The following is a 115,343-nucleotide window of genomic DNA, read 5'->3' as shown; positions in this document are numbered from 1 at the left end:
CCACCCAGGAGATCGAGCTCAACGAGGCCCTCGCCGAGGCCGGGATCACCGCGTACGAGACGGACCTGGCCGAGCTCATCGTGCAGCTCGGGGAGGACCGCCCCTCCCACATCCTCGTCCCGGCGATCCACCGCAACCGCGCCGAGATCCGCGAGATCTTCGACCGCACCATGAGCGACTGGGGCGTGCCCGCGCCCGAGGACCTCAGCGACGACCCCCGCGCGCTCGCCGAGGCCGCCCGGGTGCACCTGCGCGAGAAGTTCCTCACCACCAGGGTCGCGGTGTCCGGGGCGAACTTCGCCGTCGCCGACACCGGGACCCTGGTGGTGCTGGAGTCCGAGGGGAACGGCCGGATGTGCCTGACCCTGCCCGAGACGCTGATCTCGGTGGTGGGGATCGAGAAGCTCGTGCCCACCTGGCAGGACCTGGAGGTGTTCATGCAGCTGCTGCCGCGCTCCTCCACCGGCGAGCGGATGAACCCGTACACCTCCACCTGGACCGGCGTGACCCCCGGCGACGGGCCGCGGGAGTTCCACCTGGTGCTGCTGGACAACGGCCGCACCGACGTCCTCGCCGACGAGGTCGGACGCCAGTCGCTGCGCTGCATCCGCTGCTCGGCCTGCCTGAACATCTGCCCCGTGTACGAGCGCGCGGGCGGCCACGCCTACGGCTCGGTGTACCCGGGCCCCATCGGCGCGATCCTCACCCCGCAGCTGCGCGGCACCTCCTCGGAGCTGGATGCCTCCCTGCCGTACGCCTCGTCGCTGTGCGGCGCGTGCTACGAGGTGTGCCCGGTCGCGATCGACATCCCCGAGGTGCTGGTCCACCTGCGCGGCAAGGTCACCCAGGGCAAGGGGCACGCCGCCGAGCGCGCCGCCATGGGCGCGGCCGGGTGGGTTCTGGGCGACGAGAAGCGGCTGGGCCTGGCCCAGCGCGCGGCGGGCAGGGCGCGCAACCTGGTGCCCCGGCGGCTGCCGGGTCCGGGCGCGGCCTGGACCGACACCCGCGACATCCCCGACATCCCGGCCGAGTCCTTCCGCGACTGGTGGGCCGGGCACGAGAAGGAGAAGAAGAAGGGAGGCGGCCGATGAGCGGATCACGTGAACGGGTCCTGGCCCGGGTGCGGGCGGCGTTGGCGGACGTGCCGCGCGCCGAGGAGCCCGAGGACGTCGCGGTGCCGCGCGGCTACGCCCGCGCGCACACCCCCGTGGAGCTGGTCGAGCTGCTGGTCGACCGCCTGGAGGACTACAAGGCGCTGACCCGCCGGGTGTCGGAGGCCGACCTGCCCGAGGAGATCGCCGCCGCGCTGGCGCGGCGCTCGGTCGGGCGCGTGGTGGTGCCCACGGACCTGCCCGGGGAGTGGACGAGCCGCGTCGACGCGGCCGTGCTCACCGACGAGGCGCTCGACATCGCCGCCCTCGACGCGGCGGACGGCGTGCTCACCGGCTGCGCCGTGGTCGCCGCCGAGACCGGCACGATCGTGCTGGACGCGGGCCCGGCCCAGGGGCGGCGGGCCCTCACCCTCGTGCCCGACTACCACCTGTGCGTGGTCCGCGTCGACCAGATCGTGCCGGACGTCCCCGACGCCGTCAGCCGCCTGGACCCGTCCCGCCCCCTCACCTGGATCAGCGGCCCCTCGGCCACCAGCGACATCGAACTCGACCGCGTCGAGGGCGTCCACGGCCCGAGGACCCTGGAAGTCCTGATCGTCGAGTAGCCCGCACCCCTCCCTTGTTGATCTTGACCTTTTCGGGGTCTCAACCGCGGTTGAGACCCCGAAAAGGTCAAGATCAACAAGGGGTTGTGGACAGGCATCCCCGGTGGACGGCGGTCGGCCGCACCCTGGACACATGCCAACCCTCCCGGAGATTCCCGAACCCCTCAGAACAGGCCCGTTCCGCGGCACCGAAGCGTGCCGGAAGGGGACGTTGACCGCGGAGCAGCTGCGGAGCGGCTGCTGGCGTCGGCTGCTGCGCGACGTCTACGTGTTCGCCGGACTGCCCGACACCATCGAGCAGCGCGTCCACGCGCTCGCGCTCGTCCTGCCGGAGGGGGCCGTCCTCAGCGGGAGCACCGCGGCCTGGCTGTACGGGGCGGACATCCGCCGGTGGAACGACCCCCTGGAGATCACCCTGCCGCGAGGTGCTCCGATGAGACCGCGGCGCGGCCTGTCGATCCGGCGCGCCGAGCTGCTCCCCGAAGACGTGACGCGGTTCGCGGGGTTGCTCGCCACCACCCCCCTGCGCACCGGACTCGACCTCGCGCGCAGGACCGGTCCGGGCGGGAACGACACGGAAGCGGTCGTCGCGGTGGACGCGCTCACCCACCTCGGGTTGTTCACACCCGAGGAGCTGGCCGACCACGCGCGACACGAACGCTTCGCCGGGTGGCGCGGGATCCGACGCGCCGTCCTCGTCGCGGAGCAGGCCGAACCCGCGAGCGAGTCCCCCGGCGAGTCCCGGCTGCGGATGAAGCTCGTACGGGCGGGGCTTCCCCGCCCCGAGGCCCAGATCAACCTGTTCGCCCCGTCCGGCCGACACGTGGCCCGCCTCGACCTCGGCTACCGGGAACAGCGGATCGCCGTCGAGTACGACGGGGTCGTGCACCGCGAAAGGTGGCGCGAGGACGCGGCACGCCGCAACGCCGTCAAGGACCTCGGCTGGGACCTCTACGTCTGCACCCAGGCCGACCTCCACCCCGCGAACACCGCGATCCTCGCCTACCTCCGGCGCGAGCTCTCACTTCCTCGCCGATCTTGACCTTTTCGGGGTCTCAGCCGCAGTCGAGACCCCGAAAAGGTCAAGATCGGCGGAGGTTCGCCTTCCTGTCACCGTTCACTGGCAGAGTGCCGCGCATGTACCCCTCAGTGGAAGAGTCATGGAAGCGCGTCCTCGACTGGCTGGACGCGAACGTGCCCGGGAGTCCGGAGCTGCGGCGGGAGCCGCCGACCGACGAGGAGGTCCGCCGCCTCGAAGAGGAGGCCCTCGGGTTCCCCCTTCCCCCCGACCTGGTGGCGTGGTGGCGGATGCCGCGCTTCGACGACCTCACGGTGTTCCCTCCCGACCACGCCTCCATCGGGCTCGGCGAGGTCGCCTCCATCCGGGGTGCGGCCCTGGAGTCCAGAGGAGCCGACAGCGGGTTCGCGGACCCGGCACACGACGGCGACGGCGACGGCGAGGCCGGGACCCCTCCCCCGCACTACTCCGAGTACTTCGTCCCGATCGCCGCCGACGGGTCGGGCGACCACATGTTCGTCGACCTGCGCGAGGGCCCCCGGCAGGGCTGCGTCATGAGCTGGCGCCACGACGACGCCAACGACGAGCCCGCCGAGTGGCCGAGCCTCGCCCACCTGCTCGCCGACGTCGCGGACGCCATGCACGACGGAAGGCCGGCGGGACTGTGGCGATACCGGGACCGGGGCGAACCGGTCACCGGGGACAGCGGCTACCTCCCGGTCCCCGCCAAGGGCGACCCCGCCGACGAGGAGCGCGAGCACCTGGAGTGGGAGACCCCCGCGGAGCTCGGCGTCGCCGACTCCCCCGCCGCCGCCCCGCTCCCGCCGCCCCCCGCCGGAGCCGGCACGCACGCCCGGGGCGACACGATGCTGCCCGGCCAGACCCTCCGGCGCCAGTCCCTCACCTCCGCCTCCGGCGAGTACACGCTCGTCCACCAGAACGACGGCAACGTCGTGCTGTACCGCGACCACGACGGCCGGTCCCTGTGGGAGACCGGGAGGCACCGCGGGGGGACGTTGCGCCTCGCCCTGCGCGAGGACGGCGACCTGGTGCTCCACAACGCCCGGGGGGACGAGGTCTGGAGCACCGGGACCGCGGGCAGCCCGGGCGCGCGCCTGGTCGTCCGGGACGACGGCGACGTCGTGCTGTACGACGGGGCGGGCGAGCGGCTGTGGGCCACCGGCACCGTCCGGCGCCCCCTCCCCGAGGGCCCGCACGCGCGGGGCGACGCGCTGCTGCGCGGCCAGACCCTCCGACGCCAGTCCCTCACCTCCGCCTCCGGCGAGTACACGCTCGTCCACCAGAACGACGGCGACCTCGCCCTCTACCGGGACAGCGACGACCACGCCCTGTGGACGTCCGGCACCCGCCGGGCCTCGGTCGGGGCCCTCGCCCTGCACGAGGACGGCGACGTCGTCCTCCACGACGCCGACGGCGCCCCCGTCTGGCGCACCGGCACCTCGGGGCTTCCGGGCGCGCGCCTGGTCGTCCGGGACGACGGCGACCTCGCGCTGCACGACGCCGACGGCAGGCCGCTGTGGGCCACACGCACCGCCCGGTACCCGCTGTCGGAGTGGCCGCCCGCGCAGGGCGACACGATGCTGCCCGGCCAGGTCCTGGGGCCGCGGTCGCTCTCCTCGGCCTCGGGCGAGTACCACCTCGTCTACCAGTACGACGGCAACCTCGTCCTCTACCAGGGCCCCCGCGGCAACGCCATGTGGGCGTCCGACACCCAGGGCGCCTCGATCGGGGCCCTGGCGCTGCACGAGGACGGCGAGCTCGTCCTCCACGACGCCGGCGGCGCCCCCGTCTGGCGCAGCGGCACCTCCGGCAGCCCCGGCGCGCGCCTGGTCGTCCGGGACGACGGCGACCTCGTCCTCCTCGACGAGGCGGGCGAGCGGCTGTGGCACACCGACACCGTCCGGCGCCCCCTCCCCGAGGGGCCGCCCGCCCAGGGCGACACGGTCCTGCCCGGCCAGGTCCTCCGGCGCGGGTCCCTCTCCTCCGCCTCGGGCGAGTACCACCTCGCCCACCAGCACGACGGCAACCTCGTCCTCTACCGGGGCTCCCACGGCCACGCCCTGTGGGCGACGGACACGTACGGCGCCTCCGTCGGGGTCCTGCACCTGGGGGAGGACGGCGACCTCGTCCTGTACAACAGCGGCGGCGCCCCCGTCTGGCGCAGCGGCACCTCCGGCAACCCCGGCGCGCGCCTGGTCGTCCGGGACGACGGCGACCTCGTCCTCCTCGACGAGGCGGGCCGGCGGCTGTGGCACACCGGCACGGCGCAGGCGAGCAGGCTGCCCGAGGGGCCGCCCGCCCAGGGCGACACGATGCTGCCCGGCCAGACCCTCCGGCGCGGCACCCTCACCTCCGCCTCCGGCGAGTACCACCTCGCCCACCAGCACGACGGCAACCTCGTCCTCTACCGGACCGGCTCCAGCAGCGCCCTGTGGGCGTCGGACACCTACGGCTCGTCCGTCGGGGTCCTGCACCTGGAGGAGGACGGCGACCTCGTCCTCTACGACGCCGACGGCGACCTGGTCTGGAACAGCGGAACCGAGGAGAACCCCGGCGCGCGCCTGGTCGTCCGGGGCGACGGCAACGTCGTCCTGTACGGCGAGGACGACGAGGAGCTGTGGGCCACCGACACCGAGGTCGTACGGCGCCCCCTGCCCGAGGGGCCGCCCGCCCGGGGCGACACGATGCTGGGCGGCCAGGTCATGACCCCGGGGGCGCTGGACTCGGCCTCGGGCGAGTACCACCTCGTCTACCAGCACGACGGCAACCTCGTCCTCTACCGGGGGCCGCGCGGGCGCGCCCTGTGGGCGACGGGCACCCACGGCGCCTCCGTCGGGGTCCTGCACCTGGAGGAGGACGGCGACCTCGTCCTCTACGACGCCGACGGCCACCGGCTCTGGAACAGCGGGACCTCGGGCAACCCGGGAACCCGCCTGGTCGTCCAGGACGACGGCGACGCCGTGCTGTACGGCACCGACGGCGGGGCCCTCTGGCGCGTCTGACCCGCACCGGCGACGGGCCGGACCCCGGGCGGCGCCCCCCGGCCCGGCCGCGGCCCGCGTCCACTGCGGAGAAAACACCGCAAAAGGTGGGAACCGGATTTCACCCCGGCACGTCCTAGAAGCGCATGAACGTCACCCGCGACGATCGCGGAGGACGGATGCGGGCGCTGCCGGTCCGGTCGGCACGTCCGGGAGACCGGGCGTCCCGACCGGGCAGGTGACCGGTCGCGGACAGGGCGTTGCGGCCGGAAGGGCCGCTCGGTGGATTCCGCCCTGCGGACGGTTCCGGAACCGGCGGCCGCTTCCCGGATCCGGCTCCCGCGTGGAGGGGCTCAACAGACCGGTATGAGTGAATTCCTGTCCGCAGCGCTCGGTTTCCCCACGGCCCTGTTCAGCTTCGCCTTAATCGTCGTCATCGGCTACTGGGTCATGGTGGTCCTGGGCGCCCTCGGCCTCGACCTGCTCGACGCCGACGTCGACGAAGGCGCCGAAGCGGGCGGCTTCGCCGGGTTCATGTCGGGCATCGGCCTCGGAGGGATACCCGTCACCGTGTCACTCTCGCTCGTGATCGCCGTCTCCTGGTTCACCAGCCTCACCGGCGCCGCGCTCCTGGACGGCGCCGACCTCTCCTCCCCGATGGTCGTCGCGCTGGGCGTCGTCGTGCTCGCGATCGCGCTGGTCTGCGCCTGGGCCGCGACCAGCCTCCTCGCCGTGCTGTGGCGCCGCTTCGCCCCCGACGGCCGCGAGCCCTCCCAGCGCGACTTCGTCGGCCGGGTCTGCGTGATCAGGACCGGGCGGGTGGACAAGGACTTCGGCCAGGCCGAGGTGTCCTCCGCCGACGGCTCCACCGCGCTCGTCCAGGTCCGCCAGAACGGCGACGACCCCCTCACCTCGGGCAGCACCGCCCTGATCTTCGAGTACGACGACGCCGGGGCGTTCTTCTGGGTCACGGCCTACGACGCCGAACTCGACCCGGACCGCCCCGTCTCCTGACCCGGCCCGCACCCGCACCGATCGCCAGTTCGCCCACCGATCGCTAGGACCCCCCATGGAAACAATCACCGCAGGGGTCGGCGTGCTCATCGCCGTCCTCCTCCTCGTCCTCCTGGGGCTGCTGTTCGTCATCAGCCGCCTGTTCCGCAAGGTCGAGCAGGGCAAGGCCCTGATCGTCTCCAAGGTCACGAAGGTGGACGTCACCTTCACCGGCGCCGTCGTGCTGCCGGTCCTGCACAAGGCCGAGGTCATGGACATCTCGGTGAAGACGATCGACATCGCCCGGACCGGCAAGGAGGGCCTGATCTGCCGGGACAACATCCGCGCGGACATCCGCATCACCTTCTTCGTCCGGGTCAACAAGACCACCGAGGACGTCATCAAGGTCGCCCAGGCCATCGGCACCGAGCGCGCCAGCGACCAGTCCACCCTCCAGGAGCTGTTCAACGCGAAGTTCTCCGAGGCGCTCAAGACCGTCGGCAAGCACCTCGACTTCGAGGACCTCTACACAAAGCGCGACGAGTTCCGCGACCGGATCATCCACGTCATCGGCACCGACCTCAACGGCTACAGCCTCGAGGACGCGGCCATCGACTACCTCGAGCAGACCCCGATGACCCAGCTCGACTCGGCGAACATCCTGGACGCCCAGGGCATCCGCAAGATCACCGAGCTGACCGCGCTGCAGAGCATCAGCACCAACGAGCACCGCCGCAACGAGGAGAAGGAGCTCGAGCGCCAGAACGTCGAGGCGCGCGAGACCATCCTGGAGCTGGAGCGCCGCCGCGAGGAGGCCGAGACCAGGCAGAAGCGCGAGGTGGAGTCGCTGCGCGCCCGCGCCGAGGCCGAGACCGAGATCGTGCGCGCCGACGAGCTGCTCAAGTCCCAGGCCGCGCGCATCCGCGCCGACCAGGAGCTCGGCGTCCAGCGCGAGAACCGGGACCGCGAGATCGCGGTGGCCGAGAAGAACCGCGAGCGGGTCATCGCGATCGAGACCGAGCGCATCGAGAAGGACCGCCTGCTGGAGGTCATCGCCCGCGAGCGCGAGACCGACCTGTCGCGCATCGCCAAGGACAAGGAGCTGGAGGCCGAGAAGCGCGAGATCGCCGAGGCCATCCGCGAGCGCATCGCCGTCGACAGGACCGTCGCCGAGCAGGAGGAGAACATCAAGAAGCTGCGCGTGCTGGAGGAGGCCGAGCGCCACCGCCAGTCCGCGGTCATCCTCGCCGAGGGCGAGGCGCAGGAGAAGCTGGTCAAGGACATCAAGGCCGCCGAGGCCGCCGCGCAGGCCGCCGAGCACTCCGCCCGCGAGCAGCTGACCCTGGCCGAGGCGCGCCAGCGGGCCGCCGAGCTGGACGCCGCCGCGAGCATCCGCCTCGCCGAGGGCCGCCAGGCCGAGGCCGCCGCCGACGGGCTGGCCGAGGTCCAGGTCCGCGAGCGCGACGCCGCGGCCCTGGAGAAGACCGGCCGCGCCGAGGCGGTCGTCCGGCGCGAGAAGGCGCTCGCCCAGGCCGAGGAGATCGAGAAGCTCGGGCTCGCCCAGGCCGTCGCCGACCGCGAGCAGGCCCAGGCGCAGGCCGAGAAGGTCGAGAAGGTCGGGCTCGCCCAGGCCCTGGCCGACCGCGAGAAGGCGATGTCGGAGGCCACGCAGATCCGCGAGAAGCTCAAGGCCGAGGCCGAGGGCATCACCGACAAGGCCGAGGCGATGGCCGCGCTCGACGACGCCACCCGCGACCACGAGGAGTACCGCCTGCGCCTGGAGGCCGAGAAGGAGGTCCGCCTGGCCGGGATCGACGTCCAGCGCCGGGTCGCCGAGGCCCAGGCCAGCGTGCTGGGCAAGGGCCTGGAGAGCGCCGACATCGACATCGTCGGCGGCGACGGGATGTTCTTCGACCGCATCGTCAACTCGATCAGCGTCGGCAAGGCCGTGGACGGCTTCATGGAGAACTCCGCGACCGCCCAGTCCCTGGCCGGGGCGTGGCTGGACGGCTCCCAGGACTTCACCCGGGACCTGTCCCGGCTGCTGGGGTCGGTGGACTCCGAGGACGTCAGGAACCTCACCCTGTCGGCCCTGCTGCTCAAGCTGATCGACTCGGGCGGCCCCGACTCCGCCGGCCTCTCCGACCTGCTGCGGTCCGCGCGGCGGCTGGGCGTGGCCGACAAGCCGCTGTCCGAACTCGACGCGCACGCGCTGAAGCGGTGACGCGCCGGTGACCGACCTCGTCACGACGCCGGACGACGACCGGGCCGGGCTCGACATGGGCACCTTCGAGGTGCTCCGGGCCCGGCTGGGCGAGCAGGCCGCCGAGCTGGCCCGGCGCGCCGAGGCGCTGAACGCCGCGCGCCTGGGCGTCTTCGGCGGCACCGAACTGACGCTGCTGGGCACCGAGCGGATCCGCACCGCGCACAACTGCGTGCCGCGCGACATCGTGCCCGCGGGCGGCCTCATGCTGTTCGGCTACAACGTCTTCATCGGCCTCAGGTCCGAGACGCGCGTCGAGGACGTCCTCTCGCTGCACCGCTTCACGTCCGAGGACGACGCCTTCGCCTTCGCCGACGCCGGTCCGGGCGAACTGCCCGAGCTGCTGGACGACGAGCGGTTCCGCAAGGACTTCGCCGAGCTGTACCGGTACTTCCGCGACACCCGGCTGCTCCAGCTGCGCCGCGTCGAGGGCCGGCTGCTGGCGGTCTTCCAGACCGGGCCCGCCACCTCCGACATCCGGGTGCTGCGCTGGCGCGTGGGCCCCGACGGGGGCCTGTCCTACCTGGACAACAAGGGCGAGCGGGACCACGTCTTCCCGCCGCGGCAGGACCTCGCCTGGGTGGAGGCCACCCGCGAGGACCACGTCGTCGGCCGCCACCCGCACATCTCCATCGCCGACGAGCTGTTCGTGGAGACGGTCGGCGGCGACCTCACCGTCAAGGTCGAGAACAACACCGAGACCGGCGAGGGCGTCTACAGCGAGCCGGTGGCCGAGCCGCTGCAGAGCCTGGCCGACGCGAGCGTCGCGCACGCCCGGGTGGGCCCGCTCATCCTGCTGCGCGTCCTGCCCTACAAGGAGACCGAGCACCGGTACCTGGTGTTCAACACGCGCACCCGGGACGTGGTCCGCCTGGACGGCATCGGGCAGGCCTGCCAGCGGCTGCCCGAGGACCAGGGCCTGATCTTCCCCGGCGGCTTCTACCTGTCCACCGGGGTGGCCAGGACCTTCGACACCGACGTGGCGGACCTGGAGTTCCAGCAGCTGGTCCGCTCGCCCAACGGCGAGGACGTGCTGTACGTCTTCCACTCCCGGGCCGACGGCCGCAGCCTGCTGCTGCCGTACAACGTGATCCGCAAGGAGGTCGCCAACCCGATCACCTGCCACGGGTACTCGGTCTTCGACGACGGGACCATGGTGGTGTTCCGCGCCCTGTCGGAGGAGCCCACCCGGGTCCACCCCATGCAGGTGTGGCGGACCCCGTTCCAGTCCGACGCCTACGCCGCCCGCCAGCCCGTGGGCACCGGCCCGCTGGAGCGGGTCGGCAACGCCGACCTGGTCCGGGGCGTCTCCGACGCGCTGTCGGTGGCCCGGATGGTCGACGAGATGGCGCCCTCCGCCCGCGTGTTCGAAGGGCTGATCGCGGCCTGCCGGCGGACCCTGGACCAGTACCACTGGCTGGGCGACGCCGACCTGGGCGACCTGCGCGAACCGCTCACCCGGGTGCGGGCCACCGCCGGTCAGGTGCTGGACGAGTTCGAGAAGGTCCAGTCGTTGACCGCGCGGGCGGCCGCGGCCCTGGACGAGGCCGGGAGCGACGTCACCGCGCTGGTGCGCCGGGTACGCGGCGAGGCGCCCGCCTCGGCGGACGAGTGGGTGCGCCGCCTGGCCGAGCTGCGCCGGTCCCAGGGGCGCCTGGAGACGCTGCGCGAGCTGCGCTACGTCGACACCGGCCGGCTGGACGCGCTCGCCGGGACGCTCGTGGACGACCTGGCCTCGGCCGGGCGGCGGGCGGTGGAGTTCCTGAGCGGGGACGACGCCTTCACCGGCTACCACGCCGACGTGGCCGCGCTGATCGCCGGGGCCGAGGCCATCGCCACCGTCGCGGACGCCGCGCCCGTCGAGGCACGGCTAGCCGAGCAGACCGAGGGCCTGGAGACCGTCACCGAGGTCGTCGGCTCGCTCGACATCGCCGACGCGACCGTGCGCACGCGCATCCTGGAGCGCATCGGCGAGGTGCTGGGCTCGGTCAACCGGGCCCGCGCCACCCTGGCCGCGCGGCGCCGGGAGCTGCTGGCCGCCGAGGGGCGGGCGGCGTTCGCGGCGGAGTTCGCGCTGCTGGGCCAGGCGGTGACCGGCGCGATCGCGATGGCCGACACCCCCGAGGCGTGCGACGAGCAGCTGGGGCGGTTGATGCTCCAGGTGGAGAACCTGGAGTCGCGCTTCGGGGAGTTCGACGACTTCCTGGACGAGCTGGAGGCCAAGCGCGAGGACGTCTACGAGGCGTTCAGCGGGCGTAAGCAGGCCCTGCTGGACGAGCGCGTCCGCCGCGCGGACCGGCTCGCCGAGTCCGCCGAGCGCGTCCTGGGCAGCGTGCGCCGCCGGGCGGCGTCGCTGGGCTCCGTCGACGAGGTGAACACCTACTTCGCCTCGGACCCCATGGTGGCCAGGCTCCGCTCCACCGCCGACGAGCTGCGCGCGCTCGGCGACCAGGTGCGCGCCGAGGAGGTCGAGGGGCGGGTCAAGTCGGCCCGCCAGGAGGCCGGCCGGGCGCTGCGCGACCGCCTCGACCTGTTCACCGACGGCGGCGAGTCGGTCCGGCTGGGGCCGCACCGGTTCGCGGTGAACACCCAGCCGCTCGACCTGACGCTGGTGCCGCACGACGGGCGGATGGCGTTCAGCATCACCGGGACCGACTACCGCTCGCCGGTGGCGGCCGAGGGCTTCGACGAGACCCGGCCGTTCTGGGAGCAGCACCTGGTGTCGGAGACGCCCCAGGTGTACCGGGCGGAGTTCCTGGCCGCGGCGGTCCTGGCCGACGCCGAGGCGGGTGAGGGCGGGACCACCGCGGCGGCGCTGCGCGAGGCCGCCGAGGACCCCGACGCGCTGCTGGCCGTGGTGCGCGGGGCCGCCGAGTCCCGCTACGACGAGGGGTACGAGCGCGGCGTCCACGACCACGACGCGGCCCTCGTCCTGGGTGCGCTGCTGCGGCTGCACGGCGGGGCGGGGCTGCTGCGCTACCCGCGCGCCGCCCGCGCGGCGGCGCAGCTGTTCTGGGCGTTCGGCGCGCGGGACGCGGCGAAGCGGTCCTGGGCCACGCGGGCGCGCTCGCTGGCGCGGGCCCGCTCGGTGTTCGGCTTCGGGCGCGGCGGCGCGGTCGGCGAGCTGTCCGCCGAGCTGGGCGCGGCCGTCGCGGTGTTCCTGGAGGGGGCGGGGCTCACCGCCGCCTACGCCGACGGCACCTCCCAGGCGGGCGAGTACCTGTTCGAGGAGCTCGCCTCGGGGACCGGTCCCGCCGGGTTCGCGGCGGGCTCCGGCGCCCGCTCGCTCGTGGAGCGGTTCCGCCGGAGCCTGGGCGTGGCCGCGCGCGGGGAGCTCGACGCCGACCTCGCGGCGCTGGGGCCCGACCTGGCGGCGCGGCACCAGCTGGTGGCGGCGTGGCTGGGGGCGTACCTGGCCTCTGCGGAGCGCCCCGGCGAGGACGCGGACCTGCCCGAGGCGGTCGCGCTCGAACTGGCCCCGGACCTGGAGCGGTACGAGTGCGACGGCCCGCTGTCGACGGTGGTCGAGGGGCTGCTCGGGGCGCACCCGCGCGTGCGCGGGCGGCGCCTGGAGCTGCGCCTGGACGAGACCCTGGAGCGTACCCGGCTCTTCCGCGCGGAGCGCGTCCCCGCGTACCGCGCCTACCAGCGGCGGCGCAACGAACTGGTGGCCGCCGAGCGCGCGCGGCTGCGGCTGGACGAGTACCGGCCCACGGTGATGAGCTCGTTCGTGCGCAACCAGCTGCTCGACGAGGTGTACCTGCCGTTGATCGGCGACAACCTCGCCAAGCAGCTGGGGGCGGCGGGCGACGCCAAGCGCACCGACCAGATGGGGCTGCTGCTGCTCGTCTCCCCGCCCGGCTACGGCAAGACCACGCTGATGGAGTACGTGGCGAGCCGCCTGGGCCTGGTGTTCGTGAAGGTGAACGGCCCGTCGCTGGGGCACGCGGTGACCTCGGTGGACCCGGCGGAGGCGCCCGACGCGACCGCGCGCCAGGAGGTCGAGAAGATCTCGTTCGCCCTGGAGGCCGGGAACAACGTGCTTCTGTACCTGGACGACATCCAGCACACGTCTCCGGAGCTGCTGCAGAAGTTCATCTCGCTGTGCGACGGCCAGCGCCGGATGGAGGGCGTGTGGGAGGGCCGCACGCGGACCTACGACCTGCGCGGCAAGCGGTTCGCGGTGTGCATGGCCGGCAACCCGTACACCGAGGAGGGCAAGCGGTTCCGGGTCCCGGACATGCTCGCCAACCGCGCCGACGTGTGGAACCTGGGCGACGTGCTGAGCGGACGGGAGGAGCTGTTCGCGCTGAGCTACGTCGAGAACGCGCTGACCTCCAACCCGGTGCTGGCCCCGCTGTCCACCCGCGAACGCGGGGACGTGCGGCTCCTGGTGCGCATGGCGCGCGGCGACGAGGGCGTGCGGCCCGACCGGCTCGCGCACCCGTACTCGTCGGTGGAGCTGGACCAGATCCTGTCGGTGCTGCGCAAGCTGCTGCGGGTCCAGGAGGTGGTGCTGGCCAACAACCGCGCCTACATCGCGTCGGCGGCGCAGTCGGACGCCTCGCGGACGGAGCCGCCGTTCCGACTGCAGGGCTCCTACCGGAACATGAACAAGCTGGCCGAGCGCATCGTCCCGGTGATGAACGACGCCGAGCTGGAGGCGGTGATCGACGACCACTACCGGGGCGAGGCGCAGACCCTCACCTCGGGCGCGGAGGCCAACCTGCTGAAGCTGGCGGAGCTGCGCGGCCGCATGACCGAGGAGCAGCGGGCCCGCTGGGCGGAGGTGAAGGCCGCCTTCCTCCGCGCCCGGGCGCTGGGCGGCGCGGACGACGACCCCCTGTCCCGCGCCGTGGGCGCGGTGGGCCTCCTCGCCGACCGCGTCGGAGCGGTCGAGACCGCCATCACCCGGGCGGCCCGGGGCTTCAAGGAGTAGCGGGCTTCCGGCGGGGCGGTGGGGGCCGCGCCCGGACCCAGTGGTCCGGGCGCGGCCTTCTTCGCGGGGTTCGCCCGGTCAGAGCATGGCCAGGCGCTCCAAGGGGAACGGGGGCCTGGCGAGCGGGCGGGTGGCCATGCCCACCAGCAGCAGCGGGTTGTCGTCGCCCGCGGTCCGGTTGGCGCTCAGCTCGTCGCAGCCGGTGCAGCGGTGGATGATCACCCATTCGCCGTCGCCGCGCACCGCGATGGAGATGGGCTCCATGCGGGAGTGGCAGTCCGACGCCCGGTCGCCCGGGACGCGGTCGTCCACGTGCTTGCTGTGCAGGCAGTTCGGGCAGTGGTTGCGGTGGGCGGTGCCCGGCGCGCTCATGGACACGTCGAGGCGGCAGTGCAGGCAGCGGAACGACTCGGCGCCCTGGCGGGCGCGCGGACGGGAGTGGGAACGGTCGTCGCGTCGTCGTGACACGGTGGGTTGCTCCTTGCGGGAAAGGTCGGGCGAGAACACGGGACAGACGTGTCGCGCCGCCCGCCGCCTCCGCGAGGGGCCGGATCGGATTGGCGACCGGTACGGTCACCGGGCCGAGCGGTGCCCCTCCCCGAGGAGGCGGACGACGCTCACCGAAGGCCTGGCCACAGACTCACCGCTTTCCCGGAGGACGAAGGAACCGCGGGCGCCGTCGGATCCGGCGGCGGCCCGCCCGGTCGATTGAATCCGGGCGGGCCGTCTCCGCGCAACAGGTTTTCCCGGGCGTCCCCCGGCCCCTACTTCACCGCCCCCATGGACAGCCCGCGCACCAGTTGGCGCTGGGCGGTCCAGCCGATGACCACGATGGGCAGGGAGGCCAGCGTCGCCGCGGCGGCGAGCTGGGCCCAGAACAGCCCCTCGCTGGTGATGAACCCGACCATGAACACCGGCACCGTGGCGGCCTGCGAGGCGGTCAGGTTCACCGCGAGGAAGAACTCGTTCCACGAGAAGATCATGCAGATCAGCGCGGTCGCGGCGACCCCGGGCGCCATGACGGGCAGCATCACCGACCAGAGCACGCGGGGCAGCCCCGCCCCCTCCATGCTCGCCGCCTCGATGATGCTCCTGGGCACCTCCAGGAAGAAGGAGCGCAGCATCCACACCGCGATGGGCAGGTTCATGGCGGTGTAGAGGACGACCAGGGTCCAGATGTTGTCCAGCATCGAGAGCCGGGCGGCGGCCACGTACAGCGGGACCACCACCGCGACCACCGGCAGCATCTTGGTGGAGATGAAGAAGAACAGGACGTCCTGGGTGCGCCGGACCGGCCGGATCGACAGCGCGTAGGCGGCGGGGACGCCCAGCAGCAGCACCAGCAGGGTGGAGAGCAGCGTCGCGGTCAGGGAGTTCCCCAGGTAGGGCAGGAAGTCCGAGGCGAGTACGGTGCGGAACTGGTCGAGGGTCGGCTCGAAGAAGAGCTTGGGCGGATCGGTGGCCGCGTCGCCCTCCTGCTTGAACGCGGTCAGCGCCAGCCACAGCGCCGGGGACACGAACACCAGGGCGATCGCCCAGGTCGCCGTGGTCAGGGCGGCGGCCCCGACCGCGCCCCGGCGGCGCGGCCGGGCGGTCGGCGGCGCGGGGGCCCGGGTGGCGCGGGGGGCCGCCGCGTCGGGTTTCACCAGGGCTTCGGCCGTCACGAGATCCCCTCCTGGGCGGACATGAACGAGCGGAAGATGAGCCGCAGCGCGAGCGTGGCCACGATGATGGTGCCGACGACCACGACCACGCCCATGGCGGCGGACTGGCCGATGTCGAACCCGAGGAAGGTCCGCTGGTAGATGTAGAAGGGCAGGTTGGCGCTGGCGGTGCCCGGCCCGCCCTGGGTCATCATGTAGATCGTGTCGAAGGTGTTGACCACGTAGATCGAGCCCAGCAGCACGCCGAGCTCGATGTAGCGGCGCAGGTGCGGCAGCGTGATCCCGACGAACATCTGCCACCGGCTCGCGCCGTCCACCTGGCCCGCCTCGATGACGTCGCGGCCCTGGCTCTGCAGTCCGGCCAGCACCAGCAGCATCATGAACGGGGTCCACTGCCAGACCATCGCGGTGACCACCGAGACGAGCGGGTACTGCGACACCCAGTCCACGTCGCCCAGCCCGAACGGGGTCAGGACGAACCCGACCAGCCCGAACACCGGGTCGAACATGGTGGTCTTCCACAGGAGCGCGGTGGCCACCGGGATGATCAGGAACGGTGTGATCAGCAGGGTCCGCACCACGCCCCGCCCGGGGAAGCGGCGGTCCAGCAGCATCGCCAGGCCGACGCCCAGCGCCATCGAGACCAGCACGCAGGCGGCGGTGAACAGGACGGTGTTGGACGCCGCGCCGAGGAACTGCGCGTCGGTGAAGACGGCGAGGTAGTTGGCCGGGCCGACGAAGGTCCGCGAGCCGGGCCGCAGCAGGTTCCACGACTGCAGCGAGTAGAAGACCGTGACCAGGAACGGAAGCTGGGTGACGACGACCGTGAAGACCAGCGCGGGCAGCAGCGGCGCGCGCAGCGCCCAGCCCTGGGCGCGCTCGGCCGCGCGGGCGCGCGGCGCGGGCGCCGTTCCGGTGGCGGCGCTCATCGGTCCTCCTCCTTGTACGCGTCTCCCACGGTCTGGGCGTACCGCTGGCTCTGCTCCAACGCCTCGTCCACGGTGACGCGCCCGGCGATCGCGGCGCTGAGCTGCTGGCTGACCCGGGTGCCCAGGTCCTGGAACTCGGGGATGGCGAGGAAGCCGATGCCGGTGTAGGGGACCGGCCGCGTCCCGGGGTTCTCGGGGTCCGCGTTCTCGATGCCCTGGAGCATGGGGCCGGCGTAGGCTCCGGCGGCCTCCTGGTACTCGGGGATCTCGAAGGTGGACAGGCGGTTGCCGGGCGGGACGCGCTGCCAGCCGTACTCCTCGCCGACGGTGCGGATGTAGTCCTTGTCGGTCATCCAGGACAGGAACGCCCACGCCTCGTCCTTGTGCTCGGACGTGGCCGGGATGCCCAGCGACCAGGTGTAGAGCCATCCCCCGTAGCCGCTCTCGGCGACGGGCGCGGGGGCGTAGCCGCTCAGGCCGACGACGGTGCTGGAGTCGGGGTCCTCGACGGTGCTGACCATGGAGGTGGAGTCGTAGAACATCGCGGCGCGGCCCTGGCTGTAGCGGTTCAGGCAGTCGCCGAACCCGCTGTTGGCCGCGCCGGCCTGGCCGTGCTCGCGGACCAGGTCCACGTAGAACCCGGCGGCCTCGCGGAACTCGGGCGAGTCCAGCTGGGCGTTCCAGTCCTCGTCGTACCAGCGCCCGCCGAAGGTGTTGAGGAGGCTGTTGAACGGGGCCAGCACCTCGCCCCAGCCCGCCAGGCCGCGCAGGCAGACGCCCGCGACCCCCGCCTCGGGGTCGTCGAGTTCGGCGGCCAGCTCCGCGACCTCGTCCCAGGTGGGGTTCTCCGGCATCTCCAGGCCCGCCTCCTCGAAGAGGTCGGTGCGGTAGGCGAGGAAGGAGGACTCCCCGTAGAAGGGGACGGAGTACATGTCGCCCTCGTGGGAGAGGTCCTCGCGGATGGAGGGGATGAAGTCGGCGTCGTCGTAGCCGTCGGTGGCGTCGATGTAGGGCTGGAGGTTCTCCAGCCAGCCGTACCCGGCCCACTGGCGGGTCTCGTAGTTGCTGATCATGACCGCGTCGAACTCGCCGCCGCCGGTGGCGATGGAGGTGGTGATCTTGGCGCGGGCCTCGTTCTCGGGCAGGCTGACGAACTTCACGGAGACGCCCGGGTTCTCGGCCTCGAACTCCGACTGGAGCGAGACGGCGTCCTGCATCTGCGGGTTGGCGACGATGGCGATGACGAGCGTGGTGCCGTCCGTGCCCGCCGGGAGCGCTCCGGCTCCGGCGCAGCCGGAGAGCAGCAGCGTTCCCGTGCAGAGCGCGGCGAGCGGGGGCAGCGTCGTGCGCATCGGGTCCTCCTTCCTCCAGGGGCGTTGCCGACGCGGGATCAGTTGTCGGTACCGGGCGTGACCTGCACCTTCACGCCCGCTCCCGAGCGCATGAGGTCGAGGGCCGCGGGGAAGTCCCCGAGCGGCAGGGCGTGGCTGAGCAGCGGGTCGACGCGCACCCGGCCCGAGGCGAGGAGGTCGAGGGCGGCGCCGTAGCTGTTGAGCACGGCCATGGAGCCCACGACGGTGATCTCGTCGTTGTAGATGCGGAACGGGGAGAGGTCCACGCGGGCGTCGTCGGCGGCGACCCCGAAGACGAGCAGGCGGCCGCCGCGCTGGAGCGCGCCGAACGCGGCCTCGATGGCGGGCGGCGCACCGGTGACGTCCACGGCGGCCTCGAAGCGCTCGTCGCCCAGGTCGGCGACGTCGGTCGCGGTGGCGACGGCGCCGAGGTCGGCGGCGATCTTGAGGCGGTCGCGGTTGCGGTCGACCATGGTGACGGCGGCCCCGCCGTCCTGGAGCAGCTGCTGCAGGAGCAGGCCCATCGTCCCGGCGCCGACCAGGAGGAAGCGCTCACCGGGCCGCACGCCGACGCGGCGCACGCCGTGCACGGCGCAGGACAGCGGCTCGACGGCGGCGGCCTGCCGGTAGGTCATCTCCCCGGGGATCCGGTAGCAGTTCACGGCGGGCGCGGCCACGTACTCGGCGAAGGCGCCGTCCACGGTGTCGCCGATGGCGCCCCAGTTCGCGCAGAGGTTTCCGCGCCCGGCCCGGCAGAAACGGCAGTGGCCGCAGAAGAGCGACGGGTCCACGGCGACGCGGTCGCCGACGCGCAGGCCGCCGGGGGCGTGCTCACCGACCGCGACGACCTCCCCGGCGAACTCGTGTCCGGGGACCAGCGGGTAGGGGCTGGGCGGGAACTCGCCGTCGGCGATGTGCAGGTCGGTGCCGCAGATCCCGCAGGCGCCCACCTTCAGCACGACTCCGTCGGGGGCGGGCGAGGGGTCGGGGCGGTCGCCGACGGTGATGGAACCGGGCTGTTCGATGATCGCTGCGCGCACACGTACTCCCACGGTAGACCGCTCAAATGAGCGGTAGATCACACATTTGATTGATGCCATTGAAAGCCCATCGGAAACGGGATGTCAACGTATGATTTGCGAATGAGCGGTTTGGTTATCAGATGAGCGCGCCTGACGCGCGGCGGCCCGACACCCCGGTGAACCCCCCGCAGAAGGAGAAGGCCACGACCAGAGGGCCCGCGGAGACCGTCCTGGTCTCCACCATCGCGCGCCGGTTCTACCTGGACGGGCGCTCCAAGGTGGAGATCGCGGAGGAGTTCGGGCTCAGCCGGTTCAAGGTGGCCCGCGCGCTCGACATCGCCCGCGACACCGGCATCGTCCGGATCTCCATCCGGCTGCCCTCGCAGATCGACGCGGACCTCTCCGACCGGCTGCGCGCCGCCCACGGCCTGGACCGCGCCATCGTCGTGACCGGGTTCGAGGACCCCGTCCAGACCCGCCAGCAGCTGGGGGCCACGGCCGCCGACCTGCTCGGCGAGATCGTCGAGGACGGCGACGTGCTCGGCCTGGCCTGGGGCCGCACCATCAACATCATGGGAGCCGAGCTGACCCGGCTCGCGCGGTGCACGACGGTGCAGCTGGGCGGGGTCTTCTCGCACCGCACGGGGGACGAGGGCTCGGTGGAGACCGTGCGCCGGGCCGCCCAGCTGTCCGGCGGGACCGCCTACCCCATCTACGCGCCGCTGATCGTGCCCGACGCCACCACCGCGCGCGCCCTGCGCGAGGACCCCGGCATCGCCTCGGCGTTCGCCCACTTCGACCGGCTGACCAAGGCGGTCGTGGCCATCGGCGGCTGGGACGAGCGGAGCTCCACCGTCTACCAGAGCCTCGATCCGGAGGCGCGCGAGGAGTACCGGGACCTGGGGGTGCGCGCCGAGGTCTCCGGCCAGCTGTTCGACGTCGAGGGCCGGTGGGTGCGCACCCCCCTCACGGACCGCCTGATCGGCGTCGGCGTCGAGCAGCTGCGCGCCGTCCCCGAGGTCATCGCGGTGGCCGGGGGGCCGGACAAGGCCGAGGCCGTGGGGGTGATGCTGCGCAGCGGGCTGGTCTCCACCGTGGTCACCGACGCGGAGACGGCCCGGAGCCTGCTGGCCTGAGGCGCCCCGAAGCCGCGCCGGTCGGCGGATCCGGCGGCCCGCACCCCTCGTCACCGGCTCACGGCAGCGGATAGGTTGATGCGCGCCGGTTCGAACCGCTCGACGGAAATGGTGGGTCATGGCACTGGTCGCCGGAGTGGACTCCTCAACCCAGTCCTGCAAGGTCGTGGTCCGCGACGCCGGGACCGGCCGCCTGGTCCGCAACGGGCGGTCCGGCCATCCGGGCGGGACCGAGGTCGACCCGGCCCACTGGTGGGACGCGCTGGGCGAGGCCCTGGCCGAGGCCGGCGGGCTCGACGACGTGGACGCGGTCAGCATCGCGGGCCAGCAGCACGGCATGATCTGCCTCGACGAGCGCGGCCGGGTCGTCCGGCCCGCGCTGCTGTGGAACGACACGCGCTCGGCCGGGGCCGCGTCGGACCTGGTGGCCGAGCTGGGGGCGGAGTACTGGTCCGAGGCGGTGGGCGCCGTCCCGGTGGCCTCCTTCACCGTCACCAAGCTGCGCTGGCTGGCCGAGCACGAACCCGGGGCCGCCGCCAGGACGGCGGCGGTGTGCCTCCCGCACGACTGGCTGACCTGGAGGCTGTCCGGCTCCACCGACATCGCCGACCTCGTCACCGACCGCTCCGACGCCTCGGGGACCGGCTACTTCGACGGGCGCACCGACGACTACCGCCGCGACCTGCTGACCCGCGCCCTGGGGCACGACGTCCTGCTCCCCCGGGTGGCGGGCCCCTCGGAGGCCGTCGCGCGCGGCGGCGGACCGGTGATCGGCCCGGGCGCGGGCGACAACGCGGCGGCGTCCCTGGGACTGACCGCGGGCGACGACGTGGTGGTGTCCCTGGGCACCTCGGGCACCGCGTTCGCGCGCTCCGCCCGGCAGGCGAACGACCCCAGCGGGCTCGTGGCCGGGTTCGCCGACGCGACCGGGGCGTTCCTGCCGCTGGTGTGCACGCTCAACGCGGCCCGCGTGCTGGACGCGGCGGCGCGGATGCTCGGCGTGACCCCGGCCGGGCTCGACGACCTGGCGCTGAGCGCCGAGCCCGGGGCGCGGGGGCTGGTGTTCGTCCCCTACCTGGAGGGCGAGCGCACGCCCAACCTGCCCGACTCCTCGGGAGCGCTGCACGGGCTGACCCTGGCCAACTCCACCCGGGAGAACCTCGCGCGGGCCGCGGTGGAGGGCGTGCTGTGCGGGATGGCGGCCTGCCTGGACGCCCTGGCCGCGCAGGGCGTCGCGGTCGAGAACGTCCGGCTGATCGGCGGCGCCGCGCGGTCCGAGGCGGTGCGCCGGATCGCCCCCGGAGTGTTCGGGGTACCCGTGCTGGCCCCGGGCCCCGGCGAGCGCGTCGCCGACGGAGCGGCCCGCCAGGCCGCCTGGGTCCTCTCGGGGGCCGGCGAGCCCCCGCACTGGACCGAGCAGCCGTCCCGCACCGAGCGCTTCGAGGCCGCCCCCACCCCCTGGGTCCGCGAACGCTACACCGAGGCCGCCGGGAAGTACCTGACCCGCCGCTAGGGAGGCGCCGGCGCGGGGGTGTTTCGCGCACCGGTGCTTCGGGTGGGTCCTTCGGCCTCTCGCCACGCGGATCGCGAGGTCACGGCGGGCGGCGGCGGGTGCGGGCCGGCCCCGCTCCCACCCGGAATGATCACGGGCTTTCCGCCCTTCAAGGCCCCGAAACGGGCAGAAAGCCCACGACCGTCAACGAAATCCTCGTAAAGCGGACCCACGGGACCCATTGACATATATGAAGCAAGTCACAAATAATGGGAACCGACCACTTGGGAGCGCTCCCAAAAAGTCGACGACAGATCCCCTCGTTGTGCGGTGGCCGTCCTCCCACTCCTCCCACCCGGGCGGCCACCGTTCACACCACGGAGGGAGCCCGCCGGACCCGGTCCGGCGGCCGAACACTTACCCGGAACGGCTCGCCCTGAGGCTGAGCCCCCCATAGAAGGGCCGGGACGCGTGCGGGCGTCCCGGCCCTTCGCCCTGCTCCCCGCCCGGCTTGTCAGGCCGCCGGTTCGAAGCTCTCGGACATCCTGTCGAGGATCTCGGCCCCGGTGTCCTCCCAGTCGTCCTCCGGGTACACCAGGAACAGCGCGTAGCCCTTCTCCTCGGTGTGGAAGCCCCGGTTCACCGCGTGCATCTCGCGGTCGCCGCTGGTGAAGGTGAACTCCCAGTCGGCGGCGGTGGCGTAGCGGTCCATGGAGGCGTCGTCGACGTCCTCGATCCCGATCAGGTCGTAGTTCGGGAAGCGCCCCCCGGCGCCCTGCTCCTGGACCTCCCAGTCCGCCTTGGCGTCGGGCCCCGGGGAGTCGGTCTGGTCGACCTGGAGGTAGCCGCCGTCGGGGTTGCGGAAGAAGACGCTGCTGCCCTCGCGGTCGACGTCCCAGTCCTCGGGGACGTCGAGGGAGAAGCCGGTGGAGTCCTCGTGCCGGTCCAGCGGCGGACCGCTGTAGTCGTCCTCCTCCTCGTCGTCGTCCGCCTCCTCTCCCTCAGGGCTGGGCTCGGGCGGAGCGGACGACTCGGGGGCCGACTCCACCGCGGACCGCGACTCCTCGGGCACGGCCCCGGTGGACGGTTCCGCCCCACCGGGGTCCGACCCGCCGGGGTCGGCGCCGCCGGCAGGGGGGACCAGGAGCACCACGGCCGCGATCACCGCCGCCACCACCAGCACCGCCAGCCCGGTCAGGGCGAGGAGGCCGAGCCCGCCACCGCCGCGCCCCTTCCCCGGCGGCAGGACGGGCAGCGAGTCGGTGTTCTCCGAGACCTCGGGCTCCGCCGCCACGGACCCCACCGGGATGGTCATGGTCCGCTCCGCCCGGACCGGCGGTTCGGGGGCGGCCAGCGCCCCGCGCGGCGCCTCCATGACGATCTGCTGGAGCGTCTCGGCGGCCTCGTGGACGGTGGGCCGCCCCTCCGGGTCCTTGTCGAGCAGCTCCTCCAGGAGCGGCCGCAGCGGGCCCGCCTTGAGGGGCGGGGGCACGTCGTCGACCACGACCGCGGTGAGCGTCGCCATCGGGGTGGAGCGCTGGAACGGCGGGGAGCCGTGCACCGCCGCGTACAGGGTGGTGCCGAGCGACCACATGTCGGTGGCCGGCCCGGCGGCCTCGCCCCGCGCCTGCTCGGGCGCGAGGTAGCTGGGCGATCCCAGGAGGTTCCCGGTGCGGGTGAGGCGGCTGCTGCCCTCCAGACGGGCGATGCCGAAGTCCGTGAGGACCGCGCGGTCGCCCTTGGCCACGAGCACGTTGCCGGGCTTGATGTCGCGGTGCACGATCCCGCGCTGGTGCGCGACCGCCAGGCCCGCCGCCACCTGGAGGCCGATGTTCGCGGCGCGCTCGGGGCTGATGGACCCCTGCTCCTTGATGATCTCGCTGAGGGACTGCCCCCGGACGAGCTCCATGACGATCCACGGGAAGCCGTCCTTCTCCACCACGTCGAACACGGTGATGATCGACGGGTGGCTGAGCTGGGCGGCGCTGCGGGCCTCGCGCAGCATCCGCGCCCGCATCACCTCGATCTCCCTGGGGGGCAGGTGCTCGTTGATGGTGAGCTCCTTGATGGCCACCGGCCGGTCCAGGAGTTCGTCGACGCCCTCCCAGACGCGCCCCATCCCGCCCTCGCCGATGAGTCGGGACAACCGGTACCGACCGGAGAGGAGGAGATCCGGAGGCTCGGGGGAATCGGAGGGCTCGGGGGGTTCAGTGCTCATGGGCGGCTTCCTCGGTCCGGAGACGAGCGCGGCCACACCGGCACAGCGCCAACTTCGGATTTTAGAAGGCCGCAGGACATCGCGAACGCCCCAGCCGGGGTGTCTTCGCCCCTTTCCGGCCCCGTCCACCCTCGCGACCTGCCGATCCTCGGTGAACGGCGCCCGGGAAAGCACCTCGTGATCAACCCGCCCGCCTACTTAGCCCCCCTTGACCGCTCCCTTGCGTAACATGGGCTCGTGACTTGTCCCAAATGCCAAGGCCGAATGCACACCTACGACCGCATGGGCGTCCACATCGACCAGTGCGAGCGCTGCCGCGGGGTCTTCCTCGACGCCGGTGAGATGGAGCAGATCGCCGCCGCCGAGCAGCGCCACTACACCGCACCGCCCCCGCCGCCCCCGGCCGCGGCCGCGCCCTACGGCGCGCCCGCTCCGGGCTACCACCACCGGCCCGACTCGCCCAAGCCCTACCGGGGCCGTCCCGACTCCCCCGGCCCGTACGGCTACTCCGACTCACCCCGCCCGTACGGCCACCAGAAGCGTCGCAAGAGTTTCCTGGAAGACCTCTTCGACTGATTCGACCGGCTTCCAGTGAACCTGTTGATCTGCGCGCGCTGCGGCGCGCGCACCGATGTCCCTGTGGTCGATCCCGACGGCCCCGTGGTCTGCTGTGCCGACTGCGGCCACCGGCAGCCGTTCCTGCGGTTGCCGGTGTACTGCGTGACCGGCCCCAGCGGCACCGGGAAGTCGACGGTCGCCCGACTTCTGGCGCCCTGGCTGGCGGACCGGTACGTGCTGCTCGAACAGGACGTGCTGTGGCTGGCCGGGCTCCGCGACCCCGCGGACGACCACCGGCTGTTCCGTTCGGCCTGGCTGCGGATGATCGCGATGATCCACCAGAGCGGCCGTCCCGCGGTGCTGTGCGGCACGGTCGCGCCGCCCGAGTTCGAGCCGCTGCCCGAGCGCGCGCTGTTCTCCGAGATCCGCTACCTGTCCCTGGTCTGCGATCCGGACGTGCTGGCCGAGCGGTTGCGGAACCGCCCGGCCTGGCGCCAGTGGGACGAGCCGCGTATCGCGGAGATGCTGGAGTACGCGGCCTGGATCGACGAGAACGCCGAGCGGCTGTCCCCGCCGCTGTCCCTGCTGGACACCACCACCGCCCCGGTCGAGTCGACCGCGGCGGCGGTGTACACGTGGATCACCGGTGAGGACCGCCCGCCGGCCCGCCCGGTCTGATCCGCGTCCGGGCACCGGGTCTCCACCGGTGCCCGGACGCCCGCGCCCTCCGGGGCCTCAGGAGGCGTCGTCCATCGGCTTGAATCCGCGCAGCCGAAGGCTGTTGCTGACGACGAAGACGCTGGAGAACGCCATGGCCGCACCCGCGATCATGGGGTTGAGCAGACCCGCCGCGGCCAGCGGCAGGGCGGCCACGTTGTAGGCGAAGGCCCAGAACAGGTTGCCCCTGATGATGCCCAGGGTGCGGCGGGACAGCCGGATGGCGTCGGCGGCGGCGCGCAGGTCGCCGCGGACCAGGGTGAGGTCGCCCGCCTCGATCGCGGCGTCGGTGCCGGTCCCCATCGCCAGGCCGAGGTCGGCCTGCGCCAGGGCCGCGGCGTCGTTCACGCCGTCGCCGACCATCGCGACGGTCCGCCCCTCGTCCTGGAGCCGCTTGACCACGTCCACCTTGTCCGCGGGCAGCACCTCCGCGATGACCTGCTCGATGCCGACCCGCGCGGCCACCGAGCGCGCCACCGCCTCGTTGTCGCCGGTGAGCAGGATCGGGGTGAGTCCCAGGGAGCGGAGCTGCCCGACGGCCCGGGCACTGGTCGGCTTGACCGCGTCGGCGACGGTCAGGACCGCGCGGGCGCGCCCGTCCCAGCCGACCGCGACCGCGGTGGCGCCCCCGGCCTCGGCGTCGGCCTTGGCCCTCTCCAGCTCCTCGGGCAGGGTGACGGACCACTCGGCCAGCAGCGCGGCCCGCCCCACGACGACGGCGTGGCCGTCCACCACCCCGTGCACCCCCAGGCCCTCGGTGCTCGCGAAGTCCGACACCGGTTCGAGTCGGCCGGTCCGCTCGGCCGCGCCGCGCGCGACCGCCTGGGCGACGGGGTGCTCGGAGGCGTTCTCCACCGCCCCCGCCAGGCGCAGCACCTCGGCCTCGTCCTCGCCGTCGGCGGTGCGCACACCGGTCAGCGTCATGCGGCCGGTGGTGACGGTGCCGGTCTTGTCGAGCACGACCGTGTCGACGCGGCGGGTGCTCTCCAGGACCTCGGGGCCCTTGACGAGGATGCCGAGCTGGGCGCCGCGACCCGTCCCCACCAGCAGCGCGGTGGGGGTGGCCAGGCCCAGGGCGCACGGGCAGGCGATGATGAGCACCGCGACGGCGGCGGTGAACGCGGCCGCCACCGGGCCGCCCGTGCCCAGCCAGAAGCCGAGCGTGGCCACGGCCAGGACGATCACGACCGGGACGAACACGCCCGAGACGCGGTCGGCGAGGCGCTGGATCTCGGCCTTGCCGCTCTGCGCCTCCTCCACCAGGCGGGCCATCTGGGCGAGCCGGGTGTCGGAGCCCACGCGGGTGGCGCGCACGACGATCCGGCCGCCCGCGTTGACGGTGGCGCCCGCGACGGTGTCTCCGGGACCGACCTCGACCGGCACGGACTCACCGGTGAGCATGCTCATGTCGACGGCGGACGTGCCCTCGGTGACGGCGCCGTCGGTGGCGATCTTCTCCCCGGGGCGGACCACGAAGCGGTCCCCGACGGCGAGGGCGTCCACGCTGACGCGCTCCTCGCGGCCGTCGCGCAGGCGGGACACCTCCTTGGCGCCGAGTTCCATGAGGGCGCGCAGCGCCGCCCCGGCCCTGCGCTTGGAGCGGGCCTCGAAGTAGCGCCCGGCCAGGATGAAGGTGGTGACCCCGGCGGCGACCTCCAGGTAGATGTTGGCGGAGCCGTCCACGCGCGCGATGGTGAACTCGAACGGGTGCGTCATCCCGGGGACGCCCGCGCTCCCCAGGAACAGCGCGTACAGCGACCACGCGAAGGCGGCCAGGGTGCCCATGGACACGAGGGTGTCCATGGTGGCCTCGCCGAGCCTGAGGTTCTTCCACGCGGCGGCGTGGAACGGCAGCGCGCCCCACACCAGGACCGGGGCGGCCAGGGTCAGCGACGCCCACTGCCAGTAGGTGAACTGCAGCGCCGGGACCATCGCCATGGCGACGACGGGTGCGGAGAGCAGCGCGCTGACGACGAGCCGGGTGCGCAGGGCCCCGACGGGGTCCGCCTCGGCGGCGCCGCTCCCGGCGTCCTCGGACCGGGGCGGCCGGGGCAGCGCGGCGGTGTACCCGGCCTTCTCGACCTGGGCGATCAGGTCGTCGGTGGTGACGTCACCGCCGTACTCGACCCGCGCCTTCTCGGTGGCGTAGTTGACGCTCGCGGTCACGCCGTCGAGCTTGTTGAGCTTGCGTTCGACCCGGTTGGCACACGACGCGCAGGTCATGCCGCCGATGGCCAGTTCGACCCGGTCCGTCGCCGTTCCGCCGCTCATCGCGCCTCCTCGTGCGAACCCGAGTCCTCGTGCCGGACCTGCTCCTGCTCGTGCGCGGCCGGGGGTTCGGGCACGACCGGCCCGACCAGCGCCCCCACCCAGAACGCGCCCCCGAACCCGGCCACGAGCACCAGCCCGTAGACCCCCAGCCTTCCCAGAACGCCCACAACCGCACCTTCCTCCCAGGGGCTCCCGCCCCGACCACGGCCTCGGTTCTCCCCCTCACGAACCACCATACCCCCAAGGGGTATTCCGAGGGTCGGGGAGTGGGCGTTCCCGAAGCCCCTCAGGCGCGTTCGCGCATCGCGGCGACCTCGGCGCGCAGGGCGCGCAGCTCGGCGAGGAGTTCGGCGTGCTGGGAGTCGGCCTCCTCCTTGTCCTCGTCGGCCTCGTGCTCCAGCGCCTCCACGGCCACCGCGATGAAGAGGTTCAGGGCGATGAAGGTGGAGGCGAGGATGTAGCAGACGAAGAAGAACCAGGCCCAGGGGTGGTGCTCGGTCACGGTCTTGGCCATGTCGCCCCAGCCGTCCCCCGTCATGATCTGGAACAGGGTGATCAGCGAGCTGGACAGGTCGCCGAAGTACTCGGGGGAGATGTCCTGGAACAGCGTGGTGGCCATCACCGCGGCCACGTACAGCAGCAGCCCCACCAGAAGCGCGATGGAGGCCATCCCCGGCAGCGCCTTGAGCAGGCCCGCGACGACGTGCCGGAGGGTGGGGATCACCGACAGCAGCCGGAGCACGCGCAGCACCCGGAGGACCCGCAGCACCGCGAACGGGCCCGACGTGGGCAGCAGCGCGATGCCGACGATGACCACGTCGAACCAGTTCCACGGATCCCGGAAGAAGTCCCCCCGGTAGGCGAAGACGCGCAGCGCGAGTTCGAGGACGAACACCGAGAGGACCGTGACGTCCACGAGGTGCAGCATGACGCCGTGCTCGGCCATCACCCCGGGCGAGGTCTCCGCACCCAGCACCAGCCCGTTGACCAGGATCAGGGTGATGATGGTCGATTGGAACCAGCGCGCGTCCACGAAGACCCGGACGCGTTCCCGCGCGATCAAAGACGCTCCGCTCCACGGTTGCCTGTGTTTTCGACGGGGGGAAAGCCTACTGGCCCCTTTCACACCGTGAATCACATTTATCCCGAAAACAACGTTTTCGGCTTGCCCGGAACACGCCCGAAGGACGGCCGGCCGGACGAACATCGTCGGCCGCCGGCCGTTCGGGGCCCTGCGGAGCGCGGGCGCGGCTCCGGGTCAGCGCAGGTCGGACGCCCGCACCAGGACGGCCGCGCGGTTTCCCACCCGGGCCCGCTCCAGGGCGGGCACGCCCCCGGGGAGGGGGACCCGGCGGGTCCGCGCGGTCACGGCGAGCACCGCGTGGTCGGGCAGGACCGCCGCGAGCGCGCGCAGCAGGGCGGGAACCGGCTCGGCGTCGGGGCGGGCGCCCGACCAGTGCGTGAGGTCGCCGTAGGGGACGTCGGTCAGGACCAGGTCGACGGGGACGGGGGGACCGGAAGGAGCGAACGCGTCGGCCCGCTCCACCGTGTGCGCCAGGTCCCCGCCGCGCTCGGCGAGCCCGCGCGCGAGGCGGTCCGCGCTCTCGGCCACGGCCAGGTAGGACGGCTTGCCGAACCCGGCGGCCCGCCCGCGCGCCTCGGCCGCCCGTTCCGCCAGCCCCTCGGCGGTCAGCAGCCGGAGGTTGCGCCCGGCCAGCCGCACCGCCTCCGCGTCGACGTCCGATGCCAGCACGCGTGCCAGCCGGTCCCGGTGCAGCAGCCCGACGACGGTGGCGAGGTAGCCGCTGCCGCAGCACGGGTCCCACAGGACGAGCGGACGCGACGGCAGCCGCGCCATCGCCCGCTGCGCCAGCTCCGAACCGAGCCGCACCGGGAACCCCGGGTACCCGGGCGCGGACCGCAGCACCTGTCCGCTGGCCAGATCCGTGTGGTCCTCGCGGTCGGTCGCGTATCGGTATCCCATGCCCCCAGCCTGCCGTGTCCGGACCGCTGCGGGGACCGGCACGGCGGGCCCCCGTGCCGGCGGACCCGCGACGGGGAGCGGGAACCGGATAAGCGGCGCGTCCGTCGAACCATGACAAATCACCGCACACGGAGGTCCAATGAAAATAAACATGGCGAGCGCGTTCTCCATCGGCATCGGCACCGGACTGGCCACCGGCGTCGCGTTGGGTCTCGCCCTGGACAACCTGGCGCTGGGGCTCGCGCTCGGGGTCGCGCTCGGCTCCGGCAGCGGTGCGGCCATGACCGCCGCCGTGGCGAAGAGCAAGAACGACACCCCCGAGAGCTGAACTTCTCCCCCCTCCCCGCGTCGGGGCCGGTCCGCGGACGGGTATCCACTCCGACGACACTGTTCATGGTTGGATAACGACAAAGAGAAGGCAAAACCGGATAAAGGAGCAGCCATGGGCGATATCGGACCGGGCGACGGGCAGGCGCCGGAGTTCGACGTGGTGCCGCGCGGCTACGAGCGCACGCAGGTGGAGGCGGCCGTCGCCGAGGTCATGGGCGGCGGCACGCCCGCTGCCGTCCCGGCGTTCGACGTGGTGGCGCGCGGCTACGAGCGGCGGCAGGTCGACGACTGGTTCGCGGCCAACCTCGCCCCGGCCCCCGGCGGCGCCCCCCAGGAGGAGCCCCTGATCCCGGGACTCGGGCCGTGGTCGCCCGCGTTCGACGTGGTGCTGCGCGGCTACGAGCGGCGGCAGGTCGACACGCTGACCCGCCGCGTCCTCGGCACCATCGACGGCGACCCGTCCGCCGGGCCCCCGGTCACCCGGGAGCAGCTGCGAAAGGACGGCCTCTTCCGCGTCGCCCTGCGCGGCTACGAGCGCGCCCAGGTGGACGCCTGGCTGAGCGACCACGCGGACAGGCTCCCCGAGTAGCCCCGCCCGGGAAGCCCGTCCGGAGCGGGGCGCGACGGCCTCAGAGCCATCTGCTCCGCTTGAACAGCACGAACAGCAGCACGCAGGAGAACACGATGAACCCCAGCGCCATCGGGTAGCCCCACATCTCGTTCAGCTCGGGCATGTGGGTGAAGTTCATCCCGTAGATACCGGCGACCATGGTGGGCACCGCCATGATCGCGGCCCACGAGGTGATCTTGCGGGCGTCGTCGTTCTGCTGCATGCCGACCTGGGCCAGGTAGGCCGACAGGACCTGCGGGAGCAGCTCGTTGAGGGACTCGATCTTGGCGTTGACGTGGGTGGCGTGGTCGGCGACGTCGCGGAAGAACGGCACCGCCTCGGGCGTGAGCCGCACCACCCCTCCGGCCAGCAGCGTGTTGCAGACGGGAAGCAGCGGCTGGACGGCGTTGTGCATCTGCAGCACCTCGCGCTTCAGCGCGTAGATGTCGGCGGCCAGGGCTCCCCGGCCGACGACGAACACGCGCTCCTCCAGGCCGGTGACCGCCTCCTGCACCTTGTCGGCGATCTCCACGTACTCGTCCACGACCGCGTCCAGGATCCCGTACAGCACCACCGGCGAGCCGAAGGACAGCAGTCCCGGATCGCCTTCGAGGCGGCGCCGGACGGCGGTGAGCGGGTCGATGTCGCCGTGGCGGACCGTCACCACGTAGTTGCGGCCCACGAACACCAGGATCTCGCCGTCCTCGACGTCCTGGGTGGCCTCGTCATAGGTCAGGGCCTTGATGACGACGAGCACGACCTTGTCGTACCGCTCCAGTTTGGGACGCTGGTGGGAGTTGAGCGCGTCCTCCACCGCGAGGGGGTGCAGGTTCAACTCCTCCGAGGCGAGCTTGAACTCCTCCTCGGTGGGTTCGTGCAGGTCGATCCAGCAGAAGGCGTCCTCGTCCTTGAGCAGGATCGCGTCGAGCGCGTCACTGATGTCACCGTCGACCTGTTCTCGCCCACCCGCGCGGTAGATCGCGCATTCAGTCATCACGATCGTTCATTATGTCGGGCTTGATCAACTTCTCACGCCGGTTTCCGGGGCGGGGAGTCGATGATCTCGACGTCAGCGTTCCGACATGTCCGTTCCGGGGAACGCCGACGTCGAGATCATCGCGGGCACGGCCCTACTCGCCGAATCACGCCGTGGGGGAGACCGACCGGCCGTACTCCCCGTACCCCGAGTCGTCCGGCACGACGATGCAGTACTTGGTCCGGGTGACGATGCCGGTGCGCCCGTCGTCCCACTCCACCAGGTAGGAGACCTTGTCGTCCTCCCAGCGCTCGCCGATGATCACCCCGCCGCGCGTCTCGCCGCCCCAGGGGGAAGCGCATTCGATGCGGTTGCCGACGTCTGACGACGAGGACTCGAAACTGAATCCCAGACTGGAAAAAACTGCGACCGCGAGAACGGCGGTGGACACGAGTCGACGGACCATCATGTGCCGGTTCCTCTCCCTGCTCCGTACCGGCCGCGTCTTCGCGGCCCAGGCCACCACCTTCCCGAAACTCACGTTGAGTAATCATCGGCTACTTTGAGTATCTTCACTTCACTACCGAACGCGGGGTAGGGAGTTGCCGGAGCGGGGGTGGTTCGGCGTGCCGGTGCTTCGGGTGGGTCTTTCGGCCGCACGCCACGCGGATCGCGAGGTCACAACGGGCGGCGACGGCGGGCGCGAGTCAAGATCGCGCCCATGATGTCCGTTGCGTGGGGTTCCGTTAGCGGTCTTGGGCTTTCTGCCCGCTTCGGGGTCTGAAAGGGCGGAAAGCCCATGATCATTCCGAGCGAGGGCCGAACGGGCGCTGCGCACGCTCGGGAAGCTGGGGGGTGCCCTCGACTAACCGCGTTGTCGTCGGCGTTGTCGTCAAAAAAGCCCGGAACCGCAAGGGTTCCGGGCTTCCTGGCTGCTTATGGATGTGGCCAGGGGCGGGGTCGAACCGCCGACCTTCCGCTTTTCAGGCGGACGCTCGTACCGACTGAGCTACCTGGCCCCGGCCGCACTTTTCAGTGAGGCGAGCGGTCCTGACGGGATTTGAACCCGCGGCCTCCACCTTGACAGGGTGGCGAGCACTCCAAACTGCTCCACAGGACCTTGCTTATTCAATTTGTCCGCTTCGTTCGCGTTAACCCGATCCTATCAGGTGTTCCGCGTCCTTCGCTCTGTTCTCTATTCTGCCAGACCTTCAGCAGTACTTCGAACCGAGCAGTACCCCCAACGGGATTCGAACCCGTGTTACCGCCTTGAAAGGGCGGCGTCCTAGGCCACTAGACGATGGGGGCCTCGACGACGAACGAGTCGTCATTTCCCGTTTCGCCTGCCGTCGGGGACGGGTCAAGCATAGGGGAGATCCGGACCAAGTGCCAAAGTGGTTTGCGCAGCCTCCGCTACCGAGGCGATTCCGCAGGTGGGGAGGGCGTGGAGGGCGTCCCCGACGGCGTGGGAGTCCCCGACGGGGCGGGGGAGGCGGTGGCCGGGGTGATCCGGCGTGTCGGATCGGCCTCGATGTGGCGCTCGATCTGGGCCGAGCTCAGCCCCAGACCGCCCAGGGTCACGTCGTCCCACGCCTGGAGGCGCCTGGTCTCGGCGTCGAAGTACAGCACCGACGCCTCGTACGGGGTGGGCTCGTCCTCCCCGTGGTCGAGGCCGCGCAGCCCCGCCCCTCCCGTGGAGCCCTGCACGAAGAACCGGGTGCCCGTGGGCTCCAGCTCGGTCCAGCGCCGGTGGCCGTGCCCGGACAGCACCAGCGGCACCTCCCCGCTGAAAGCCTCCCCCTGCAGCGGGTCGTGCAGCACCGCCACGTCCACCGGCGGCTCGACGCCCTCGATACCGCGCGCCTGCTCCGCGCCGAGCGCGGCGACCTCTTCGTTCGTGGGGTTGTCCAGCGCCTTGTCGGGGGTGAACCGGGGGTCGCCCGCGCCGTAGAAGCGCAGCCCCGCCACCTCCGCGATCTCGTCGTCCAGCACCACCGCGTTCGGCTGGGCCTGGACCGCCCGCTGGGTGCCCATCGAGTCGTGGTTGCCGCGGACCCACACGTACGGCACGTCCAGGTCCGCGATCTCGTCCATGAACACGTCCTCGGCCGCGCTGCCCCGGTCGGAGATGTCCCCGGAGTCCACGACCACGTCCGCCTGGAACTGCTCCACGAGCGAGTCGACGACGTTCCACGCGGCGGGGTTGAGGTGCAGGTCGGAGACGTGCAGCACGCGGATCGTGGAGCCGTCGTCCTCGTAGACGGGCAGCGCCGCCGTGACCTCGTACAGCCGCGACACGTTGCCCACCAGGCTCGCCAGCTGCGTCTGGTACTCCGAGAAGTGGTTGATCACGTCCTCCGCGCTGCCCACCACCTGGGGCGCGCCCGCCAGCAGGCCGGTGTAGCGGGGCTCCGCGATCGCGCCGGGGTTGAAGGAGAGGTACGTCACCCCGCCGGCCGCCGCCAGGACCGCCAGGGAGACGGCCGCGCTGAGCAGGGCGCGCACCCAGCTCCGGAAGACCAGCAGCGCCACCAGCGCGGCGCCCGCGACCGAGAACAGCAGCGCCTGGACCGCCAGGTCGATGACCCCCTGACGCAGGTCGGCGACGATGCTCGCCCCGAGGCGGTTGATCGCCTCGGGGTTCTCGAACAGCTCCTCGGCCGCGGCCAGCCGGATCTCGGCGATCGTGGCCTCGAAGCGCAGCGGCGCGGCGTGCGTGTCGAAGGCGAGCTTGCCGAGGGGGGCGATGTTCAGGACCGTCTCGCCGCGCCACGAGGGGCTGACGCTGAGGTTGACGTCCGCCGGACCGATCGGCGTGAGCACCTGGCCGCCCAGGGACAGGCCGATCCAGCCGCCGACGAACGCGGCGACGACCACCGCGCCGGCGCGCCAGGCCCTGCCCCGGCGGACGCGCCCGGCCAGCCCCCGCAGCTCGCCCAGGCGCTCCCGACGGACGGCCCGGTGGAACCGGTACAGAACCGCCCTCAGGTCCACAGCGCCTCCTTCGCCCCTCCCACCCGTGGAACGCCGCACCCGCACCCCTTCGCTTTCACTACCCCTCTGCCGCACAATACGAGACGTGAGCGAAACCTCCCGTGCGCGGTTCGAAGAACTCGTCGCCGACGCCCTCGACACCATCCCACCCGAGCTGACCCGCTTCATGGACAACGTTGTGATCACCATCGCGGAGGACCCCCCGGTTCCGGGGCTGCTGGGGCTGTACGAGGGCATCCCGCTGACCGAGCGCGGGGACGGGTACAGCGGGGTGCTGCCCGACCAGGTGTTCATCTACTGGCGGGAGATCCTCGCGGTCTGCGAGACGGCCGAGGACGTCGTGGACGAGGTGCGGATCACCGTCGTGCACGAGATCGCGCACCACTTCGGGATCGACGACGAGCGGCTGCACGAACTCGGCTGGGCGTAGCCGGTCTTTTCGGGGCGACTGTTTCCACGCTCACCGCGCGGATCAGGGCCGTAAAGGAAAGCCGACCATGTCGAACGCAACGAATCAGACGTGTTTTCCCCTGAACCGCTTGCGCTCCCAACCCTTGACTAGAGACGCTATGTTATCAAATAGCGACTAAGAGTTAGTCAAGGCGGGGGGCGTCAGAGTGCGTGATCCACGTACGGGCAGCCGCGGCTTCGACATCCCGCGTCAGAGCGCGGGGAGCCACGAGTCGCTGGCCGTCACCGGAACCGCCGGCACCGGGGAAAGGCCGTCCCCGAAGGGCGACGCCTCCGGGCCGGACTGGCGGAACAGCTACCGGGACGTGGTCCGGGTCGGCGAGTTCCGGGTGATGTGGCTGGCCCACGCGCTCTCGATGACCGGCAACTACCTGCTGAACATCGCCGTCACCGTACTGGTCTTCCGGCAGACGGGCTCCGCCCTGGCCAGCGGCCTCACCCTCGCCCTGACCTTCCTGTCGCCCCTCATCGCCGGCCCGCTGCTGTCGGGTCTGGCCGACCTGTTCCCACGCCGCAGCGTCATGGTCGTCAGCGACGTGCTCCGCGCCGCGCTGGTCATGTGCATCGGCATCCCCGGGTTGCCGGTCTGGGGCATCTGGCTGCTGCTGTTCTGCTCGGTCCTGCCGATGCTGCCGTTCGGGGCGGCGCGCGCGGCGCTGATGTCCCAGATCGTTCAGGGCGAGCGCTTCGTCGCCGGGTCCACGCTCATCAACCTGACCACGCAGGTGGGCACTCTCGTGGGGCTGGCCGCGGGCGGGGCCGTGGTCGCGCTGGTCGACGCGCGCACCACCGTCGTCTACAACGGGCTGACCTTCCTTCTCTCCGCGGCCATCATCGCGCTGGGCGTGCGGTCCCGCCCCGCCCCGACCGTCGAGGGCTCCGAGCGCCCGGGCCTGTGGAAGGTCGTCCGGGGCGGCGCCCGGCTGGTCTTCGGGGACGCGCACCTGCGCACACTGGCCCTGCTCGCCTGGCTCGCCGGGTGCTACATCGTTCCCTACGGGCTGGCCAACCCGATGGCCGCCGAGATCGGCGGAGGCGCGGCGGTCGCCGGCCTCATCATGGCCTCCCCGTCGGTCGGGGCGGTGTTCGGCGGGCTCGTCCTCACCCGGCTGATCGGCCCCCCGACGCGGATGCGCCTCCTGGCCCCGATGGCGGTGGCGGCGTCGCTGCCGTTGACGGCCTGGGTGTTCGGTCCTCCGCTGTGGCTCATGGCGGTCCTGCTGGTGCTCTCGGGTATGGCGGCGTCCTACCAGTTCGTGGCCAACGCCGCCTTCGTCCTGTGCGCGCCCGCGGCGGGCCGGGGCCTGGCGTTCGGCCTGGTGGCGGCCGGCCTGCAGGTCGTCCAGGGCATCGGCATCGCGACGGCCAGCCTCCTGGTGGAGTTCACCGGCAGCCAGCCCGTCATCGTCGCCGCGGGCGCCCTCGGCTCCCTGGGCGCGCTGGGCCTGTCGATCCCCTGGTCCCGCCTCTCGCGCGGCACCGTCGAGCTGATGCACCGCTCCGAGTCCCAGTAGGACCTGGCCAGGCCGGACGGCAGCGGGAGCGCCCTAGCCGGAGCAGGCGCCGTCCGGAGTGTCCGAAGCGCCCGATCCTCCCTGCGGGGACGGCTCGGACCGGGCCTGGCCGTCGGTCTTCCCCGCCTGGTCGAGCAGTTCGCGGGGGAGCCTCAGCACCCGCCCCGACCTCGCGCGCAGGGTCCAGCTCACAGCTTGGACTCCTTGCCCTGGAAGGTGCGGATGAGGTGCTCGATGACGGAGGAGCGACCGCCCTCCTCGGGCATCACCAGCCAGGCGATGATGTAGAGCAGGACACCGCTGCCGCCCAGCAGGGTGAAAACGGCGAAGGCGAGGCGGACGATGTTGGCGTCGACCCCGACGAACTCGCCGATACCGCCGCACACGCCGGTGATGAGTCGGTTGCTGCTGCTGCGCCGGAAGCTTTTCCCACCGAAGTTCTCGTTCATGCTTTCAGAGTGCCCGCCTCGGGCCGGAAAACCCATCGGGAAGCCCCCTGGCCCGCCCCTGAGCCGACCCTGAGCGCGGGCCGTGGTCATCCGGGCCCCTCCCCCAGGAGGGCGGGGGCCTCCCCGCGGGTCTCCGGGGCGGGCGCCCCCGGGAGCCGGCGATACGGCCCGGCCCCTCGGAAGACGGCTGCCCCGCACGCGGGCCCCGGCCCGGACCGCGGCCGGGGCCCGCACGCGGAGTGGTTACCCGGCCGCGGGCGCGGACTCGGCGCGCGACTCCTCGTGCTGGGGCTCCCAGCACTGCACGCCCTCCACATCGGGCAGCCGGTCCCGGGTGAACACCGGGTTCAGGCCCTGGCGCCGCTGGTCGGTGTAGTCCTTGAGCAGCCTGACCGCCAGCGCGCCCATCGGGATGATGGCGACCAGGTTGACCACCACCATGACGCCCATCGTCACGTCGGCCAGGGTCCAGACGAGGCTGAGCGAGGCGACGGCACCCAGGAACAGCACCAGCAGGAAGGCCACCCGGTACCCGAGCGTCACGGCGGGCCGGGCGCTCAGGAAGGTCAGGTTGGACTCGCCGTAGTAGTAGTTGCCCAGCACCGAGGTGAAGGCCAGCAGGAAGATGATGAAGGTCAGCAGGTGCAGCGACCAGGAGCCCAGGTTCGCCTCCAAGGCGTTCTGGGTCAGGTCCGCGCCGACCTGCTCCCCGTAGACCGGGTCGGACACCAGGATGATGAACGCGGTGATGGAGCAGACGAGCAGGGTGTCGAAGTAGATGCCGAAGGTCTGCGTCAGTCCCTGCTTGACCGGGTGGCTCACCGCGGCCGTGGCACCCGCGTTCGGCGCCGAGCCCATTCCGGCCTCGTTGGAGAACAGCCCGCGGCGGACCCCCATCATGATGGCGGTGCCGAGCCCGGCCGCGCCGATCTGGCGGATGCCGAACGCGGAGGTGACGATGTCGGCGAGCACCGCGGGGACCTGCTCGATGTTCATGGCCACCACCGCGATGCCCATGAGGAGGTAGACCGCCGCCATGAACGGCACGATCGCCTGCGCCACGTTCGCGATGCTGCGCACGCCGCCGAAGATGACGGCTCCGGTCAGGACCATGAGCGCGACGCCGACGGCGGGGGCCAGCCACGCCCCGGGCTCGGCCCCGGTCACGGTGGAGACCGAGTTGGCCACAGCGGCGGCGATGCTGTTGGACTGGACCGAGGTGAAGACGAAGCCGAAGGTGAAGGTGATGACGACGGCGAAGATGACGCCCAGCCACCGGGCCTTCAGCCCGTGCTGCATGTAGTAGGCGGGACCGCCCCGGTATCCGGTCTTGTCCCGGACCTTGTACAGCTGGGCCAGCGTCGACTCGACGAACGCGGCCGAGCCGGCGACGATACTCATGATCCACATCCACATGACCGCGCCGGGGCCTCCCAGCGCGATCGCTATGGCCACGCCGGCGACGTTGCCGGTGCCCACCCGGGCCGCCGCCGAGATGGAGAACGCCTGGAAGGACGAGATGGCCTTCTTCCCGTCCGGGGCGGCCTCGGGCGTCTCGAACATGGTCCGCAGCATCTCCGGTACGAGCCTGAGCTGCACGGCTCCCGAGCGCACGGTGAAGTAGAGGCTGGCGATCACCAGCAGCGGAATGACGAGGAACGTCCAGAAGTTGTCGTTCACGACGCCGAGCGCGTCGGTCATGGCTTGCATCAGAGAGATCTTTTCCGTATTGAAGGGGTGTCGGGCAGCGTGCCCTGTGCGGGGTTCGGTCACGGCCCGGGATTCGGAGAGCGCCCGGTGCCGGAACGTGTCGGGTGCGGCTGGTGCGGTGTTTCAGGAGTCGTCAGGTGTTCGCGGGCGGCCCTCTTCTCCCCCCGGGCGGCCGCGCGCGCATGGGCGGTCGAACCTCCTACTGGTAGCGGGGGTCAGAGCGGGAAGGTCTTCGGACCCGCGGACGGTCGCTGGTCGGGGCCGGTGTCCGCGCCCTCCGAGGCGCGGGCCGGTTGGGGAGGGACGCGCAGCACGATGGCGTTCAGGCTGGTGTCGACCTTCTCGAGGTGGGCGCGCATGGCCTTCCTGGCTCGGTCCGGGTCCCTGCCGGCGATCGCGTCCACGATGCGCCGGTGCTCGGTGTCGGACTGCTCCCGGCGCCCGTGGATCTGGTTGACGAAGGTCGACTGGCGTGCCAGGGCGTCCCGGATCTCCTCGATGACCCTGCGGAAGACCGGGTTGCCCGACGCCTGCGCGACGGTGATGTGGAACAGCGTGTCCAGCGCGGCCCAGTCGGTGTCGTCGGCCTCCGAGGCCATCCGGTCCAGCAGGTCGCCCAGCGCGTCCAGGTCGTCCTCGGTGCGCCGGTCCGCCGCGTAGCCCGAGACCGGGATCTCCACGTGCAGCCGGACCTCCAGCAGGTCGCGGGCCGAGTACGAGCCGAACGTGGGGTTCTCGACCGCGCGGTCGGCCTGGACGAACGTCCCCTTGCCGGTGCGCGAGACGGTCATGCCGATGGCCTGGAGCGCCCTCAGCGCCTCCCTGATGACCGAGCGGCTGACCGTGTAGCGCCGTGCCAGAGCCGTCTCGGCAGGGAGTTTCGCGCCCACGGCGAACTCACCGTTCTCGATCGCCGCGCGCAGGTTCGCGAGAACGGCCTCCATCGCGCTGACGCGACCGGGGACACCAGGCTGCCCTGCTGTCCGGCTGTCTGACAGGTTCATGCCGAAAAGAATGTGGGCTCAATGTGACGAGTGTCAATGAAGTGGGCACTGTTGGTGGACGAAATATGCCTGTAACATCGATTAACACCACAAAAGGCGCACCATGCCGGGCATGGCGCGCCTTTTGTCGTGTCCTAGATCACTCTTCGGAGCCGCCCCCCTTGAGGCCCGACGAGATGAGGTCCATCACCGAGGAGTCGGCCAGCGTGGTGACGTCGCCGACCTCCCGGTTCTCGGCCACGTCGCGCAGCAGGCGGCGCATGATCTTGCCCGAGCGGGTCTTGGGCAGCTCGGGCACCACCATGATCTGGCGCGGCTTGGCGATCGGGCCGATCTCCTTGGCCACGTGGTCGCGCAGCGCGCCGATGGCCTCCTCGCCCCGCGCCTCGCCCTCGGCGACGCCGCCGCGCAGGATCACGAAGGCCACGATGCCCTGGCCGGTCGTGGGGTCGGAGGCGCCCACCACGGCGGCCTCGGCGACCGTGGGGTGCGAGACCAGGGCGGACTCGACCTCGGTGGTGGAGATGCGGTGCCCGGAGACGTTCATGACGTCGTCCACCCGGCCCAGCAGCCAGACGTCGCCGTCGTCGTCGTACTTGGCGCCGTCACCCGCGAAGTAGAAGCCCAGGTCCCCGAAGCGCGACCAGTAGGTGTCGCGGTAGCGCTCCTCGTCGCCCCAGATGCCGCGCAGCATCCCCGGCCACGGCTTGTCGAGCACGAGGTAGCCGCCGGAGCCGTGCGGGACCTCGGCGCCGGTCTGGTCCACGACCTTGGCGCCGATGCCCGGCAGCGCCCGCTGCGCGGAGCCGGGCTTGGCCGCGGTGACGCCCGGCAGCGGGGAGATCATGATCCCGCCGGTCTCGGTCTGCCACCAGGTGTCCACGACCGGCAGCCTGCCGGCGCCGATGTTCTCCCGGTACCAGAGCCACGCCTCGGGGTTGATCGGCTCGCCGACGCTGCCCAGCACGCGCAGCGAGGACAGGTCGTAGGACGCGGGGATCTGGTCTCCCCACTTCATGAAGGTGCGGATCAGGGTGGGCGCGGTGTAGTAGATCGACACCTTCTTGCTCTGCACGATCTCCCAGTGCCGCCCCTCGTCCGGGGTGTTGGGGGTGCCCTCGTACACGACCTGGGTGGCGCGGTTGGCCAGCGGCCCGTAGACGATGTAGCTGTGCCCGGTGACCCAGCCGATGTCGGCGGTGCACCAGTAGACGTCCTGGCCGGGCTTGTGGTCGAACACCACGTCGTGGGTGTAGGCGACCTGGGTGAGGTAGCCGCCGGAGGTGTGCAGGATGCCCTTGGGACGGCCGGTGGTCCCCGAGGTGTACAGGATGAACAGGGGGTGCTCGGAGTCGAACGCCTCGGGCGTGTGCTCGGCGGACTGGGCGTCCACCAGCTCGTGCCACCACAGGTCGCGGCCCTCGGTCCACGGCGTCTCGATCCCGGCGCGCCGGACCACGACGACGTGCTCGACCGTCTCGGCGCCCGCCAGCGCCTCGTCGACGTTCGCCTTCATCGGCGCGGCCTTGCCGCGCCGGTACTGGCCGTCGGAGGTGATGACGACCCTGGCCGCGGCGTCCTCGACGCGCGAGCGCAGCGCCGCCGGGGAGAACCCGCCGAAGACCACGCTGTGCACCAGGCCCAGCCGGGCGCAGGCCAGCATGGACACGATCGCCTCGGGGATCATCGGCAGTTGGACGGCCACCCGGTCGCCCGCGCTCAGGCCCAGCGAGGCGAGCGCGTTGGCCGCCCGGGAGACGTCGTCCTTCAGTTCCGCGTAGGTGATGTCGCGGGTGTCGCCGGGCTCGCCCACCCAGTGGATGGCGACCTGGTCACCGTGCCCGTCCTCGACGTGGCGGTCCACGCAGTTGTAGGCGACGTTGAGGCGGCCTCCCACGAACCACTTCGCGAACGGGGCATCGCTCCAGTCGAGCACCCGGCTCCACTTGGTCTCCCAGTGCAGCCGCTCGGCCTGGGCCGCCCAGAACCCGTCCCGGTCGGCCTCTGCCTCGTCGTACAGCGCGGCGGTCGCGTTGGCCTGCGCGGCGAACTCCTCGTCGGGGGGAAAGACCTGACTCTCGTGCTTCAGGTTCGCCAACACTTCATCGCCCATGTCAACTCCTGACCAGTGTGATGCCCGCTACCGTCCCCCACGGTAGGACGTGGGGAGAACAGCGGGAAACAGGGGGTGCGCCGAGTTGTCCCCTCCGCGCGACGGAAGGCGCCCAAAACGGGACGAACGGTCGGGCGCCCCTCCTCACGCGGCCGTCGGCAAACTACTATTTACCGTCAGGCGCTTCCGGGGCCGACGGCGCGACGAAAGGCCCTACCGCGCGGTGCTCCGCGGCCCCACGCGGCGGAAGCCCTGTCCTGGAGGGGGCGAGCCCGAAATGATCCGAGGAACGCGCTCCGGGGCGCGCGCCGACCCGATGGCGGCCCTGGGCACCGCGCGCCGCGTCGTGGCCGACCTCAAGGACGGCCTCTCGGGGCCGGGCGCCCGCAGGGCGGCGCACCGGCTGCGGCGCCTGCTCGGCGTCCGCGGCCTGGGACTGGCGGATCTGTCCGGAACGCTGTCGTGGTCGGGCCGCGGCACTGACGAGGAGGCCACCGCGTCGCTGATCGAACAGGTACTCCAGGGCGAGACCACCCGGGACCGCCCTCCCCTGATGGCCGTCCCGGTGCACGCCAACGACGGGCTGGCCGGGGTCCTCGTGCTGTCCGGCCTGGTCAGGAGGTCGTCGGCGCACGAGGCCGCGGCCTGGGTGGCCGACGCGGTGGAGCGCGGCCGCCTGGAGGCGTCGGCGGACCGGGCCGAGCAGGCCGAGCTGCGGGCGCTGCGCGCGGAGATCTCGCCGCACTTCGTCTACAACGCGCTCACCGTGATCTCGTCCCTGATGCGCTCCGAACCCGACCGGGCCGGTGAGCTCATGCTCGACTTCGCCGACTACACCCGGTACAGCCTCGCCCGGCGCGGCGACTACACCATGCTCACCGACGAGTTCCACGCGATCGAGACCTACCTCGCCCTTCAGCGGGCCGTGCTGGGCGACCGGCTCCGCGTCCAGGTCAGGGTGGCTCCCGAGGTGCTGGGGGTGGCGGTGCCCTACCTGGTCCTGCAACCGCTGGTGGAGAACGCGATCCGGCACGGCATCGAACCGCGCGCGGGCGCGGGGCTGGTCCAGGTCACCGGCGAGGCCGTGGGAAACGACTGCGTGATCAGCGTGGAGGACGACGGCCTGGGCATGGACCCGGCCAAGGCCAAGGCCGTGCTCGCGGGCCGGGGCGCCACGGACAGCGTGGGCCTGGCGAACGTGGACCGGCGCCTGCGGCACGTCTACGGCCCGTGGTACGGCCTCGTCGTGGAGACCGAGGTGGACGCGGGCACCCGGGTGCTCGTGCGCGTCCCCAGATTCCAGCCGGGAGTGATGCCCTGATGACGCCGACGCCCAGAGGACTCCGCGTTCTGGCGGTCGACGACGTCCCGCTGGCGCTGGCCGAACTGTGCCGGCTGCTGCGCGGGGCTCCCGAGGTCGAGGAGGTCGTCGCCGCCGACGATCCGATCAGCGCGCTCAGGAGCATCCAGGGCGGCCGGTTCGACGCGGTGTTCCTGGACATCTCGATGCCCGGCCTGGACGGCATCGAACTCGCCTCGCTGCTGGCCAAGCTCAGCGAGCCGCCGGTGACCGTCTTCGTGACCGCGCACGACGAGCACGCGGTCACCGCGTACGGCATAGGAGCCGTGGACTACCTGCTCAAACCGGTGCGCGCCGAGCGCCTCTCGATGGCGCTGGCCAAGGTCGTGCGGATGGCCGCGGCGGGCGGTCCCGCCACCGGACCGCAGCGGCCCGAGGCGATGGCGGCGCTCCCGGTGGAGACCGCCGGGCGCACCCGCTACGTGCGGCGCGGCGACGTGCGCTTCGTCGAGGCCAACGGCGACTACGTGCGGCTGCACACGCCCAGCGGGGTGCACCTGGTGCGGATGCCGATCTCCCGGTTGGAGGAGTACTGGTCCGACACCGGTTTCCTGCGGGTGCACCGCGGCTACCTGGTGGCACTGGACGCGATCCGGGAGCTGCGCAGCGACTCGGTGGGCGGGCTGCTCGCGCACACCGACCTCGGCGACGTCCCGGTGAGCCGGCGGCACGCCCGGGAGCTGCGCGAGCAGCTGCTGCTCGCCGCCCAGCGCGGCGACCTCGACGGAACCGAGCGGGGGGAGTGATGCCGAACCGGACCAGGCGGGTCGCGGTGACGAGCCCCCAGACCCGCCTCGCGCACTCGCGCGGCAGGGCCCGCGGCCGGTGGCGGGTGCCGCGCCTCGACCCCGGGAACGCCGAGCGCGCGGCCGCGCTCTACCACGCCCAGCGCGCCCAGGGCCTGGTCGGCCTGGCGCTCACCACCGCGCTGCTGCTGGGCCTGCCGCTGGTGTTCACCGCCTGGCCGGAGCTGGACGGGGTGCGGCTGCTGGGGGTCCCGCTGTCCTGGCTGATGCTGGCGGTCCTCCCGTACCCGGTCATGGCGCTTCTGGCGCACTGGCAGCTGCGTCGGGCCGAACGCGTCGAGAGGCGCTGATGGCGGCGCTGGCCGCGGTGGCCGCGGTCATGGTGGTGACGCTGCTGATCGGCCTGCGCGGGGTGGCCGCGATGCGCACCACCTCGGACTTCCTGGTCGCCTCGCGGCGGGTGTCGCCGCTGCTGAACTCGGCCGCGGTGTCGGGCGAGTACCTGTCCGCGGCGTCGTTCCTCGGGGTGGCGGGGCTGGTCGTCAAGGACGGGATCGGCTCGCTGTGGTATCCGGTGGGCTTCACCGCCGGGTACGTCGCGATGCTCATCCTGGTGGCCGCGCCGATGCGCCGGTCGGGGGCGCTGACCGTGCCCGACTTCGCCGAGGCGCGCCTGGCCTCGCCCGGCCTGCGCCGCCTCAGCGCGCTGGTGGTGCTGGTGATCGGCGGGCTCTACCTGGTGCCGCAGCTGCGCACCGCCGGCCTGGTGCTCAGCACGGTGAGCTCCGCCCCGTACTGGGTGGGCGTGGTGCTCTCGGGCGCGGCCATCAGCGCGACGCTCGCGCTGGGCGGGATGCGCGCCGCCACCTACGTCCAGGCGTTCCAGTTCTGCCTGAAGCTGCTGCTGTTCATCGCGCCCGCCGTCTGGCTGCTCGCGCTGGCCGGGCCGCAGGTCCGGTACGACGCCGCGCATCCGGTGGAGTTCACCCGCTTCGACGCGGACACCTCCGTGTCGTTCCGGGTGGACGTCACCCTGGAGGTGGACGAGGCGACACCGGTGCGCTCGCTCCGGGGACGGGAGTCCGTGCTGGGACCGGGAGACGTCCACGTGGAGTCGGGCCAGACCCTGGTCTTCCCCGAGGGCGCCCCCGTTCCGGGGGTGCGCGGCAGCACGCCGCCGGGCGGCGGGGACTGGCACCGGCCCCTGCTGAACATGGGCGACGCCGGGCACCCGCTGCTGGCCACCCTGGCGGTGCTGACGGCGACCGCGCTGGGCACGATGGGGCTGCCGCACGTCCTGATGCGCTTCCACACCAGCCCGGACGGACGCGCGGCGCGCCGGACCGCGGCGATCACGGTGGCGCTGCTGGGTGTCTTCTACATGTTCCCGGGCGTGTACGGGACGCTGGGGCGGGTGCTCGTGCCCGAGCTGTACCTCTCGGGCGCCACCGACACGGTGGTGGTGGCGCTGCCCGCCCAGGTGGCGACCGGCTGGGCGAGCACCCTGATGACGACCCTGCTGACGGTGGGCGCGTTCGCGGCGTTCCTGGCCACCTCGCTGGGGCTGCTGCTGGTGATCTCCGGCGCGATCGCGTACGACCTGCTGCCCGGCGGGCTGCTCAGGCTGCGGATCACCGTGCTGCTCGCGGCGGCCGTACTGGTGCTGCTGGCCCTGCCCGCCGCGCCGCTGGACGCGGGGCTGCTGGTGACCTGGGGGTTCACCGTGGCCGCGTCGACCTTCTGCCCGCTGCTGGTGCTGGGGATCTGGTGGCCCCGGCTGACCAGGACCGGGGCGGTCAGCGGGGTGCTGGCCGGGCTGCTCGCGACCCTGGGCGCGATCGCCGTCGCGCTGTTCGGCCCGGCCCTGAGCGGGTGGCAGGCCATCCTCATCACCCAGCCCGCGCCGTGGTCGGTGCCGCTGGCGTTCGCCGCCATGGTGCTGGTCTCCCTGCGCGGACGCCCCCCGTCGTGGTCCCGGACCGCGATGCTGCGCCTGCACCTCGACGAGGACCCGCCGCACACCCCCCCGGGACACCCCTGAGTGTCCGGTTCGCAGCGGCTTCCTCGCTGGTCGCGGCCTTCTCGGGGTCTCGGAGGCGGTTGAGACCCCGAGAAGGCCCCGACCAGCGGCCGGAATCGTTCCGAGCAGCGGGTTCGCGGGGCGGGCGACCGCTCGTCCGCGACGGCGCGCCGTTCGTCGACCGCTCGTCGCGCCACTCGTCATTCGAACCGCCAGAGGTACCCGAAGCCACCGGAGCCTCCCTAGCGTGTCGCGAAACACATGTGTCCTACAGCACATTCCGAGGCGCAGCGGAGGCCCTCAATTGACTGACACCGAAAACGGCCGCGCCGTCGGCCAGGGGCCCGACCCCGACTGGGAGGCGGTGCAGGCAGGTCCGGAGTTCCAGGAGCTGCGCAGACGGCTGCGTGTCTTCGTGTTCCCGATGACCGCCTTCTTCCTCGCCTGGTACCTGCTCTACGTGCTGGTCGCCGACTACGCGCACGACTTCATGGCGACCCCCCTCGTCGGCAACATCAACGTCGGCATCGTCTTCGGGCTGCTCCAGTTCGTCTCGACCTTCGTCATCACGGGCCTGTACGTCCGCTACGCCGGGAGCAGGCTGGACCCCCTCGCGGACAAGATCCGCGGCGACATCGAAGGTGAGGAGGGCAAGTGAGCGGCACGCTGCACCTCGCGCAGGGCCTGGACGCCATCAACCCCGTCCTGAACTTCAGCATCTTCGGCGCGTTCGTCCTGATCACCCTGGTGATCGTGTTCCGGGCGAGCCGCAACACCAAGACCGCCGCGGACTACTACGCGGCCGGGCGGTCCTTCAGCGGCCCGCAGAACGGCATGGCGATCGCGGGCGACTACCTGTCCGCCGCCTCGTTCCTGGGCATCGTCGGCGCGATCGCGCTCAACGGCTACGACGGCTTCCTCTACTCCATCGGCTTCCTGGTGGCCTGGCTGGTGGCGCTCCTGCTCGTCGCCGAGCTGATGCGCAACACCGCGAAGTTCACCATGGGCGACGTGCTGGCCTTCCGCATGCGCCAGCGGCCCATCCGCGCCGCGGCGGCCGTCTCCACCCTCGCGGTCTCCTTCTTCTACCTCCTCGCCCAGATGGCGGGCGGCGGCGCGCTGGTCAACCTGCTGCTCGGCATCCGCAGCGAGGTCGGCCAGAACGTCATCATCGCCACGGTCGGCGTCGTCATGATCATCTACGTGCTGATCGGCGGCATGAGGGGCACCACCTGGGTGCAGATCATCAAGGCGGGGCTGCTCATCGCCGGCGCCGCCGCGATGACCGTCTGGGTCCTGGCCCTGTACGGCTTCGACTTCTCCGGGGTGCTCGCCGACGCGGTGGCCCAGGAGGGCGGCAAGGGCGAGGCGCTCCTGTCGCCCGGGGCCCAGTACGGCATCAACGAGGTCTCCAAGCTGAACTTCCTCTCCCTGGGCATCGCGCTGGTGCTGGGCACCGCGGGCCTGCCGCACGTGCTGATGCGCTTCTACACCGTTCCCACCGCCAAGGACGCGCGCCGCTCCGTGGTGTGGGCGATCTCGCTGATCGGCCTGTTCTACCTGTTCACCCTGGTGCTGGGTTACGGCGCGGGGGCGCTGGTCGGGCCGGAGGAGATCGCCAACGCGCCGGGGGGCGTGAACTCGGCGGCGCCGCTGCTGGCGCTGGCCCTGGGCGGTCCGGTCCTGCTCGGGTTCATCGCCGCGGTCGCCTTCGCCACGATCCTGGCGGTGGTGGCGGGCCTGACGATCACCGCGTCCGCGTCCTTCGCGCACGACGTCTACACCAGCGTGATCAAGAAGGGGCAGTCCGGGGACGACAGCGCCCGCAGCGAGGTGCGGGTGGCCCGGATCACCGCCGTGGTCATCGGCGCGGCCGCCGTCCTGGGCGGCATCTTCGCCAAGGAGCAGAACGTGGCCTTCCTGGTCGCGCTCGCCTTCGCGGTGGCGGCCTCGGCGAACCTGCCGACGATCCTGTACACGCTGTTCTGGAAGCGCTTCAACACCCAGGGCGCGCTGTGGAGCATCTACGGCGGCCTGGTCGTCACCATCACGCTGATCGTGTTCTCCCCGGCCGTGTCCGGTTCGGAGACGTCGATGATCAAGGGCATGGACTTCGCCTGGTTCCCGCTGTCGAACCCGGGCCTGGTGTCCATCCCGCTGGCCTTCTTCCTCGGCTGGCTCGGCACCGTGCTCTCCAAGGAGCACAACGCCAAGAAGCAGGCCGAGATGGAGGTCCGCTCCCTCACCGGAGCGGGCGCCGAGAAGGCCGCCTCCCACTGACCATCCTGTACCCCCTCCCAGGAACCGCCCCGGAGCCCCCTCCCGCTCCGGGGCGGTCCCGCGTCCGGGGTCAGGCGGGCGGCGACCGGCCGCGGACGGGGGCGGGGCACCAGAACTCCCGCACACCCCCGGATGCCCCGTACGGGCCGAAAACCCGTTACCCTTACACCAGCGTGTGCGGCATCGTGGACGGTGCCCGCGCGGGCCCTTAGCTCAACTGGCAGAGCAGCGGACTTTTAATCCGCGGGTTCAGGGTTCGATCCCCTGGGGGCCCACTCGTGGCCATTCGTGTCACCTGGACGTTCTTCCGTATGGAGGAGCGTCCTTTCCCGCATCCGCCCCTGGGGGAGCCCGGCAGTCCCGGAATCACTCCCGACGGCCGCCCGGGGAGCCATCGGCTCCGGCACTTCCTCGGCTTCGCGGGCGACCTCGGGCAGGACGCCGGTGTACGTGTCCGAGGTGATCGTGATGGAGGAATACCGCAGCATCGCCTGAACCGCCCCGGTTATCGGAGGGCCGACACGCTCATCGGCGCACTGGTGCCGGTGTTCTCCTGCGGGAAGCCGAAGGCCCCACCGGGACGGCCGGCGGGACCGTTTCACGTGTCCTCCCCGGAGGAGAGTGCGCGCGGGCGACCAGGGCCGCATACCAGCTACGTGAGCATGCCGACCTTGGCCGCGAGGCCGCTGGCGCGCTGGCGCCGGCGGCCGCTGGTGGCGTTCAGCTCTTCCAGGATGATCCGGCGCGCGTAGCCGTTGTACCGGATCGTCTCCGGTGCGGCGTCGTGTGCGGCGTCGAGCACGGACAGCGCGGTGTCGGGAGTCCGCCGAGCGGATCGTCGGGGTGTTCTTGTGTGCGGCGCGGTGACGGGGCGGCGACGGCGGGCGGGGCCGGAGGCCCGCGCATAACCGCCGGATGTCCGTGACGCGGAGGTTTCGAGGGCCGGTTCCGCCCTCGCTCGAAATGATCACGGACTTTCTGCCCTTCCCGGCCCCGAAACGGGCAGAAAGCCCAAGACCGTCAACGAACCCCTCACGCAACGGACATCATGGGCGCGGCCGGAGGTCCGCGCGTCCCCGCCGGATGTCCGTGACGCGACGGTCGGCGTCAGTGCGAGAGGTCGGCGCGTCCGTCGGCGTCGACACGCACGCTCTGCGCCGTCCAGGCCCGGGCCTGCTCGCTGATGGTGAACCCCAGACCGGGGCGGTTCGGCACGCGCATGCGGCCGTCGGCGATCTCCAACCGCTCGTCGAAGAGCGGCTGGAGCCAGTCGAAGTGCTCCACCCACGGATCGTTCTCGTAGGCCGCCGCCAGGTGCACGTGGATCTCCATGGCGAAGTGCGGCGCCATCCGGATCCCGGCCTGCCGGCCGCGCGCCATGATCGTGAGGAAGGGCGTGATCCCGCCGACGCGCGGCGCGTCCGGCTGCATGAAGTCGACGGCGCCGATCCGGATCAGCTCCTCGTGCTCGGGCACGCTGGTCAGCATCTCGCCGGTGGCGATCGGGGTCGCCAGTTCGCGCGCCAGCGCCGCGTGCCCCTCGGCGTCGTAGGCGTCGAGCGGCTCCTCGATCCAGACCAGGTCGAACTCCTCCAGGGTCCGCCCCATACGCACGGCGGTGCTGCGGTTCCACTGCTGGTTGGCGTCCACCATCAGCGGGAAGTCGCCCAGCTCCTCGCGTACGGCCTCGACGCGCTCCAGGTCGGCGCGGGTGTCGGGCTGGCCGACCTTGATCTTGATCCTGCCGATCCCCGCCGCGCGGGCGGCGCGGGTGTTCTCCAGCACCTGCTCCAGCGGCGTCGACAGGAAGCCCCCGGAGGTGTTGTAGCAGTCCACCGCGTCCCGGTGCGCGCCGAGCAGCTTCGCCAGCGGCAGCCCGGCCCGCTTGGCCTTGAGGTCCCACAGGGCGATGTCGATCGCCGCGATCGCCTGCGTGGCCAGGCCGCTGCGGCCCACCGAGGCGCCGGCCCACACCAGTTTCGTCCAGATCCTCTGGATGTCGCTGGGGTCCTCGCCGATGAGCTCGGGCGCGACCTCCCTGGCGTGCGCGTACTGCCCCGGCCCCCCGGCCCGCTTGGAGTAGCTGTAGCCGACCCCCTCCAGCCCCTCCTCCGTGCGCACCTCCGCGAACAGCATCGACACCGAGGTGAGCGGCTTCTGGCGCCCGGTGAGCACCTTGGCGTCGCTGATGGGCGACGCCAGGGGGAGGTCGACGCGGGAGAGGGTGACCGAGCTGATCCGGTCGTGGACGGCGCTGTCGCGCGGCGCGGTGGTGGGATGCCTGCGGGGCGCCCCGTCGACAGGACCGGACGGTGTGGTCATCGCTTCTCCAAGGTCGTGGTGTCGTTCGGATCGTGACGGCGGGGGGTTCAGCGCACCATCGCGGGGCGCTTGGGGTCGAAGGTCCACCCCGGGACGAGGTGGCGCATCGCGGCGGCGTCGTCGCGCGTGCCGAGTCCGTGTTCGAGGTAGAGCTCGTGGGCGGCGTCCAGGGCGTCCCGGTCGAGCTCGACGCCCAGCCCGGGGGCGGTCGGGACGCCGATGGAGCCGTCCGTGATCCGGAGGGGCTCGCGGGTCAGCGCCTGGCCGTCCTGCCAGATCCAGTGGGTGTCCAGGGCCGTGATCGGGTCGGGCGCCGCCGCGCCCACGTGGGCGAACATGGCCAGGGAGATGTCGAAGTGGTTGTTGGAGTGCGATCCCCAGGTGAGCCCGAAGTCGCGGCACAGCTGGGCCACCCGCACCGAGCCGCGCATCGTCCAGAAGTGCGGGTCGGCGAGGGGGATGTCCACCGCCTGCGAGCGGATGCTGTGCGCCAGCTGCCGCCAGTCGGTGGCGATCATGTTGGTCGCGGTCGCCAGTCCGGTGGCCCTGCGGAACTCGGCCATGACCTCCCGGGCCGAGTAGACGCCCTCGGCCCCGCACGGGTCCTCGGCGTAGGCGAGCACGCCGTGCAGGTCCGAGCAGAGCCGGACCGCGTCCTCCAGCAGCCAGCCGCCGTTGGGGTCGAGGGTGATCCGGGCGTCGGGGAAGCGTTCGGCCAGGGCGCGCACCGCGGCGACCTCCTCCTCCCCCGGCAGGACCCCGCCCTTGAGCTTGAAGTCGCGGAAGCCGTAGCGCTCCCGTGCGGCCTCGGCCAGGGCGACCACGGCCTCGGGGGTGAGCGCGGGTTCGCGCCGCAACCGCTCCCAGGCGTCCGCGGGCTCCTTCTCGGCCAGGTAGGGCAGCGGCGTGTCGCGGCGGTCGCCGACGTAGAACAGGTAGCCGAGGACGGGGACCCGGTCGCGTTGGCGGCCCTCACCGAGCAGGTCGCAGACGGGGACCTCCAGGTGCTGGCCGAGCAGGTCGAGCAGGGCCGACTCCAGCGCCGTGACCGCGTGGATCGTGGAGCGCAGGTCGAAGGTCTGGTTGCCGCGCCCGCCGCTGTCGCGCTCGGCGAAGGCGTCCCCGACCTGCCGGAGCAGCCGGTGCAGCTGCGCGACCGGCCGGCCGACGAGCAGGTCGGCGGCGTCCGCGATGGTGGCGCGGATCGTCTCGCCGCCGGGGACCTCCCCGACGCCGGTCCGGCCCTCGCTGTCGGTCAGCACCGCGATGTTGCGGGTGAAGAAGGGGCCGTGGGCGCCGCTGAGGTTGAGCAGCATGCTGTCGTACCCGGCGACCGGCACTACCTCGACGTTCGCCACGGTGGGCGTTCGACTGCTCATCACTGCTCTCCTCCGGGCACGACGGCGCCTTCGACGCGCCGGTTCAGGTTCCAGGGGTTGGCCTCCCGCAGCGCGGGCGGGAGCAGCGCGTCGGGCACGCCCTGGTAGCTGACCGGCCGCAGGAACCGGTGGACGGCCAGGCTGCCGACCGAGGTGCCGCGCGGGTCCGACGTGGCGGGGAAGGGTCCCCCGTGCACCATCGCGTGGGCCACCTCCACCCCGGTGGGCCAGCCGCCGAAGACGATCCGGCCGACCCGGCGCTCCAGCACCGGTATCAGCAGCCGGGCGTCCTCCACGTCCGCCGGGGACCCGCTGTCGGCGTGCAGGGTGGCGGTGAGCTGCCCTTCCATGGCCTCCAGGGCCTCGGCGAGGGCCTCGGCCGAGGGGTAACGGACCACCAGGCCCGCGGCGCCGAAGACCTCCTCCTGCAACCGGGGGTTGGCGGTGAGGGAGGCCAGGCCGGCCGTGAACAGCCCGGGCGCGGGCCCGTTCGGCCCGGATCCGCCGGTTCCGCGGGCGACCGTCTCCACCCCCGGTTCGGCCGCGAGCGCCTCCACGCCCGCTTCGAAGGCGCGGGCGATGGGGCCGGTGAGCATCGTCTGCCCCACCGCCTCGGCGACGAGCCGCCCGGCGGCGGCCACGAACCGGTCGCCCTGGGGGGAGGAGGGGACGAACACCAGCCCGGGGTTGGTGCAGAACTGGCCCGAGCCGAGGGTGAGCGATCCGACGTAGGCCGCGGCCAGGTCCTCGACGGCGTCCCCGGCGAGCGCTCCGGGCAGGACCACCACCGGGTTGGTGGAGGACATCTCCGCGAACACCGGGATCGGTTCGGGCCGCGCGGCCGCCGTCCGCATCAGGGCCAGTCCCCCGGCGCGGGAGCCGGTGAACCCGACGGCCTTGATCCGGGGGTCCGCGACCAGGGCCTGCCCGATGGCGTTGCCCTCGCCGAAGAGCAGGGAGAACACCCCGCCGGGCAGGCCGCTGTCGGCGACCGCCTTCGCGACCGCCTGTCCGACGAGTTCGGCGGTGCCGGGGTGGGCGTTGTGGGCCTTGACCACGACCGGGCAGCCCGCCGCGAGCGCCGAGGCGGTGTCGCCCCCGGCGGTGGAGAAGGCGAGGGGGAAGTTGCTGGCCCCGAAGACCACCACCGGTCCCACGGGGACGTGCGCCAGCCGCAGGTCCGGACGGGGCGCGGGCTTCCGGTCGGGCAGCGCGGGGTCGATGCGCGCCTGCAGGGCGTCGCCCTGGGCGACGACGTCGGCGAACATCCGCAGCTGGCCGACGGTCCGGGCCCGCTCGCCCTCCAGACGCGCCTGGGGCAGGCCGCTCTCGCGGACCGCGCGCGCGGTCAGCTCGGGGCCGATCGCCTCGATGTTGTCGGCGACGCGCCGCAGGAACGAGGCGCGCTCGTCCGGGGCCTGGGCGCGGAAGACGTCGAAGGCGGCCTCCGCGGCGCGTGTGGCGTCCTCGATCTGGCGGGCGTCGACCAGGCCGAAGGCCGGGCCGAACTCCTCACCGGTGGCCGGGTCGACCGCCTGGAGGGAGCCGGCCCCGCCCTCGACCGGCTTCCCGGCCACGATCGGTTTTCCGTCAACGGGCATTGGGATTCCTCCTGCGGTGGAAGCGGGGCGGGACGGGCATCGGGTCAGGAGACCTTCTTGACCAGAGCGGTCAGCTCGCCGAGTTCGGCCTCGGTGAGGTTGGTCAGGGGCGGGCGCACCGCGCCGCCGTGGCGTCCGACGGCGTCCAGGCCGGCCTTGACGATGGACACGGCGTACCCGCGGGTGCGGTCGCGGATGTCCAGGTAGGGGATCACGAAGTCGTTGAGCTTGCGGTAGACCGCGTCCCGGTCCTGGGCGCGGACCGCCTCGAAGAACCCGAGGGCGAACTCGGGGAGGAAGTTGTACAGCGCCGAGGAGTAGGTGCTCACTCCCAGCTGGAGCAGGGGCAGCGCGAAGGTCTCGGCGGTGGGCAGTCCGCCGATGTAGACGAGGCGGTCGCCGACCTTGGCGTAGACGCGGGTCATCGACTCGATGTCGCCGATGCCGTCCTTGAGCCCGATGAGGTTCGGGTTGCGCTCGGCGATGACGGCCACGGTCTCGTCGGTGAACACGGCGTTGGCCCGGCTGTAGACGATGACGCCCAGGTCGGTGGCCGCGCAGACGGCGCTGACGTGCTCGGCCAGCCCGGCCTGCCCGGCCTCGGTGAGGTAGGGCGGCATGAGCAGGATGCCGTCGGCCCCGGCCTCCTGCGCGGCGCGGGCCTGGGCCACGGCGGCGGCGGTGCCGCCGGTGGCGGGGGCGAGCACCGGCACCGTGCCGCCGATCTCGTCGACCGCCGCCCGGACCACCCGGTCGATCTCGGCGGGGAGCAGGGAGAATCCCTCCCCGGTTCCGCCGGCGGTGAACAGGCCCGCCACACCGTAGCTCGCCTGCCAGGCCAGGTGCTCCCGGTACCGGGCCTCGTCGAAGGCGAGGTCCTGGTCGAAGTGGGTGACGGGGAAGGACAGGAGGCCGGACTTGAGCCGGGCGGCCAGGTCACCTGGGTGCATCAGATTCACGCGTTGTCCTTAGAACGGCAGGTCGGGCTCGCCCTGACCGGGGCCCGTGCTGTATTGCCGCTACCGTACGGAGAAGCTTTCGATGCTGTCCAAGATTCCTTTTGCATCAACTGATACCCCGGCGGCATCAGGCCGATGTGTCGTCGACGGTCGGCCACACCTGGAGAACCCGCGTGATGACGGGGTTCCGGGAGCCGCGCATCCAGATCAGGTGCAGCTCGACCGGGATCTCGGGAAGCCCGTCGAGTTCGAGGTAGGACACGCCCTCGATGCCCAGCCCCATCGCCGAGGAGGGGACGAAGGCGACCCCGCGGCCCGCCGCCACCAGCCACACCATGGTCAGGACCTGGCTGACCGTGTGGACCACGTTCTGGTGGGCGATGGGCAGCAGCCCGACGACGAGGTCGTAGAAGTAGCGGGCCTTGGTCGGCGAGTGCATGATCAGCGGGACGTCGACCAGGTCCTCGGCGGTGACGGGGGCGCCCCGTCTGGCCAGCGGGTGGTCGTGGGGCGCGGCGACCAGCATCCGCTCCCGGTGCTGGACCCGGGAGCCGAAGACGTCGGTGTCGAAGGGCGGGCGGGCCAGCCCCACGTCCAGTTCACCGCTCGTGAGCGCGGAGACCTGCTCACGGGTGACCATCTCGAACAGCTCGACGTCGATCCCCGGCAGCCCCTCCTCCAGCGTGTTGAGCAGCTGCCCCAGGACACCGTAGGAGGAGGCGGCGGTGAAACCCACCCGGAGCGTCCCGCTGGAACCCGCGGAGATCCGCCGGGCGAGGTCGGGCGCGCTCTCGGCCAGGGAGAGCAGCCGGCGCGCCTCGGCCAGGAACGCCTCGCCCGCCGCGGTCAGCACCACCCGGCGGCGATCGCGTTCCAGGAGCCGCACACCGACCGTCCGCTCCAGCTTCTGGATCTGGCGGCTCAGCGGGGGCTGCGTCATGGACAACCGCTCGGCGGCCCGGCCGAAGTGCAGCTCCTCCGCGACCGCGACAAAGCCCCGCAATTGGTCGAAAGAGAACATGATGCGCTGAAGGTATCAGGTTATGCAGTATTCGACTTAGACAGGCATGATCCGTCGTCCTAGGCTTCCAGACACTCGCCAACGTGACGGCACTCACAGCGTTCGCGGTGGCGGGTGGGAACGAAATCCGAGGAGGACACATGGCCCAGTTGCCGAGCAGGAAAAACGTACGTCGGGGGACGGTGTCCGCGCTCGCGGCGACTCTCACTCTGTCCGCCGCGGCGTGTGGCGGGAACCTGTCCGGCGGCGGTGACGGCGAGGCGTTCCCCCAGGGGCCGGTCACCCTGATGGTCGGCCAGGACGCGGGCGGGAGCACCGACCTGATCGCCCGGGCCCTGGCCGAGGGCGCCTCCGACGAACTCGGTGTCGCGATGCCCGTGGTCAACACCCCCGGCGCCAACGGCGCCCTGGCGGCCAACGAGATCTCGGGAGAGAAGCCGGACGGGCAGAACCTGCTGCTCATCAACGCCTCGCTGACCGCGATCACCCCGCTGGCGGTACCGGACGGGGCCATCGACATCAACGACTTCACGGTGGTCACCGGCGTCTCCCGGGACGACTACGTGCTCGTCACGGCCTCCGCCTCCGAACTGGACACGCTTCAGGACCTCATCGACTCGGACGACGAGCTGAAGTTCGGCACCACCGGCGTGGGCACCGGCAGCCAGCTGTCCCAGGAGCTGCTCTTCGAGCAGGCGGAGATCGCGGGCACCGCGGTCCCCTTCGACGGCGGCTCGCCCACCATGACCGCGGTCCTCGGCGAGCAGGTGGACGTGGCCGCCATCCAGCTCGGCGAGGCGATCGGGCAGATCGAGGGGGGCGAGCTGGTTCCGCTGCTCACCTTCTCCGATGAGCGCAACCAGTACCTTCCCGACGTCCCGACGGCTGACGAGGAGGGGTACGACGTGCAGGTCTCGCAGTACCGGGCGGTCGTGGCGCCCAAGGGCACTCCGGAGGCGACCGTGGAGCGGCTGCGGGAGGCGTTCACGGCCGCGTTCGGCACCGAGCAGTACGACTCGTTCAACGAGGCCAACCTGCTCACCGCGCACGAGGTGGGCGCCGACCAGGTGATCGACGAGTGGGCCGGCTACCGGGAGAGCTACCAGGCCATGATCGAGGAGTACGGGATCGACCTCAGCGAGGAGCAGTGAGCCGCTCCTGGCTCAAGCGCCCGGCCGATCCCGAGGACGCCTCTCTCCCCGCGGACGCGGACGCCGCCCCTTCCGGGCCCGGACACACGACCGGTCCCGGAGGGGCGGCCGCCTCCCCGGAGGCGCCCGCGCCCTCGCCGGGCGACGCCCTCCAGGACGGCGAGGACGACGAGGACGGTCCCGCGCCGCTCGGCCCGGCGGCCAACCTCGTGGTCGCGATCGTGGTCGTCGCCCTGGGAGGCGCGGGGATGGCCGGCTCCTGGTCCCTCGGCCTGGGCGGCCTCGCCGAGCCCTCGGCCGGCACCTGGCCCTTCCTCATCAGCGCCGCCGTCTCCTGCCTGGGCGTCGTCCTGGGCGCGACGGCGCGGAGCACCCGTGACACCGAGGTCTTCTCGTCCTCCGTCTGGAAGGTCCTGGCCGGGATCGCCACCATGGTCCTCTTCGTCTCCCTGGTCGGCGTGATCGGCTTCGAGATCCCCTCCGCCGTCCTGGCCTTCGTGTGGCTGCGCTTCCTCGGTGGTGAGTCCTGGCGCCTGTCCGCGGTGACCTCGGTCGCCGTCGTGGCCGCCTTCTACGTGGTCTTCGTCGGACTGCTGGCCGTGCCGATTCCCCACCTCTTCTAGGAATGACGATGGATCTGTCCTCCATGATCGAAGGGTTCGGCGTCGTCCTCGAGCCGACCAACCTGCTCTACTGCCTGATCGGCGTCGTGATCGGGATGCTGGTGGGCGTGCTCCCCGGTCTCGGCCCGGCCGCCACCATCGCGATCCTGCTGCCGCTCACCTTCGGCATCGAACCGGTGACCGCGATCATCATGCTCGCGGGAATCTTCTACGGCGCCCAGTACGGCGGTACCATCACCTCGGTCCTGCTCCGGCTCCCCGGAGAGGCGTCCTCGGTGGTGACGGTCTTCGACGGCCACGTGATGGCCCGTCAGGGACGGGCGGGGACCGCGCTGGGGATCGCCGCGATCGGCTCGTTCGTGGGCGGCACGGTCTCGATCGTGGCGCTGTCGTTGCTGGCGCCCGTGATCGCGGGTTTCGCCCTCGCGTTCGGTCCCCCCGAGTACACGGCGCTGGCCCTGCTGGGAATCCTGCTGGTGGCGACGGTGGGCAACGGCGGCCGGGTCAAGGCGGTCATCGCCGCCTGCGTCGGGCTGCTGCTGGCCACGGTCGGCCGGGACATGTTCACCGGCGCCGAGCGGTTCACGTTCGATTCGCTGTCGCTGGCCGACGGCCTCGACTTCGTGCCGATCGCGATGGGCATCTTCGGCATCGGTGAGATCCTCCACGGCCTGGAGGAGCGGAACCAGGCCGCGAAGGCCCCGGCCAAGGTCGCCAACGTCTGGCCCTCCCTCGCCGACCTGCGCCAGGCGTCCGGGGCGATCGGCCGGGGATCGGTGCTCGGTTTCCTCCTCGGCATCCTGCCCGGCGGCGGCGCCACGCTGTCCTCGCTGGCGGCCTACGCCATGGAGAAGCGGCGCTCCCGGACGCCCGAGCGGTTCGGCCGGGGGGCGATCGAGGGCGTCGCCGCGCCGGAGACCGCCAACAACGCGGCTTCCACCTCGTCGTTCATCCCGCTGCTCACCCTCGGTATCCCCGCCAACGCCACGATGGCGATGATCTTCGGCGCGCTTCTCATCCAGGGCGTGTCGCCGGGGCCGCAGCTGCTGTCGGAGGAGCCGGAGCTCTTCTGGGGCGTGGTGAACTCGATGTACATCGGGAACATCCTGCTGCTGATCATGAGCATCCCGCTGGTGGGCCTGTTCGTCAGGATCCTGCGGGTGCGCTCCACGATCCTGGCCCCGATCACCGTGCTGATCACGCTGGTGGGCGTCTACACCGTCCGCAACAGCGTCTTCGACATCGCCCTGGTGATCGTCTTCGGCGTCATCGGCTACCTGATGAAGAAGTTCGGCTTCGAACCCGGGCCCCTGGTGCTCGCGTTCGTGCTCGGCTCGCTGCTGGAGAGCTCGCTGCGCCGGTCGCTGCTGCTCTTCGACGGCGACCCGTTCGGGTTCCTCACCCGGCCGATCTCCGGCACTCTGCTCCTGGTGCTGGCCGTCGTCATCGTCCTGCCGCTCGCCCGCGCTCTGCTGCGGCGCCGCGCACCCGAGCGGGAACTCGAATCGTCGGACGTCTGAGCGGGACCGCGTCCGTGCCGGGCCGCACCCGCCGGACGCGGCCCCGCCCGCGCTGACGCCAAGAGCGCCGAGGGGTTCGACGCGGAACCCGCTCAGCGGGCCCCGGTCGGCCCCGGTCGGCCCCGGGAAGCCGGGAGCCGGGGCGGCGGCTACTTCCGCCGGGCCCCGTCCGGCCAGACGACGTCGACGGGGAGGCCCCTGCCCCGCGCGGCCCCGACCGCCTCGGCGGTCCCGCCCTTGCCTCTGGCCGGTCGGCCGTCCCAGACCGCGAAGAGCCGGTCGACGCCGCCCAGGAGCGCCTCGTTGGCGTCCTCGTACGCCTGCCCGCCCGCCTTCAGGTGCGGCATGAAGCGCACGCACGCCGCGCTGACCAGCAGGCGGTCGAACATCTCCCGGTTGTCGGGCCTGACCCTGGTCTCCCGGTAGTCCGCTGACGGCAGCACCACCTCCAGCCCTCCCCCGGCCGCCAGCACCGCCTCGGCGAAGAGCTGGTCGGCCCCCCGCGCCAGGCAGGACACCCCCACCAGATCCGCGCCCGCGTACGGCGCCAGCGCCTCGGCCAGCGCCCGGCGCACCGGCGCCACGCTGTCGGCGGCCAGGTTGCAATGCCCCGTGATCCCGATCCGCACCCCTGCGTCCTCTCTCTCGTGTTCGACACTCCGGCCAGGAGCGTACGGTGCTTTTCTCGGTGATCTTGACCTTTTCGGGGTCTCGGACGCGGTTGAGACCCCGAAAAGGTCAAGATCACCGCAGGTCAGCCCTCGTCGAGGCGGGCGTCGCGGACGGTGTTGGCGACCAGGACCCGGTTCGGGGCGTCCAGCTTGGACATGACGCGGCCGATGACGGCCTTGACGTTGCTGACGCTCATGAACAGCGCCTCCGCGATCTCGGTGTTCGACAGGCCGCGGCTGACCGCGACGGCGACCTCGCGTTCGCGGTCGGACAGCAGGGCGACCCGCTCCCGGGCGGCGCGCCGGCGGCCGTCGTCCTCCCCGACGGCGATCCGGACGAGCCGCCGCGCGGCCGCGTCCGAGAGGCTCGTGCGCCGCTCGTGGACCGCGGTGATGGCGTCGACCAGCTCGTCCGGCGGCGCGTCCTTGAGCAGGAAGCCGCTCGCGCCCGCCCGGAGGGCGCGCACGAGGGAGCGGTCCGAGTCGAGGGTGGTCAGCACGAGGACGGGCGGCGCCCCCGGGCGGCTCCGGATCCGCTCGGTCGCGGCGACCCCGTCGGTCCCCGGCATGCGCAGGTCCATGACCACCACGTCGGGCGCGAGCTCGGCGGCGCGGCGCACGGCCTCCTCCCCGTCGCCCGCCTCCCCGACCACCTCGACCGCCTCGCCCTCGACGAGCAGCCGCACACCGCGCCGGACCATCGGGTCGTCGTCGACGATCAGCACTCTCACCCGGTTCCTCACCCCGTCCACGGTAGACGCGCCCTCAGCTCGAAGTGGTCGCCCGCGTCCCCCCAGACCAGGGAGCCCCCGCAGATCGCGACCCGCTCGGTCAGCCCCACGAGGCCGACCCCTCCCCCGGGGCCGTCCGCGCCGGGCCGCGCGGGACCGGCGGCGACGGGGTTGCGGACCTCGATGAGGACCGCGTCCTCCCCGTCGGGCAGGACCCGCACGGTGACCGGCCCGGGCGCGCCGTGCTTGCGCGCGTTCGTCAGGGCCTCCTGCACGATCCGGTAGGCGTGGCGGCCGGTGCCCGAGGGCGCGGGGCCGAGCGCGCTCACCTCGTCGCGGACGTCGAGCTCGACCCCGGCCCTGCGGTTGTCCTCGAAGAGCCGGCCGAGCTCCTCGAAGGTCGGCTGCGGGGCGTCCGGCGCGTCATCCGTCGGACCATCGGACGACCGGAGGTCGGCGAGGATACCGCGCACCTCGGCGAGCGACTGGCGGGTGTTCGACAGGATCTCCTCGGCGAGGGAGCGGCGGTCGGCCTCGGGGAGGTCCGGTCGGTACGAGAGCGCGGAGGCGTCGAGCGAGATGATCGTGAGGCGGTGCGCGAGGACGTCGTGCATCTCCCGGGCGATGCGGTTGCGCTCCTCGAACCGGGCGGCCGCGACCCGGGCGTGCTGCTCGCGCTCGGCGTCCAGGGCCCGCTCGCGCAGGGCCCCGATCAGGTCGACGCGGGCGCCCCGGTACGCCGACGCCGTCACCAGGCTCGTGACGGAGACGGCCACGAGCAGCAGCCCGGCCCAGGCGGGGGAGACCGGCGAGAGCACCGTCCACGGGGCGTGGAAGCCCGCCGCCAGCGCGGACGCGAACACGGCCCCGAGGGGCAGCACCGTCCGCCACCGCCTCCGGGCCGCGGCGCGCGCGACGGCGAGCGCGGCCGGGCCGATCGACGCGGTCGACACGGCCGGGAGCACCGCAAGCGCCCAGCGGGTCCACGGGCGGCGCCCGAGCCGGTCCCGGAACAGGAGGAGCGCGGCCCCGAGCGCGGCGTCCGCCGCCAGGAGGGGCCACGGGACGGTGATCATGTTGCCGAGGTGGGAGTCGACCGCCGCCAGCGCCGCCAACCCCGCCGTCGACCAGGCGGCGACTTCGCGGAGGAATCTCACGGGCCCCACCGTACGACGGCCGGAGTCCCCGCCAGGCGCCGAGCGCACCCCCGGACGCGCCCCCGGTACCCGCGTCCAGGCGCCGTCGCCCCGGGTCCCGCGTCCCCGGCCGAAGGTCCGCGCGGACCGTACCGGGGACACTGCCGCCCGGACCGGCTCCTTCCTAGCGTTGTCCCCGTTCGCCGGAACACCCCGGCCGCCCCTTCCCCGACGACAGGAGCCTCCTTGTCCACCCCGCCCTCCGCCCCGCGGACCGTGATCGCGTGAGCGTGGTCGAACTCCGCGACGTCTCCATGGTGTACGGCCGCAAGGCGGCCCTCCGGGGGATCGACCTGCGCGTCGAACCCGGGAAGGTCTACGGCCTCCTGGGCCCCAACGGCTCGGGGAAGACCACCCTGCTGAAGTCGGTCCTGGACGCCAACGACCACACCGGGACCATCGAGCGGGCCGCCGGGCTCCGGATCGGCCGCCTCATCGAGTACCCCGCGTTCTACGGCAGCCTGACCCTGCGGGAGAACCTCGAACTGCACGCGCGCTCGCTGGGCACCCCCCTGGACGAGATCCCCGCCCTGCTGGCCGAGGTCGGCCTCGCCGAGTTCGGCGGGCTGCGCTTCTCCCGCACCTCGCTCGGCATGCGCCAGCGCCTGGGGATCGCGCGGGCGCTCCTCGGCTCCCCCGGCCTGGTCCTGCTCGACGAGCCGACGAACGGCCTCGACCCCATCGGCGTCCGCGACATCCGCGGGCTGGTCCGCGCGGCGCAGCGCGACCGCGGCACCAGCATGCTCATCTCCAGCCACAACCTGACCGAGACCGCCTCGCTCGCCGACCACCTGCTGTTCATGCGGCGCGGGCGGATCGTCCGGCGGCTCACGGCCGCCGACGTGCGGGGCCGCGACCTGGAGGGCCTGTACGCGGAGATCCTGGAGGGAGACGGATGAGGACCCTGCTCGCCAACGAGCTGCGCAAGACGAAGCGGGAGTGGTTCGTCTGGGCCGTCCTCGCGCTGAACACCGTCCCGCTCGTGATGGTCGTCGCCAACCACTTCGCGAACGGGGGCGCCCCCGGTCCGGAGCGCTTCTACTTCACGTTCCACAACCAGTACATGCTGGTCCTGCCCCTCGTCGTGTGCGCGACCGTCGCCGGGTGCTTCCACACGGAGTTCAGGAACGGCACCTACTTCGAGTGGCTCACGAGCGGCCGTCCCAAGTCGGCGCTGTGGACGGCGAAGTTCCTCGTCTCCTGCGCCCTCGTCACCGCCATGGCCGCGGTCGACCACCTCGGCCTGCTCGTCTTCCTCCTGGTCGAGTACCCCGGCGCCGACCTCCCGCGGGTGTCCGCGGCGTTCTGGCTGCTCGTGTCCGTCACCGTCCTGACCACCGGGCTGGTCTGCGCGCTCCTGACCCTGCTGAGCCGCAACGTGGTCGTCGTCAACGTCTTCGGGATCGGCCTGACGGTGGCGACGCTCGTGCTCATGGCCGCCGACTTCTCCTACGTGGTCCCGACGTGCTTCGCCTACCGCCTGAGCGTCGGCCTCGTCGTCCCGGACGCGGCCTACCCGGACCCGGCCCTGGCGCTCGCCGTCGGTTGGACGGTCACCGCGGCGTGCGTGCTCGTCCCGCTCGCCGCCAACCTCCTCGTCGTCACCCGCCGCCGCTACCTGCGCTGACCCGCCCCCGGAACGCCGGACGGCGTGCCCCCTCCCGTCGGGAGGGGGCACGCCGTCACCGGTCGGGCGCCTACAGCCCGGCCTGGCCGTAGGGGACCAGGCGGACCGGGCCCATCAGGCCGCACTCCTGGCGGCGGGCGCTGCCGTAGACGTCGGGGCGGAAGACCCGCATGCGGTTGATCAGGGTCGTGGCGACCTCGACCTCGACGGTGTTCTTCCCCTTCCTCAGGTACGGGCCGACGTCGACGCGCCGGGCGAGCTGGTCGACCGGGGGCAGCGCCTCTCCGTTGACCGTCACCCGGAAACTGTCGGTCACCTGCCCCAGCTCCAGGTAGGCGCCGAAGCCGCCCGTCCACCCCTCGCCGAGGTCGACCGTGGCGGTGTAGCGGCCCAGGCCCGAGACGTCGGCCAGGTCCGGCAGCTCGGTCCAGGGCTTCAGCGCGTCGAGGGACAGCTCGACACTGCTGATGTCGGTCTCGGTGGTCGACGCGCCCGGCCGCCAGTCCTCCACCTCCAGCGTCCAGCCGGTGAGCTCGACGGGCTCGGCGACCTCGGCGATCTCGGTGCTGACCGTGCCGCCGTCGTCGTAGGTGGTCGTGTAGGTGCCGGCCTTGGCGGCCCGCACCACGTGCCCCTGGTCCGCGACGAGGACGGTGTCGGCGTCGGTGGCGCTCACCCGGGCGTTCTTGGGGTGGCCGTTCCGCACCCATTTGCGGTCGGCCAGGGCGATCGCCGTCGCGGCGCCGGGGGCGAGCCGGACCCGCACCGTGACCTTCCCCTCCTCCGCGGTGTGCACGGCGACGGGCTCGATGTCGCCGGTCCACAGGTCCAGGGAGTAGGGGTACGCCTTCTTCACGTCGGTGGAGATCGTCACCTCGTGGTCGACGGTCTCGGTGTCGGAGCTGTTCGCGAAGTAGTACAGCTCCGCCTTCTTGTCGCGGCGCTTGGCGTGCAGCAGCGGGGACGCCTTCGCGTAGGTGACGGCGGGGCTCACGCCCAGCGCGTCGATCCCCGCGGCGATGCCCTCGCGGTCCGGGGCCCGGTGCACGCCGGGCTGCGCGAGCAGGTCCGCGACGACCTCGGCGAGCTCGGCGCTGTCGCCCTGGTCGACGCCGGGCGACTCGGGGACGCTCCAGTCGCCGACGACGATGATCGGGAGCCCGTCGCGGGCGTAGTCCAGCAGGCGGCGCGCGGTCTCCAGCGGCAGGGTGGGCACGCGGCCGCTGAACGCGTCGCCCTCGAAGACGAGCAGGCGGTAGGCCGGGCCGTCGGGGGCGAGCCGCTTCTTCTTCACCTTCGGGTCGGTCAGCTCCAGCAGCCGGGGGCTGACGAACTGGTGGGTCCATCCGGCGCGGACGCCGTCCTTGCTGAAGTAGGCGGCGCCGAACCCCGAGCCGGCGTACCCCTTCTGCCGCAGGAAGGCGACGTCCGCCGTGGAGGTGCCGGAGCGGAGCAGGAACTGGGCGCGGGCGAGGAAGCCGGACACGTCGGCGGCGTGGCGCCAGGAGGGGAGGCGCGGCCCCCAGGACTCGCTGTAGCCGATCCCCCCGCTGTAGGGGGTGAAGGCGGCGAACCCGGGCCACTGCGCGCCCGGGGCGTCGGCGTAGGAGAACCCGTGCAGGACGGCCTGGTTCACACCGGCCGCGTACTCCCGCGAGATCGTGCGGACGGTCCGCGCCCAGGTGGTGCTGTAGGAGCCGCCGTTGACGGCGCCCGCCTCGCTGGACAGGACCGTGTTGCCGCCCAGGTCGCGGCCGCCCGCCAGGGACCGGAAGTCGTCGAGGTTCTTGAAGCCGAGCGACTCCCCCTCGGGGATGTCGACCAGGGCGGCCTTGGAGACCGCGTCGGTCTGGAGCCCGTAGGGCTGGATGCGGTACTGGAGCCCCAGCTTGGCGGCCCACTTCTTCAGCGGCTTGAGGTGGTGCTCGATGTAGAGCTCGCTGAGGACCTCGTTGTAGTCGTCGGTGAGCCTGCGGTCGGTCACCGAGTCGAAGGAGAACACCCTGTCCTCGTCGTGCCGCACGGCCAGCGGCAGGTAGGGCATGAGGGCGTACCCGGTGTACCGCTCGAAGTCCTCGCGCATGCTCGGCGTCCACAGGGTGGCCTCGGTCTCCATCTCGATGGAGTCCTCGAAGAGCGCCCCGCCCGCCTTGCCCTTGAGGAGCTTGCGGACGCGCTTGTTGAGGATGGCCTCCTCCCAGAAGTCGGTGACCGCCTTCGTCCCGGCCGCGCCGAAGTGGTCGACCACGTAGGACAGGGGGCTGCTGTGCGGGCCCCGTTCGGGCCGCTGGCCGGAGCCGCGCTCCCAGTAGGAGATGACCGCCCAGGTGCCCTCGTCGGGCGGGGTCCAGGTGAGGTGGTCGTCCTCGACGCGGTCGGTGACCTCCTCGACGGTGTCGGCGACGAGCGCGTAGGGCGCCTTCGTGGTCGACGCGCCGTCGGCCAGGCGGGCGACCTGGACGGCCGTCAGCGTGCGCTCGGTGACGCCCTCGGCGGGCTCGACGACCGGTTCGGGCACCGCCGCCGAGAACTCCTCGCCTCCGGAGACGAACGCCAGGCCGTGGGCGAGCTCGCGCATGGCGGCCTTGTCCTGGGGCGTGACCGTGGGGACGGCGGCGGGCCAGGCCGGGCCGATGGTGATGTCGAGGATGACGCCGCGCTTCTCCGCGCGGGTCAGCGCCGCCTCCAGCGCGCCCACCCAGGCGGGGGTGCCCCAGCCGGTGTTCTCCGGGTCGAGGTCCTCGGTGACGCTGTGGTGGACGTCGGCGACCTCGAGCCCGCCGAACCCGGCGTCGGCGACCTGGTCGATCTCGCGCTCGATCTCGGCGGTGTCGACGAAGCCGTGGGGCCACCACCAGCGGAACTTCGCCTGCGCGGCGCGGGCGGGGGCGGCGAAGCCGTCGACGATGTCGCCGCTCCCCGCCAGGGCGGGGGCCGCGCCGAGGACGGGCTGGAGGGCGACGGCGGCGCCCGTGGCGGCGCCCATCCCGAGGAACAGCCGCCGGGAGGGCTGGAAGAGCGGTTGGCTGGGGGCTTCACCGTGGGGGTCGCGCATGCTTTTCCTTACCGGTCGCCGAAGGTGACGTCGGCGACGCAAAGAGCAAAGGGGGAGGGGTGCGGGGGGCGGGGGTCACGCGGGCCGGCCGGACCGGCCGTCCGGGGCCCCGTGGACCTCGTTGGTAAATTGAAACGTTTCAGCGAGATTACTGATCACGAAATAACTCGAGCAATGATGTGGCCACTTCCGGCCAATTTTCCCAGCGTGTCACCCTGCGTACACGCGTGGAATGCCCACCGGAAGCCGCCGGCCACCCATCATCCACTCAATGAATGCGCAGTTCAGAAGGGTGAAACGAGGAAAATCGGCGCTCTTTTCGCTTCCGTCGGCGCACCCACAAGGGGAGGCGTGGGCGATGTGCGATCCACCACGTACACCACCCTTGGACAGACAGCTGAAAAAATGTGGTAGATGCCCCCAGGGTTGACGGGGAGTGACGTCGAACCGCAGTTGGAAAGGGGTCGGCTCCCGCCGCTTCCGCGCCTTCGTCACCTGTTCGACACGGCCGATCACGCCAGTTGAACGTTTCATTTCCACGACGTTCCTCCCGCCGATCTTGACCTTTCCGGGGTCTCAAAGGTGACCGAGGCCCCGGAAAGGTCACGATCGATGGGAAAGCTTGGGGATCCCATTGCCGGATGTTTCCCGTCGGTCGCTCGGGTAGTCGCCCTCGGAGCCGAGACGACGGAGGAACAGTGGGTCAGAAGAACATCTTCGTGTTGGGCATGGACGAGACGAACCTGGACACGCTGTGGGACGTGCCGAACGTGGAGGAGTACCGGTTCCACCCCCTGCTGGGGATCGACGAGCTCCAGCACGGCGAGATCCCCATCGCCGACCTGATCGAGAAGGCGCAGACCGAGCTGGACGCTTTCGACGGGACCATCGACGCCATCGTCGGCTACTGGGACTTCCCGGTGAGCACGATCATGCCGATCCTGCGCGAGCGCTACGGGCTGCCCGGCACGAGCCTGGAGTCGGTGGTCAAGTGCGAGCACAAGTACTGGAGCCGCCTGGAGCAGCGGAAGGTGATCGACGAGCTCCCGAGGTTCGCGGTCGTGGACCTCGACGGTGAGCCGGGCGTCCCCGAGGGGCTGCGGTTCCCGATGTGGCTCAAGCCGGTGAAGTCGGTCTCGTCGGAGCTCGCCTTCCACGCCGCGGACGAGGGGGAGTTCCACGACGCGGTGGCCGAGATCCGCGAGGGCGCCTCCCGCCTCGGCAAGCCGTTCGAGTACATCCTCGACCGGCTCGTCCTCCCGCCCGAGGTCGCCGCCGCGGGCGGACAGGCGTGCCTGGCCGAGGAGGCGCTCTCCGGCGTGCAGGCCGCGGTCGAGGGCTACGTGCACAAGGGCGAGGTCACCGTGTACGGGGCCCTGGACTCCGTCAACTACCGGGACAGCCCGGCCTTCCTGCGCCACCAGTACCCGTCGAGCCTGCCCGAGTCGGTGGTCCGGCGGTTCGAGGACGTCTCCAGACGGGTGATCACGCAGATCGGCATGGAGTCGGCGACGTTCAGCATCGAGTTCTTCTACGACCCCGAGACCGACGCGGTCAACCTGCTGGAGATCAACCCGCGGCACTCGCAGTCGCACGCCGAGCTGTTCGAGTACGTGGACGGGGTGTCCAACCACCACTGCATGATCAGCCTGGCGCTCGGCCGCGACCCCCGGCTCCCCGACCAGAAGGGGCCGTACGACGTGGCCGCGAAGTGGTACCACCGGCGCTTCGCCGACGGCGTGGTGCGGCGCGTGCCGACGGCCGGGGAGATCGAGCGCCTGGAGCGGGAGATCCCCGGCGTGAAGATCGACCTGGTGCCCGAGGAGGGCCAGCGGCTCTCCGACCTGCCCGGTCAGGACAGCTACAGCTACGAGCTCGCCCACGTCTTCGTCGGCGCGGACAGCGAGGCGGAGATGTGCGAGAAGTACGACCGCTGCGTGGAGTCCATGCGCTTCGAGTTCGAGGACTGACCCGGCCACCGGTTCCCCACCGCGAAAGGAGGACGCCCCCGTATGCGCACCGTCACCGCCCTCCCCCACGACGTCAAGGAGGAGGAGCACGTCTGGATCCCCGTCTCCGACGGGATCCGCCTGTCGGCCCGTATCTGGCGGCCGACGTCGTCGGACCAGGACCCCGTCCCCGCGGTACTGGAGTACATCCCCTACCGCAAGCGCGACCTCTCCTCCGTCCGCGACTCCGTCCACCACCCCTACATCGCCGGGCACGGCTACGCGTGCGTGCGCGTCGACCTGCGCGGCACCGGGGAGTCCGAGGGCGTGCTCGCCGACGAGTACCTGGAGCGGGAGCAGCGCGACGCCGAGGACGTCCTGGCGTGGATCGCCGGACAGCCGTGGTGCAGCGGCCGGACGGGGATGATGGGCATCTCCTGGGGCGCCTTCAGCGCGCTCCAGGTCGCGGCCCGCCGACCGCCGAGCCTGCGGGCGATCGTCATCTCGTCGTTCACCGACGACCGCTACGCCGACGACATGCACTACATGGGCGGCTGCCTGCTGTCGGACAACCTCGCCGAGGCGGGCACGATGTTCGCCTACGCCACCTGCCCCCCGGACCCGGCCCTGGTCGGCGAGCGGTGGCGGGAGATGTGGCTCGAGCGCCTGGAGGGCGCCCGCCCGTGGGCCCTGGAGTGGCTGCGCCACCAGCGGCGCGACGCCTACTGGCGGCACGCGTCGGTGTGCGAGGACTACGGGGCCGTGCGGTGCCCCGTGCTGGCCTCCAGCGGCTGGGCCGACGGGTACTCCAACGCGGTGACGCGCCTGCTGGAGAACCTGGACGTGCCGCGCAAGGGGCTGATCGGCCCGTGGTCGCACAAGTTCCCGCACCTGGGCGAGCCGGGACCGGCCATCGGCTACCTCCAGGAGGTCGTGCGCTGGTGGGACCACTGGCTCAAGGACGTCGACAACGGCGTGATGGACGGCCCCGTGCTGCGGGCCTGGATGCAGGAGAGCGTGCCGCCCTCGACCTCCTACGAGGAGCGGCCCGGCCGCTGGGTGGGCGAGCCGGACTGGCCGTCCCCGCGCGTCGAGCCGATGACCTCCCCGCTGTCCCCGCACCGGATCGAGGCGCCGGGCACGGAGGTGGCCGAGGCGGAGATGACCGTGCGGTCCCCGCTGTCCGTCGGGCAGTTCGCCGGGAAGTGGGCCTCGTACAACGCGCCGCCCGACCTCCCCTACGACCAGCGGGAGGAGGACGGCGGCTCGCTGGTGTTCGACAGCGAGGTGCTCTACGAGCGGCTGGAGATCCTCGGCGCGCCGACGGTGCGGCTCGACCTCGCGGTGAGCGAGCCCGTGGCGATGGTCGCGGCGCGGCTGTCCGACGTGGCCCCCGACGGCAGCGCCACGCGGGTCTCCTACGGCCTGCTGAACCTCACCCGGAGGGACGGCCAGGACGAGCCGGAGCCGCTGGTGCCGGGGCGGCGCTACCAGGCCACCGTGCAGCTCAACGGCGTGGCGCAGGCGTTCCCGCCCGGCCACAGGGTCCGGCTCTCTCTGTCGACCTCCTACTGGCCGCTCGCCTGGCCGCCGCCCAGGCCCGCGCTGCTGAGCGTGTACTCGGGCTCCAGCGCCCTGACGCTGCCGGTGCGCCCGGTCTCCGCGTCCGACGAGGCCGACGAGGCCGACGGGCGGCCGTTCGGCGAGCCCGAGGGCGCGCCGCCGATCACGACCACCCGGCTCACCCCGGCGGAGCAGCGCTGGACGGTCTCCCGCGACCTCGTGGGGTACGACTCGGCGCTGGAGATCGTCAAGGACACCGGGCGGGTGCGCTACGACGCGATCGGCCTCGACGTGAGCCGCCGCGCCTACGAGCGCTACGACTCCGTGGCCGACGACTTCGGGTCGGTGCGCGGCGAGTCGACGTGGACGATGGGGTTCGGCCGCGGCGACTGGGAGGCGCGGACCGTCACCCGGACCGTGCTGACCTCGACCGAGACCGACTTCCTGCTGCACGCGACGATCGACGGCTACGAGGGCGCCCGGCGGGTGTTCTCCCGCGAGTGGAACGAGAGCCTGCCCCGCGACCACATCTGACGCGCGGCGACGCGCTCCGGGCGCCGCGCGCCCGGCCGACGGGCGGGACCTCCCGACGGAGGCCCCGCCCGTCCGCGCGGCCGGGCCGCGCCGTCACGGCCCCAGGTCCGGGGCCGCCCCCGACATGCCCGCTACGAGGGTCGGGGGTCTCAGCACGAGCCGTAGTCCCCCAGTCTTAACCTCTCGACCTGCCAACCCGACTTCTCGTCCTCGACCACCATCGCCCTGATCTCGCGCGGACCGGCGCGCCGCGCGTCCTGGCGCGCCCTGGTATCAGGGTCGTCCGTGTCGGACCCCTTCCGCACGACCCGCCACTGCGAGTCGTCCATGCAGTCCCGCACCCACACGGCCGGGGCGCCCTCGGCCCGCCCCAGCCGCTCGGCCTCCGGTGAGAAGACCGGTCTCCCCCGCCCCTCCTGCCCGTTGAGCATCGCCGCCGCGAACTCCAGCGCCTGCCCCCTGGCGTAGAGACTCAGATCCGGCTGCACGACCCTGCCCCTGTGGGTGCCCTCGATCACCGCCTCCCACATGTTGTTGTAGGCGGCGAGGGCCTGACGCTCGGTGACGAACGCCGTGTCCTCCGACGGCGAGGGGGCAGACAGTTCCGCGAACGATCCCGCTTCGGCCTGGATCGCGCAGCCGGACAGGCACAGCACGCCGATCAACAGCGGGGCCCCGGTGCTTCTACGCACGCTTACTCCATTCATAGAGTGACTAAATGGTTACCCTGTGAAACGGGCGCGTCTCTGACTACCCTCCGTCGAGCACCACAATCACAATTCGGCTACTCAAAGTAACCAAATCCCTCGGAAGACAGCGAGGCCGGGGCGAAAGGCCCCGGCCATGGACGATCGCGGGGATCAGCCCTCCAGGTAGCGCAGAACCGCCATGACGCGGCGGCTGTAGCCCGAGGCCCGGGCCAGGGAGAGCTTGTCGAAGATGGCGTTGACGTGCTTCTCCACCGCGCTCTGGGAGACGTGCAGGTGTTCGGCGATCGCGGGGTTGGCGAACCCCTGCGCCATCTGGTTCAGCACCGCGTGCTCGCGCGGGGTCAACCGGCTCAGCGGGTCGACGTGGCTGGACCGGGCGAGCAGCTGCCGGACCACTTCCGGGTCGAAGGCCGCGCCGCCCGAGCCCACCCTCTCCAGCGAGTCCAGGAACTCGCCGACCTGCGCGACACGGTCCTTGAGGAGGTAGCCCACCCCCTCGGGGGCTCCGCTGAGGAGCTCCACGGCGTAGTTCTTCTCCACGTACTGAGACAGCACCAACACGCCGACCCCCGGGCGGCGGCGGATCTCCAGGGCCGCGCGCAACCCCTCGTCGGTGTGGCTCGGGGGCATCCGCACATCGACGACCGCGACATCAGGACGGTGCGCCTCGACCCCGGCCAGCAGCGCCTCGGCGTCGCCGACCGCCGCCACCACGTCGTGCCCCTCCTCGGTCAGCAGTCGGACCAGGCCCTCGCGCATCAGCACCGAGTCATCGGCCAGGATCACCCGCACGGCGGCCCCCCGAACGAAGCGACGGTCATGTCGGCATCCTCCTTATCGGGTGCTGCCGCAGGTCCGGCAGGATCGCGGTGACGGTGGTCGGCCCTCCCCGCGGGCTGCGTACGTCGAAGCGCCCGTCGAGGGCCGCGACCCGCCTGGCCAGTCCGGACAGCCCGCCTCCGGCCGCGTCGGCGCCGCCCCGCCCGTCGTCGGAGACACGCACCGCGACAGTACCGCCCCGCCGTCCCCGCTCGTCCGGATCCTCACTGAGGACCACCGTGACGTCCCGGGCCCCGGCGTGCTTGGCGGCGTTGGTGATCGCCTCGCGGGCGACGAAGTACAGCGCGGTCTCGACCTCGGGGGCCGGTCGCCGGGACAGCCCGTAATGCACGCTCACCGACACCGGGGCGCGTTCGGCGACCCCGGCCAACGCCGCCTCCAGACCGAGGTCGTCCAGGGCGGTCGGGTACACCCGCCAGGCGACGTCGCGCAGCTCGTCGAGCAGTTGCCGGGACTCCGCGTGCGCCTGGCCGACCAGATCGAGGGTCCGACCGGGGTCGGTACCGCGCCGGGCCCTGCCCAGGAGCATCGCCAGCGCCACGACACGCTGCTGGACTCCGTCGTGCAGGTCCCGCTCGATGCGTCGGCGCTCATCGTCGATGGCCCGGAGCACGCCCGCGCGAGTGGCGGTCAACTCGACGATCCTGCGCTCCATCAGCTCCCGCGCGTCGGGGCCCATAAACCAGCCGAAGATCCGTCTCTCCCCCGTGGCGACGGCGACGCTCCACAGCGTGGCCAGCACCAGCGCGCCCACACCGTAGGCGGCGCCCACCATCCAGGACGCCTGGTTCAGGTAGACGCCCGGAAGGGCGAGGGTGAGCGTCTCCGAACGGCCCGTGACCAGGTCCCACAGCGAACCGGCGAAGAGCAGCGCCGCAACGAACAACAGGGTCAGACTGACGTAGCCGCCGACCAGGCCCAGCGGTGCCCGCAGCGCGAAGTAGCCCGCTTCCCGGCCGGACCGTTCGACGACGACGTCCCGCCCCAGCAGGACGGACAGCCGCGCCCGCTCCACCGCCACCAGCCGCCCGGTCGCGGCGGAGAACCACCCGGACACGGTTCGCCTGGCGCGTGGCCACGGCGCCGTCAGCGCCGCGGCGGCACCGACCGCGCACAGGAGGCACACCTCGGCCACCGCGGTGACCGCCCCGGCCAGGACCCCGGCCAGGACCCCGGCCAGGAGAAACCCCCATCGGCCGAGTAGCCGTGCGACCCCGTCCCCCCGCACCGCGCTCCTCGACACCAGGCCATCCCTTTCACAGCGTTTCCCCGCTGACCGCGGCCTTCTCGGGTGCTCAACCGTCTCTGGACCCCTGAGAAGGCCGCGGTCAGCGGGGCGGTCCGACGCCACCCCGTCGCGTCCCTCCAGCACCGAGGAACGCGACGGTTCCAAGCCCGACCGACACGACGGCCGGTCAGGCGTCCCGGAAGCGGAGGGCCGCGTAGCCGGTGGCCAGGGCCGTTCCCGCCCAGCCGACCAGGAGCAGGAATCCCTCCCCCGGACCGTAGGGCATCGGGCCGCCCGTCATGTTGTCCCGGCTTTCCATGAAGGCCAGCCCCGCCATCTGCGGGGTGCGCAGCCCGATCTCCAGCAGCACCTCGTTGCCGGTCATCACCAGCATCAGCGGGAGACCCAGCAGCAGAAGGAAGACGATGGTCAGCGTGCCCGCCCCGCTGCGCAGGACGAACGCGACGCCGATCACCAGGAGTCCCAGCAGCGCGAGGTAGCAGCCGACACCCAGCGCGTCCACCGCCGTCTCGACGGGGTCGAACACGCCGTACCCGCCGAAGCGGGGGTCTCTGATGAAGGGGTAGGTGGCAGCCGCTCCGAACAGCGCGATCAGGGCGCCGAAGACCAGCAGCACCGGGGCGAGCACGGCGGCCTTGGCCAGCAGCACCCCGCCCCGGAGCGGGGTCGCCTGCAAGGTGGCGCGGATCTGCCCGCTCGCGTATTCGCCGGTGACGACCGTCATGGCGAGCGCCACGACCGCGAACTGCGCCAGCTGCGCACCGGAGACCGCCGGCTCCCCGGCTCCGATGACCAGGTCGGTGACCCCGGCGTTGTGGTTGTTGGTGGCGCGGGCGGTGCCGAAGACCACCGCGGAGCCGACCATGAGCGCGGCCCCGCCCAACAGGCACCACCAGGTCGACCGCACCGTCCACAGCTTCGTCCACTCCGCCGCCATGGCGCCTGGCAGGCCGCCGCCGCGACGGCGCGCGGTTCCGGTGGGATTCGTCGCGACCATGTTCAGACCCTCGTTTCCGGTGTCGTCAGGACAGGCACCGAGGCGTCGTACTCGCGGCTACTCGCGGTCAGCTCCTGGTACGCCTGCTCCAGCGACGCCTCGCGGGGGCTGAGTTCGTGCAGCCGGGCTCCCGCCTGATGGGCGATGTCGCCCACCCGCTCGATCGTGCCGCCGGTGACGATGAGCTCGTTCTCCGCAGGACGCCGCACGTCCAACCCGGCGGACACAAGCCACTCGCAGAGGTCTGCGGCATGCGGGCTGCGCACCCTCACCGCCGTCAGCGAACTTCCCGCGATGACCTCCTGGAGCGGGGCGTCGGCGATCAGCCGCCCCTTGCCGATGACAACGAGCCGGTCGGCGGTCAGCTGCATCTCGCTCATGAGGTGGCTGGAGACGAACACGGTGCGTCCCTCGGCGGCGAGCGAGCGGACCAGCTCGCGGACCCAGCGCACGCCGTCGGGGTCCAGGCCGTTGACCGGCTCGTCGAACATCAGGACGCCCGGGTCTCCCAGGAGCGCTCCCGCGATGCCCAGGCGCTGGCCCATCCCGAGGGAGAAGGACCCCGCGCGCCGGCCCGCTGCCCCGGTCAGGCCGACGGTCTCCAGCACCTCGTCCACCCGGGAGGCGGCGATGCCGTTGCTGCGCGCCATCGACAGCAGGTGGGCGCGCGCGCTGCGGGCGGGGTGCACGGCCCTGGCGTCCAGGAGCGCGCCGACCTCGCGCAGCGGGTGCCGCAGATCCTGGTAGCGCCGCCCGCCGACCAGCGCGCTTCCGGCGGTGGGGCGGTCCAGGCCCAGGATCATCCGCATCGTGGTGCTCTTTCCCGCCCCGTTCGGACCGAGGAACCCGGTGACCCGTCCCGCCTCGATCCCGCAGGTGAGGTCATCGACCGCCACCCTGTCTCCGTAGCGCTTGGTCAATCCGCGCAGTTCGATCATCGCCGTCTCGCATCCTGTCTCCACACCGTCGGGGGGCGTGCTCGCCACCGCCTCCGACCCTAGGAATCGGCGGTCCCGAGCGACATGCGGACAGCCGTCCGATCCACGGGCGCGGGCCCCCAGCACGCACCTGCGGAAAACCCCAGGACGTCTGGGTTGCCGCCTCTTGCCGGTCTCCCCCTCGTTGATCTTGACCTTTCCGGGGTCTCGACCGCCTCCGAGACCCCGGAAAGGTCAAGATCAACGAGGGGGAAAGGCGGCGGCCCCGCCGTCCCCGGGGCGGGACGACGGGGCCGCGTGCTCTCCTAGCCTCCGGCGGACGCGGTGGCGGTGCGGCAGCGGTCGCTGATGGTGGCCGCCACCTGGTGCAGGCTGGTGTCCAGGTCCAGCAGCATGCGCACCGGGAAGGAGTCCAGGGCCGGATGCGCGGCCTGGATCGCGTCGCGCAGGCCGATCACGGCCACCGACGTGGTGCCCAGCATTCCCATGGACAGGTCGGGGTCGATCGCGTCGGGGGTGGTGGACAGGGTGTCCGCCACGAGCTGCGCCAGCGCGTCCAGCACCCCCCCGGAGTCGTCGGGGTCCCGGGCCAGGACCGCGGCCAGGTCGGGCCGGACGACCGCGGTGTGCGCGCGGCCCCGGTCCCAGAACACCGGGAGCCGGACCGGGGCGCGGCGCGGTTCGGGCCACCGCGCGGGGGTGTGCCCGGCGGTGTACAGGGCCGCGAGCTGGGTGAGCAGTGCCGCGTGGTCGTCGGTGCCGGTGTCCCCGGCGGCGATGACGACCGCGTCGGCGGCTCCCCCCGCGTCCAGGACGCGGTGCGCGCCGCGCGACAGGGTGGAGCGTCCCGCGACCTCCAGCACGACCGCGCCCGGCGCCACCGCGTCGGCCAGGGCCTCGGCGAACCGCACCGGGGCGCGGAGCTGGTCCGTCCAGTAGTCGGCGTCCAGCCGGTCGCCGTCCACCGGGCGCGCCCGGGCGGTGGAGCAGAAGACGGTGCCGGGCGTGGCACGGGGGGCCAGCCCCACCAGGGCTTCGCCCAGGCGCGGCACCAGCGGCTCCACCGCCGGCGAGTGCGCGGGCACGTCGTCGGCGACGCGGCGCACGTACGCCCCGTCCGCCTCCAGGGCGGCGCGCAGCTCCTCCAGCGGGGCCTCGAAGCCGCTCACCACGGTGGTGTCGGGCGCGTTGCGCGCGGCCACCACCAGGTCGCCCTCCAGGCCGCGCCGGGCGATCGCGGCCCGGGCGGCGTCGAAGGTCAGGTCGGTGACCAGCAGCCCGCCCAGGTGCTCGGTCTGGGCCAGCAGCGACGAGCGGGCGGCGACCACGCGCGTGGCGTCGTCCAGGGTGAGGGCCCCGGCGGCGTGCGCGGCGGCGACCTCGCCGAGCGAGTGCCCGATCACCACGTCGGGGGTGTGCCCCCAGTGCCGCCAGGTCGCGGCCTGGGCGACCTGGGTGAGGAAGATGGCGTGCTGGGCGGTCTCGAACCCGCCGATCTCCTGGCCCGGCCGCCACACCGCACGCCCCAGGTGCGCGACCAGCGCGTCGCGGGCCTCCTCCAGCGCCTCACGGAACACGGGCAGTTCCCGGTAGGAGCTTCGGGCCATCGCCGCGTGCTGGGAGCCCTGGCCGGCGAACATCCACACCAGCGGCCCCGGCCGGGCCGGCGCGGCGCGCGGCCCGACCAGCGCGGGGTGGGGGGTCCCGTCGGCGAGCGCGCGCAGCGCGTCGGCCGTCTTCTCGGAGGTGGAGGCGACGACGGCGGCCCGCACCGGGGCGTGGTCGCGGCGGTGCTGCGCGGTCGAGGCCACGGCGCCCGCGTCCGCCCCCTCGGCCAGGAGCGACGCCCACGCCTCGGCGGTCCCCGCCAGCCGGGCGGGGGTGGCGGCGCTGACGGGGACGAGGAAGAACCCCGCCCCCGCTTCCGGTGCCGGGTCCGGTCCGGGGTCGGGGGCCTGCTCCAGGACGACGTGCACGTTGGAGCCGCCGAACCCGAACGCGCTCACCCCGGCGGTGCGGGGCCGCCCCGTCTCGGGCCAGGGCTCGGCCTCGGTCGGCACCCGCAGGGGCTGCCGCGCCAGGGCCGGGCGGATCGTCTCGTGGGCCACGGTCGGGGGAAGCGTGGCGTGGTGGATGCCCAGGGCGGCGCAGACCACCCCCACCAGTCCGGACGCGCCCTCGCTGTGGCCGAGCGCGCCCTTGACCGACCCGATCGGCAGCGGCTCGGCGCGGCCCCGGCCCAGGACCCGGGCCAGCGCCCGCCCCTCGGAGGAGTCGCCGGCCTTGGTGCCGGTGCCGTGGCACTGCACGTAGTCCACGGAGGACGGGTCCAGGCCCGCGGCCTCGTAGGCGTCGCGCAGCAGCGCGTCGTGGGCGGGCGGGTTGGGCGCGTACAGCCCCGCGGGCGAGTGGCCGTCGCTGTTGGCGACCGTGCCGCGCACCACCGCGTAGACCCGGTCCCGGTCCTCCCGCGCGTCGGCGAGGCGGCGCAGCACGGTGACCACGACCCCCTCGGCGCGCACGTACCCGTCGCCCGCCTCGTCGAAGGGGCGGCACACCCCGTCGGGCGCGAGCACCCCCGCGTCGACGAACCCGGCGGTGGGTCCGGGCATGACGATCGTGTTGGAGCCGATGACGACGGCGGTGTCGGCCTCGCCCAGCTCCAGGGACTGGCGGGCCAGGTGCAGCGCGGTCGCCGACGCGCTGCACGCGGTGTCCACGGCCATGGACGGGCCCCGCAGGTCCATCAGGTAGGAGACCCGGTTGGCCAGCAGTGCGGGCGCCAGGCCCGAGAGCGTGGACATCGTGATGCGCCGCCCGTCGGGGAACGCCTGCCCCTGCTGGTCGACACTGGCGGACCCGGCCCACACGCCGGTGCGGGTCCCCGACAGCGAGCCGGGCGCGATCCCGGCGTCGGCCAGCGCCTCGGACACGACCTCCAGGATCATGCGCTGCTGGGGGTCCATCTCGGCGGCCTCGTGGGCGTTGACGCCGAACGCGTTGCGGTCGAAGGCGTCGATGCCGTCGATCACCCCGGCGGTCCACGGCCGCTCGGGCCGCTGGTCGGGGTGCAGGCGCTCGACCATGCGCGCCCACCGGTCGGCGGGGATAGGTCCGGTCAGCGGATCACCCTTGACCAGGGCCTCCCACAACCGGCCGGGACCGTCGACGCCGCCGGGCAGACGGCAGCCGATTCCGATGATCGCCGCCCGCCTGTCGGGCTCTCTCGGGCTCACTTGACCGCCACCCACACTCCCGTGCATCCGTGCACTTCGTAGCGCACCTCGGAGAAGTGCTTCTCCAGGAGCGCGCGCAGGTCCTCGGAGGAGTCGTTGGCGTTGGCGAACGTGTTGCTCTGGCCGTTGTAGGCGTTCATCAGCCTGGTGGCGAGCCCGTTGAGGACCACGCCCTCGCCCTTGGCCAGGATCGTGGCGCCGATGAACCTCCCGCCCGGTCGGAGCGCCTTGGCCGCCTCGGCGATCAGCCCCTCCTTGTCCAGCATGCTCGAGCCGCGCACGGTGTGCAGCATCATGTGGCAGTCCACCGAGTCGAGGCTGCCCTCGGCCACCGGCCACGGCTTGAGCGCGTCCTGCTCGACGGTGCGCACGTCGAACCGGCCCCGGAGCCGGTCCCCGGCGACCTTCAGGCAGGTGGCGTTCAGGTCCATCAGGGTCAGCGAGCGCAGCGCCGTGGAAGGCGGCAGCTTGGACAGGAAGTAGCCGTTGCCGGGGCCGACCGTCAGGTGGTTCGCCCCGATGTTGTCGGCGTGGTTGCGGTGCAGGACGGAGTTGGGGACCTGCCAGGCGAAACGGTGGCTGAAGCGGATCACATAAGGCGTGTAGACGAAGCCCAGGAGCTTCGCGCTGTACAGGCCCTCGTTCTTCTCATTGGTCGGCTTTTCGGCGGCGGGGGTGTTTTCGGGCACGGCAGAACCTCGATTAACGGATAGGGGTTAATGGACGAGCGTGCCGTGACACGCGGGACCGGCGCTCCGGACGCGCACCACGGCCCCGGGGCCCTAGTGGGCGCCGGGGGGAGGTGAGGGACGCGTCGGATCGGGCCGCGCGGGGGACCGCCGAGCCGCCGGAAGGGCGCGCCGGTCAGGGCGGCGAATGGGGATGCTGACGCTCGCGGGGGAATTGACCAGGCAGATCGGCTGCATGGGGGTGCTCTCTAACGACAAGGGCGGGGGCATGACCAGAAGTCGGGAGCGGGCAACAGTAGACGCGTCAGGACGGAAACCAGGGCAGACCGAACAGTGGGTGCGAATCCATGCCGGAAAAGCATGGAAGCGCACCCGCGGTCCGATCTGTCACTGTTGTTCATATTAACGATAAAAGTGAATCACGCTAGGGCCCAAAACACACTGGACTCCCTACCGCATCAGGTTTCCCGTCGATCACACCCCTCTCACCCGGTTACTTCCCCGCTGTTTCTCAGTTCGCTTTGGCCTCCACCACCGAGGCGATGTAGTCGCGCGCGGACCGGGGGTCGAACATCCACCGCTCGTAGTCGGCGGGGTCGTCGAACCCGCCGATCCACCGGTCCGCGACCTCCTGGTGCTGCAGGACCGCGCCCATCAGCTCCCCGAAGTGCTCGGGCATCTGCCCGCTCCAGAAGCCGTGGACCATGTCGGAGAACACCGCGGCGTGGCGGCCGCGCTCCTGGTAGAACGTCTCGAACGCGGCTTCCATGAAGGCCGCGTCCCACTCGCCCTGGTGGGCGACGATCGCGTCGGCGTACGCCTGGGCGCAGAAGGTGCTGTTCGCCCAGCCCTGGCCGGCCACCGGGTCCGAGGTGATCACCACGTCGGCCATGCCCAGCACCGGCTTCCCGTGGAGTTCGGCCACCGGCCTGCGCACCGCGGGGGTGAACCGCGTCTGGGTCAGGGAGTTGCGCCCGCCCACCAGGTCGCCGACCCCCAGGTGGCGGATGCGCTCGTAGACGTCCGGCAGGTACTCGCGCAGCAGCGTCTGCATCCCGGCCAGCAGCGGGCCGGGGTCGCGTCCGGCCATCCCGCTGGCGTCCAGGGCCGCGCCCGGGTTCGCCAGCATCGTCACGCTGGTCGCCTCGCCGTGCTCGGTGAGAACCGGGGTGAAGAACACCTCGCCGCCGATGGTCGAGTAGACGTCCACCTGCTGGTCGCCGTCCCAGGCGACGCCGTCCAGGATGGCCTGGGTCACCACGCGCTCGTGCCCGCCCGAGGAGCGGCCGGGGTCGACGCTGAACATGGAGCCGAGTTCGCCCGCGCCCACCGCCACGACCACCAGGTCGTACATACGCACGAAGTACTCCAGGTCGGCGGGGGTGACGCCGTGGATGTAGACCTTGCCGCCCTGGTCCTCGAAGTACTCCAGCCAGTGGGACATCTTCACCCGGCGGTCCACGCTGACCGCGTGCCCGCCGATCCGGCGCGCTATGGGCGAGTTGCCGAAGCTGCCCGAGAACTCCGTCGGGGGCTGCTCGGGGGCGCGCAGCGACATCCGGACACGGTCGAAGCGCGGCGCGATACCGCGCCACTGGTCCAGCCCGGCCTGCTCCTCCAGGGCCCGGGTGCTGGGGAAGGCGAACTGGGTCACCGAGGCGGGGCCGTTCCGGATTTCGGGCGAGGTCTTGCTGGTGATCAGGCCGACCTCATAGCCGTTCTTGAGCAACTGGTGGCCCAGGTAAAGGCCTGACTGTCCGGCGCCGATGATCAGCACTCGGGGCGACAAGGGGGACATGCGCACGTCTCCAAGCTGACGATGACGAGAAGAGGCGGACGGCCGTGCGCTTCACCGGCGTGAGGGAGCCGGTGACGCGCACGCCCCGCCATGGTCAAAACCGCTCCAAACCCCTGAAAACCAAGGAGTTTTCGCCATGGATGATCTCAGATCACCACCACTCGCGCATTTCACCTCCCAAAAACCTCGGGAAATGTTGCGCGCCTCGGTAGCATCCCTTTGCAGCTCTCCACCCGCCCGGCCAGGAGCCTTGTGACCGACCCTCTCGACGACCCCGACCTGACCCGCGCCTACCTCGGCATGGGCTGGAACCCGCCGCCCAGCGCCGTGCGCGCCCTCGTGCGGGCGCCCCGCTGGTCCCAGCGCCGCCTCCGCGACGCCGACGTGCTGCGGCTCAACCCCGCCCAGCACGCCCTGGACGTGGACACCGCGCGGGCCGACGCCTGCGCCCTGAACCCCCCGCACGCCGCGGCCACCGCCTCCCTCATCCGCGTGCTGTGGGAGCGGGAGACCGTCGGTGTCGCCGAGGCCGCCGCCCTCGCGCGCATCCCCGTGGGCGTGCTGCGCGTCGTGGCCCCGCTCCTCATCGACGCCGCGCTGGTCACGATCGACCCGCGCCCCGGGCCCCTCAAGGTCACGGTGGTGGCCCCCACCCTGGTCGCCGAACGCGACTTCATCGCCGACGTCACCGGGGCCGCGCCGCTCCCGCGGCGCACCCGGTACCGCACCCGCCGGGGCGGGAAGCAGATACTGGAGAGCACCGTCAGCGCGATCGCGGCCGCCTCCGCGTGGCCGGCCCCGCTGTGCCTGGTGGGCAGTCCGCGCGGGACCGACGAGGACTCCCTGTGGGAGGACGCGCTGCGGGACACCTCCCTCGTGGTCGTCCTGGCCGGCCCGCAGGCCGACCAGGCCGCGTTCAACGCCGTCGACCGGTGCGTCCAGCAGGAGCTCGACTACCTCGTCGTGCGCGACCGGGACGCCCCGCCGGAGGTGTGGACCCCGCGCCACGTCCAGCGGTGGCTGCGCGAGCTGGAACTCGCCTGCCCCGGCGGGGCGCCGGCCGTCCACGAGTGGACGCCCGGCGCCGGCGCGCCTCTGGGCGGTGTCCTGTCCCACCGCGCCCACCGCGCCCGCACCCTCCGGTGACCCCGGCACCGGCGTCCCGGAACGACCGTTCCGCGGAACACCGGTGCCGGGGCCGCCGGTGGGGTCACCCTTCGAGGGCGTCGCGCAGCCGGCGGGCCTCCTTGAGCAGGCGGGTCGAGCCCTTGCGGGCGGCCAGGGCGCTCACCTCGGCGACCGGGCCCCTCGCTCCGCACCGGTGGGCGCTCTCGGCGGCCACCGCCAGCACGTCGGGCAGCCCCTTCGCCTTCTCGTCGCGGTCGAGCAGGGCGGGCAGCGCGGCGGACAGCGCCGTCCACACCGCGCCGGAGGCGCCGAAGCGGGCCGCCTCCCGGACCGACTCCGCCAGGCCCCTGGGCGTGACGACCCCGTAGCGCGTCGCCTCGGCCAGTTCGCGGCCCAGGAGCGCGGGGTCGAGGCCGCCGCGCGCGGCCAGGACCAGCAGCGCGTCCACCGCCGCCGTCCGGATCCCGGCGTCGCGCGCGCCCAGGCCGCAGGCCAGGCCCAGGTGCAGGGCGGGCCCGGCCGCGCCGGAGCCCTCGGCCAGCGCGGGCAGCAGCAGCATCCCGCTGCCGGGGTCCGCGTAGGAGACCTCGGTGAACGCCGGTTGCAGGTGGAGGGCGACCAGCTCGCGCCGGACCGGGACCACGAACGGCCAGTGCCCGTGGTTGTCGGGAGGGATACGGGAGGGCCGCTCACTGTCCAGCACGCGCGCGAAGACCTCGGCCAGCGCGCACGGCGGGACCAGCCGCTCGTTGGCGAACAGCAGGAGCTTCGTGGGACGGCCGCCGCCCCAGCGGGGGTTCTCCTCGGCCGTCTCGGCCGCTCGGACCAGCTTCGGTTCGGGGAGTCCCCCGGCCTCCAGCCAGGCGGTGAGCCTGCGGCCCGCGTCGGAGGCCAGTTCCCGGGCACGGGCCAGGACGTCCCCGCCGCACGCGGCGGCGTCCACCCGCAGCAGCGCCTGGGACAGGTCGACCTCCCCGGGGACCGCGCCCACCCGCTCGTACTCGGCGATCCGCTCCACGAGCGCGGCCGGGTCGATCCGGCCGTCGGTGAGCGTGGGCGTGGCCAGCAGGAACGGCGGCGCCCCGCCGACAACCATGCGCGCGACCTCCCGCAACCGCTCCTGCAACACCGCGTTCAACGGCGACGGGGCGCGGGAGGCGGGGTTCTCCCCGATCCTGTGGCTGAACCTCCACACGGGGCCTCCGTGCTCCTCGCCCAGGATCTCGGCCACCACGTGGCAGACGTCGCCCATACTCCGGTCACTCGGCCCCACACGGCCTATCCACGAGTCGGTCCGGGTGGTCGCCTCGAGGGCGTGGACGAGACCGTCCCGGTCCCGGTGGGCGTGGCGCACCAGCCCGTCCAGGACCCGCTCGAACACCGATGCCTCGACGGTGGAGACGGCGATCCCGTCCGCCCAGTTGAACCGCGTGGCCGCGATGATCGCGTTGACCTCCTCGGCGACCTCGACGGCGGTGGCCGGCGGCGCCTCCATCGGCCGGGGGCCGGAGACGGCGGGCAGGACGTCGGGCTCGGGATCGTCGTCGGCGACCGCCCCGCCCAGGACCTCGGCGGCGCGGCCGCGCAGAACCGGGGTCAGCGCGGCCGCCGCCGCCACCAGGCCGGGCCGCACCGCGTCCCCGGCGGCGGGCAGGTGGCGGGCCACCAGGTTCAACGCCCGCTCCTGCACGGCCAGGTCGCCATGGCCGAACGCGTCGGCGGCGGCCAGCGCCGCCAACCCCGCCCGGGACCGGTCCCGGCGCGCCGCCCGGTCCAGCCACGACAACTGGGCGCGCACGAGGGTCGCCTCGGTGCGGAACAGCACCGACGCCGACGCGTCCACGAGGTGCTCGTCCTCCAGGCGGCCCGCCTCGTCCAGGCGGGCCAGGACCTTTTGGGCGTGGCCCGCCACGGGAGAGGGCGTGTCGGGCAGCAGCCGCAGCAGCGTGACGGTACGCGCCGCGTACTCGTCCTCGGTCGGCTCCAGCGCGTCGAGCAGCTTCCGGAAACCCCGCAGGTCGCCCGGGCGGCCCGGGCGCAGCAGCCGCGCCAGCGCGCCGTCCAGAAGCGCCTCCCGGTCGAGGCGGCCCTCCCGGCACAGCGCGGCCAGCAGGTGGTTCCAGCCGTTCTGGAGGTTCGGGGGGTGGTTCCGGTCCTGAAGCAGCGGTCCGACACCGCCCACCTCGAACAGGCGCGGGACGACCGCGTCGAGGAAGGGGTCGTCGCGCACCCGGTCCAGGGCCCCCAGCCGGCGCCCCCCGCTCCGCGGAGCGGTCAGGACGCCGTCGACGACGTCGGGCCAGTCGTCCGAGGCGCCCCACAGGCGGTTCCGCATCCACGCCAGGACGAAGCCCTCGTCGGCCGGGACCGGGCAGCCCGAGAGCAGCACCAGGCGGTCGACCAGGAAGAGGCGGTTCTCGTCCCATTCCGCGCCGGACCGGGCGGCGACGCGGCGCGCGACGTCGCCCTGCCACTCCTTGGGGCGGGCGGCCAGGACCTCCAGTATCCGGGCGCTGGTGGGGAAGTCCGCGAGCCACGCCAGGTCCCGGTGCGTGACCCACTGCGCGACGGCGGCCGCGCCCGTGTGGCAGCCCGCGCCCGCGACCAGCAGCGCCTTCTTGCGCCGGTGGACCTCGCCCTGCCACTGGTCGCGCAGAGCCGCCACCAGCGTCTTGAGGAAGGGCAGGCACGAGCGCCGCTCCTTCTCCGACAGCGCGGCGACCAGGCCCGGCAGCCGGTCGGCCGCGCCCTCGGCCACGGCGGTCAGCACCCCGTTCGCGGCGGGGGAGAGCTCGCGCCCGGCGGCCTCCAGCACCTCCCGCTCCTCCGGGAGGAGGGCTCTGATCCAGCGCTTGGAGACCCCCTCCCGGCCGTGCCTCCGCTCGACGCCCTCCAGCACCGACCGCTCCTCTCCGGAGAACTCCCTGATCCGCCCCAGCGGGACCCCGGTGCGGAGGGCGAGCCTGAGATCGGGGTGCACCGGGTCCGCCGCGCCCTCCTCCGGCTGCTCCGTCCCGAGGCCGCTCATCGGGGCTCCACCCCTTCCGGGGCCGCCTCGGCGGCGCTGCGGACGATGCGCACGGCCAGGGCGTGCTTGCACGGCCCGCGACCGCCCCGGTACTTCGCCCACCACTGGCAGGTGCAGGTCAGCACCCCGTCGGCGACGCGGACGCGGTGGCTGTGGTCGTCGACGACGACGGTGGCCAGGTCCCCTTCGAGGCGCACCGCACCGGCCTCGACCAGGGCGCGGGCGGCGCGCAGCCGCGGGTTGTCCTTCTCCGCGCGCCCGGCGTCGTAGGGGAGCTCCCGGTGGAAGTAGGCCGCCTCGGCGGTGTCGTAGCCGATCCGCCCGGCGGTGCCCAGGAGGGTGAGCGCGGCGCGGACCCGTTCGGGGGTCAGCCCGGCCTGCCGGGCGAGGTCGGCGACGTCCACCCTCGGCTCCCAGGCCAGCAGCACCGCGACCATCTCGGCGTCCTCGGCCGCCTCGCCCGTGGCCAGGGCGTCCAGGACCGCACCCTCGCCCGAGAACCCGCGCGAGGCGTCCGGGGACAGCGTCAGGGTGAGCCGCATCCCCGGCAGCACCACCTCCCAGGCGCTGGCGGCGGACGCGCCCGCCGTGGCCGCGGGCGGCCCGTACACGCGCAGGGCGAGGGCGTGCCGCAGCACCCGCCGCAGCGCGGCGAGGCGCTCGGGCCCCGGCAGGCAGACCGCGCCGGGCACCGGCCGGGACGTGGGCCGCAGGGTGCGCCCGGCCGGGACCACCCACATCACGGTCCGCGTGTTGCCGCGCGGCAGCGAGCGCAGGAACCGCACGGCCTCGTTCGCGGGGATCTCGGCGCGCAGGTCGAAGGCCGAGGCGATCACCTGCGTCTCGGCGAAGCCCCGGAGCCACCGGGCGGGCAGCGGGACCTTCTTCTCCACCACGGGTCCGTCGAACGTGGTCACGGTCAGCTCGTCCGGACCCACCTCCAGGTGCAGCGGGTCGGAGCCGCCGATCCGCGACAGGGCCTCGCGCAGCGGGTTGTTCACGTCCACGTTGGTGGTTCCGTGGCCGATCTCGTCCCCGTCCAGGCCGTCGCCGAGGACGTCGAGGCGCGCGTAGACGCCGCAGCAGTCGGAGAAGGACTCGAACCGGATCCGGTCGCCGTTGCCGGTGACCACCGGGTCCCGGACGTACGACTCCACCCGCTGGTAGTAGCGGGCGGCGGCGACGTCGGCCACGCCCAGCAGCGCGGCGGCCGCGGCCTGCGGCTCGGTCAGGAACCCGGTGAAGAACCGGGGGTGGGCCCGCGTCCCCTCCGGGGTCAGGCCGACCGAGGTCTCCAGCGAGAGGCCGGTCCGGGCCCCGTCGACGTGGACGGCCGAGGGACGGAGGTAGCTGTAGGCGTGTGCCGTGGTCGTCATGGAGGTGACCCTAGGGGAGGCCGGTGACAGACTCCCAGGGCCGGTCCCGCTCCCCGCCGCCCCGCCCGCGTCGGCGTCGTCAACGCGACCGGCGGACCCGCGCCGCGTGCCGTGCGCGGGCGCCCACGGCGGCGAGACCGGCGAGGGACCCCGTGACCAGCCACACCACGACGGTCGGGGTGACGTGCAGGAGCTGCCACCAGCTCGCGTCGCGCCCGTTGAAGACGAACTCCGCGATCGGGTGCAGTCCGGCGAGGAGGGCGAGCGGAAGCAGGTGCGGGGCCGACGCGAGGACGAGCCGCCGCACCGGCCCGCGGGCGCGTGCGGCCGCCCACCGGGGCGCGCGGAGAACCGCGGCGGCCCCGAGCGCCGCGGCCGCCAGGGTGAGCAGGGCCATGACCCCGTCGACGATCGCCAGGACCGGCGGCCCGACCTCCGGCGCGCCGCCCTCCGCCAGCTCCGCGAGGCCCTCCGCGACCACCCGCGCCTCCACCCCGCCCGTGTTGAGACCGCCGTTGAGCACGACCGCGATGCCGTGCCCGCTCTCCGGCAGGACGATCTGCTGGGAGGTGTAGGTGAACAGCCATCCGCCGTGCCCCGCTCCCGCCCCCTCCAGGTTCCACCCCAGGCCCGCGTCCGCCTCCCCGGCGGCCCCCTCCCCGGGCGCGCGCATCGCGGCGAGCGTGTCCGGGGAGACGGGGCCGGTCCCGCTCCGGGGGTGTCCGGTCGCGTGCAGGACGAGCCATTCGGCCAGGTCGTCGGCCGTGGTCACGACGCCGCTGGAGCCGTCCAGGAACCAGCTCGGCTCGTCGGCGGCGACCGCGCCGCCGTACATCAGGACGTGGCCGCGCGGGACCTCGGGCGCGTCCCGGAGGTCGCCGACCGTGGTGCTGTCGTCCATCCCCAGCGGCGCGAACACGTCGCTCTCCAGCCGGTCGGCGAACGGCTCGCCGCCGACGACCTCCACCAGGCGCGCCGCGACCGCGTAGTTGGGGTTGTGGTACGAGTAGCGCGTCCCGGGGGCCGCGGCCGGCTCCACCTCCCCCAGCTGCGCCACGCGCTCCTCCAGCGTCGCGGGCAGCGGTCCGCTCTTCTCCGGGAACGTCGTGTCCGAGAGCCCGGAGGTGTGGTCGAGCAGCTGGCGCACGGTGATCTCGTCACCGCGCGAATCGGCGACCCGGAACTCCGGCAGGTACTCCACGACGGGCGCGTCCAACGCGACCGAGCCCTCCTCCACCAGCCGCATGACGGACATCGCGGTGAACGACTTGCTCATCGACGCGACGGGGACCGGCGAGTCCGCGGTCATCGGCGCGCCCGTGGAGTCGTGCCCGTAACCGGCGACCCGGACGACGCGCTCGCCCTCGGTGACGGCGACCACCGCCCCGGGGACGCCGTTGGCGTCGAGGTAGCCGGTGACGAACGCGTCCACGGCGGCGGGGGTGAGGGCCGCGGTCCCGTCCGCCGCCGCTCCCGGCGGCGCGCCCGCGGCGAGCACCGCCGCGGCGGTCAGGAGCACCGCCCCCGCGCGGGACGCGCGTCCGGTCCGGCGTGCCGGCGGCGTTCCGGTCTCCACTGTCATGAGGGGCTCCCCGTCCTGTCGTGGTCGTCCCGGCCCGCCGCCGGAAGCGTCCCGCGGCTCGACGGTAGGGATCGGGACCGCGTCGGGGCATCGCGTGATGGACGGCGGCGACACCTGACTTTCGGGTGATTTCCGAGGTGTCCCGGACACCGCCTCCGGGTGAGAGGAAACCCGTATCCCCAGTCCAGCAGGGGCTTCCCGCGGTAGGCCGGGCGCGCGCGGCGCCGGGGGCGGCGTCCGCGCGTCGGTAACGTCGTCGGTGTGACGGACTCCGCTGGAAGACCTCGACGGCTCCGCCCCGGGCGCGCCCCGGCCGACCTCGGCCTGGCGCTGGGACTGGTCGCGGCCGCCCTCGCCTGGCCCGGCCACGGCTCCACGGTCTCCGTGTGGGTGGCGGTCGGCGCGTCGGCCGTGCTCCCGGCGGTGGTGTCGGCGGGCCGCCGCCGACCGCTGTCCGCGCTGCTCGCCGCCGCCGCGCTGGGCCTCCTCACGTCGTGGGACCCCCTGCGGCCGGTGGGCCCGTTCCTGCCCGCCCTGGCCCTCATGGGCTATCTGGCGGGCCGCCGGACGGAGCGGGCCCGGCCCGCCCTGGTCGTGTTCGCGGCGGTCGGAGCCGCGGTGACCGTCGTCGCCCTGGCCGCCGCGCTGGGGTCGTGGGCGTGGGGCGCCGCGGGGCCCAGCCGCGCGGCCTCCGAAGCGGTGCTGGTGTGGGGAGGCAAGACCGGCGCCCTCGTCTTCGCGGGTGTGCTGCCGTGGCTGGTCGGCCGGTACCGCCGCCAGCACGTCGAACTCGTGGCGGCGGGCTGGGAGCGCGCGGCGCTGCTCGAACGCGGGCGGCTGGCCGACGCCGAACGGGAGCGGCTGCTGGAGCGCGCCCGCATCGCCGAGGAGATGCACGACACGCTGGGCCACGAGCTCACCCTCATCGCGGTCCGGGCGGGCGCGCTGGAGATCGCGCCGGGGTTCGACGAGCGGCGCTGCCGCGAGGCGGCCGGGGAGCTGCGCGCCGACGCCACCCGTGCCACGGAGCGGCTCCAGGAGATCATCGGCGTCCTGCACGAGGGGAGCCCGGCCGCCCCCGGGGACCGCGCGGGCGGGGCGGACGCCGCCGCGCTCGTCGAGCGCGCCCGCGCCTCGGGGATGGCGGTCGAGTCGCGGACCAGCGGCGACCCGGCGGCCGTCCCGCCGGAGGTGGCGCGCGCGGCGCACCGCGTGGTGCGCGAGGCGCTCACCAACGCGGGCAGGCACGCCCCCGGCGCCGCCGTCACCGTCGAGACGGTCCACACCGGCGGCGCCACCACGGTCACCGTCACCAACGGACCGCCGACGGAGCCGCCCGCTCCCGACGGCCGGCTGTCCGGCAACCGAGGGCTCGCCGGGCTGCGCGAACGGGTCCGGCCGATCGGCGGCACCCTGTCCGCCGCACCGCACGAAGGGGGCTTCCGGGTCCGCGCGCGCCTGCCGCACCCCGACCGGGGCGCCACCGTTCCGGAGCCCGGGGCCGGCCCCGGCGCTTCGGAGGTCGCGGACGCGATGGCGCGCACCCGGCGGCGGACCCTGCGCGGCCTGGCCGCCGCCGTGCTGGTGCCGCTCGCCCTCGGGCTCGCGGTCGCGGCCGCGCTGTTCGGGTACGTCGCCCACACCACGGCCCACTCGGTCCTGGCCCCCGACGACTACGCGGCGCTGCGGGTGGGCCAGTCGCGCGCGGAGGTCGGGGCGGTGCTGCCCGCCATGGAGATGGTCGACCCCCCGGTGGACCGCGCCCCGCCCGCACCGAGCGGCGCGACATGCTACTTCTACCGGTCGAACGCCACCCTGTTCGACCCCGTCGACCTGGCCCGTTACCGGCTGTGCTTCGCCGGCGACCGGCTGGTCGACAAGGACGTCGTCTGATGGCGCCCCGACCGGACCCGCGACGGGGGGCGGGGGCGTCCTCGGGGGTGCGGATCGTCCTGGCCGACGACGAGCCCCTGCTGCGCGCGGGCATCCGGGCGATCCTGTCGGCCGACCCGTCGTTCGAGGTGGTCGCCGAGGCCGCCGACGGCCACGGCCTCGTCGCGGCGGCGCGCGAGCACCGCCCCGACGTCGCGCTGGTCGACATCCAGATGCCCGGACTCGACGGCCTCTCCGCGATCGGGGGCGTCCGCCGCGCGTCGCCCGGGACCGCCGTCGTCATCCTCACCACCTTCGGCAGGGACGAGTACATCTCCCGCGCGCTCACCGAGGGCGTCGACGGCTTCGTCCTCAAGGCGTCCGATCCGCGCGACCTCCTCGCCGGCGTGCGCGCCGTCGCCGACGGCGGCGCCTACCTGTCGCCCAGGGTCGCCGAGCGCGTCGTCGCCGCCTACACCGGCGACCGGGCGCGCCCACGCGCCGCGGCCCGCGAGCGCGTGGCCGCGCTCAGCCCCCGCGAACGCGACGTCCTCGCCCTCGTGGGCGCCGGCCTGACCAACAGCGAGATCGCGCGGCGGCTCTTCCTGTCCGAGGACACCGTCAAGACCCACCTGCGCGCGGTGTTCACCCGGCTCGACGTGCGCAACCGCGTGCAGGCGGCCGTCACCGCCCACGACGCGGGCCTGGTGCCCTGACCCGCGTCGCCCTTCCCGGTGGTCTCGGCCTTTTCGGGGTCTCGACCGCGTCCGAGACCCCGGGAAGGGCGAGACCACCGGGAAGGGCGGTACCGGGCGGGACCCGTGGGCGGAGTGAGGTCCGACGTCCCCACAAATGATGATTCGGCCCCCTTCGCGGGCCCGGAACCGATATGGTTTGCTGAGCGGTTGCCACCCACCTCCCCCTCCTCTGCGACACACGCCCCGCGCACGCATGGGCGGCCCCGGTTCGATGCGCTCAGCGCCGGTCACCGGGACGGCGGACACGCCCGCGGCTCGTCGCGAGACCTCTGAGACGACTCTGAAAGAGGCATGTCCGTGACCGAGAAGGTTCGCCTCGTCTGCCCTCTGGGGCGCAAGCACGCCGAGCTGTGGGGCGGGGCGGCGCTGGTCGTACTCGGCGTGGTCTGCGTCGCGGCCGGGGCGACCCACTGGGCCAACCTGGCGCTGGGCGGCCTGCTCGTCGTCGGCGGCCTCGCCCTCTCCTGGCACGGCTCCCGGTTCAGGCCCCCGGTCCTGGAGATCGACGCGCAGGAGTTCCGCTACACCCGCGGCCGCTACGTGGTGCGCATCCCCTTCTCCGACATCGGCTCCTACTACGTCCTGCCCGGCCGCACCCGCTCGCTCGGCCTGTGCGACGCCACCGGGCGCCCGCGCCTCTTCCCGTCCGTGGAGGGCCGCCGCGCCGGCCGCCCCTACCTGCCGCTGACCGGCCTGACCTCCCCCGCCAAGGTGGACGCGTTCATGAGCTCGGCGGGCATCCCGCCGCGCGACCGCTCGATCACCTCCGGCTGAGCGGACGCCCGGACACGGCGGCGGGCCGCACCCGGTCCGGGTGCGGCCCGCCGCCGTTCCACCGGGTCGCGCTTCCCGGGACGGTCCGGGAGCGCCCCCTAGAACTCCAGGCCCTCGGCGTCCTCGCCCAGGACCTCCGTGAGGAAGTCGGGGTTCTCCTGGAGCCAGGCGCGGGCGCCCGCCTCCTCGTCGTCGGGGTTCTGGTTGAGGATCACGTCCTCCAGCGACGCCAGCTGCTCGTCGGTGAGCGCGAAGTTCTGCAGCCACCCGTTGACCTCGGGGAACTCCTCGCCGAAGCCCGCGCGGCCGATGGTGTGGATCTGCTCGCCGTCGCCCATGGCGCCCTCGGGGTCCTCGAGGTCCTTCAGGTCGTAGTCGGCGTAGGCGATGTGCGGCCGCCACAGGGTGACGACGATGGGCTCCTCCGCGGCGATGGCGCTGTCGAGCTCGGCCAGCATGGCCGCCGTCGAGGACTCGACGAGCTCGTACTCCTCCAGCCCGTAGGCGGGGATCGCCTCCTCCTTGGTGGTGCGCACCAGGCCCGAGCCGGACTCGATGCCGACGATCTCGCCGCCGAACTCGTCGCCCATGCCCTTGAGGTCCGCGATGGAGTTCACGTCCTCCATGTAGGCGGGGACGGTCAGCTCGAGCGTGGCGTTGTCGTACCAGACGCCGATGTCCTCCACCTCCCCGCCGTACTGCTCCCAGTAGTCGCCGTGGGTGTCGGGGAGCCAGGTGTCCATGAAGAGGTCGACGTCGCCCTGGGCGACGCCCTGGAACAGCGGGGCGACGTCGACGTTCTCGACGGTGACGTCGTAGCCCTTCTCCTCCAGGATCACCTTCCACAGGTTGGTGACCGCGATGCCCTCCTCCCACGGGATGAGGCCGATGCTGATCGCCTGGCCGCCCTCGCCCTCTCCCTCCTCGGGACCGGTGGCGACACCGCCGCCGCCTCCTCCGCAGGCGGTGGCCAGCAGCGCCAGGGACGCGACGCCGGCCCCCAGGGTGAGCATCCGGGTACTGCGCTTCGTCGATCGCACGGAACTTCCTTCCTCTTGCACGGAACGGACTGAGAACGCGCCGGTGCGGGCCCGGCGTTCTCGGCGGGGCTCCCCGCCGCCGGGCCTCCCGAAGGGGCCCGACGGCGCGGTGCTCACCCCGCCTGGGCTTTCTGTGCTCTGAGCGCCGGGGAGTAGCGGGTGACGGCCCCGGTCAGGCGGTCCAGGTAGATCGCCAGGACCACCACCGCGATACCGCCCTCGAAGCCGAGCGGCATGTCGCTGCGCGCGATGCCCGAGTACACGACGTTGCCGAGGCCGCCCGCCCCGACCATCCCGGCGATGACCACCATGGACAGGCTGAGCATGATCACCTGGTTGATCCCGGCCATGATCGTGGTGAGCGCGAGCGGGAGCTGGATCTGCCGCAGGATCTGCAGGTCGGGGGCGCCGAACGCCTCACCGGCCTCGACCAGTTCCTTGTCGACCTGGCGGATGCCCAGTTCGGTCAGCCGGACACCGGGCGGCATCGCGAAGATCACCGTCGCGATCACGCCGGGCACCTGGCCGATGCCGAAGAAGAAGATCGCCGGGATCAGGTAGACGAACGCGGGCAGGGTCTGCATGAAGTCCAGGACCGGCTTCAGCACGCCGCTGAGCTTGTTGCTGTAGGCGGCCAGCACGCCGATCGGGACGGCGACGACGACCGCGACGACGGTGGCGACCAGGATCAGCGCCAGGCTGCTCATCGCGTCCTGCCACTTGTCCATGCTCACGATCAGCAGGAAGCCCAGGACGCTGAACAGCGCGAGCCGCCAGCCCGAGACCACCCACGCCAGGGCGGCGAGCAGCAGCAGGGTGATGAGGTCGATCTGCACGCCGACGACGAAGTGCAGGGTGAGGACGGCCAGCAGCGCGGCGACCGCCCCGATGGCGGTGTAGCGCTGCCGGCGCGGCGCCTTGGTCGCGAACACGGCCACGGCCAGGGCCGTGAGCAGCAGCAGCGCCAGAACCAGCGGCGGGTAGACGTACTCGGCGCCGAAGAGCTCCATGGCCCACACGAACAGCGGCGCGGGCATGGACCCGATGACCGCGGCCGCGGCTCCGAAGAGGAGTTCGGCCAGGTAGAGCAGGAGGAACGCGCCCCACAGGACCGCGGTGGCCCTCCGACCTCGGCCTTCCAGCAGTCCCTTGGTGACCACGGCCGCGGCGATGAGGGTGAGGAACGTCGCCGAGGGTGCGGTCAGCAGCACCGACAGGAAGTCGACGCTGGCGCCGATGACCTCGCCGATGAGGTCGAAGACGAAGCCGAGGTTGGCCCGCAGCCAGTTGATCGTGCTCTCGAACCACTGGCCGACCGGGATCCGCGGCACCTCCACGGAGTGGGTCAGGACGGGTGCTCCCATCAGCGCTGTCCTCCTTCGCTTCCGTCGGCGCCCTCGCTCCGGGCGGCTCCGTTCGGAGCCGCGGCCGCGACCAGGTCGTCGGCGCCCTCGGGCGCCTGCTCGTCCTCGGAGGCCCCCGGGGCCAGCGCCGCGAGCAGGGTGACCCGGGGAATGACCCCGACGAGGCGCTCGTCGTCGTCGACGACCGCCAGCGGGTAGGGGCTCAGCGCGGCCTGCTGGAACAGGTCGGCGACGGCGGTGTCGGGGTGGACGCGCTCGACGTCGGCGACGACGAGCCCTTCGAGGTCCTTGACCCCGGTGCGGACCGCCTCGCCGATGGCCTCCTCGCGCACCACGCCGACGAGGCGCCGGTCGCGGTGGACGACGAACGCCGTGACCGTCTGGTTCTCGCGCATCGTGCGCAGCGCCGCGCGCGGCCCGTGCCCCGGGTCGATGACCGGGATCGGCGGTTCCATGACGGAGGACGCGGTGAAGACGCGGGTGCGGTCCACGTCCTCGGTGAACTGGGCGACGTAGTCGTTGGCCGGCTGGCTGAGGATCTCCTCGGCGGTGCCGATCTGGGCGACGCGGCCGTCGCGCAGCACGCAGATGCGGTCGCCCAGGCGCATCGCCTCGTTGAGGTCGTGGGTGATGAAGATGATGGTCTTGCCGAGCTCCGCCTGGAGCTGCAGCAGCTGGGTCTGCATGTCCCGGCGGATCAGCGGGTCCAGGGCGCTGAACGCCTCGTCCATGAGGATGATGTCGGTGTCCGCGGTGAGCGCGCGGGCCAGGCCCACGCGCTGCTGCATGCCGCCGGACAGCTGCTGGGGCACCTTGTCCTCCCAGCCCTCCAGGCCGACCAGGCCGAGGGCGTGCCGCGCCCGCTCGTGCCGCTCGGCGCGCGGGACGCCGCGGACCTCCAGCCCGTAGGCGGCGTTCTCCAGCACGGTGCGGTGCGGGAAGAGCGCGAAGTGCTGGAAGACCATGCTGATCTTCTCGCCGCGCAGGGTGCGCAGCGCGCGCTTGGGCAGCGCGCTGATGTTGGTGCCGTCGACCTCCACCGACCCCGCGGTGGGGGGCAGGAGGCCGTTGAGCATCCGGATCAGCGTGGACTTGCCGGACCCCGAGAGGCCCATGACGACGAAGATCTCCCCCGGTTCGACCTCGAACGACACGTCGATGACGGCGGCCGTGACGTCCAGTTCCCGGATCTCGTCGCGGTGGCGTCCGTCCGACAGCAGTTCGACGGCCTTGGGTGCCCGTTTTCCGAACACCTTGTACAGATTGCTCGCGCGTACAGCTGGCACGGTCTCCTCTTCAGCTCTGCCTCGCCGCTGGGAACAGCAGGTCCGGCTCGGTGACCCCCCTCACCCGTTCGGGTTCCACAGCGTGTACTTCGGCGTCCGCGCGCTGGAGGGGCCGCCCCCGGTGTGACTCGCACTCCCGGCGGACATGGTTCAGCGCATACGAATGCCCGGTTTGCGTAGATAGGCCAACCTATACACCGCCACCTGGGGTTTTCCTTGGAAACATCACAGCGAGATAACGTGTTTAAGACGCGAAAACCCGAAAAGTCGACTTGCGGCAATCAGGCCGGCATGAAAGAGGCAAGAATATGTGATTTACATCACTCGGTCTTAAATGGTGATCAGGAACACATTTTCAGGTCCGCGCAGATAGGCCGATCGAGGCCCCCGTCACACCGGAACGGGCCCGTCTTCCGGACAGGCAGGCCCCTACCATGCGCGGCCTGCCCGAAACGGCCCCTGTCGCATAAAGTCGAGGAGTGACCCAGTCCAGGATCAGCGCCATCGTGACCGTCGTGGTCTTCACCGCGGCGATGTGGATCTTCGAGATCATCGACTTCTTCGCCGGGGGCTCCCTGGACCAGCGGTTCGGCATCCGCTCATGGGTGATCGCCGACCTGTGGACCGTCTTCACCGCGCCGTTCATGCACGCCGACTTCGCGCACCTGATGGCGAACAGCGTGCCGATGCTCGTCCTCGGCTCCCTGGTGGCCTTCAGCGGCCTGTCCCGCTTCATCTGGGCGTCGCTCATCATCACCGTGGTCAGCGGGATCGCGGTGTGGCTGCTGTCGGGCTACGGCAGCCTGACCGTGGGCGCGAGCGGCCTCATCTTCGGCTACTTCGGCTACCTGGTGCTGCGCGGGATCATCGAGCGCAAGACGATCGACATCGTCATCATGATCTGCGTGGTGCTGTTCTACGGCACCCTGATCTTCGGCGTGCTGCCGCAGCAGCAGGGGATCTCGTGGCAGGCCCACCTGTTCGGCTTCCTGGGCGGCCTGCTGTCCGCCTACGTCCTGCCCCGGCGCGCCAAGCCCCGGCCGGTCACCGGCGGCTACGGACCCCAGGGCCTCCCGGGCTACTAGGAGTCTCCCCGCTTCTCCTCGCTGATCTTGACCTTTTCGGGGCCTCAACCGCTTCTGAGACCCCGGAAAGGTCAAGATCGGCGGGGAGAAGCGGCTACGAGCCGGAGTCGATCGGCGCGCGGGTGAAGTTCCGGTAGGACCGCGACGGCGTCGGTCCGCGCTGCCCCTGGTACCGCGACCCGTACGCGGCCGAGCCGTAGGGGTGCTCGGCGGGCGAGGTCAGCCGGAACATGCACAGCTGCCCGATCCGCATGCCGGGGTACAGCTTGATGGGCAGCGTCGCGACGTTGGACAGCTCCAGCGTGACGTGCCCGGAGAACCCGGGGTCGATGAACCCCGCGGTGGAGTGCGTGAGCAGCCCGAGCCGGCCCAGCGAGCTCTTGCCCTCCAGCCGGCTGGCGATGTCGTCGGACAGCGTGACCGTCTCGTAGGTGGACGCGAGCACGAACTCCCCGGGGTGCAGGACGAACGCCTCGTCCCCTTCGGGCTCGACCAGCCGCGTCAGCCCCGGCTGCTCCACCGCCGGGTCGATGTGCGGGTACCGGTGGTTCTCGAACACCCGAAAGTAGCGGTCCAGGCGCACGTCGACACTCGACGGCTGGACGAGCCCGGGGTCGTAAGGGTCCAGCTTGACCTGCCCGGACTCGATAGCGGCCCTGATGTCACGATCGGAGAGAAGCACGCAGAAGAATCTACCCGCTCGGACCTCACACCCCCGCCACGGCGTTTCCCTTACCCATGACGCCGTCGGGTAGGGTAATCTTCGTGTCGAGCGGTTGAGCCGTTCACAACGCGGATGTAGTTCAATGGCAGAACTTCAGCTTCCCAAGCTGATAGCGCGGGTTCGATTCCCGTCATCCGCTCCACAGGACAAAGGCCCAGGTCAGGGAGACAATCCCGAACCTGGGCCTTCGTCGTTCCCGGGGCTGTTCCGAGCCCGCGTGCCAGTTCCTTGCCAGATGCTCAGCGGAGCGCCGCAAGCGCCGGGGGGTCGTCGTCACCGTCGGTGTCCGCATCCGCGAACGACTCGGCCTCCCTGGCCCTGCGCAGTTCCTCAGCGGCCAGCTCCCCGAGCGCGTCCGCGATGTGGCGCGCCCGGTTGTCCCGCGCGTGCAGGTACACCAGCGCGGCCCGCGTGCTGGAGTGCCCCATCCGGTTCATGAGTTCCCGCAGCGACGCGCCCGCCTCGGCCGCGAACGTGTTGCCCGCGTGCCGCAGGTCGTGAAGACGAACGCCTTTCAGACCCGCTGCCTTGCAGGCGTCCGCCCAGTACTTCGAGAAGTTCGAGCGCCGGAGCTGCCCGCCCTTGACGCCGACGAACACGAAGGAGTCGGGATCGTCGGAGCCGTAGACCACCAGGTGCCGCCGAAGATCGTCGATGATCAGCGAGGGCAGCGCCACCGTCCGGTATCCCGCCCTGGACTTGGGAGTGCCCTTGACCAACGCGCTCAGGTCGTAGACGGTTTCCCGGACGGTCACGGTGCGCGCGTCGAGGTCGAGCCAGCGCCGCCGCAGACCCGCCAACTCCCCCCATCGCAGACTGCCGAACGCCGCGAGGAGCACGAGCGCCCGGTAGCGCGGTTTGATGACGTCGGCCAGCTTGTACACCTCGGCCACCGACAGCGCCGGGCGTTCCTCGGCGTGCTCCTGGCCCGCCCCCTCGATCCGGCAGGGGTTCTTGCGGATCAACTCGTCACGTACGGCGGTGTTGAGAACCGCGCGCATGAGCCGGTACGCCTTGGCCACCGTGGACTTACCGACCTTGGCCTTGCGCCGAGCCGTCCGCCACTTGCGTACGTGGACTTCTTTGATGTCCTTGATGAGCACGTGCCCGAAAGTCGGATCGAGATGGAGACGCAACAACCCCTCGTAGAGCTGTGCGGTCTTGGGGCTCAGGTCCCGGTCTTCCAGCCAGTTCGCCGCGTACTCCCCGAAGGGCACCGCCCCGGCGTCCGGATCAACCCATTCTTCCCGCAGGATCTCGGATTCCTTGAGGCTCAGCCACCGCTCAGCGTCCTTCCTGGTGGCGAAGGTGCTGGGAGCGGCCCGGTCGACACCGTCAGGTCCCCGGTAGCGCGCCTGCCACCGGCCCGAGGCGATCTGCCGAACAGCCCCGAACTGACGACGAAACCCCTTGTTGTTACCGCCCACCTACGCCGCCCTCCTTATCCGCAGCCGGACGGGTTCGACGAGGCCGGAGGTGATGAGGTCGTCCACCGCGGATTCGGGGATGCGCACGTGGCGGCCGATCTTGACGAAGGCGATGCGCCGTTCCTCGATGAGGCGGCGCGGGTAGCGCTGGGAGGTGTTGAGCCGTTCGGCCACCTGGGCCACGGTCAGCAGACGGCCGGTAGGCCGGTTGGTCCTGCTCGCCATCTATGCCGCCTCCTTGGTTGCCGAAAGGTCGTTGCGTCGCCGCGCGGCGTCGAGTTGGGCGCGGCGTTTGAGCGCGTCGCCGACGGCGCGCAGGAGGCGGTGTTCTCTGGGTGGCACGTCGGGGTCGGTGGGTCGGGCCAGTTCCCAGGCGACGTTGTCGCCGGCCCCCGCGAGGACGACGGGCGAGCCGGAGGGGTTCGGATCGGTCGAGGGGTCGACGCCGAGGGCGTCCAGGACCCAGGCGAGGCGGTCGGCCTTGTGGTCGGCCAGGGTCTTGCCCGACCACTTGCGCGAGACCAGGACCCGCCGCCCGGCGTAGCCGAGGTGTTCGCGCCGATGCGCCTTGGAGGTGCAGTAGCCCGGCCGCAGGCCCGCTTTGGCGTCTTTGGGCTGGACGCCGTAGCGCAGCCAGTTGGAGCAGCGGGGCGAGCAGGGCTCGAACCGGAGCGTTTCGACGAGGCGTTCCACGTGGCGTTCCTGCGCGGAGCTTTCCACGGCGTGGCATTCGGCGATGTCCTTGGTGAGGTACTTGGCCAGGTAGCGCACACACCGCGCGGCGTCCGCCGAGCCCGCCAAGACCCCTTTGGCGTCGATCTGGGGGCCGAACCGGGCCACGTGCATGGGCTGGGCGTTGGGGTCGGCATCCAGCGCGTCCAGGGCCTCATCCCAGGTGGGCAGAAGCTCCCCGGTCGCCGGGTCGAGGTAGGTGGCGGCGTCTTCGTCCCAGACGGGAAGGTGCGCCCCGTCGAAGCGGACCACGTCCACGGGTGGCCACCAGACCTGGTGGTAGGTCGCCGCCGCGATCTGGCGCAGCTCCGCCCGGGGGATCGTGCCCCGGGTGGCCATGTGCAGATGCGGCGCCAGACGTCGTTGGGGTTCCACGGCCGCGAAGTACTGCACGTCGAACCCGACGACGCGACGCAGGTTCTGCACGAACCGGTCCACCAGCTTGGAGAAGTGCAGCGCGTCGCGCGCGGCCCGCCGGTAGTCATACGTCGCCGGATCGACGGGGGTTCCGTCCGAACGCACCCGCCCGTAGGTGTCGCAGGTCAGGGTGAGAAACAGTGACGGCCGGAAGGTTTTGCCCGAGGCCGGATCGGTGAAGGACTGGCCGACCGTGCGGCGGGTCATGGGACGGCGGGGCAGGTCCGGGGCGTCCTGGCGGCGACGGGTCGAGCGCACCCGGCGAGGCTTGGCCGGTTGGGAGGGTGCGGGAGCGACCCGACCGCGCAGCCCGGTTCTGGTGATCTCCTCATCCAGGTCCGCGATCACCGCGTCCAGTTCGGCCAGCTCGCTTTCCTCGACCGTTCCGGAGGCAGCGAGCGCGTCGCGTTCGGCGGTGACGCGAGCCCGCCACTGCACCCACCAGATCTGCTGTTCGGTCGGTTCGTTCGGCGTGACCACGGGTTCGGTGGCCAGGTGCCAGCCCTCCTCACACTGGGAGCGCCGCAACGACCGCTTGCGCTTGGCGCAGGCCGGACACTTGCTTTCCAGGGTCGAGCCGCACGGCACATCGACGATCTCGGTTCGGCCGCTGTCCAGGTCGGTGCGCCGCAGCGAGACGGGCCGGATGCACACGCCCTTGTCGGTGGCGATCTGTTCGGCGACCTCCCGCGCCAGCGGCTGGGCCAGGCGTTCGGCGCGGGTGGTCTTGCCGGTCGGGGTCGGCATCTACGCGGCCCCCTCACGGGTGACCGGGCGCAGGACGGGAGTCCCGTACTCGGCGGTCATGGCGTCGATGTCGTCATCGGAGACGTACGCGGCGCGCACCCGCACCGGCACCGGTGAGCCCTCCAGGCGGACGAACGCCACCCCGGGCAGCTCCGGGGCGATCAGGTGCGCGTTGGCCCCACGATCCCGAGCGCCTTCCCCGAGCACCATGTCCACCTGTGAGGCTTCGTCCAGGCGCAGCGCGACCTTGTCCGGAAACAGGTTCCTTAGGTTCATGACCTCCTTGCGCGGGTCCTGCAACGCGGCCAGCACGCAAAACCCGACCGAACGCCCCTGGCTGGTCAGGGTGGCGATCGCGTTCTCCGCGCGACGGCGCACGTCCCGGTCCGGGTGATAGGCGGTCAGGAACGCCACCTCGTCCAGGACCACCACCGTGAACGGGTCACCGGTGGTCGGGATGTGGGCACGCTGCTTTCCGGCGTAGCGCTGCGCGCGTTCTTGCATCTGGGCAACGGCTTCTTCGAGCAGGGCCACCGCGGATTCCCCGGTGTCGGCGTAGCGCGCGAACAGCGAACGGCCGTAGGACAGCTCCATCCGCTTGGGATCGATCGCCCACACCCGCGCCGTCCCCGAGCAGATCGAGGGAAGCAGCGCGCGCACCGCCGACCAGATCACCGAGCCCTTGCCGGCCCCGGTCACGCCGACGACGAGCACGTGGGTTCCGTGCAGCCGCAGGAACCAGGTCGAGCCGTCTTCGCGCTGGCCCACCGGCAGCGAGGCCGGGTCCGACATCTCGGGGACGGGCAGGGCGTCGAGGGGTTCGGCGAGGGTGTCGGTGCGCGGGAACTCGCACACGATGTCGCGCGGCCCCAGCACGGTGATCCGGCAGGAGGGCGCGGCGAAGCCGTGCGCGAGCTCGGCCACGCGCGATTCGAAATCGGCCGGGGTGGTTCCGGCCACCAGGCGCACCCGAACCCGGTCAGCCCATACCGAGCAGGTCACCCGCCGGATCCTGGGCAGGTATTGGCGTTCCTGGTAGGACTCGGCCAGCCCGGCGACGACGAGGACGGGCTGCCAGTGGCGCCGGTACACCCACAGCCAGCGCCAGGCCGCCAACGCCCGCAACGCCACCAGGACCCGGAACGAGGACGGCCACCGCCGCCACCACACCAGCAGCCCCAACCCGGCCACCGACCAGACCACGGCCAGACCCACCCAGCCGAAGAAGGAGTAGACGACGGCCGAGGCCGCGACGGTTCCCACGACGACGGGGAAGCGGAACGGCAGCAGAACCACCAGGGCGATGAGGCGGGCGATCCAGCGGCCGAGGATGAGGATGCCCGGGGTGTCGATCACCGGGGTGGAGAAGCGGAAGGCTTGCGCGGGAACCGGCGAGGTCGCGTTGACCCGCTCGGCACCGGGACGGCTGGGCAGCATCACGCCTCACCTCCGGCCAGGAACACGGAGGACTCGCGTGCGTTCACGGGGGCACGACGGGGAATCAGCCATAATCAGACACACCTCTTCAGTTGCTCGGTCGTTAGCCGGTGGAGCTGGGGGTTTTCCAGGGGCGGCCCAGGTGTTGCAGCACCAGGCCGCCCCGCTCACATCAGGTCAGGCGGCGTCCTTGGCCGGGGCCGCGCGGCGTCCCGCGTTGGGGGCCTTCACTCCGCGGGCGCGCAGCGAGTAGGCCACCCGGGGACGGCGCCCGGAGTCGTCCACGTAGGGCATGACCGCCATCTGTTCGAACTCGACCGGCCGGAACGGCAGACCCGGGACTTCGTCAGGCAGGGTCGGGCACACCTCCGCCGCGATCTTGACCTTCACCGACTTGGCCTTGCCGCGCGCCTCGGGGTCGGCGTCGATCACGTCCACCGCCCACAGCGGCAACCCCGACTCCTTGTCCACCTGCGGCCGCTTGGTCTCGAAGTCCGTGATCGCCTCCACCCCCAGCGCGAACGCACCCGCCGGGAACACCACCCCGAACGCCACCGGCAACGCACCCTGAATCGCCATCAGGTCAGCACCTCTCACTTGTTCACCCCCCTAGACAGTGCGGACCGTGCGCCACGCGACAAGCTGTCTAGGGGTATTAACAGGGAAGGTAACAGACGACTCGAACGATTGTCTAGGGGGGTATTCAGACGGTCGGCCGCCAGGTGAGCGCGGTCGCGTCGTCGTGGTTCTTGGAGCGAGGCCAGCGCTTGCCGTCGGCATCGGCGCGTTCGGCGTCGCGCACCCGGGCGATGAGCGCGTGCGGCCCGTCTGCCCACAGCAGGTCGAGCATGGTCCGCCAGGTGGCCAGGCCGAAGGTGTCGGTGAGCCGGCTGGCCCCGTCGGTGAGCATCGCCAACCCGGCCAGGTCGGCGAGCGCGACGCTTCCGGTGAGCGCTTCGCAGGCGGCGTGCGGATCGGCGCCCGCCGTCCAGAACCCGCCGGGAACGTTGCGCCGCTCGGTCAGCGCAGCGTCCCACCCGTGGAGCGCCGGCCCCGAGGCGGGAGCCGAGTCGCGGCCCGCCGACTCCCGTCCCACGTCGCCGATGCGGCCGTCGGTGACCACCACCGGGTCGGAGCCGCCCAGGTCCAGGACGAGCACCGAGTCCGACAGGACGAGGTACTCCAACCGGTCCGCGGTGAAGCGCACCGCCACCACGGTGGCCGAAGGCGTGTTCGGGTTGTCCAGGTCGCAGGAGTCGCCGTGCAGCGACGAGGCGGTCTTGATCGCCGAGGCCAGCCCGCAGGCCAGGGACCGGCCGGGGGTGGTCTCGGCGAGCAGGAGGGCGCCGAGGGTCCGGGTGTACCAGGCGACCCCGTGGACGCACCCGGACTCGAACCCCTGGGGCGTACCGGCCCCGTCGAGCAGGACCGCCGTATCCGTGCCCACGGCCGCGAAGTCCTCGTTCGCGCGGTCGGGACGTCCGGGGTCGGTGGCGAGGCGGTACGGCATCGGCTAGTCCTGGTCGTGGCGGTACAGCGGCGTCGCCAACTCGGTCCTGACCGGTTCGTTGGTCTGCGGGTCGTACTCGGTCCGTACCAGGACCGAGAAGTTCCTGGCGCCCACCTGCCCCCACAGCGTCGCGATGTCCGTGGAGAGCAGGTGCGTCACGCCGAGCGACCCCACCGGGTGGATACCCGCGATCGCCAGCACCGAGCCCTGCCCGTCGGGGCGGGGCAGACGACCCAGATAGGCGATGTCATTGGGCTTGGCCGGGGCCTCGTCCGACCCCGCGTAGTACACCGTGTCGGTTCGGGTGTCCCGCAGCCGCCACGGCTTCCCCTCTTCACGCTCCCAACGAAACACCGGGTCCTTGGCGTAAGTGAGCCGCATGGCTTCGGACATGCGCGGCCCGCACACCACCACCAGGCCCGCCCGGTTCAAATCGATCTCGCCGGACACCGAGACGTGATCGTCCTTGACCGTCAGGTCGAAGCTGCGCGCCAGGTCTTCCAGCCGCTTGCCGGTGTTGAGGTCTTCCAGCGAGACGACCGCCCGGTTCTTGTCCGGGTCATGGCGCAGCGGAGTAACCACGGTGACCGTGCCCGATCCGAAGAACGCGCCCTCGGGAGCCGGACCGGTATGGCGGATTTGGTGGATGCGCCCTCGGCTCAACCCGGCCTGCTTGGCGATCTGCGCGTACGACAAGCCTTGCGCGTGCAGGTCCTGAATCGTGCGCCGACGTAGCCGGGACAGATCGGTCACTTCCTGCTGCGCTTCGGCGAGGCGTTCGGTGGCTACCCGGAGCAGAGCGAACGGATCATCAATCGCCGCGATGCGCTCATACTCGCTTGGCATGCGTCCCCTCCCGTCCAGTGCCGACGACGCGAGCACTACCCGGGAGTTTAGTCCCCTAGACAAACCAGGGTCGATGACCTCGCCGGACGCGGAGCTGACCGCCTTGAACAGCCTGCGCCGTCGCGGCATACGCGGACCGGTCACGAAGACCCGTCGGGAACCAGTTCGGCCCAGACACGCAGACCCACGGGGAGTTGGTCGGTGCCCCACTCCTTAGACAGCCTTGCCACCAGGCTCAGGCCCCGTCCGCGTTCACGATCAGGACCGGGCATCGTGGGGCTCAGCGAGGGAGTCGTCTCGGCCCCCAGGTCAACCACGCTCACCCATACCGAACCGGGGTTGGACTCCACCGCGACGATGAACGGCCCGCCGTACTCGCCGCTCATCGAGTGCTGAAGCGCGTTGGACACCAGCTCGCTCACCACGAGCACCGCGTCATCCATCATCGGATTGCCGTCGAGCACCGCACGGGTGAAGGCCCGCGCCGTACGTACTTCGGTCAACTGGCCAGGGAACATCCGCGACCACTGTCCCACCACAACCACCACCGTCTAGAGGGCTATACACCTTGGTGATGGGAGCGTAAGCCAAGACCAGGTAGTGATTCAACGAAAACAGTGAATCACTCGGCAAGCTTCCTGAAGTCGTCCCGAATCGTCGCCAGCAGTACCCGAGCCTCATCCCCGCTCACAGCCGACCGCTCCACCACAGCGAAGGCGTCTCGGTAGGCGGCAACGGCATCCGGATCGCTGATGGTCACCTCGGCGGTGAAGGTCTCCACCGACACGGCCTCATCCCCGTACAGCGTGAACCCATGCGGAGGCACCACACCGAGCGGAACCGACCACGGCACCACCCCAAGCCACACGTTCGCCCGCCGAGAAACCGCCGCCAAGTGGTCGAGCTGGGCAAGCATCACCGACCCATCACCGGGCCAGGTGCGCAATGCCCCCTCGGTGATGGCGAACCGAAAGTCCCGTTTGTCGTCATCAAGCAAGCCGGAGAGCCCGAGGTCCCGAGTCCCCGCCGCCTTGGCATATTCAGCGGTTCGCAGAGCCCGAGGAATGGCCGCCGATTGAAACGCCGACACAGAGGAAACCGAACGCTCAAGTCTGCGCACCACGTCCGACTTCAGCGAGAACCCAGCATCAACCCGACGCTCATTCGTCGCCGAATACGCCGCCCGAACCTCAGAGCGTAGCCGAGCAGCCTCTTCCTCACCGAGCGGCAAAGCCGAAATGATCTGATCAACCACCTCAGCAGACCGCACCCGCTGCCCGTTCTCAACTCGCGACAACGTTGACTGGGCCACCCCCGAACGCCGAGCCAATTCCCGGCCAGACCACCCCACATGCTCGCGCCAATTGCGTAATTTTTGGCCGATTATTAGAGCTTGTTTTAGATTCATGAATAGCTATCATAGCGACATGGTTTCCTCTGGGGAAACTAATCCATCTCCATTTCCCCTTGCTCGACTAGAAGTTTGGCCGTGTCAAATGCTTTTCCAAAGGAGATATTATCGACCCACCCTTTGCGCGTGACATGATTCCACCAGTCCATTTCGTTGAATCTTTTTGCAGAGATAAAGTACTCTCCTGGGCCGTCGTAGTTAATGATCCCTTTGCTGTTAATCACCCACTGTGGTTGGACTATCTGTATTACTTCACCCAAGGGATAAGTGAGACCATGAGAGCCAGTTACTGCCTTGTGCGACAAGCCTAGGAGATCGCTTAGCTCCCTGAATATCTCACTTGAATCAAAAACGGCATCGCCAGGATATAGCCCTAAATCCTGTAACTTGAGGGCAAGTTCGGCTAAAAAATCAATTACATCTTGCCCTTCGTGCCAAATTATGCTCTCAATAGGTCTTGAATCGTCTATTTCAATAGGAATGGTAAGTCCCTCGTGTAGTCTTATTTGAGACGGACTGAACCTCGCGTACAGCTCCACTACCGCAGGAATTGTGGTCCTACACCCGGTATCTGGTATGAGTCTGAGTTCTCGGGCGCGCGCTATTGCTTCAATTATCGTAGAGCGATCCGGTGAATTCTTCACGGAAAGAATCAGCTCTTCGTCGTTTTTGCGCCCCGATGCTAGTTTGTTGATTACGGCCTTGGATAGCTCTTCCTGTGTCCGCTTCACCTCTTTGGTTAAGGAAGAGATGGAATCTCTAGCCGCCTGACTTTCGCCTTCTAGGCGCCCTTGATTTCTTTTTATTTCTTTCTGACTCTTCTCGAATTCGTTCAATTTCCCTTCAAGTTTTCGCTCTAGAAAAAAGAGCGGAGCAAAAATAGCAATGGAAGCTCCGATGCTTATAAATAGATTAGAAACCCAAGAGGTCCAAGCTGCAGGAAACGGAAGCAGGCTTGCAATCGGGGTTGATGCGCCTATAAAAAAGAGGGATATTGAAATCACTAAAGCGATCCAAAAATATACTTTCCTCATAATCCAAATTCTTGTAATTAAAGATAGTCTTTTTGTTGCCGAGTTGAGCTATATGGGATCAAGGCTCCGGCGCTTCGCGCCGTCGTGGGGTTGGGCTGGGGCTCCGGCTGCGGGCTGCCGCCCGGTCCGGAGCCCCAGCCCAACCCTCACGGGGGTTAAGGGCCGTTATGGGTATCCCAGCACAGCAGTAACCGCCGAGTCATGGCAACGCAAAAACTGACGTAGCCGGACAACCCCACACCGCTTGTGGTCCCGCCTGTGGTCACCGACGGGCTCGGGTCGCGTGGCACTCGATCGCGGTAACGACTGCCTGTGGTCCAGGCCCCAGCGCGATCGAGCACCACGCCCCGAGCCCGTGGTCACCCGCCGCGGTGGTTGCCGGGAGCGCACCGCCCCGCCGCCTTGTCCCCGACCGGTCAGCGCCACCACCCGCGAACCGCAGGAAAGCACACAGCCAGTGATGGAGCCGGCCAATCTCCCCGTGCCAGTTCCGTGCCAGATACGGGAGCGCTTCAGAGGGAACCACGGGGAATCAGCGGCACATCAGCCACAACAGCACAGGTCAGCGAAACACCAGCTCAGCGATAAACCGCCCCGACCGCTTCCCAAGCTGATAGCGCGGGTTCGATTCCCGTCATCCGCTCCACAGAGCAAAGGCCCAGGTCAGGGAGACAATCCCGAACCTGGGCCTTCGTCGTTCCCGAGGGGTTTTCGCGGCTCCGTGCCACACACGTGCCACAGGGCGGACCTCAGCCGCCGCCGTCCTCCTGGGCCCTGCGCCACTCTTCGAGTTCCTGAGCGGCCGGCCCCGCACGTCGGCCGACCCACCACCGCCCTGATCAACCCACCCGGTTCAACCGCCCCTCGACCGCACGGACCGAGGCGGTCAACGCCAGCATGGACTGGGAGATGGAACGGTGCACGATGCCGCCGGGGGTGTGGCACTCCAGGATCTCCGACAGGCGGCGTTCCAACGACAGGCGTGTGCCGTCGAGTCCGGTGGTCATGTCGGAGTAGGTGAGCGCGTCCAGCAGGTTCGCGGGCGGGAACGCGAACTCCTCCACCAGCTCGTCCCGCAGACCGCGTTCCCCTGCCTCCACCCAGGCGCCGGAGTGGTGGGCGACGAGCGAGTACAGCCGCTCATCCGCCTTCTCGGTATCGCGCAGGTAGCGGGCACCGTCGAGCGGGTGGAAGCCGGTGGCCGCCAGAGCCGGCGAGTAGCCGATGTCGTGCAGCCAGGCGGCGGCGGTCACCAGGTCGGTGTCATCGCCGAGCAGCGCCGACAGGGATTCGGCCCGTTCGGCCACCCCCCGGGTGTGCGCCCACCGTCGGGGCGACGGATCCTCGAGGAGACGCCGAGCCAGGTCGCGTGCCCACAGAACGTCTCCCATGTCTACAGGCTATGGGGTTTCCGGCGCGGGGGTGTTTGGCGCGCTGGTGCTTTGGGTGGGTCGTTCGGCCTCACGTCCGCGAACCGCGAGGTGACGGCGGGCGGCGACGTCGGGTGAGGGTCGAGGCCGCGCCCACGACGTCCGTTGCGTGAGGGTTCCGCTGACGGTCTTGGGCTTTCTGCCCGTTTCGGGGCTTGGAAGGGCGGAAAGCCCATGATCGTTCCGGGAGGGCGGGACCGGCCCTCGAACCGCCGCGCAGCGGACATCCGGCGGTTATGCGCGGACCTCCCGGCCCCGCCCGCCGTCGCCGCTCGTCGTAACAGGCCCTGAGGGGACCCCGCCCCGGCAGAGCCCCGAATCACCCCCGCGCCGGAACCCCCATAGCCTGGCGGCGTTCGCGTGTCCCGGACGGACCTGCCCTTGCCGTGGGCCGAGTGGACCGCACCCGCCCCCTCCATTCCGGTCAGCGCCTGACACGCGGTTCCGGGGAGAAGGACAGCAGAAGCGCCGGATTGGGCTGCGTCAACGACTGTCCGGAAGTGTCCGGGCGGTCGGCCGCCAGGTGAGCACGGTCGCGTCGTCGTGGCTCTTGGAGCGAGGCCAGCGCTTGCCGTCGGCATCTGCGCGTTCGGCGTCGCGCACCCGGGCGATGAGCGCGTGCGGCCCCTCGGCCCACAGCAGGTCGAGCATGGTCCGCCAGGTGGCCAGGCCGAAGGTGTCGGTGAGCCGACTGGCCCCGTCGGTGAGCATCGCCAACCCGGCCAGGTCGGCGAGCGCGACGCTTCCGGTGAGCGCTTCGCAGGCGGCGCGCGGATCGGCGCCCGCCGTCCAGAACCCGCCGGGAACGTTGCGCCGCTCGGTCAGAGCAGCGTCCCACCTGTGGTCCAGGCCCCGGCGCGATCGATCACCGCACCCCGACCCCATGAACACTCGCCGCGGTGATTGCCGGAAGCGCACCGCACCGCCGCCTCATCCCGACCGGATTCCCGGGGCAAGGGTCCTGAGCCGGTCAGGGCGGTCCGGGGCTGAAGATGGCGTGGGTGCCGACGCGACGCCAGATGACGTGGGGGGTTCCCGAACGTTGTTCGTCGCCGTACTCCCAGGTGGCCCGGCCGTCGGGGGCCCAGGTCATCTCGTAGACCTTCTCGGTGCCTGGACCCGTTTGACGCGCAAGCCGGGACGGAACTGCCCGGTGTCGAGGTCGGGGACGAACTGCTGGGTGATGGTCTTTTTGAACCGTGCCTGCTGTTCAAGCGTGAGGGCCTTGAAGTCTCGCTGGAAGCGAGGAGTGGTGGCTAAGGTGGGCGCTTACCGGGTCACTGTTCCAGCTCGGTGAACATAGCGTCGGCGTCCCCGTGGACGGCGACGTCTCCAGTGGCGATCTCCCGGCTGACCTCGCGCTCGCCCTCCTGCCACTCCTCGGTCCAGAACCATCGCTGCTCGGCCGGGACCACGGCCAGGCCGCGGAGCCGGCCCTCGCTGTCGGCGCCGACGGCGAACTCGGCCTCGTCGCCCTCGCCGATGTGCAGCGGCTCGCTGACGTCTGCGGGCAGCGTGAGCTGGTTCTTCCTGCGCACGGTCACCCGACGCCGACGCTCCTTGGAGGTCACGGCCCACCCCTCTCGCTCCAGCCGTACGGTTTCCGTTCAGTATTGGCCGGAAAGTACGGTTGTCCGACCGTAGGCGAGTACTTGACGAGAAGAGCCGTCACTGTCAGCAATTCCGCTGACCTGACCGAAGGAACCGGCAACCGGAACTGCCCTCCTCGCGCCACTGGTCCGCCCAGGCGCGCGGCACGGCCTCGGGGCCGGCCCAGGCCACGATCCGGCCGGAGGGAGCGGCACCGGGAGCGCCCTCGCGTCCATCGTCCAGCACCACCGCGACATTGCCCCGGCCTGCTCCCGGTGCCGACCTCCAGCACGCGCGGACCCGGCGCGACGTCGAGGTCGTCTGTCCGGTCGGAGCGGTTGCTGGTACGTAGACTCGGGACGCATGCGGCGTGAGCATACCGCCGGTACATTTGCATCCTCGATTTTCGCCATAAGCACCCTGCCTTCTTTCGGTTCTTTTGGCACCCGAACTTCACACCTGTCGGTTTTCAGCATTCCTGACGAGAAGAGACGCGATGGATAACGCCGGGCTGAGAGCGCTCAAGCGCGGCCCCGTCCCCGACAAGTCGCGGTGCCGCGATGTCGCCTATGAGGACTTGCACCCCGGCGAGTGCGACGAGCAGACCGCCTACGGGGCGGCTGTCGGCTCCACCTACTGCGGGGCGCCCAAGGCCGAGGGGTTCAAGCTCTGCCTCTACCACCTGTTCAACGCTCTGAACGGCGGAGTTCCGAAAAGTCGACTCCGAGGGTAACGGAAGCGCACAAAGCCCCTGAAAAATCCCACCCCCCACACGTCAGATCCACAGCACCTTTCAGCACACGAAACCCAAAAGAGACACAACAGGACACCTGCTCCTTTCATAATTAGTTTCATGGTGAAATCCTCTTTCTTTTGCAAAAATCGGAACCACTGAGGAAAATTTCATCAGGGCGAGGGGACGCGTGTGGGTCCGGAGTGGTTGTGCCTGGCGGTGTCGGGGTTCGGGAAGCGATGTGCCGAGAAGCTGCGGGAGGGTGTCGGCCAGCCAGAAGCCGCCATCCGCGGCCCGGTCGAACAGTTCCTGACCACCACAGGGCGCGCTTTCGGCCTGGCGGTGGTGGCCCACGACGAAGCGCGGGTGAGGGAGGTCGGGGCCCGCCCGGACTTCGCGATCCGGGTGGACGGGGTGGTCACGGGGCACGTCGAGCTGAAGAAGCCCGGGGAGAACCTGGACCCGGCCCGCTTCACCGGCCACAACAAGCGCCAGTGGGAACGGCTCAAGGACCTGCCCAACCTGCTCTTCACCAACGGCGCGGACTGGCGCCTCTACCAGCACGGCGCCCTGGTCGCCCGCACCGTGTTCGACGGAGACCCGCGCACCTCCGGGACGGCCCTGGAGTGCCGCGACCCGGCCTTGGAACCCCTGCTGCGCGCGTTCCTGCGGTGGGCTCCGCCGCCGATCACCACCGCCGACCAGCTGGTCGAGGCGGTGGCGCCGTTGTGCCGGCTGCTGCGCGAGTCGGTGCTGGAGCAGCTCGCCATCGAGCACCAGGCCGTCAAGGCCGGGGCCGACCCCGACGACCAGCCGTTCTCACTCCTCGCGAGGAGCTGGCGCACTCTGCTCTTCCCCAGCGCCACCGACGAGGTGTTCGCCGACGGGTATGCCCAGACGGTCACGTTCGCACTGCTTCTGGCCCGCACGGAAGGCATCGACGTCGCCGGTCTGCACGCCCACCAGGTCGCCCACCGGCTCGGCGCGCACCAGACCCACTCGCTGATGGGCCAGGCGCTGAAGCTGCTGTCGGAGAGCGCGGTGGCGTCCTTCCAGGTCACGCTGGACCTGCTGCGGCGCGTGGTCGGCGCGGTGGAGTGGGCCCCGATCTGGGCCGACCGCGACGACGCCTATCTGCACCTCTACGAGACGTTCCTGAGCGTCTACGACCCCGCGCTGCGCAGGGCGTCCGGCTCTTATTACACGCCGGTCGAGGTCGTCGCCGCCATGGTGCGCCTCACCGAGGAGGTGCTGACCGCCCGCCTGGGCGCTGGGGAGGGCTACCTGTCGCCGGGGGTGACCACGATCGACCCCGCCATGGGGACGGGCACCTTCCTGCACTCGGTCATCGACCACGCGGCCCGGCGCGCCGCCGAGACCGACGGCCCCGGCGCGGTGGGCCCCGCCGTCAGCTCCCTCGCCGAACGCCTCATCGGCTTCGAGTTGCAGATGGGCCCCTACACGGTCGCGGAGATGCGCGCGGTCGACCTGCTCAAGAGCCACGGCGCCCGCGTCCCTCCGGGCGGGTTGCGCCTGCACGTCACCAACACCCTGGACGACCCCTATGAGGAGGCCGTGGCCCTGCCGGGCCTGACCGCGCTGTCCAGGTCCCACAAGCAGGCCAACCGGATCAAGGCCGAAACCCCCGTCACCGTGGTCATCGGCAACCCGCCCTACCGTGAACGCGCGGACGGCCTGGGCGGCTGGGTCGAGTCCGGTTCCCACACCGCCACCGCGCCGCTGGACATGTTCCGCGAGGAAGGCAACGGCCGTCTGGAGTACGTGCTCAAGAACCTCTACGTCTACTTCTGGGCGTGGGCGGCCTGGAAGGTGTTCGAGGCCCACCCCGCTGATCAGCACGGCGTCATCTGCTTCATCACCACCAGCGGCTACCTCGCGGGCCCCGGGTTCCGGGGCATGCGCCGCTACCTGCGGGAGACCTGCTCCGAGGGCTGGATCATCAACGTGTCCCCCGAGGGGATGCGCCCCGATGTGCCCACCCGCGTCTTCCCCGGTGTTCAGCAGCCCCTCGCGATCGGTGTCTTCGTACGCCGCGCCGACACCGACCCGGCGGTTCCGGCCGACATCCGCTACGCCCACGTCACCGGACGCCGCGAGGACAAGTACGCCCAACTCGGCACCATCACTCTGGACGGCGCCGACTGGCACAGGGTCCGCACCGCCTGGGAGGCGCCGTTCCTCCCCGCAGCCGATTCCGCCTGGGACGACTACCCTGCCCTCGGTGACCTGTTCTGCTGGACCAGTCCCGGTATCAAGCCCAACCGCACCTGGGTCTACGCCCCGCACCCCGACATTCTGCGCGCGCGTTGGGACAGGCTGCTCTCCGCGGACCAGGCCGAGAAGTCGGCGCTGTTCAAGGAGACCCGCGACCGCACTCTGTCCAGTAAGAAAGACCCGCTCCCGGACACAGCCATGTCTGACGGGCCACTGGAGAAGGAGAGGGGAGCCTGCCCCGCACCGAAGCGGATCGCCTACCGCTCCTTCGACCGGCAGTGGCTCATCCCCGACAACCGGGTTGTTGATTTCGCGCGCATGGACCTGTGGAGCGCTGAGGCGCGCAGTGGACAGCTCTACCTCACCGAGCAGCACTCACAGTCCGTCCGTTCTGGTCCTGCTGTGGTCTTCTCGACTCTCATCCCGGACATGCACTATTTCAAGGGAAGCGAGGGCGGCCGTGTCCTCCCGCTGCTGCACCCGGACGGCTCAGCCAACCTCGCGCCCGGCCTTCTCTCCTGCCTCACCGGTGTCTTGGGGACGCCGGTGACGGCGTCAGACGTGGCCGCCTACATCGCGGGGACGACCGCCCACCCCGCGTTCACCGAGGAGTTCGCGGACGAGCTGGTCACCCCGGGCGTCCGCGTTCCGATCACCGCCGACCCGGATCTGTGGGAGGAGCTCGTCATGGTCGGCAGCGATCTGGTCTGGGCCTCCACCTATGGCGGAGCCTTCGCCGACCCCCGGGCCGGCCGTCCCGAGGGCACGATCGCGTTCGCGGCCTCGGACCCGCGACGGCCGAAGAACCTCACCCCGCTCGGCGACGGCCTGCCGGACAGGCTCGCCTACACCGAGGGCGAGGACGGGGAGGGGACGCTTCACGTCGGCCGGGGCTCGTTCGGCCCGGTCACCCCGCGCATGTGGGCCTACGACGTCGGCGGCATGAACGTCATCAGGAAGTGGTTCTCCTACCGCAAGGCCAACCCGGGCGGGAAGAAGACCAGCCCGCTCGACGGCATCCACCTGGACGCGTGGCCGCGCGAGTGGATCACCGACCTCAACGAACTCCTCACCGCGCTGCGCCGCGTCACCGACCTCGAATCCGAGCAGGCCGACCTCCTCGACCGGGTCCTGTCGGGCCCCCTCATCACCGCGGGCCGGCTCGCGGCCGCAGGCGTGAGGTTCCCGCAGGCGGCCAAGGACCGCAGACCCCGATACGGGCTGGCCACCCCCGGAACCGAAACCGGCCAGGGCACGATCCTCTGACACCCCTGACGGACGCCGCCCCACCATGGCCCCGATGCGGCGGGGAGGGCCTGGCCTCCTGCGAAGACCAGGCCCTCCCCGCCGCATGCGCCCTCTCAGAGCGTGTCGTTCTTCGCGGCGGTGAGGAAGGCGCGCCACTCGGCGGAGCCGAAGAGGAGCGCGCCGAGGTGGCGGTTCTGGGTGTCGCGCACGGCGGACGCTCCGGAGGCGTCAGCGACCTCAACGCAGTTGTTGCTGCTGGGGTTCGTGTAGCTGGACGTGCGCCACACGGCGGCGGTCAGGTCCATGGACTTCCTCTATTCGGACGACTGGACGTTTCAGGAGTTCAGCCGTTCAAGGAAGTCACGGGAGTCTTCGACCGACATGGCGCTCCCCTGCGTGCGGCTGAAGATCAGCCTATGCCGGGCGATCTCCGTGTCCGAATCCAGGTAGAAGCCGTCCTTGTGGGTCTCCAGGTAGACGACGCTGCCTGCCGCGTTCGCACCGTCGAAGCCCAGGATCGTGAAGGGGATTCCAGCGGCCGCGTGTGCTCCTGCGGAGAACGGAAGCACCTGGATGTCGACGGACGGTCGTTCGGATAGTTCGATCAGGTGCTGGATCTGCTCGCGCATGGTCTCAGGGCCGCCGATCTGACGGCGCACGGCTGCCTCGTCGATGACTGTCATGAGCATCGGTGGCTGTTCCCGGTCCAGGACCGACCTTTGCCGCTCGGCACGGATTTCGAGTCGCTGCCGCACCTCCTGTTTAGGGACGTCGGTGGATGTGTTCATCAGCGCGGCCGTGTAGTCACGGGTCTGGAGCAGGCCGGGGATGAGGGCGATGGCGTAGTCCTGGATCAAGGTCGCTTCCGCTTCCAGTCCGATGAACGTTCCCGGAAGCACGTCCTTGTACTGGAACCACCAGGGCGTCTCCTTGCGGGAGTCCCGGGCGATCTGGATGAGCTCTTCGGCTACGGCCTTGTCGGCGTTGTAGATCTGGCAGAGCGCCATGATGTCGCCTGCCTTGACTCTCTGGAAGTCCCCTGCTTCAAGCCGCTGGAGTTTGGCGCGGCTCCAGCCCACCAGCTTCCAGGCTTCGTCCTGGGACAGTCCGGCCTCGTTGCGCAGCCGCTTCAGCTGGATGATCAGGTGCCGCCGTCGAACAGGCATCCCCATGGCCATACCGCTCTCCCTAGCCGAAGTGCTTGATGCAGACATCGTATGGTTCCTGACTCAGAAAATCCCAAAACGACTTTGAGGCACGATGCGTCAAGGCTGTTTATTTTTGAGGCCACCTCGTTTATCTTAGACATCACTTCAAGTGTTCACGCCGCCACCGGCGGCCTGGTCCTGTGGGGGTACTTGTGTTGCCTGTGGTGTCGTCGGGGGCGTTTTCGCCGGTGCGGTGGGAGCCGCGTATCTACGAGGGGTCGCTGGAGAAGGCCGCTGTCGTGCGTTCGCACGTGCGCAAGGACCTGGGCGGGTTTGCTCCGGGGCTGGTGGACGACGTGGAGTTGTGCGTCTCGGAGCTGTTCGCCAACGCGGTGGAGTACACCGCCTCCGGAGGCGAGGGCGGGGAGGTGGTACGGCGACTCTCCCTGCCCGAGGCGGGGCTGCTGCGGGTGGAGGTCGCCGACGGCGGCTTCACCGACACCCGGCCCACCATCCCGGAACTGGCCGGCGACGACTGGTTCACCTCCGAACGCCACCGGGGCCTGCTCATGGTGTCGGCGCTCGCCAAAGGCTGGGGCTTCTACCCGGTGTACGCCCACCCCACGTTGAACCTGGGCCTGGTGGTGTGGGCCGACCTGCCCCTGGACCCCGCACAGGTCCCCGCCGGGCTGCCCCGGTTCGTGCACACCACCTGAACCCAGCCCCCGGGCGGCGTCTCCTCGGCGATCTTGACGTTTTCGGGGCCTCGGACGCGGTTGAGACCCCGAAAACGTCAAGATCACCAAGAAAAACGGACACCACGGACAACCGGAGCGCCAACCGCCCCTCCTCCGACCCGCACGCCGTCGCCGCCCCGTCACGGCCCCCGGCCCCGCACCCCCTCGACGACCACCACGGCCGCCACCCCGGAAAGGACCCGACACCCATGACCGTCACCGTCACACACGGCGACATCCTCGCCACCCCCGGCACCCCCGGCATCCCCGGTGCCCTCAGCATCCCCGGAACCCCCGGCACTCTCGACACCGGACGGCAGGACGAACACCTCGCCGCGCTCATCCGCCGACTCGCCGACCTCCGCCCCGAGATCGCCATCGGCTGGACACCACCCCCGGCTCCGGCCCCGGCCCTGTCCCCGGTCCCCTCGCC

97 protein-coding genes and 5 tRNA genes (2 of these 102 cut by a window edge) are annotated in these 115,343 nt (G+C 71.7%); 39 read left to right on the top strand and 63 right to left on the bottom strand.

Annotated features, from left to right (window positions below; all coding sequences use genetic code 11):
* The 7 genes from EV190_RS09900 to EV190_RS09870 all read left to right on the top strand — a co-directional run.
* A protein-coding gene (locus EV190_RS09900; RefSeq protein WP_133741186.1) for a lactate utilization protein B crosses the window boundary here: on the top strand, positions 1-1,091 show its 3' portion. It extends 349 nt beyond the left edge of the window; the window shows 1,091 of its 1,440 coding nt (coding positions 350-1,440); the start codon falls outside the window, past its left edge; it ends in the stop codon at positions 1,089-1,091.
* Complete coding sequence (locus EV190_RS09895) at positions 1,088-1,717, top strand: LutC/YkgG family protein (RefSeq protein WP_133741185.1); 630 nt, start codon at positions 1,088-1,090, stop codon at positions 1,715-1,717. The genes EV190_RS09900 and EV190_RS09895 overlap by 4 nt, the downstream gene beginning before the upstream one ends.
* Before the next feature lie 211 nt (positions 1,718-1,928).
* Positions 1,929-2,759, top strand: a complete 831-nt coding sequence (locus tag EV190_RS09890) for a hypothetical protein (protein ID WP_166655430.1) — start codon at positions 1,929-1,931, stop codon at positions 2,757-2,759.
* A 95-nt stretch (positions 2,760-2,854) separates the two neighbouring features.
* Positions 2,855-5,758: an outer membrane protein assembly factor BamB family protein gene (locus tag EV190_RS09885; RefSeq protein ID WP_133741183.1), complete on the top strand. Its 2,904-nt coding sequence runs from the start codon at positions 2,855-2,857 to the stop codon at positions 5,756-5,758.
* 345 nt (positions 5,759-6,103) lie between these two features.
* Positions 6,104-6,751: a DUF1449 family protein gene (locus tag EV190_RS09880; RefSeq protein ID WP_133741182.1), complete on the top strand. Its 648-nt coding sequence runs from the start codon at positions 6,104-6,106 to the stop codon at positions 6,749-6,751.
* 55 nt (positions 6,752-6,806) lie between these two features.
* A complete protein-coding gene (locus tag EV190_RS09875; protein ID WP_133741181.1) occupies positions 6,807-8,954 on the top strand; it encodes an SPFH domain-containing protein in 2,148 nt (715 codons plus the stop codon).
* A 55-nt stretch (positions 8,955-9,009) separates the two neighbouring features.
* Positions 9,010-13,932 (top strand): DNA repair ATPase, encoded by a 4,923-nt coding sequence (locus tag EV190_RS09870; RefSeq protein WP_133741272.1) that lies wholly within the window; start codon positions 9,010-9,012, stop codon positions 13,930-13,932.
* 78 nt (positions 13,933-14,010) lie between these two features.
* Here the strand turns inward: EV190_RS09870 and EV190_RS09865 are convergent, their stop codons facing one another.
* The 5 genes from EV190_RS09865 to EV190_RS09845 all read right to left on the bottom strand — a co-directional run bounded on the left by EV190_RS09865 (position 14,011) and on the right by EV190_RS09845 (position 18,917).
* Entirely contained in the window at positions 14,011-14,400 is a 390-nt protein-coding gene (locus EV190_RS09865; RefSeq protein WP_133741180.1) for an RNHCP domain-containing protein, read from the bottom strand.
* 296 nt (positions 14,401-14,696) lie between these two features.
* On the bottom strand, positions 14,697-15,578 hold the full coding sequence (locus EV190_RS09860; RefSeq protein ID WP_394345513.1) for a carbohydrate ABC transporter permease: 882 nt from the start codon (positions 15,576-15,578) through the stop codon (positions 14,697-14,699).
* Between the two features lie 14 nt (positions 15,579-15,592).
* The gene (locus EV190_RS09855) at positions 15,593-16,525 is read right to left on the bottom strand and encodes a carbohydrate ABC transporter permease (RefSeq protein WP_133741179.1); all 933 of its coding nucleotides are present in this window, start codon (positions 16,523-16,525) and stop codon (positions 15,593-15,595) included.
* Positions 16,522-17,877 (bottom strand): ABC transporter substrate-binding protein, encoded by a 1,356-nt coding sequence (locus EV190_RS09850; RefSeq protein ID WP_133741178.1) that lies wholly within the window; start codon positions 17,875-17,877, stop codon positions 16,522-16,524. Before EV190_RS09850 ends, EV190_RS09855 begins: the two co-directional genes overlap by 4 nt.
* 38 nt (positions 17,878-17,915) lie before the next feature.
* Positions 17,916-18,917 carry a zinc-dependent alcohol dehydrogenase family protein gene (locus tag EV190_RS09845; protein WP_133741177.1) on the bottom strand — a complete coding sequence of 334 codons (1,002 nt, stop codon included), beginning with the start codon at positions 18,915-18,917 and terminating at the stop codon, positions 17,916-17,918.
* A gap of 122 nt (positions 18,918-19,039) precedes the next feature.
* Here EV190_RS09845 and EV190_RS09840 point away from each other — a divergent pair, with 122 nt between their 5' ends.
* Entirely contained in the window at positions 19,040-20,035 is a 996-nt protein-coding gene (locus EV190_RS09840; RefSeq protein ID WP_133741176.1) for a sugar-binding transcriptional regulator, read from the top strand.
* Positions 20,036-20,153: 118 nt separating this feature from the next.
* Positions 20,154-21,548 carry a xylulokinase gene (gene xylB, locus EV190_RS09835; RefSeq protein WP_133741175.1) on the top strand — a complete coding sequence of 465 codons (1,395 nt, stop codon included), beginning with the start codon at positions 20,154-20,156 and terminating at the stop codon, positions 21,546-21,548.
* 493 nt (positions 21,549-22,041) lie between these two features.
* On the opposite strand, the gene EV190_RS09830 is transcribed toward xylB, so the two are convergent.
* Entirely contained in the window at positions 22,042-23,745 is a 1,704-nt protein-coding gene (locus EV190_RS09830; protein WP_133741174.1) for a protein kinase domain-containing protein, read from the bottom strand.
* A 237-nt stretch (positions 23,746-23,982) separates the two neighbouring features.
* Between EV190_RS09830 and EV190_RS09825 the strand changes: the two genes are divergently transcribed.
* Positions 23,983-24,321: a TFIIB-type zinc ribbon-containing protein gene (locus tag EV190_RS09825; protein WP_133741173.1), complete on the top strand. Its 339-nt coding sequence runs from the start codon at positions 23,983-23,985 to the stop codon at positions 24,319-24,321.
* A gap of 15 nt (positions 24,322-24,336) precedes the next feature.
* On the top strand, positions 24,337-24,981 hold the full coding sequence (locus tag EV190_RS09820; protein WP_133741172.1) for an AAA family ATPase: 645 nt from the start codon (positions 24,337-24,339) through the stop codon (positions 24,979-24,981).
* 57 nt (positions 24,982-25,038) lie between these two features.
* Here EV190_RS09820 and EV190_RS09815 read toward each other — a convergent pair whose 3' ends face one another.
* From EV190_RS09815 to EV190_RS09805, 4 genes are all read right to left on the bottom strand, one after another.
* On the bottom strand, positions 25,039-27,291 hold the full coding sequence (locus EV190_RS09815) for a heavy metal translocating P-type ATPase (protein ID WP_133741171.1): 2,253 nt from the start codon (positions 27,289-27,291) through the stop codon (positions 25,039-25,041).
* Complete coding sequence (locus tag EV190_RS23370; RefSeq protein WP_166655429.1) at positions 27,288-27,458, bottom strand: hypothetical protein; 171 nt, start codon at positions 27,456-27,458, stop codon at positions 27,288-27,290. Before EV190_RS23370 ends, EV190_RS09815 begins: the two co-directional genes overlap by 4 nt.
* A 119-nt stretch (positions 27,459-27,577) precedes the next feature.
* Positions 27,578-28,354 (bottom strand): ion transporter, encoded by a 777-nt coding sequence (locus EV190_RS09810; RefSeq protein WP_133741170.1) that lies wholly within the window; start codon positions 28,352-28,354, stop codon positions 27,578-27,580.
* A 195-nt stretch (positions 28,355-28,549) separates the two neighbouring features.
* The gene (locus EV190_RS09805; RefSeq protein ID WP_133741169.1) at positions 28,550-29,275 is read right to left on the bottom strand and encodes an rRNA methyltransferase; all 726 of its coding nucleotides are present in this window, start codon (positions 29,273-29,275) and stop codon (positions 28,550-28,552) included.
* A gap of 151 nt (positions 29,276-29,426) precedes the next feature.
* On the opposite strand from EV190_RS09805, the gene EV190_RS23365 reads away from it, so the two are divergent.
* Both EV190_RS23365 and EV190_RS09800 read left to right on the top strand, forming a co-directional pair.
* Positions 29,427-29,603 carry a hypothetical protein gene (locus tag EV190_RS23365; protein WP_166655428.1) on the top strand — a complete coding sequence of 59 codons (177 nt, stop codon included), beginning with the start codon at positions 29,427-29,429 and terminating at the stop codon, positions 29,601-29,603.
* Positions 29,604-29,717: 114 nt separating this feature from the next.
* Positions 29,718-30,194 (top strand): hypothetical protein, encoded by a 477-nt coding sequence (locus tag EV190_RS09800; RefSeq protein WP_133741168.1) that lies wholly within the window; start codon positions 29,718-29,720, stop codon positions 30,192-30,194.
* A 40-nt stretch (positions 30,195-30,234) separates the two neighbouring features.
* On the opposite strand, the gene corA is transcribed toward EV190_RS09800, so the two are convergent.
* From corA to EV190_RS09770, 6 genes are all read right to left on the bottom strand, one after another.
* The gene (corA, locus tag EV190_RS09795) at positions 30,235-31,209 is read right to left on the bottom strand and encodes a magnesium/cobalt transporter CorA (protein WP_243742471.1); all 975 of its coding nucleotides are present in this window, start codon (positions 31,207-31,209) and stop codon (positions 30,235-30,237) included.
* 148 nt (positions 31,210-31,357) lie between these two features.
* Positions 31,358-31,660: a hypothetical protein gene (locus EV190_RS09790; protein ID WP_166655427.1), complete on the bottom strand. Its 303-nt coding sequence runs from the start codon at positions 31,658-31,660 to the stop codon at positions 31,358-31,360.
* Between the two features lie 476 nt (positions 31,661-32,136).
* A tRNA-Phe gene (locus tag EV190_RS09785) sits at positions 32,137-32,210 on the bottom strand.
* A gap of 26 nt (positions 32,211-32,236) precedes the next feature.
* Positions 32,237-32,311, bottom strand: a tRNA-Asp gene (locus EV190_RS09780).
* 115 nt (positions 32,312-32,426) lie between these two features.
* Positions 32,427-32,499 (bottom strand) — tRNA-Glu (locus EV190_RS09775).
* Positions 32,500-32,604: 105 nt separating this feature from the next.
* Positions 32,605-34,185 (bottom strand): metallophosphoesterase family protein, encoded by a 1,581-nt coding sequence (locus EV190_RS09770; protein WP_133741165.1) that lies wholly within the window; start codon positions 34,183-34,185, stop codon positions 32,605-32,607.
* 85 nt (positions 34,186-34,270) lie between these two features.
* Here EV190_RS09770 and EV190_RS09765 point away from each other — a divergent pair, with 85 nt between their 5' ends.
* Complete coding sequence (locus EV190_RS09765) at positions 34,271-34,615, top strand: metallopeptidase family protein (RefSeq protein WP_133741164.1); 345 nt, start codon at positions 34,271-34,273, stop codon at positions 34,613-34,615.
* Between the two features lie 187 nt (positions 34,616-34,802).
* A complete protein-coding gene (locus tag EV190_RS09760) occupies positions 34,803-36,170 on the top strand; it encodes an MFS transporter (RefSeq protein ID WP_133741163.1) in 1,368 nt (455 codons plus the stop codon).
* A gap of 33 nt (positions 36,171-36,203) precedes the next feature.
* On the opposite strand, the gene EV190_RS23360 is transcribed toward EV190_RS09760, so the two are convergent.
* From EV190_RS23360 to acs, 5 genes are all read right to left on the bottom strand, one after another.
* On the bottom strand, positions 36,204-36,362 hold the full coding sequence (locus tag EV190_RS23360; RefSeq protein WP_166655426.1) for a hypothetical protein: 159 nt from the start codon (positions 36,360-36,362) through the stop codon (positions 36,204-36,206).
* Positions 36,359-36,619 (bottom strand): PspC domain-containing protein, encoded by a 261-nt coding sequence (locus EV190_RS09755; RefSeq protein ID WP_133741162.1) that lies wholly within the window; start codon positions 36,617-36,619, stop codon positions 36,359-36,361. Before EV190_RS09755 ends, EV190_RS23360 begins: the two co-directional genes overlap by 4 nt.
* 243 nt (positions 36,620-36,862) lie before the next feature.
* On the bottom strand, positions 36,863-38,329 hold the full coding sequence (locus EV190_RS09750; protein WP_133741161.1) for an alanine/glycine:cation symporter family protein: 1,467 nt from the start codon (positions 38,327-38,329) through the stop codon (positions 36,863-36,865).
* 215 nt (positions 38,330-38,544) lie between these two features.
* Positions 38,545-39,273: a FadR/GntR family transcriptional regulator gene (locus EV190_RS09745; RefSeq protein WP_208113128.1), complete on the bottom strand. Its 729-nt coding sequence runs from the start codon at positions 39,271-39,273 to the stop codon at positions 38,545-38,547.
* A 199-nt stretch (positions 39,274-39,472) separates the two neighbouring features.
* Complete coding sequence (gene acs / locus EV190_RS09740) at positions 39,473-41,446, bottom strand: acetate--CoA ligase (RefSeq protein WP_133741159.1); 1,974 nt, start codon at positions 41,444-41,446, stop codon at positions 39,473-39,475.
* A gap of 316 nt (positions 41,447-41,762) precedes the next feature.
* On the opposite strand from acs, the gene EV190_RS09735 reads away from it, so the two are divergent.
* The 7 genes from EV190_RS09735 to EV190_RS09705 all read left to right on the top strand — a co-directional run bounded on the left by EV190_RS09735 (position 41,763) and on the right by EV190_RS09705 (position 48,127).
* Positions 41,763-42,767, top strand: a complete 1,005-nt coding sequence (locus EV190_RS09735) for a sensor histidine kinase (RefSeq protein WP_133741270.1) — start codon at positions 41,763-41,765, stop codon at positions 42,765-42,767.
* Positions 42,767-43,552 carry a LytR/AlgR family response regulator transcription factor gene (locus EV190_RS09730; RefSeq protein ID WP_133741158.1) on the top strand — a complete coding sequence of 262 codons (786 nt, stop codon included), beginning with the start codon at positions 42,767-42,769 and terminating at the stop codon, positions 43,550-43,552. The genes EV190_RS09735 and EV190_RS09730 overlap by 1 nt, the downstream gene beginning before the upstream one ends.
* Entirely contained in the window at positions 43,552-43,902 is a 351-nt protein-coding gene (locus EV190_RS09725; RefSeq protein ID WP_133741157.1) for a hypothetical protein, read from the top strand. Before EV190_RS09730 ends, EV190_RS09725 begins: the two co-directional genes overlap by 1 nt.
* Entirely contained in the window at positions 43,902-45,593 is a 1,692-nt protein-coding gene (locus EV190_RS09720) for a sodium/solute symporter (RefSeq protein ID WP_133741156.1), read from the top strand. The genes EV190_RS09725 and EV190_RS09720 overlap by 1 nt, the downstream gene beginning before the upstream one ends.
* A gap of 283 nt (positions 45,594-45,876) precedes the next feature.
* Positions 45,877-46,230, top strand: a complete 354-nt coding sequence (locus EV190_RS09715) for a DUF485 domain-containing protein (RefSeq protein ID WP_133741155.1) — start codon at positions 45,877-45,879, stop codon at positions 46,228-46,230.
* 26 nt (positions 46,231-46,256) lie between these two features.
* On the top strand, positions 46,257-47,852 hold the full coding sequence (locus tag EV190_RS09710) for a solute symporter family protein (RefSeq protein WP_208113138.1): 1,596 nt from the start codon (positions 46,257-46,259) through the stop codon (positions 47,850-47,852).
* 202 nt (positions 47,853-48,054) lie between these two features.
* A tRNA-Lys gene (locus EV190_RS09705) sits at positions 48,055-48,127 on the top strand.
* A gap of 377 nt (positions 48,128-48,504) precedes the next feature.
* Here the strand turns inward: EV190_RS09705 and EV190_RS09700 are convergent.
* From EV190_RS09700 to EV190_RS09675, 6 genes are all read right to left on the bottom strand, one after another.
* Positions 48,505-48,654 (bottom strand): hypothetical protein, encoded by a 150-nt coding sequence (locus tag EV190_RS09700; protein ID WP_208113127.1) that lies wholly within the window; start codon positions 48,652-48,654, stop codon positions 48,505-48,507.
* Between the two features lie 305 nt (positions 48,655-48,959).
* Positions 48,960-50,174 carry an L-talarate/galactarate dehydratase gene (locus tag EV190_RS09695; protein WP_133741154.1) on the bottom strand — a complete coding sequence of 405 codons (1,215 nt, stop codon included), beginning with the start codon at positions 50,172-50,174 and terminating at the stop codon, positions 48,960-48,962.
* A 47-nt stretch (positions 50,175-50,221) separates the two neighbouring features.
* Entirely contained in the window at positions 50,222-51,553 is a 1,332-nt protein-coding gene (locus tag EV190_RS09690; RefSeq protein ID WP_133741153.1) for an enolase C-terminal domain-like protein, read from the bottom strand.
* Complete coding sequence (locus tag EV190_RS09685; RefSeq protein ID WP_133741152.1) at positions 51,553-53,154, bottom strand: aldehyde dehydrogenase (NADP(+)); 1,602 nt, start codon at positions 53,152-53,154, stop codon at positions 51,553-51,555. The genes EV190_RS09690 and EV190_RS09685 overlap by 1 nt, the downstream gene beginning before the upstream one ends.
* A gap of 44 nt (positions 53,155-53,198) precedes the next feature.
* Complete coding sequence (gene kdgD / locus EV190_RS09680; RefSeq protein ID WP_166655434.1) at positions 53,199-54,104, bottom strand: 5-dehydro-4-deoxyglucarate dehydratase; 906 nt, start codon at positions 54,102-54,104, stop codon at positions 53,199-53,201.
* A gap of 136 nt (positions 54,105-54,240) precedes the next feature.
* Positions 54,241-55,134, bottom strand: a complete 894-nt coding sequence (locus tag EV190_RS09675; RefSeq protein WP_133741150.1) for a LysR family transcriptional regulator — start codon at positions 55,132-55,134, stop codon at positions 54,241-54,243.
* 140 nt (positions 55,135-55,274) lie between these two features.
* Here EV190_RS09675 and EV190_RS09670 point away from each other — a divergent pair, with 140 nt between their 5' ends.
* Genes EV190_RS09670 through EV190_RS09660 form a run of 3 tightly spaced genes read left to right on the top strand, consistent with a single transcriptional unit; the run spans position 55,275 to position 58,428 of the window.
* The gene (locus tag EV190_RS09670; protein WP_133741149.1) at positions 55,275-56,285 is read left to right on the top strand and encodes a tripartite tricarboxylate transporter substrate binding protein; all 1,011 of its coding nucleotides are present in this window, start codon (positions 55,275-55,277) and stop codon (positions 56,283-56,285) included.
* Positions 56,282-56,908 carry a tripartite tricarboxylate transporter TctB family protein gene (locus EV190_RS09665; protein WP_243742470.1) on the top strand — a complete coding sequence of 209 codons (627 nt, stop codon included), beginning with the start codon at positions 56,282-56,284 and terminating at the stop codon, positions 56,906-56,908. The genes EV190_RS09670 and EV190_RS09665 overlap by 4 nt, the downstream gene beginning before the upstream one ends.
* Before the next feature lie 8 nt (positions 56,909-56,916).
* Positions 56,917-58,428 (top strand): tripartite tricarboxylate transporter permease, encoded by a 1,512-nt coding sequence (locus tag EV190_RS09660; RefSeq protein ID WP_133741147.1) that lies wholly within the window; start codon positions 56,917-56,919, stop codon positions 58,426-58,428.
* A gap of 149 nt (positions 58,429-58,577) precedes the next feature.
* Here EV190_RS09660 and EV190_RS09655 read toward each other — a convergent pair whose 3' ends face one another.
* The 3 genes from EV190_RS09655 to EV190_RS09645 all read right to left on the bottom strand — a co-directional run bounded on the left by EV190_RS09655 (position 58,578) and on the right by EV190_RS09645 (position 60,987).
* Entirely contained in the window at positions 58,578-59,057 is a 480-nt protein-coding gene (locus tag EV190_RS09655) for a hypothetical protein (protein WP_133741146.1), read from the bottom strand.
* Positions 59,058-59,182: 125 nt separating this feature from the next.
* A complete protein-coding gene (locus tag EV190_RS09650; RefSeq protein WP_133741145.1) occupies positions 59,183-59,830 on the bottom strand; it encodes a response regulator transcription factor in 648 nt (215 codons plus the stop codon).
* Between the two features lie 8 nt (positions 59,831-59,838).
* The gene (locus EV190_RS09645) at positions 59,839-60,987 is read right to left on the bottom strand and encodes a sensor histidine kinase (RefSeq protein WP_243742469.1); all 1,149 of its coding nucleotides are present in this window, start codon (positions 60,985-60,987) and stop codon (positions 59,839-59,841) included.
* A gap of 263 nt (positions 60,988-61,250) precedes the next feature.
* Between EV190_RS09645 and EV190_RS09640 the strand changes: the two genes are divergently transcribed.
* Both EV190_RS09640 and EV190_RS09635 read left to right on the top strand, forming a co-directional pair.
* The gene (locus EV190_RS09640; protein ID WP_133741144.1) at positions 61,251-61,925 is read left to right on the top strand and encodes an ABC transporter ATP-binding protein; all 675 of its coding nucleotides are present in this window, start codon (positions 61,251-61,253) and stop codon (positions 61,923-61,925) included.
* Positions 61,922-62,653, top strand: coding sequence for an ABC transporter permease (locus tag EV190_RS09635; protein ID WP_133741143.1), 732 nt, complete (start codon positions 61,922-61,924; stop codon positions 62,651-62,653). The genes EV190_RS09640 and EV190_RS09635 overlap by 4 nt, the downstream gene beginning before the upstream one ends.
* Before the next feature lie 70 nt (positions 62,654-62,723).
* On the opposite strand, the gene EV190_RS09630 is transcribed toward EV190_RS09635, so the two are convergent.
* On the bottom strand, positions 62,724-65,708 hold the full coding sequence (locus EV190_RS09630) for a glycosyl hydrolase (RefSeq protein ID WP_133741142.1): 2,985 nt from the start codon (positions 65,706-65,708) through the stop codon (positions 62,724-62,726).
* Between the two features lie 698 nt (positions 65,709-66,406).
* Here EV190_RS09630 and EV190_RS09625 point away from each other — a divergent pair.
* Positions 66,407-67,678 (top strand): ATP-grasp domain-containing protein, encoded by a 1,272-nt coding sequence (locus EV190_RS09625; protein WP_243742468.1) that lies wholly within the window; start codon positions 66,407-66,409, stop codon positions 67,676-67,678.
* A gap of 42 nt (positions 67,679-67,720) precedes the next feature.
* The gene (locus EV190_RS09620) at positions 67,721-69,754 is read left to right on the top strand and encodes a CocE/NonD family hydrolase (protein ID WP_133741140.1); all 2,034 of its coding nucleotides are present in this window, start codon (positions 67,721-67,723) and stop codon (positions 69,752-69,754) included.
* Between the two features lie 149 nt (positions 69,755-69,903).
* Here the strand turns inward: EV190_RS09620 and EV190_RS09615 are convergent, their stop codons facing one another.
* The 8 genes from EV190_RS09615 to EV190_RS09580 all read right to left on the bottom strand — a co-directional run bounded on the left by EV190_RS09615 (position 69,904) and on the right by EV190_RS09580 (position 80,211).
* On the bottom strand, positions 69,904-70,446 hold the full coding sequence (locus EV190_RS09615) for a hypothetical protein (protein WP_133741139.1): 543 nt from the start codon (positions 70,444-70,446) through the stop codon (positions 69,904-69,906).
* Between the two features lie 168 nt (positions 70,447-70,614).
* Complete coding sequence (locus EV190_RS09610) at positions 70,615-71,256, bottom strand: response regulator transcription factor (RefSeq protein ID WP_133741138.1); 642 nt, start codon at positions 71,254-71,256, stop codon at positions 70,615-70,617.
* A gap of 25 nt (positions 71,257-71,281) precedes the next feature.
* A complete protein-coding gene (locus EV190_RS09605) occupies positions 71,282-72,547 on the bottom strand; it encodes a sensor histidine kinase (RefSeq protein WP_243742467.1) in 1,266 nt (421 codons plus the stop codon).
* A gap of 172 nt (positions 72,548-72,719) precedes the next feature.
* Positions 72,720-73,550 (bottom strand): ABC transporter permease, encoded by an 831-nt coding sequence (locus EV190_RS09600; RefSeq protein ID WP_133741137.1) that lies wholly within the window; start codon positions 73,548-73,550, stop codon positions 72,720-72,722.
* A gap of 2 nt (positions 73,551-73,552) precedes the next feature.
* Positions 73,553-74,488, bottom strand: a complete 936-nt coding sequence (locus EV190_RS09595) for an ABC transporter ATP-binding protein (protein ID WP_133741266.1) — start codon at positions 74,486-74,488, stop codon at positions 73,553-73,555.
* A gap of 305 nt (positions 74,489-74,793) precedes the next feature.
* Positions 74,794-77,724 carry a type I polyketide synthase gene (locus EV190_RS09590; protein ID WP_166655424.1) on the bottom strand — a complete coding sequence of 977 codons (2,931 nt, stop codon included), beginning with the start codon at positions 77,722-77,724 and terminating at the stop codon, positions 74,794-74,796.
* Positions 77,721-78,413, bottom strand: coding sequence for a class I SAM-dependent methyltransferase (locus EV190_RS09585; RefSeq protein ID WP_133741135.1), 693 nt, complete (start codon positions 78,411-78,413; stop codon positions 77,721-77,723). Before EV190_RS09585 ends, EV190_RS09590 begins: the two co-directional genes overlap by 4 nt.
* A gap of 511 nt (positions 78,414-78,924) precedes the next feature.
* Entirely contained in the window at positions 78,925-80,211 is a 1,287-nt protein-coding gene (locus EV190_RS09580; protein WP_133741134.1) for a styrene monooxygenase/indole monooxygenase family protein, read from the bottom strand.
* A 252-nt stretch (positions 80,212-80,463) separates the two neighbouring features.
* Between EV190_RS09580 and EV190_RS09575 the strand changes: the two genes are divergently transcribed.
* Positions 80,464-81,357, top strand: a complete 894-nt coding sequence (locus tag EV190_RS09575; RefSeq protein ID WP_133741133.1) for a hypothetical protein — start codon at positions 80,464-80,466, stop codon at positions 81,355-81,357.
* A 64-nt stretch (positions 81,358-81,421) separates the two neighbouring features.
* Here the strand turns inward: EV190_RS09575 and EV190_RS09570 are convergent, their stop codons facing one another.
* The 3 genes from EV190_RS09570 to EV190_RS09560 all read right to left on the bottom strand — a co-directional run bounded on the left by EV190_RS09570 (position 81,422) and on the right by EV190_RS09560 (position 87,325).
* Positions 81,422-84,367 carry a DUF6493 family protein gene (locus tag EV190_RS09570; RefSeq protein WP_133741132.1) on the bottom strand — a complete coding sequence of 982 codons (2,946 nt, stop codon included), beginning with the start codon at positions 84,365-84,367 and terminating at the stop codon, positions 81,422-81,424.
* Positions 84,364-85,743 (bottom strand): SWIM zinc finger family protein, encoded by a 1,380-nt coding sequence (locus tag EV190_RS09565; RefSeq protein ID WP_133741131.1) that lies wholly within the window; start codon positions 85,741-85,743, stop codon positions 84,364-84,366. Before EV190_RS09565 ends, EV190_RS09570 begins: the two co-directional genes overlap by 4 nt.
* Before the next feature lie 79 nt (positions 85,744-85,822).
* Positions 85,823-87,325 (bottom strand): serine hydrolase domain-containing protein, encoded by a 1,503-nt coding sequence (locus EV190_RS09560; protein WP_133741130.1) that lies wholly within the window; start codon positions 87,323-87,325, stop codon positions 85,823-85,825.
* Between the two features lie 261 nt (positions 87,326-87,586).
* On the opposite strand from EV190_RS09560, the gene EV190_RS09555 reads away from it, so the two are divergent.
* The 3 genes from EV190_RS09555 (at position 87,587) to EV190_RS09545 (ending at position 90,729) form a co-directional block, all read left to right on the top strand.
* Positions 87,587-89,218 carry a sensor histidine kinase gene (locus EV190_RS09555; protein ID WP_133741129.1) on the top strand — a complete coding sequence of 544 codons (1,632 nt, stop codon included), beginning with the start codon at positions 87,587-87,589 and terminating at the stop codon, positions 89,216-89,218.
* A complete protein-coding gene (locus EV190_RS09550) occupies positions 89,218-89,913 on the top strand; it encodes a response regulator (RefSeq protein WP_133741128.1) in 696 nt (231 codons plus the stop codon). Before EV190_RS09555 ends, EV190_RS09550 begins: the two co-directional genes overlap by 1 nt.
* Before the next feature lie 333 nt (positions 89,914-90,246).
* Entirely contained in the window at positions 90,247-90,729 is a 483-nt protein-coding gene (locus EV190_RS09545) for a hypothetical protein (RefSeq protein WP_133741127.1), read from the top strand.
* Positions 90,730-90,827: 98 nt separating this feature from the next.
* Here EV190_RS09545 and EV190_RS09540 read toward each other — a convergent pair whose 3' ends face one another.
* The 3 genes from EV190_RS09540 to EV190_RS09530 form a co-directional block, all read right to left on the bottom strand.
* Positions 90,828-91,742 (bottom strand): glycine betaine ABC transporter substrate-binding protein, encoded by a 915-nt coding sequence (locus EV190_RS09540; protein ID WP_133741265.1) that lies wholly within the window; start codon positions 91,740-91,742, stop codon positions 90,828-90,830.
* Positions 91,743-91,882: 140 nt separating this feature from the next.
* A complete protein-coding gene (locus tag EV190_RS09535; protein WP_133741126.1) occupies positions 91,883-93,133 on the bottom strand; it encodes an ABC transporter permease in 1,251 nt (416 codons plus the stop codon).
* Positions 93,133-94,386, bottom strand: coding sequence for a quaternary amine ABC transporter ATP-binding protein (locus tag EV190_RS09530; protein WP_133741264.1), 1,254 nt, complete (start codon positions 94,384-94,386; stop codon positions 93,133-93,135). Before EV190_RS09530 ends, EV190_RS09535 begins: the two co-directional genes overlap by 1 nt.
* 512 nt (positions 94,387-94,898) lie before the next feature.
* Here EV190_RS09530 and EV190_RS09525 point away from each other — a divergent pair.
* Positions 94,899-95,504 (top strand): rhomboid family intramembrane serine protease, encoded by a 606-nt coding sequence (locus EV190_RS09525; RefSeq protein WP_133741125.1) that lies wholly within the window; start codon positions 94,899-94,901, stop codon positions 95,502-95,504.
* 94 nt (positions 95,505-95,598) lie between these two features.
* Here EV190_RS09525 and dcd read toward each other — a convergent pair whose 3' ends face one another.
* Positions 95,599-96,186 (bottom strand): dCTP deaminase, encoded by a 588-nt coding sequence (gene dcd, locus EV190_RS09520; RefSeq protein WP_133741124.1) that lies wholly within the window; start codon positions 96,184-96,186, stop codon positions 95,599-95,601.
* 110 nt (positions 96,187-96,296) lie between these two features.
* Between dcd and EV190_RS09515 the strand changes: the two genes are divergently transcribed.
* Positions 96,297-96,370 (top strand) — tRNA-Gly (locus tag EV190_RS09515).
* A gap of 97 nt (positions 96,371-96,467) precedes the next feature.
* On the opposite strand, the gene EV190_RS09510 is transcribed toward EV190_RS09515, so the two are convergent.
* From EV190_RS09510 to EV190_RS09445, 15 genes are all read right to left on the bottom strand, one after another.
* Entirely contained in the window at positions 96,468-97,655 is a 1,188-nt protein-coding gene (locus EV190_RS09510) for a tyrosine-type recombinase/integrase (protein WP_133741123.1), read from the bottom strand.
* Entirely contained in the window at positions 97,656-97,880 is a 225-nt protein-coding gene (locus EV190_RS09505; RefSeq protein ID WP_133741122.1) for an excisionase family DNA-binding protein, read from the bottom strand.
* Entirely contained in the window at positions 97,881-99,551 is a 1,671-nt protein-coding gene (locus EV190_RS09500; RefSeq protein WP_133741121.1) for a replication initiator, read from the bottom strand.
* Positions 99,552-100,988: an FtsK/SpoIIIE domain-containing protein gene (locus EV190_RS09495; RefSeq protein WP_133741120.1), complete on the bottom strand. Its 1,437-nt coding sequence runs from the start codon at positions 100,986-100,988 to the stop codon at positions 99,552-99,554.
* Positions 100,989-101,165: 177 nt separating this feature from the next.
* Entirely contained in the window at positions 101,166-101,567 is a 402-nt protein-coding gene (locus EV190_RS09490; RefSeq protein ID WP_133741119.1) for a plasmid replication, integration and excision activator, read from the bottom strand.
* 124 nt (positions 101,568-101,691) lie between these two features.
* Positions 101,692-102,498: an integrase gene (locus EV190_RS09485; protein ID WP_133741118.1), complete on the bottom strand. Its 807-nt coding sequence runs from the start codon at positions 102,496-102,498 to the stop codon at positions 101,692-101,694.
* A gap of 3 nt (positions 102,499-102,501) precedes the next feature.
* Positions 102,502-103,344: a sigma-70 family RNA polymerase sigma factor gene (locus EV190_RS09480; RefSeq protein WP_133741263.1), complete on the bottom strand. Its 843-nt coding sequence runs from the start codon at positions 103,342-103,344 to the stop codon at positions 102,502-102,504.
* Between the two features lie 140 nt (positions 103,345-103,484).
* The gene (locus EV190_RS09475; RefSeq protein WP_166655423.1) at positions 103,485-103,847 is read right to left on the bottom strand and encodes an ATP-binding protein; all 363 of its coding nucleotides are present in this window, start codon (positions 103,845-103,847) and stop codon (positions 103,485-103,487) included.
* Positions 103,848-103,966: 119 nt separating this feature from the next.
* A complete protein-coding gene (locus EV190_RS09470; RefSeq protein WP_133741116.1) occupies positions 103,967-104,752 on the bottom strand; it encodes a helix-turn-helix domain-containing protein in 786 nt (261 codons plus the stop codon).
* Positions 104,753-104,790: 38 nt separating this feature from the next.
* Entirely contained in the window at positions 104,791-105,789 is a 999-nt protein-coding gene (locus tag EV190_RS09465; RefSeq protein ID WP_133741115.1) for a hypothetical protein, read from the bottom strand.
* 839 nt (positions 105,790-106,628) lie between these two features.
* Positions 106,629-107,180 (bottom strand): HD domain-containing protein, encoded by a 552-nt coding sequence (locus tag EV190_RS09460; RefSeq protein WP_133741114.1) that lies wholly within the window; start codon positions 107,178-107,180, stop codon positions 106,629-106,631.
* Between the two features lie 522 nt (positions 107,181-107,702).
* Positions 107,703-108,110 (bottom strand): hypothetical protein, encoded by a 408-nt coding sequence (locus EV190_RS09455; protein ID WP_133741113.1) that lies wholly within the window; start codon positions 108,108-108,110, stop codon positions 107,703-107,705.
* A 79-nt stretch (positions 108,111-108,189) separates the two neighbouring features.
* Entirely contained in the window at positions 108,190-108,312 is a 123-nt protein-coding gene (locus EV190_RS24295; RefSeq protein ID WP_279536611.1) for a hypothetical protein, read from the bottom strand.
* 184 nt (positions 108,313-108,496) lie between these two features.
* Positions 108,497-108,763, bottom strand: a complete 267-nt coding sequence (locus tag EV190_RS09450; protein WP_243742465.1) for an AbrB/MazE/SpoVT family DNA-binding domain-containing protein — start codon at positions 108,761-108,763, stop codon at positions 108,497-108,499.
* 130 nt (positions 108,764-108,893) lie between these two features.
* Positions 108,894-109,187 carry a hypothetical protein gene (locus tag EV190_RS09445; protein WP_133741112.1) on the bottom strand — a complete coding sequence of 98 codons (294 nt, stop codon included), beginning with the start codon at positions 109,185-109,187 and terminating at the stop codon, positions 108,894-108,896.
* A 118-nt stretch (positions 109,188-109,305) separates the two neighbouring features.
* Here EV190_RS09445 and EV190_RS09440 point away from each other — a divergent pair, with 118 nt between their 5' ends.
* Both EV190_RS09440 and EV190_RS09435 read left to right on the top strand, forming a co-directional pair.
* A complete protein-coding gene (locus EV190_RS09440; protein ID WP_133741111.1) occupies positions 109,306-109,542 on the top strand; it encodes a hypothetical protein in 237 nt (78 codons plus the stop codon).
* Between the two features lie 192 nt (positions 109,543-109,734).
* Complete coding sequence (locus tag EV190_RS09435) at positions 109,735-113,043, top strand: type ISP restriction/modification enzyme (RefSeq protein ID WP_133741110.1); 3,309 nt, start codon at positions 109,735-109,737, stop codon at positions 113,041-113,043.
* Positions 113,044-113,138: 95 nt separating this feature from the next.
* Here EV190_RS09435 and EV190_RS09430 read toward each other — a convergent pair whose 3' ends face one another.
* The gene (locus EV190_RS09430) at positions 113,139-113,330 is read right to left on the bottom strand and encodes a DUF397 domain-containing protein (RefSeq protein ID WP_133741109.1); all 192 of its coding nucleotides are present in this window, start codon (positions 113,328-113,330) and stop codon (positions 113,139-113,141) included.
* Between the two features lie 30 nt (positions 113,331-113,360).
* Positions 113,361-114,203 carry a helix-turn-helix domain-containing protein gene (locus tag EV190_RS09425; protein WP_133741108.1) on the bottom strand — a complete coding sequence of 281 codons (843 nt, stop codon included), beginning with the start codon at positions 114,201-114,203 and terminating at the stop codon, positions 113,361-113,363.
* 218 nt (positions 114,204-114,421) lie between these two features.
* Here EV190_RS09425 and EV190_RS09420 point away from each other — a divergent pair, with 218 nt between their 5' ends.
* Positions 114,422-114,889 carry an ATP-binding protein gene (locus EV190_RS09420; protein ID WP_133741107.1) on the top strand — a complete coding sequence of 156 codons (468 nt, stop codon included), beginning with the start codon at positions 114,422-114,424 and terminating at the stop codon, positions 114,887-114,889.
* 230 nt (positions 114,890-115,119) lie between these two features.
* Positions 115,120-115,343: the 5' end (the start) of a hypothetical protein gene (locus EV190_RS09415; protein ID WP_133741106.1), read on the top strand. 349 nt of this gene lie beyond the right edge of the window; the window shows 224 of its 573 coding nt (coding positions 1-224); the start codon lies at positions 115,120-115,122; its stop codon lies off the right edge, out of view.

Origin of the sequence: Actinorugispora endophytica (assembly GCF_004363075.1) — a bacterium.
GTDB lineage: Bacteria > Actinomycetota > Actinomycetes > Streptosporangiales > Streptosporangiaceae > Actinorugispora > Actinorugispora endophytica.
This window is presented reverse-complemented; position numbering and strand designations above follow the sequence as displayed.

What these genes read in the sequence shown, in the direction of transcription:
- EV190_RS09895 (WP_133741185.1), top strand. Translation starts at nt 1,088, where the DNA reads ATGAGCGGATCACGTGAACGGGTCCTGGCCCGGGTGCGGGCGGCGTTG.
- EV190_RS09885 (WP_133741183.1), top strand. Translation starts at nt 2,855, where the DNA reads ATGTACCCCTCAGTGGAAGAGTCATGGAAGCGCGTCCTCGACTGGCTG.
- EV190_RS09880 (WP_133741182.1), top strand. Translation starts at nt 6,104, where the DNA reads ATGAGTGAATTCCTGTCCGCAGCGCTCGGTTTCCCCACGGCCCTGTTC.
- EV190_RS09875 (WP_133741181.1), top strand. Translation starts at nt 6,807, where the DNA reads ATGGAAACAATCACCGCAGGGGTCGGCGTGCTCATCGCCGTCCTCCTC.
- EV190_RS09870 (WP_133741272.1), top strand. Translation starts at nt 9,010, where the DNA reads ATGGGCACCTTCGAGGTGCTCCGGGCCCGGCTGGGCGAGCAGGCCGCC.
- EV190_RS09855 (WP_133741179.1), bottom strand. Translation starts at nt 16,525, where the DNA reads ATGAGCGCCGCCACCGGAACGGCGCCCGCGCCGCGCGCCCGCGCGGCC.
- EV190_RS09850 (WP_133741178.1), bottom strand. Translation starts at nt 17,877, where the DNA reads ATGCGCACGACGCTGCCCCCGCTCGCCGCGCTCTGCACGGGAACGCTG.
- EV190_RS09840 (WP_133741176.1), top strand. Translation starts at nt 19,040, where the DNA reads ATGAGCGCGCCTGACGCGCGGCGGCCCGACACCCCGGTGAACCCCCCG.
- xylB (WP_133741175.1), top strand. Translation starts at nt 20,154, where the DNA reads ATGGCACTGGTCGCCGGAGTGGACTCCTCAACCCAGTCCTGCAAGGTC.
- EV190_RS09830 (WP_133741174.1), bottom strand. Translation starts at nt 23,745, where the DNA reads ATGAGCACTGAACCCCCCGAGCCCTCCGATTCCCCCGAGCCTCCGGAT.
- EV190_RS09815 (WP_133741171.1), bottom strand. Translation starts at nt 27,291, where the DNA reads ATGAGCGGCGGAACGGCGACGGACCGGGTCGAACTGGCCATCGGCGGC.
- EV190_RS09805 (WP_133741169.1), bottom strand. Translation starts at nt 29,275, where the DNA reads ATGGGATACCGATACGCGACCGACCGCGAGGACCACACGGATCTGGCC.
- EV190_RS23365 (WP_166655428.1), top strand. Translation starts at nt 29,427, where the DNA reads ATGGCGAGCGCGTTCTCCATCGGCATCGGCACCGGACTGGCCACCGGC.
- EV190_RS09800 (WP_133741168.1), top strand. Translation starts at nt 29,718, where the DNA reads ATGGGCGATATCGGACCGGGCGACGGGCAGGCGCCGGAGTTCGACGTG.
- corA (WP_243742471.1), bottom strand. Translation starts at nt 31,209, where the DNA reads ATGACTGAATGCGCGATCTACCGCGCGGGTGGGCGAGAACAGGTCGAC.
- EV190_RS09790 (WP_166655427.1), bottom strand. Translation starts at nt 31,660, where the DNA reads ATGATGGTCCGTCGACTCGTGTCCACCGCCGTTCTCGCGGTCGCAGTT.
- EV190_RS09755 (WP_133741162.1), bottom strand. Translation starts at nt 36,619, where the DNA reads ATGAACGAGAACTTCGGTGGGAAAAGCTTCCGGCGCAGCAGCAGCAAC.
- EV190_RS09750 (WP_133741161.1), bottom strand. Translation starts at nt 38,329, where the DNA reads ATGCAAGCCATGACCGACGCGCTCGGCGTCGTGAACGACAACTTCTGG.
- EV190_RS09745 (WP_208113128.1), bottom strand. Translation starts at nt 39,273, where the DNA reads ATGGAGGCCGTTCTCGCGAACCTGCGCGCGGCGATCGAGAACGGTGAG.
- acs (WP_133741159.1), bottom strand. Translation starts at nt 41,446, where the DNA reads ATGGGCGATGAAGTGTTGGCGAACCTGAAGCACGAGAGTCAGGTCTTT.
- EV190_RS09735 (WP_133741270.1), top strand. Translation starts at nt 41,763, where the DNA reads ATGGCGGCCCTGGGCACCGCGCGCCGCGTCGTGGCCGACCTCAAGGAC.
- EV190_RS09730 (WP_133741158.1), top strand. Translation starts at nt 42,767, where the DNA reads ATGACGCCGACGCCCAGAGGACTCCGCGTTCTGGCGGTCGACGACGTC.
- EV190_RS09725 (WP_133741157.1), top strand. Translation starts at nt 43,552, where the DNA reads ATGCCGAACCGGACCAGGCGGGTCGCGGTGACGAGCCCCCAGACCCGC.
- EV190_RS09720 (WP_133741156.1), top strand. Translation starts at nt 43,902, where the DNA reads ATGGCGGCGCTGGCCGCGGTGGCCGCGGTCATGGTGGTGACGCTGCTG.
- EV190_RS09695 (WP_133741154.1), bottom strand. Translation starts at nt 50,174, where the DNA reads ATGACCACACCGTCCGGTCCTGTCGACGGGGCGCCCCGCAGGCATCCC.
- EV190_RS09690 (WP_133741153.1), bottom strand. Translation starts at nt 51,553, where the DNA reads ATGAGCAGTCGAACGCCCACCGTGGCGAACGTCGAGGTAGTGCCGGTC.
- EV190_RS09685 (WP_133741152.1), bottom strand. Translation starts at nt 53,154, where the DNA reads ATGCCCGTTGACGGAAAACCGATCGTGGCCGGGAAGCCGGTCGAGGGC.
- kdgD (WP_166655434.1), bottom strand. Translation starts at nt 54,104, where the DNA reads ATGCACCCAGGTGACCTGGCCGCCCGGCTCAAGTCCGGCCTCCTGTCC.
- EV190_RS09675 (WP_133741150.1), bottom strand. Translation starts at nt 55,134, where the DNA reads ATGTTCTCTTTCGACCAATTGCGGGGCTTTGTCGCGGTCGCGGAGGAG.
- EV190_RS09670 (WP_133741149.1), top strand. Translation starts at nt 55,275, where the DNA reads ATGGCCCAGTTGCCGAGCAGGAAAAACGTACGTCGGGGGACGGTGTCC.
- EV190_RS09660 (WP_133741147.1), top strand. Translation starts at nt 56,917, where the DNA reads ATGGATCTGTCCTCCATGATCGAAGGGTTCGGCGTCGTCCTCGAGCCG.
- EV190_RS09635 (WP_133741143.1), top strand. Translation starts at nt 61,922, where the DNA reads ATGAGGACCCTGCTCGCCAACGAGCTGCGCAAGACGAAGCGGGAGTGG.
- EV190_RS09630 (WP_133741142.1), bottom strand. Translation starts at nt 65,708, where the DNA reads ATGCGCGACCCCCACGGTGAAGCCCCCAGCCAACCGCTCTTCCAGCCC.
- EV190_RS09620 (WP_133741140.1), top strand. Translation starts at nt 67,721, where the DNA reads ATGCGCACCGTCACCGCCCTCCCCCACGACGTCAAGGAGGAGGAGCAC.
- EV190_RS09600 (WP_133741137.1), bottom strand. Translation starts at nt 73,550, where the DNA reads ATGGTCGCGACGAATCCCACCGGAACCGCGCGCCGTCGCGGCGGCGGC.
- EV190_RS09595 (WP_133741266.1), bottom strand. Translation starts at nt 74,488, where the DNA reads ATGATCGAACTGCGCGGATTGACCAAGCGCTACGGAGACAGGGTGGCG.
- EV190_RS09580 (WP_133741134.1), bottom strand. Translation starts at nt 80,211, where the DNA reads ATGTCCCCCTTGTCGCCCCGAGTGCTGATCATCGGCGCCGGACAGTCA.
- EV190_RS09570 (WP_133741132.1), bottom strand. Translation starts at nt 84,367, where the DNA reads ATGAGCGGCCTCGGGACGGAGCAGCCGGAGGAGGGCGCGGCGGACCCG.
- EV190_RS09565 (WP_133741131.1), bottom strand. Translation starts at nt 85,743, where the DNA reads ATGACGACCACGGCACACGCCTACAGCTACCTCCGTCCCTCGGCCGTC.
- EV190_RS09560 (WP_133741130.1), bottom strand. Translation starts at nt 87,325, where the DNA reads ATGACAGTGGAGACCGGAACGCCGCCGGCACGCCGGACCGGACGCGCG.
- EV190_RS09550 (WP_133741128.1), top strand. Translation starts at nt 89,218, where the DNA reads ATGGCGCCCCGACCGGACCCGCGACGGGGGGCGGGGGCGTCCTCGGGG.
- EV190_RS09545 (WP_133741127.1), top strand. Translation starts at nt 90,247, where the DNA reads ATGTCCGTGACCGAGAAGGTTCGCCTCGTCTGCCCTCTGGGGCGCAAG.
- EV190_RS09540 (WP_133741265.1), bottom strand. Translation starts at nt 91,742, where the DNA reads ATGCTCACCCTGGGGGCCGGCGTCGCGTCCCTGGCGCTGCTGGCCACC.
- EV190_RS09535 (WP_133741126.1), bottom strand. Translation starts at nt 93,133, where the DNA reads ATGGGAGCACCCGTCCTGACCCACTCCGTGGAGGTGCCGCGGATCCCG.
- EV190_RS09505 (WP_133741122.1), bottom strand. Translation starts at nt 97,880, where the DNA reads ATGGCGAGCAGGACCAACCGGCCTACCGGCCGTCTGCTGACCGTGGCC.
- EV190_RS09500 (WP_133741121.1), bottom strand. Translation starts at nt 99,551, where the DNA reads ATGCCGACCCCGACCGGCAAGACCACCCGCGCCGAACGCCTGGCCCAG.
- EV190_RS09495 (WP_133741120.1), bottom strand. Translation starts at nt 100,988, where the DNA reads ATGCTGCCCAGCCGTCCCGGTGCCGAGCGGGTCAACGCGACCTCGCCG.
- EV190_RS09490 (WP_133741119.1), bottom strand. Translation starts at nt 101,567, where the DNA reads ATGGCGATTCAGGGTGCGTTGCCGGTGGCGTTCGGGGTGGTGTTCCCG.
- EV190_RS09485 (WP_133741118.1), bottom strand. Translation starts at nt 102,498, where the DNA reads ATGCCGTACCGCCTCGCCACCGACCCCGGACGTCCCGACCGCGCGAAC.
- EV190_RS09480 (WP_133741263.1), bottom strand. Translation starts at nt 103,344, where the DNA reads ATGCCAAGCGAGTATGAGCGCATCGCGGCGATTGATGATCCGTTCGCT.
- EV190_RS09470 (WP_133741116.1), bottom strand. Translation starts at nt 104,752, where the DNA reads ATGAATCTAAAACAAGCTCTAATAATCGGCCAAAAATTACGCAATTGG.
- EV190_RS09465 (WP_133741115.1), bottom strand. Translation starts at nt 105,789, where the DNA reads ATGAGGAAAGTATATTTTTGGATCGCTTTAGTGATTTCAATATCCCTC.
- EV190_RS09460 (WP_133741114.1), bottom strand. Translation starts at nt 107,180, where the DNA reads ATGGGAGACGTTCTGTGGGCACGCGACCTGGCTCGGCGTCTCCTCGAG.
- EV190_RS24295 (WP_279536611.1), bottom strand. Translation starts at nt 108,312, where the DNA reads ATGACCTGGGCCCCCGACGGCCGGGCCACCTGGGAGTACGGCGACGAA.
- EV190_RS09445 (WP_133741112.1), bottom strand. Translation starts at nt 109,187, where the DNA reads ATGCTCACGCCGCATGCGTCCCGAGTCTACGTACCAGCAACCGCTCCG.
- EV190_RS09440 (WP_133741111.1), top strand. Translation starts at nt 109,306, where the DNA reads ATGGATAACGCCGGGCTGAGAGCGCTCAAGCGCGGCCCCGTCCCCGAC.
- EV190_RS09430 (WP_133741109.1), bottom strand. Translation starts at nt 113,330, where the DNA reads ATGGACCTGACCGCCGCCGTGTGGCGCACGTCCAGCTACACGAACCCC.
- EV190_RS09425 (WP_133741108.1), bottom strand. Translation starts at nt 114,203, where the DNA reads ATGGCCATGGGGATGCCTGTTCGACGGCGGCACCTGATCATCCAGCTG.